Source organism: Citrobacter sp. CK206 (assembly GCF_030333125.1).
Taxonomy (GTDB): domain Bacteria; phylum Pseudomonadota; class Gammaproteobacteria; order Enterobacterales; family Enterobacteriaceae; genus Citrobacter_B; species Citrobacter_B koseri.
On the sequence record NZ_JAOWGM010000021.1, the window covers coordinates 286,856 to 402,198 of the forward strand.

The 115,343-nt window shown below is 54.1% G+C and carries 106 protein-coding genes, 1 tRNA gene, 1 other RNA gene, 1 pseudogene and 1 other annotated feature (2 of these 110 running past the window's edge); of the genes and pseudogenes, 55 read left to right on the forward strand and 54 right to left on the reverse strand.

Annotation, left to right across the window (positions count from 1 at the left end):
* Positions 1–565: the 5' end (the start) of an SgrR family transcriptional regulator gene (locus OGX81_RS04405; protein ID WP_104868990.1), read on the reverse strand. Its footprint begins 1,172 nt before the window's first position; the window shows 565 of its 1,737 coding nt (coding positions 1–565); its start codon is at positions 563–565; its stop codon lies beyond the left edge, outside the window.
* A 100-nt stretch (positions 566–665) separates the two neighbouring features.
* On the opposite strand from OGX81_RS04405, the gene cof reads away from it, so the two are divergent.
* Positions 666–1,484 carry an HMP-PP phosphatase gene (gene cof / locus OGX81_RS04410; protein WP_104868989.1) on the forward strand — a complete coding sequence of 273 codons (819 nt, stop codon included), beginning with the start codon at positions 666–668 and terminating at the stop codon, positions 1,482–1,484.
* Between the two features lie 52 nt (positions 1,485–1,536).
* Here cof and OGX81_RS04415 read toward each other — a convergent pair whose 3' ends face one another.
* Positions 1,537–2,592: a PLP-dependent cysteine synthase family protein gene (locus tag OGX81_RS04415; protein ID WP_104868988.1), complete on the reverse strand. Its 1,056-nt coding sequence runs from the start codon at positions 2,590–2,592 to the stop codon at positions 1,537–1,539.
* Between the two features lie 112 nt (positions 2,593–2,704).
* On the opposite strand from OGX81_RS04415, the gene decR reads away from it, so the two are divergent.
* The 5 genes from decR to amtB all read left to right on the forward strand — a co-directional run bounded on the left by decR (position 2,705) and on the right by amtB (position 8,664).
* Positions 2,705–3,163: a DNA-binding transcriptional regulator DecR gene (gene decR / locus OGX81_RS04420; protein ID WP_012133534.1), complete on the forward strand. Its 459-nt coding sequence runs from the start codon at positions 2,705–2,707 to the stop codon at positions 3,161–3,163.
* A gap of 44 nt (positions 3,164–3,207) precedes the next feature.
* On the forward strand, positions 3,208–4,980 hold the full coding sequence (locus OGX81_RS04425) for a SmdA family multidrug ABC transporter permease/ATP-binding protein (RefSeq protein ID WP_104868987.1): 1,773 nt from the start codon (positions 3,208–3,210) through the stop codon (positions 4,978–4,980).
* Complete coding sequence (locus OGX81_RS04430) at positions 4,973–6,751, forward strand: SmdB family multidrug efflux ABC transporter permease/ATP-binding protein (protein WP_104868986.1); 1,779 nt, start codon at positions 4,973–4,975, stop codon at positions 6,749–6,751. The genes OGX81_RS04425 and OGX81_RS04430 overlap by 8 nt, the downstream gene beginning before the upstream one ends.
* A 256-nt stretch (positions 6,752–7,007) precedes the next feature.
* Positions 7,008–7,346: a P-II family nitrogen regulator gene (gene glnK / locus OGX81_RS04435; RefSeq protein WP_012133530.1), complete on the forward strand. Its 339-nt coding sequence runs from the start codon at positions 7,008–7,010 to the stop codon at positions 7,344–7,346.
* Between the two features lie 31 nt (positions 7,347–7,377).
* On the forward strand, positions 7,378–8,664 hold the full coding sequence (gene amtB, locus OGX81_RS04440) for an ammonium transporter AmtB (RefSeq protein WP_024130590.1): 1,287 nt from the start codon (positions 7,378–7,380) through the stop codon (positions 8,662–8,664).
* A 48-nt stretch (positions 8,665–8,712) separates the two neighbouring features.
* Here the strand turns inward: amtB and tesB are convergent, their stop codons facing one another.
* A complete protein-coding gene (tesB, locus tag OGX81_RS04445; RefSeq protein ID WP_012133528.1) occupies positions 8,713–9,573 on the reverse strand; it encodes an acyl-CoA thioesterase II in 861 nt (286 codons plus the stop codon).
* A 215-nt stretch (positions 9,574–9,788) separates the two neighbouring features.
* On the opposite strand from tesB, the gene OGX81_RS04450 reads away from it, so the two are divergent.
* Positions 9,789–10,358 (forward strand): YbaY family lipoprotein, encoded by a 570-nt coding sequence (locus OGX81_RS04450; RefSeq protein WP_012133527.1) that lies wholly within the window; start codon positions 9,789–9,791, stop codon positions 10,356–10,358.
* Between the two features lie 35 nt (positions 10,359–10,393).
* Here OGX81_RS04450 and OGX81_RS04455 read toward each other — a convergent pair.
* Positions 10,394–10,783, reverse strand: a pseudogene (locus OGX81_RS04455) (MGMT family protein).
* Positions 10,784–10,867: 84 nt separating this feature from the next.
* Here OGX81_RS04455 and ffs point away from each other — a divergent pair.
* From ffs to OGX81_RS04470, 3 genes are all read left to right on the forward strand, one after another.
* Positions 10,868–10,964: signal recognition particle sRNA small type (gene ffs, locus OGX81_RS04460), an RNA gene on the forward strand.
* Positions 10,965–11,157: 193 nt separating this feature from the next.
* Positions 11,158–11,409: a hypothetical protein gene (locus OGX81_RS04465; RefSeq protein WP_012133525.1), complete on the forward strand. Its 252-nt coding sequence runs from the start codon at positions 11,158–11,160 to the stop codon at positions 11,407–11,409.
* Positions 11,406–11,621 carry a hypothetical protein gene (locus OGX81_RS04470; protein ID WP_012133524.1) on the forward strand — a complete coding sequence of 72 codons (216 nt, stop codon included), beginning with the start codon at positions 11,406–11,408 and terminating at the stop codon, positions 11,619–11,621. Before OGX81_RS04465 ends, OGX81_RS04470 begins: the two co-directional genes overlap by 4 nt.
* Positions 11,622–11,641: 20 nt before the next feature.
* Here OGX81_RS04470 and yczR read toward each other — a convergent pair whose 3' ends face one another.
* The gene (gene yczR, locus OGX81_RS04475; protein ID WP_104868984.1) at positions 11,642–13,069 is read right to left on the reverse strand and encodes a MocR-like transcription factor YczR; all 1,428 of its coding nucleotides are present in this window, start codon (positions 13,067–13,069) and stop codon (positions 11,642–11,644) included.
* Positions 13,070–13,155: 86 nt separating this feature from the next.
* On the opposite strand from yczR, the gene yczE reads away from it, so the two are divergent.
* Both yczE and OGX81_RS04485 read left to right on the forward strand, forming a co-directional pair.
* A complete protein-coding gene (yczE, locus tag OGX81_RS04480; RefSeq protein WP_104868983.1) occupies positions 13,156–13,770 on the forward strand; it encodes a membrane protein YczE in 615 nt (204 codons plus the stop codon).
* A 79-nt stretch (positions 13,771–13,849) separates the two neighbouring features.
* Positions 13,850–14,203 (forward strand): DUF1428 domain-containing protein, encoded by a 354-nt coding sequence (locus OGX81_RS04485; protein ID WP_012133521.1) that lies wholly within the window; start codon positions 13,850–13,852, stop codon positions 14,201–14,203.
* Between the two features lie 39 nt (positions 14,204–14,242).
* Here OGX81_RS04485 and pdeB read toward each other — a convergent pair whose 3' ends face one another.
* Positions 14,243–15,793, reverse strand: a complete 1,551-nt coding sequence (gene pdeB / locus OGX81_RS04490) for a cyclic di-3',5'-guanosine monophosphate phosphodiesterase PdeB (RefSeq protein WP_058668708.1) — start codon at positions 15,791–15,793, stop codon at positions 14,243–14,245.
* 225 nt (positions 15,794–16,018) lie between these two features.
* Here pdeB and OGX81_RS04495 point away from each other — a divergent pair, with 225 nt between their 5' ends.
* Together OGX81_RS04495 and ykgO are read left to right on the forward strand one after the other, a co-directional pair.
* On the forward strand, positions 16,019–16,279 hold the full coding sequence (locus tag OGX81_RS04495) for a type B 50S ribosomal protein L31 (protein WP_012133519.1): 261 nt from the start codon (positions 16,019–16,021) through the stop codon (positions 16,277–16,279).
* Position 16,280: 1 nt separating this feature from the next.
* Positions 16,281–16,421 carry a type B 50S ribosomal protein L36 gene (gene ykgO / locus OGX81_RS04500; RefSeq protein ID WP_003859006.1) on the forward strand — a complete coding sequence of 47 codons (141 nt, stop codon included), beginning with the start codon at positions 16,281–16,283 and terminating at the stop codon, positions 16,419–16,421.
* 77 nt (positions 16,422–16,498) lie between these two features.
* On the opposite strand, the gene OGX81_RS04505 is transcribed toward ykgO, so the two are convergent.
* From OGX81_RS04505 to acrA, 6 genes are all read right to left on the reverse strand, one after another.
* Positions 16,499–16,969, reverse strand: a complete 471-nt coding sequence (locus OGX81_RS04505) for a YlaC family protein (RefSeq protein WP_024130587.1) — start codon at positions 16,967–16,969, stop codon at positions 16,499–16,501.
* 113 nt (positions 16,970–17,082) lie between these two features.
* On the reverse strand, positions 17,083–17,634 hold the full coding sequence (gene maa / locus OGX81_RS04510; protein WP_049009805.1) for a maltose O-acetyltransferase: 552 nt from the start codon (positions 17,632–17,634) through the stop codon (positions 17,083–17,085).
* Positions 17,635–17,817: 183 nt separating this feature from the next.
* Entirely contained in the window at positions 17,818–18,036 is a 219-nt protein-coding gene (gene hha, locus OGX81_RS04515; RefSeq protein ID WP_002892050.1) for a hemolysin expression-modulating protein Hha, read from the reverse strand.
* 27 nt (positions 18,037–18,063) lie between these two features.
* On the reverse strand, positions 18,064–18,438 hold the full coding sequence (tomB, locus tag OGX81_RS04520) for an Hha toxicity modulator TomB (RefSeq protein WP_012133514.1): 375 nt from the start codon (positions 18,436–18,438) through the stop codon (positions 18,064–18,066).
* Positions 18,439–18,939: 501 nt separating this feature from the next.
* Entirely contained in the window at positions 18,940–22,086 is a 3,147-nt protein-coding gene (acrB, locus tag OGX81_RS04525) for an efflux RND transporter permease AcrB (RefSeq protein WP_012133513.1), read from the reverse strand.
* Between the two features lie 22 nt (positions 22,087–22,108).
* Positions 22,109–23,302, reverse strand: a complete 1,194-nt coding sequence (acrA, locus tag OGX81_RS04530; RefSeq protein WP_047458420.1) for a multidrug efflux RND transporter periplasmic adaptor subunit AcrA — start codon at positions 23,300–23,302, stop codon at positions 22,109–22,111.
* Positions 23,303–23,443: 141 nt separating this feature from the next.
* Here acrA and acrR point away from each other — a divergent pair, with 141 nt between their 5' ends.
* Both acrR and mscK read left to right on the forward strand, forming a co-directional pair.
* A complete protein-coding gene (gene acrR / locus OGX81_RS04535; protein ID WP_058668709.1) occupies positions 23,444–24,097 on the forward strand; it encodes a multidrug efflux transporter transcriptional repressor AcrR in 654 nt (217 codons plus the stop codon).
* A 119-nt stretch (positions 24,098–24,216) separates the two neighbouring features.
* Positions 24,217–27,579, forward strand: coding sequence for a mechanosensitive channel MscK (gene mscK, locus OGX81_RS04540; RefSeq protein WP_047458417.1), 3,363 nt, complete (start codon positions 24,217–24,219; stop codon positions 27,577–27,579).
* Between the two features lie 36 nt (positions 27,580–27,615).
* Here the strand turns inward: mscK and OGX81_RS04545 are convergent, their stop codons facing one another.
* The 3 genes from OGX81_RS04545 to priC all read right to left on the reverse strand — a co-directional run bounded on the left by OGX81_RS04545 (position 27,616) and on the right by priC (position 29,342).
* A complete protein-coding gene (locus tag OGX81_RS04545) occupies positions 27,616–28,563 on the reverse strand; it encodes an Rpn family recombination-promoting nuclease/putative transposase (RefSeq protein ID WP_104868982.1) in 948 nt (315 codons plus the stop codon).
* A gap of 69 nt (positions 28,564–28,632) precedes the next feature.
* A complete protein-coding gene (rsmS, locus tag OGX81_RS04550; protein ID WP_012133507.1) occupies positions 28,633–28,800 on the reverse strand; it encodes a pleiotropic regulatory protein RsmS in 168 nt (55 codons plus the stop codon).
* Positions 28,801–28,814: 14 nt separating this feature from the next.
* Entirely contained in the window at positions 28,815–29,342 is a 528-nt protein-coding gene (gene priC / locus OGX81_RS04555; protein WP_024130585.1) for a primosomal replication protein N'', read from the reverse strand.
* Positions 29,343–29,411: 69 nt separating this feature from the next.
* Between priC and OGX81_RS04560 the strand changes: the two genes are divergently transcribed.
* From OGX81_RS04560 to hemH, 8 genes are all read left to right on the forward strand, one after another.
* Positions 29,412–29,789, forward strand: coding sequence for a DUF454 family protein (locus OGX81_RS04560; protein WP_012133505.1), 378 nt, complete (start codon positions 29,412–29,414; stop codon positions 29,787–29,789).
* Between the two features lie 150 nt (positions 29,790–29,939).
* Entirely contained in the window at positions 29,940–30,491 is a 552-nt protein-coding gene (apt, locus tag OGX81_RS04565; RefSeq protein WP_012133504.1) for an adenine phosphoribosyltransferase, read from the forward strand.
* A 189-nt stretch (positions 30,492–30,680) separates the two neighbouring features.
* Positions 30,681–32,606 (forward strand): DNA polymerase III subunit gamma/tau, encoded by a 1,926-nt coding sequence (gene dnaX, locus OGX81_RS04570; RefSeq protein ID WP_104868981.1) that lies wholly within the window; start codon positions 30,681–30,683, stop codon positions 32,604–32,606.
* Positions 31,939–32,003, forward strand: a sequence feature (DnaX frameshifting element). (Overlaps the previous gene by 65 nt.)
* A gap of 45 nt (positions 32,607–32,651) precedes the next feature.
* On the forward strand, positions 32,652–32,981 hold the full coding sequence (locus OGX81_RS04575) for a YbaB/EbfC family nucleoid-associated protein (protein ID WP_001515903.1): 330 nt from the start codon (positions 32,652–32,654) through the stop codon (positions 32,979–32,981).
* Positions 32,981–33,586, forward strand: coding sequence for a recombination mediator RecR (recR, locus tag OGX81_RS04580; protein ID WP_012133502.1), 606 nt, complete (start codon positions 32,981–32,983; stop codon positions 33,584–33,586). Before OGX81_RS04575 ends, recR begins: the two co-directional genes overlap by 1 nt.
* Before the next feature lie 109 nt (positions 33,587–33,695).
* Positions 33,696–35,570: a molecular chaperone HtpG gene (gene htpG / locus OGX81_RS04585; protein ID WP_012133501.1), complete on the forward strand. Its 1,875-nt coding sequence runs from the start codon at positions 33,696–33,698 to the stop codon at positions 35,568–35,570.
* 237 nt (positions 35,571–35,807) lie between these two features.
* The gene (gene adk, locus OGX81_RS04590) at positions 35,808–36,452 is read left to right on the forward strand and encodes an adenylate kinase (RefSeq protein ID WP_012133500.1); all 645 of its coding nucleotides are present in this window, start codon (positions 35,808–35,810) and stop codon (positions 36,450–36,452) included.
* Between the two features lie 176 nt (positions 36,453–36,628).
* On the forward strand, positions 36,629–37,591 hold the full coding sequence (gene hemH, locus OGX81_RS04595) for a ferrochelatase (protein WP_047458399.1): 963 nt from the start codon (positions 36,629–36,631) through the stop codon (positions 37,589–37,591).
* Between the two features lie 2 nt (positions 37,592–37,593).
* Here hemH and aes read toward each other — a convergent pair whose 3' ends face one another.
* Entirely contained in the window at positions 37,594–38,553 is a 960-nt protein-coding gene (gene aes / locus OGX81_RS04600) for an acetyl esterase (protein ID WP_104868980.1), read from the reverse strand.
* A gap of 152 nt (positions 38,554–38,705) precedes the next feature.
* On the opposite strand from aes, the gene gsk reads away from it, so the two are divergent.
* Positions 38,706–40,010 (forward strand): inosine/guanosine kinase, encoded by a 1,305-nt coding sequence (gsk, locus tag OGX81_RS04605; protein WP_047458391.1) that lies wholly within the window; start codon positions 38,706–38,708, stop codon positions 40,008–40,010.
* A 90-nt stretch (positions 40,011–40,100) separates the two neighbouring features.
* On the opposite strand, the gene ybaL is transcribed toward gsk, so the two are convergent.
* Together ybaL and fsr are read right to left on the reverse strand one after the other, a co-directional pair.
* Positions 40,101–41,777: a YbaL family putative K(+) efflux transporter gene (gene ybaL, locus OGX81_RS04610; protein ID WP_012133496.1), complete on the reverse strand. Its 1,677-nt coding sequence runs from the start codon at positions 41,775–41,777 to the stop codon at positions 40,101–40,103.
* Between the two features lie 279 nt (positions 41,778–42,056).
* Positions 42,057–43,277 carry a fosmidomycin MFS transporter gene (fsr, locus tag OGX81_RS04615; RefSeq protein WP_012133495.1) on the reverse strand — a complete coding sequence of 407 codons (1,221 nt, stop codon included), beginning with the start codon at positions 43,275–43,277 and terminating at the stop codon, positions 42,057–42,059.
* Between the two features lie 174 nt (positions 43,278–43,451).
* On the opposite strand from fsr, the gene ushA reads away from it, so the two are divergent.
* Positions 43,452–45,104, forward strand: a complete 1,653-nt coding sequence (gene ushA, locus OGX81_RS04620; protein ID WP_104868979.1) for a bifunctional UDP-sugar hydrolase/5'-nucleotidase UshA — start codon at positions 43,452–43,454, stop codon at positions 45,102–45,104.
* Between the two features lie 81 nt (positions 45,105–45,185).
* On the opposite strand, the gene ybaK is transcribed toward ushA, so the two are convergent.
* From ybaK to OGX81_RS04690, 14 genes are all read right to left on the reverse strand, one after another.
* On the reverse strand, positions 45,186–45,665 hold the full coding sequence (gene ybaK / locus OGX81_RS04625) for a Cys-tRNA(Pro)/Cys-tRNA(Cys) deacylase YbaK (RefSeq protein WP_012133493.1): 480 nt from the start codon (positions 45,663–45,665) through the stop codon (positions 45,186–45,188).
* A gap of 200 nt (positions 45,666–45,865) precedes the next feature.
* Positions 45,866–46,660 (reverse strand): TraB/GumN family protein, encoded by a 795-nt coding sequence (locus OGX81_RS04630; protein WP_047458383.1) that lies wholly within the window; start codon positions 46,658–46,660, stop codon positions 45,866–45,868.
* A gap of 143 nt (positions 46,661–46,803) precedes the next feature.
* Positions 46,804–49,305: a copper-exporting P-type ATPase CopA gene (gene copA / locus OGX81_RS04635; RefSeq protein ID WP_104868978.1), complete on the reverse strand. Its 2,502-nt coding sequence runs from the start codon at positions 49,303–49,305 to the stop codon at positions 46,804–46,806.
* Positions 49,306–49,400: 95 nt separating this feature from the next.
* Positions 49,401–50,114, reverse strand: a complete 714-nt coding sequence (locus OGX81_RS04640) for an MgtC/SapB family protein (RefSeq protein WP_012133490.1) — start codon at positions 50,112–50,114, stop codon at positions 49,401–49,403.
* Positions 50,115–50,178: 64 nt separating this feature from the next.
* Positions 50,179–51,162 carry a nucleoside hydrolase gene (locus OGX81_RS04645; RefSeq protein ID WP_370906247.1) on the reverse strand — a complete coding sequence of 328 codons (984 nt, stop codon included), beginning with the start codon at positions 51,160–51,162 and terminating at the stop codon, positions 50,179–50,181.
* Positions 51,163–51,172: 10 nt separating this feature from the next.
* Positions 51,173–52,204, reverse strand: coding sequence for a LacI family DNA-binding transcriptional regulator (locus OGX81_RS04650; protein ID WP_024130582.1), 1,032 nt, complete (start codon positions 52,202–52,204; stop codon positions 51,173–51,175).
* 106 nt (positions 52,205–52,310) lie between these two features.
* Complete coding sequence (locus OGX81_RS04655) at positions 52,311–53,705, reverse strand: MFS transporter (protein WP_024130581.1); 1,395 nt, start codon at positions 53,703–53,705, stop codon at positions 52,311–52,313.
* Between the two features lie 207 nt (positions 53,706–53,912).
* Entirely contained in the window at positions 53,913–54,683 is a 771-nt protein-coding gene (locus OGX81_RS04660; RefSeq protein WP_012133486.1) for a heme ABC transporter ATP-binding protein, read from the reverse strand.
* Positions 54,680–55,672 (reverse strand): FecCD family ABC transporter permease, encoded by a 993-nt coding sequence (locus OGX81_RS04665; protein WP_104868977.1) that lies wholly within the window; start codon positions 55,670–55,672, stop codon positions 54,680–54,682. The genes OGX81_RS04660 and OGX81_RS04665 overlap by 4 nt, the downstream gene beginning before the upstream one ends.
* A gap of 50 nt (positions 55,673–55,722) precedes the next feature.
* Positions 55,723–56,346, reverse strand: coding sequence for an anaerobilin reductase (gene chuY, locus OGX81_RS04670; protein ID WP_012133484.1), 624 nt, complete (start codon positions 56,344–56,346; stop codon positions 55,723–55,725).
* Positions 56,346–56,840, reverse strand: coding sequence for a heme utilization cystosolic carrier protein HutX (gene hutX, locus OGX81_RS04675; RefSeq protein ID WP_012133483.1), 495 nt, complete (start codon positions 56,838–56,840; stop codon positions 56,346–56,348). Before hutX ends, chuY begins: the two co-directional genes overlap by 1 nt.
* A gap of 12 nt (positions 56,841–56,852) precedes the next feature.
* Complete coding sequence (gene hutW / locus OGX81_RS04680) at positions 56,853–58,190, reverse strand: heme anaerobic degradation radical SAM methyltransferase ChuW/HutW (protein ID WP_104868976.1); 1,338 nt, start codon at positions 58,188–58,190, stop codon at positions 56,853–56,855.
* Between the two features lie 20 nt (positions 58,191–58,210).
* Positions 58,211–59,035 carry a heme/hemin ABC transporter substrate-binding protein gene (locus OGX81_RS04685; protein ID WP_104868975.1) on the reverse strand — a complete coding sequence of 275 codons (825 nt, stop codon included), beginning with the start codon at positions 59,033–59,035 and terminating at the stop codon, positions 58,211–58,213.
* 2 nt (positions 59,036–59,037) lie between these two features.
* Positions 59,038–61,164 carry a TonB-dependent receptor gene (locus OGX81_RS04690; RefSeq protein WP_104868974.1) on the reverse strand — a complete coding sequence of 709 codons (2,127 nt, stop codon included), beginning with the start codon at positions 61,162–61,164 and terminating at the stop codon, positions 59,038–59,040.
* A 284-nt stretch (positions 61,165–61,448) separates the two neighbouring features.
* Here OGX81_RS04690 and cueR point away from each other — a divergent pair, with 284 nt between their 5' ends.
* Positions 61,449–61,865, forward strand: a complete 417-nt coding sequence (gene cueR / locus OGX81_RS04695) for a Cu(I)-responsive transcriptional regulator (RefSeq protein WP_104869161.1) — start codon at positions 61,449–61,451, stop codon at positions 61,863–61,865.
* Here cueR and OGX81_RS04700 read toward each other — a convergent pair whose 3' ends face one another.
* Together OGX81_RS04700 and OGX81_RS04705 are read right to left on the reverse strand one after the other, a co-directional pair.
* Entirely contained in the window at positions 61,866–62,318 is a 453-nt protein-coding gene (locus tag OGX81_RS04700; RefSeq protein ID WP_047458358.1) for an NfeD family protein, read from the reverse strand. It lies immediately after the preceding gene.
* Positions 62,315–63,232 carry an SPFH domain-containing protein gene (locus tag OGX81_RS04705; protein ID WP_012133477.1) on the reverse strand — a complete coding sequence of 306 codons (918 nt, stop codon included), beginning with the start codon at positions 63,230–63,232 and terminating at the stop codon, positions 62,315–62,317. The genes OGX81_RS04700 and OGX81_RS04705 overlap by 4 nt, the downstream gene beginning before the upstream one ends.
* A 149-nt stretch (positions 63,233–63,381) precedes the next feature.
* Here OGX81_RS04705 and fetA point away from each other — a divergent pair, with 149 nt between their 5' ends.
* Positions 63,382–64,059 carry an iron efflux ABC transporter ATP-binding subunit FetA gene (gene fetA / locus OGX81_RS04710; RefSeq protein WP_047458355.1) on the forward strand — a complete coding sequence of 226 codons (678 nt, stop codon included), beginning with the start codon at positions 63,382–63,384 and terminating at the stop codon, positions 64,057–64,059.
* The gene (gene fetB / locus OGX81_RS04715; RefSeq protein WP_047458353.1) at positions 64,046–64,825 is read left to right on the forward strand and encodes an iron efflux ABC transporter permease subunit FetB; all 780 of its coding nucleotides are present in this window, start codon (positions 64,046–64,048) and stop codon (positions 64,823–64,825) included. The genes fetA and fetB overlap by 14 nt, the downstream gene beginning before the upstream one ends.
* Before the next feature lie 72 nt (positions 64,826–64,897).
* On the opposite strand, the gene OGX81_RS04720 is transcribed toward fetB, so the two are convergent.
* Genes OGX81_RS04720 through tesA form a run of 3 tightly spaced genes read right to left on the reverse strand, consistent with a single transcriptional unit; the run spans position 64,898 to position 67,235 of the window.
* Positions 64,898–65,752 (reverse strand): co-chaperone YbbN, encoded by an 855-nt coding sequence (locus OGX81_RS04720; RefSeq protein WP_102987557.1) that lies wholly within the window; start codon positions 65,750–65,752, stop codon positions 64,898–64,900.
* A gap of 60 nt (positions 65,753–65,812) precedes the next feature.
* Positions 65,813–66,583 (reverse strand): SDR family oxidoreductase, encoded by a 771-nt coding sequence (locus OGX81_RS04725; protein ID WP_047458350.1) that lies wholly within the window; start codon positions 66,581–66,583, stop codon positions 65,813–65,815.
* A 28-nt stretch (positions 66,584–66,611) separates the two neighbouring features.
* On the reverse strand, positions 66,612–67,235 hold the full coding sequence (gene tesA, locus OGX81_RS04730) for a multifunctional acyl-CoA thioesterase I/protease I/lysophospholipase L1 (RefSeq protein ID WP_047463735.1): 624 nt from the start codon (positions 67,233–67,235) through the stop codon (positions 66,612–66,614).
* Between tesA and ybbA the strand changes: the two genes are divergently transcribed.
* From ybbA to OGX81_RS04760, 6 genes are all read left to right on the forward strand, one after another.
* Entirely contained in the window at positions 67,206–67,892 is a 687-nt protein-coding gene (ybbA, locus tag OGX81_RS04735) for a putative ABC transporter ATP-binding protein YbbA (protein ID WP_012133471.1), read from the forward strand. The two genes, tesA and ybbA, sit on opposite strands and share 30 nt — an antisense overlap.
* Positions 67,889–70,303, forward strand: a complete 2,415-nt coding sequence (gene ybbP / locus OGX81_RS04740; RefSeq protein ID WP_047458347.1) for a putative ABC transporter permease subunit YbbP — start codon at positions 67,889–67,891, stop codon at positions 70,301–70,303. The genes ybbA and ybbP overlap by 4 nt, the downstream gene beginning before the upstream one ends.
* 302 nt (positions 70,304–70,605) lie before the next feature.
* Positions 70,606–71,748, forward strand: coding sequence for a porin (locus OGX81_RS04745; protein ID WP_024130578.1), 1,143 nt, complete (start codon positions 70,606–70,608; stop codon positions 71,746–71,748).
* Between the two features lie 294 nt (positions 71,749–72,042).
* Positions 72,043–72,873, forward strand: coding sequence for a MetQ/NlpA family ABC transporter substrate-binding protein (locus OGX81_RS04750; protein ID WP_047458342.1), 831 nt, complete (start codon positions 72,043–72,045; stop codon positions 72,871–72,873).
* Positions 72,874–72,935: 62 nt separating this feature from the next.
* The gene (sfbB, locus tag OGX81_RS04755) at positions 72,936–73,952 is read left to right on the forward strand and encodes a virulence-associated ABC transporter ATP-binding protein SfbB (RefSeq protein WP_047458338.1); all 1,017 of its coding nucleotides are present in this window, start codon (positions 72,936–72,938) and stop codon (positions 73,950–73,952) included.
* Positions 73,945–74,604: a methionine ABC transporter permease gene (locus tag OGX81_RS04760; RefSeq protein ID WP_012133464.1), complete on the forward strand. Its 660-nt coding sequence runs from the start codon at positions 73,945–73,947 to the stop codon at positions 74,602–74,604. The genes sfbB and OGX81_RS04760 overlap by 8 nt, the downstream gene beginning before the upstream one ends.
* A 61-nt stretch (positions 74,605–74,665) precedes the next feature.
* Here OGX81_RS04760 and mnmH read toward each other — a convergent pair whose 3' ends face one another.
* The 5 genes from mnmH to ppiB all read right to left on the reverse strand — a co-directional run bounded on the left by mnmH (position 74,666) and on the right by ppiB (position 78,759).
* Entirely contained in the window at positions 74,666–75,748 is a 1,083-nt protein-coding gene (mnmH, locus tag OGX81_RS04765; RefSeq protein ID WP_047458336.1) for a tRNA 2-selenouridine(34) synthase MnmH, read from the reverse strand.
* Positions 75,749–75,847: 99 nt separating this feature from the next.
* Entirely contained in the window at positions 75,848–76,915 is a 1,068-nt protein-coding gene (gene purK / locus OGX81_RS04770; protein ID WP_012133462.1) for a 5-(carboxyamino)imidazole ribonucleotide synthase, read from the reverse strand.
* Positions 76,912–77,421, reverse strand: coding sequence for a 5-(carboxyamino)imidazole ribonucleotide mutase (purE, locus tag OGX81_RS04775; protein ID WP_049011469.1), 510 nt, complete (start codon positions 77,419–77,421; stop codon positions 76,912–76,914). Before purE ends, purK begins: the two co-directional genes overlap by 4 nt.
* 118 nt (positions 77,422–77,539) lie before the next feature.
* The gene (gene lpxH, locus OGX81_RS04780) at positions 77,540–78,262 is read right to left on the reverse strand and encodes a UDP-2,3-diacylglucosamine diphosphatase (protein WP_104868973.1); all 723 of its coding nucleotides are present in this window, start codon (positions 78,260–78,262) and stop codon (positions 77,540–77,542) included.
* A 2-nt stretch (positions 78,263–78,264) separates the two neighbouring features.
* Positions 78,265–78,759, reverse strand: a complete 495-nt coding sequence (ppiB, locus tag OGX81_RS04785) for a peptidylprolyl isomerase B (protein ID WP_003021875.1) — start codon at positions 78,757–78,759, stop codon at positions 78,265–78,267.
* Positions 78,760–78,932: 173 nt separating this feature from the next.
* On the opposite strand from ppiB, the gene cysS reads away from it, so the two are divergent.
* Positions 78,933–80,318 (forward strand): cysteine--tRNA ligase, encoded by a 1,386-nt coding sequence (gene cysS / locus OGX81_RS04790; protein WP_049011837.1) that lies wholly within the window; start codon positions 78,933–78,935, stop codon positions 80,316–80,318.
* Positions 80,319–80,416: 98 nt separating this feature from the next.
* Here cysS and ybcJ read toward each other — a convergent pair whose 3' ends face one another.
* Both ybcJ and folD read right to left on the reverse strand, forming a co-directional pair.
* Positions 80,417–80,629 carry a ribosome-associated protein YbcJ gene (gene ybcJ / locus OGX81_RS04795; RefSeq protein WP_047458327.1) on the reverse strand — a complete coding sequence of 71 codons (213 nt, stop codon included), beginning with the start codon at positions 80,627–80,629 and terminating at the stop codon, positions 80,417–80,419.
* A 1-nt stretch (position 80,630) separates the two neighbouring features.
* Positions 80,631–81,497: a bifunctional methylenetetrahydrofolate dehydrogenase/methenyltetrahydrofolate cyclohydrolase FolD gene (folD, locus tag OGX81_RS04800; protein ID WP_012133456.1), complete on the reverse strand. Its 867-nt coding sequence runs from the start codon at positions 81,495–81,497 to the stop codon at positions 80,631–80,633.
* Between the two features lie 576 nt (positions 81,498–82,073).
* On the opposite strand from folD, the gene fimA reads away from it, so the two are divergent.
* From fimA to sfmF, 6 genes are all read left to right on the forward strand, one after another.
* A complete protein-coding gene (fimA, locus tag OGX81_RS04805) occupies positions 82,074–82,625 on the forward strand; it encodes a type 1 fimbrial major subunit FimA (protein WP_024130577.1) in 552 nt (183 codons plus the stop codon).
* A gap of 75 nt (positions 82,626–82,700) precedes the next feature.
* The gene (fimI, locus tag OGX81_RS04810; protein ID WP_012133454.1) at positions 82,701–83,234 is read left to right on the forward strand and encodes a type 1 fimbrial protein subunit FimI; all 534 of its coding nucleotides are present in this window, start codon (positions 82,701–82,703) and stop codon (positions 83,232–83,234) included.
* 44 nt (positions 83,235–83,278) lie between these two features.
* A complete protein-coding gene (gene fimC / locus OGX81_RS04815; protein WP_104869160.1) occupies positions 83,279–83,971 on the forward strand; it encodes a type 1 fimbria chaperone FimC in 693 nt (230 codons plus the stop codon).
* A 31-nt stretch (positions 83,972–84,002) separates the two neighbouring features.
* Positions 84,003–86,615 (forward strand): fimbrial biogenesis usher protein, encoded by a 2,613-nt coding sequence (locus OGX81_RS04820; RefSeq protein ID WP_104868972.1) that lies wholly within the window; start codon positions 84,003–84,005, stop codon positions 86,613–86,615.
* 13 nt (positions 86,616–86,628) lie between these two features.
* Positions 86,629–87,636: a type 1 fimbria D-mannose specific adhesin FimH gene (gene fimH, locus OGX81_RS04825; protein WP_104868971.1), complete on the forward strand. Its 1,008-nt coding sequence runs from the start codon at positions 86,629–86,631 to the stop codon at positions 87,634–87,636.
* Between the two features lie 15 nt (positions 87,637–87,651).
* Positions 87,652–88,164, forward strand: coding sequence for a fimbria assembly protein (sfmF, locus tag OGX81_RS04830; RefSeq protein WP_047458317.1), 513 nt, complete (start codon positions 87,652–87,654; stop codon positions 88,162–88,164).
* Positions 88,165–88,219: 55 nt separating this feature from the next.
* Here sfmF and fimZ read toward each other — a convergent pair whose 3' ends face one another.
* From fimZ to fimW, 4 genes are all read right to left on the reverse strand, one after another.
* The gene (fimZ, locus tag OGX81_RS04835) at positions 88,220–88,852 is read right to left on the reverse strand and encodes a fimbria biosynthesis transcriptional regulator FimZ (RefSeq protein ID WP_012133449.1); all 633 of its coding nucleotides are present in this window, start codon (positions 88,850–88,852) and stop codon (positions 88,220–88,222) included.
* Between the two features lie 601 nt (positions 88,853–89,453).
* Positions 89,454–90,176, reverse strand: coding sequence for a fimbria biosynthesis regulator FimY (gene fimY, locus OGX81_RS04840; RefSeq protein ID WP_104868970.1), 723 nt, complete (start codon positions 90,174–90,176; stop codon positions 89,454–89,456).
* Between the two features lie 19 nt (positions 90,177–90,195).
* Positions 90,196–90,903, reverse strand: a complete 708-nt coding sequence (locus tag OGX81_RS04845) for an EAL domain-containing protein (protein ID WP_232103861.1) — start codon at positions 90,901–90,903, stop codon at positions 90,196–90,198.
* 178 nt (positions 90,904–91,081) lie between these two features.
* On the reverse strand, positions 91,082–91,675 hold the full coding sequence (fimW, locus tag OGX81_RS04850; protein WP_047458307.1) for a fimbria biosynthesis transcriptional regulator FimW: 594 nt from the start codon (positions 91,673–91,675) through the stop codon (positions 91,082–91,084).
* Positions 91,676–91,932: 257 nt separating this feature from the next.
* Here fimW and OGX81_RS04855 point away from each other — a divergent pair.
* Positions 91,933–92,009: transfer RNA gene (locus tag OGX81_RS04855), tRNA-Arg, on the forward strand.
* Positions 92,010–92,066: 57 nt separating this feature from the next.
* Here OGX81_RS04855 and OGX81_RS04860 read toward each other — a convergent pair.
* Together OGX81_RS04860 and cusR are read right to left on the reverse strand one after the other, a co-directional pair.
* Positions 92,067–93,518: a Cu(+)/Ag(+) sensor histidine kinase gene (locus OGX81_RS04860; RefSeq protein WP_110123520.1), complete on the reverse strand. Its 1,452-nt coding sequence runs from the start codon at positions 93,516–93,518 to the stop codon at positions 92,067–92,069.
* The gene (gene cusR, locus OGX81_RS04865; RefSeq protein WP_024130574.1) at positions 93,508–94,191 is read right to left on the reverse strand and encodes a copper response regulator transcription factor CusR; all 684 of its coding nucleotides are present in this window, start codon (positions 94,189–94,191) and stop codon (positions 93,508–93,510) included. Before cusR ends, OGX81_RS04860 begins: the two co-directional genes overlap by 11 nt.
* A 194-nt stretch (positions 94,192–94,385) precedes the next feature.
* On the opposite strand from cusR, the gene OGX81_RS04870 reads away from it, so the two are divergent.
* From OGX81_RS04870 to OGX81_RS04890, 5 genes are all read left to right on the forward strand, one after another.
* On the forward strand, positions 94,386–95,768 hold the full coding sequence (locus tag OGX81_RS04870; protein ID WP_024130572.1) for an efflux transporter outer membrane subunit: 1,383 nt from the start codon (positions 94,386–94,388) through the stop codon (positions 95,766–95,768).
* A gap of 31 nt (positions 95,769–95,799) precedes the next feature.
* Positions 95,800–96,147: a cation efflux system protein CusF gene (gene cusF, locus OGX81_RS04875; RefSeq protein ID WP_104869159.1), complete on the forward strand. Its 348-nt coding sequence runs from the start codon at positions 95,800–95,802 to the stop codon at positions 96,145–96,147.
* Positions 96,148–96,245: 98 nt separating this feature from the next.
* On the forward strand, positions 96,246–97,523 hold the full coding sequence (locus OGX81_RS04880; protein ID WP_104868967.1) for an efflux RND transporter periplasmic adaptor subunit: 1,278 nt from the start codon (positions 96,246–96,248) through the stop codon (positions 97,521–97,523).
* 11 nt (positions 97,524–97,534) lie between these two features.
* Positions 97,535–100,681 carry a CusA/CzcA family heavy metal efflux RND transporter gene (locus OGX81_RS04885; protein ID WP_110123521.1) on the forward strand — a complete coding sequence of 1,049 codons (3,147 nt, stop codon included), beginning with the start codon at positions 97,535–97,537 and terminating at the stop codon, positions 100,679–100,681.
* 627 nt (positions 100,682–101,308) lie between these two features.
* A complete protein-coding gene (locus tag OGX81_RS04890) occupies positions 101,309–102,004 on the forward strand; it encodes a flagellar brake protein (protein WP_012133436.1) in 696 nt (231 codons plus the stop codon).
* Positions 102,005–102,057: 53 nt separating this feature from the next.
* Here the strand turns inward: OGX81_RS04890 and OGX81_RS04895 are convergent, their stop codons facing one another.
* Complete coding sequence (locus OGX81_RS04895) at positions 102,058–103,233, reverse strand: coiled-coil domain-containing protein (RefSeq protein WP_012133435.1); 1,176 nt, start codon at positions 103,231–103,233, stop codon at positions 102,058–102,060.
* Positions 103,234–103,640: 407 nt separating this feature from the next.
* Here OGX81_RS04895 and OGX81_RS04900 point away from each other — a divergent pair, with 407 nt between their 5' ends.
* From OGX81_RS04900 to OGX81_RS04925, 6 genes are all read left to right on the forward strand, one after another.
* Positions 103,641–104,726, forward strand: coding sequence for a YncE family protein (locus OGX81_RS04900; RefSeq protein WP_024130569.1), 1,086 nt, complete (start codon positions 103,641–103,643; stop codon positions 104,724–104,726).
* Between the two features lie 125 nt (positions 104,727–104,851).
* On the forward strand, positions 104,852–106,246 hold the full coding sequence (gene pheP, locus OGX81_RS04905) for a phenylalanine transporter (RefSeq protein WP_104868965.1): 1,395 nt from the start codon (positions 104,852–104,854) through the stop codon (positions 106,244–106,246).
* A gap of 197 nt (positions 106,247–106,443) precedes the next feature.
* A complete protein-coding gene (locus OGX81_RS04910) occupies positions 106,444–107,685 on the forward strand; it encodes an MFS transporter (RefSeq protein ID WP_104868964.1) in 1,242 nt (413 codons plus the stop codon).
* Positions 107,686–107,700: 15 nt separating this feature from the next.
* The gene (locus OGX81_RS04915) at positions 107,701–108,729 is read left to right on the forward strand and encodes a sugar phosphate isomerase/epimerase family protein (protein WP_104868963.1); all 1,029 of its coding nucleotides are present in this window, start codon (positions 107,701–107,703) and stop codon (positions 108,727–108,729) included.
* Positions 108,726–109,877 (forward strand): Gfo/Idh/MocA family protein, encoded by a 1,152-nt coding sequence (locus OGX81_RS04920; protein ID WP_104868962.1) that lies wholly within the window; start codon positions 108,726–108,728, stop codon positions 109,875–109,877. The genes OGX81_RS04915 and OGX81_RS04920 overlap by 4 nt, the downstream gene beginning before the upstream one ends.
* A gap of 77 nt (positions 109,878–109,954) precedes the next feature.
* Positions 109,955–110,935 carry a LacI family DNA-binding transcriptional regulator gene (locus tag OGX81_RS04925; RefSeq protein WP_012133428.1) on the forward strand — a complete coding sequence of 327 codons (981 nt, stop codon included), beginning with the start codon at positions 109,955–109,957 and terminating at the stop codon, positions 110,933–110,935.
* A 2-nt stretch (positions 110,936–110,937) separates the two neighbouring features.
* Here OGX81_RS04925 and OGX81_RS04930 read toward each other — a convergent pair whose 3' ends face one another.
* Positions 110,938–112,182, reverse strand: a complete 1,245-nt coding sequence (locus OGX81_RS04930) for a mechanosensitive ion channel family protein (RefSeq protein WP_012133427.1) — start codon at positions 112,180–112,182, stop codon at positions 110,938–110,940.
* A gap of 74 nt (positions 112,183–112,256) precedes the next feature.
* Positions 112,257–113,693, reverse strand: coding sequence for an MFS transporter (locus tag OGX81_RS04935; RefSeq protein ID WP_104868960.1), 1,437 nt, complete (start codon positions 113,691–113,693; stop codon positions 112,257–112,259).
* A 107-nt stretch (positions 113,694–113,800) separates the two neighbouring features.
* On the opposite strand from OGX81_RS04935, the gene OGX81_RS04940 reads away from it, so the two are divergent.
* Positions 113,801–114,667 (forward strand): helix-turn-helix transcriptional regulator, encoded by an 867-nt coding sequence (locus OGX81_RS04940; protein WP_012133425.1) that lies wholly within the window; start codon positions 113,801–113,803, stop codon positions 114,665–114,667.
* Between the two features lie 239 nt (positions 114,668–114,906).
* Here OGX81_RS04940 and nfsB read toward each other — a convergent pair whose 3' ends face one another.
* On the reverse strand, positions 114,907–115,343 hold the 3' portion of the coding sequence (gene nfsB, locus OGX81_RS04945) for an oxygen-insensitive NAD(P)H nitroreductase (protein ID WP_047458272.1). Its footprint extends 217 nt past the window's final position; the window shows 437 of its 654 coding nt (coding positions 218–654); the start codon falls outside the window, past its right edge; it ends in the stop codon at positions 114,907–114,909.

Consider the following 115,343-nt stretch of genomic DNA (forward strand, 5'->3'; position numbering starts at 1 on the left):
TAGAGCGAATATAAAAATCCCAGCGCATACCGTCGGCGGAGATATCCCAGTGATGTGCTAAATCCCCGCAGGGGCGCTGGCTGGCGTTGTCAAAGCGGGTGAGGCCGGAGAAAATTTGTCCCGCAAGATGCTGTTCTGCGCGACCGGGCAGAAATCCTGGATGCAACGGGTCCAGCGGACGATAGTAGGGAATACGCAGGGTCGGCGTGTCGTTTTGCCACTGACCGCCCATAAACGGTTGCAGCATGGTACGCAGTTCGCCTGGCGCCAGTTGTGCCAGCTCCAGCACATTAAGCTGCTGACCTTTTTCCAGCGCTTGTTCCATCATGGTATTGCGCAGTGACTCCGGTGTGACCAGAAATTGCAGTTTACCGCGCTTACCCCGCCCGGATTGCGCCTCCCATGTTAACCAGCCGGCTTCCTGCGCCTGACGTAGTAGCGTACGGACGTGGCGTTCGCTACAAAAACAGCGCTCCGCCAGTTCCCCAACGGTGACCGACTGAGGTTCTCCGGCCGAGGGCTGCCAGAGACGTTGATATTGTTTTAAACGGTTGAGAAGTCTCATTGAAACCCGGAACAATTCATTTTATCTATTCACTATTACTTCCGTATATCTCAGGTGATACTCAATCACAAGTTAATTGCGTCACAGTGTGGAGAAAGAGATGGCTCGTCTGGCTGCATTTGATATGGATGGCACGCTTTTGATGCCAAACCACCATCTGGGTCATGAGACCCTTGCAACGCTGGCGCGCCTGCGTGAACGCGATATCACTTTGACGTTTGCGACCGGTCGGCATGTGCTGGAAATGCGGCATATTCTGGGGGTCATCTCAATGGATGCGTTTTTGATAACCGGCAACGGGACGCGCATTCACTCGCAGGAAGGCGATATGCTGCATCGCCAGGATCTGGACCCCGCCATTGCGGATCGCGTATTGCACCAGGCGTGGGATACCCGGGCCAGTATGCACGTATTCAACGATAACGGCTGGTTTACGGGGAGCGCGATCCCCGCGCTATTACAGGCGCATGTCTACAGCGGGTTCCACTATCAGATCGTGGATGTCAAACGTGTCCCGGCCCACCAGGTCACTAAGATCTGTTTCTGTGGCGATCACGACGATCTGATCCGGCTGCGTATTCAACTGAATGAGGAGCTGGGCGAGCGGGCGAATCTCTGCTTTTCCGCTGTGGATTGCCTGGAAGTGCTGCCGCTCGGCTGTAATAAAGGTTCCGCGCTGGCGGTATTAAGCGACCATTTGGGGCTGTCGCTGACGGAATGCATGGCGTTTGGCGATGCGATGAACGATCGCGAAATGCTGGAGAGCGTGGGACGTGGTTTGATTATGGGCAACGCGATGCCGCAACTGATCGCTGAACTGCCGCATCTTTCAGTGATTGGCCATTGTCGTAATCAGGCGGTCTCTCACTTTTTAACGCATTGGCTGGATAATCCGCATCTACCTTATTCCCCCGAATGAGTGATCCTTTCCAGCAAGCCAGGCCCGTAAAGCCTGGCTTTTTTTATGCCGCTTAACGGACGTTCAGCAGTTGGGCAATTTCCGCCTGCCACGGCGCTAAATCGCCAATGTGATCGTTAACCCACTGGGGATTGTAATAGGTGTCGAGATAGCGTTCGCCGCTGTCACACAGCAGCGTGACGAGAGAACCGGTCTCTCCGGCGTCGCGCATTCTGGCCGCAATCTGCAACGTTCCCCACATATTAGTGCCGGTGGAGGCGCCCACTTTACGGCCCAGCTGCGTTTCCAGCCAGTGCGCGGTCGCGACGCTGGCGGCGTCAGGTACGCGCAGCATTTCGTCCACCACATCCGGGATGAAGGAAGGTTCCACGCGCGGGCGGCCAATCCCCTCAATTTTGCTGCCCACCGGGCTGCGCAATGTAGCGTCGCGATCCTGCCAGTAGGGCAGGAAGACCGAGTTTTCCGGGTCAACCACCATCAGGCGCGTGTCATACCCATGACAGCGAATATAGCGGCCAATTGTCGCTGACGTGCCGCCTGTCCCCGCGCTCATCACGATATGCTTCGGCACCGGATTCGGCTCACGCTGCATCTGATGGAAAATACTGTCGGCGATATTATTATTGCCGCGCCAGTCGGTGGCGCGTTCAGCATAGGTGAACTGATCCATATAGTGACCGTCCAGCTCGCGCGCCAGCTGCTCGGAGGCGGCGTAAATCTCGCAGGCGCTTTCGACAAAGTGGCAGCGACCGCCATAAAACGCAATTTGTTCGATTTTGCGTTTTGCCGTGCAGGAAGGCATTACCGCGATAAACGGCAGGCCGAGCAGTCGGGCGAACCAGGCTTCGGAAACCGCCGTTGAACCGGAGGAGGATTCAATAATGGTTGTGTTTTCTTTAATCCAGCCGTTACACAACCCATACAGGAACAATGAACGCGCCAGACGGTGCTTCAGGCTGCCGGTCGGATGGGTGCTTTCATCCTTCAGGTAGATCTGGATGCCCGGAAACGCCGGTAGCGACAACCGGATCAGATGCGTGTCGGCTGAACGCTGATAGTCAGCGTTAATTTCATTAATGGCGTTTTTAACCCAGGTGCTATTCATCATTAATTTCCATTTGTCATTTTGTGCCCAGATTAGCGAAAAGCACGGAAAAAATTGTTGCCATTTCACCTTTAAAATAGAATGTAAGGAGAAAAATCTTCTCTGTGGGGTGGGTATGTTAGATAAAATTGACCGTAAGCTGCTGCTTTTGTTGCAGCAGGACTGCACCCTCTCTTTGCAGGCGCTGGCCGATGCCGTTAATCTGACCACCACACCCTGCTGGAAACGGCTGAAACGTCTGGAAGACGACGGCATTCTCCTCGGTAAAGTCGCGCTGCTGGACCCAGAGAAATTGGGTCTGGGGTTAACGGCATTCGTACTGATCAAAACCCAGCATCACAGTAGTGAATGGTACAGCCGCTTCGTGACGGTGGTCACCGAAATGCCGGAAGTGCTGGGGTTCTGGCGTATGGCCGGGGAATACGACTATCTGATGCGGGTTCAGGTAGCAGATATGAAGCGTTATGACGACTTCTACAAACGTCTGGTGAACAGTGTTCCGGGATTGTCAGACGTAACGTCGAGCTTTGCGATGGAACAGATTAAGTACACAACCGCTCTGCCTATTGAATAATTCTCCCGGAAAATATTGCCGGAAATCATGTCAGGATATAACGCGTGCGATTATTTGCTCAATTAAGCTGGTACTTCCGTCGGGAGTGGCGTCGCTATCTCGGCGCCGTGGCCTTGCTTATCATTATCGCTGTCCTTCAGCTGATCCCGCCCAAAGTGGTCGGGATCGTTGTGGATGGCGTCACTGCGCAACATTTCACTACCGGTCAGGTATTGATGTGGGTGGGCACGATGGCCATGATTGCGGTAATCGTCTATTTGTTGCGCTATGTCTGGCGCGTGCTGCTGTTCGGCGCCTCTTATCAACTGGCGGTTGAACTGCGTGAAGATTACTACCGCCAGCTCAGTCGCCAGCACCCGGAATTTTATCTGCGACACCGCACCGGCGACTTAATGGCGCGCGCGACTAACGACGTCGATCGTGTCGTCTTTGCCGCCGGGGAAGGGGTGCTCACGCTGGTGGATTCGCTGGTGATGGGCTGCGCCGTGCTGATCGTGATGTCAACGCAGCTCAGTTGGCAACTGACGCTGTTCGCGCTGCTGCCTATGCCGATTATGGCGCTGATGATCAAGCGCTACGGCGACCGTCTGCATAACCGCTTCAAACTGGCGCAGGCGGCGTTTTCCAGTCTGAACGATCGTACCCAGGAGAGCCTGACCAGCATTCGCATGATCAAAGCTTTTGGCCTTGAAGATCGACAGTCGTCGCTGTTTGCGGCGGACGCGGAAGATACCGGGAAGAAAAATATGCGGGTAGCACGTATCGACGCCCGTTTTGATCCCACGATTTATATTGCCATCGGCATGGCTAATCTGCTTGCCATCGGCGGCGGAAGCTGGATGGTAGTGCACGGTACGCTGACGCTTGGGGAACTGACCAGCTTTATGATGTACCTCGGGCTGATGATCTGGCCTATGTTAGCGCTGGCCTGGATGTTTAACATTGTGGAACGCGGTAGCGCAGCGTACAGCCGTATCCGCGCGATGCTGGCGGAAGCGCCGGTCGTCAACGACGGAACGGAGACGGTGCCGGAAGGTCGGGGAGCGCTGACGGTCTCCATTCGTGAATTCAGCTACCCGCAAACCGCGCATCCGGCGCTGGAAAATGTACAATTCCAGCTTGAGCCAGGGCAGATGCTGGGGATCTGCGGGCCGACGGGCGCGGGGAAAAGCACTCTTCTTTCGCTTATTCAGCGCCATTTCGATATTACGCAGGGGGATATCCGTTTTCATGATATTCCGCTGACGCGCTTGCAGCTTGATAGCTGGCGCAGTCGCCTGGCGGTCGTCAGCCAGACGCCGTTCCTGTTCTCCGACACGGTCGGCAATAACATCGCGCTGGGGCGCCCAAACGCGACGCAGGAAGAGATTGAACAGGTGGCGCGGCTGGCCAGCGTGCATGAGGATATTTTGCGTCTGCCTCAAGGATATGACACCGAAGTGGGTGAACGCGGCGTCATGCTGTCCGGCGGGCAAAAACAGCGCATTTCTATTGCGCGCGCGTTACTGCTCAATGCGGAAATCCTGATTCTGGATGATGCGCTGTCGGCGGTGGATGGCCGTACCGAACACCAGATTCTGCATAATTTACGCCAGTGGGGAGAGGGGCGCACCGTGATTATTAGCGCGCACCGCTTATCCGCTCTGACGGAAGCCAACGAGATTATCGTGATGCAGCATGGCCATGTCGCCCAGCGTGGCGATCACGATGAATTAGTGCTGCAAACGGGCTGGTATCGCGATATGTATCGCTATCAGCAACTGGAGGCGGCGCTGACTGACGCTCCTGAAATCAACGAGGAGACGGCAGATGCGTAGTTTTGGACAGTTATGGCCGACCCTGAAAAGGCTGCTGGCGTATGGTTCGCCGTGGCGTAAACCGCTTGCCATCGCCGTGGTGATGCTGTGGATCGCGGCAGCGGCGGAAGTCAGCGGCCCGTTACTTATCAGCTACTTTATCGACAATATGGTCGCGAAGAGCCACCTGCCTCTGGGCATGGTCGCGGGGCTGGTGGCGGCGTACATTGGCTTACAGTTTCTGGCGGCGGGGCTGCATTATGCGCAGTCGCTGTTGTTTAATCAGGCGGCCGTCGGCGTAGTGCAACAGCTGCGTACCGATGTGATGGATGCCGCTTTGCGCCAGCCACTGAGCGCCTTTGACACGCAGCCGGTGGGGCAACTGATCTCTCGCGTGACCAATGATACGGAAGTCATCCGCGACCTTTACGTTACGGTCGTGGCGACGGTGCTGCGTAGCGCGGCGTTAATTGGCGCGATGCTGGTCGCCATGTTCAGCCTCGACTGGCGGATGGCGCTGGTCGCGATGGCGATTTTCCCGGCGGTGCTGGTGGTGATGGTGATTTACCAGCGCTATAGCACGCCGATTGTGCGCCGCGTGCGGGCATATCTGGCGGACATCAATGATGGCTTCAATGAGGTCATTAACGGCATGAGCGTCATTCAGCAGTTCCGCCAGCAGGCGCGGTTCGGCGAGAGAATGGGGGAGGCCAGCCGCTCGCACTATATGGCGCGGATGCAGACCCTGCGACTGGACGGCTTTTTATTGCGCCCGCTGCTCAGCCTTTTTTCCGCGCTGATCCTCTGCGGATTACTGATGCTGTTTAGCTTTACCTCGCGCGGCACCATTGAAGTCGGGGTGTTGTACGCCTTTATCAGCTATCTGGGGCGTCTGAACGAGCCATTGATTGAACTGACGACCCAACAGTCGATGTTGCAACAGGCTGCGGTGGCGGGGGAGCGCGTATTCGAACTGATGGACGGCCCACGCCAGGATTATGGTCGGGATGAGCGCCCGTTGCAGTCGGGCAGGATTGACGTTGATGATGTCTCCTTCGCCTACCGTGACGACAATCTGGTGCTGCAAAACATTACGCTCTCCGTTCCGTCGCGCAGCTTTGTGGCGCTGGTCGGGCATACCGGCAGCGGCAAGAGTACCCTCGCCAGCCTGCTGATGGGGTATTACCCGCTTACACAGGGAGACATTCGCCTTGACGGTCGTTCTCTGTCAACGTTGAGCCACGGGGTTTTACGTCAGGGAGTCGCGATGGTGCAGCAGGACCCGGTGGTGATGGCGGATACGTTCCTGGCAAACGTCACGCTGGGGCGCGATATTTCTGAGGAACAGGTCTGGCAGGCGCTGGAAACCGTGCAACTGGCGGAGCTGGCGCGTAGTCTGAGCGAGGGTATCCACACCCGGCTGGGCGAGCAGGGCAATAATCTGTCCGTCGGGCAGAAACAGCTGCTGGCGCTGGCGCGGGTGCTGGTTGATACGCCGCAGGTTCTGATTCTGGATGAAGCCACCGCCAGCATTGACTCCGGTACTGAGCAGGCGATTCAGCAAGCGCTGGCGGCAGTGCGTGAACACACCACGCTGGTGGTGATTGCACACCGCCTGTCAACCATTGTCGATGCGGACACCATTCTGGTGCTGCATCGCGGGCAGGCGGTTGAGCGCGGTACGCATCAACAACTGCTCGAAGCGCAAGGGCGTTACTGGCAGATGTACCAACTACAGCTCGCCGGTGAAGAGCTGGCGGCCAGTGCGCGTGAGGAATCGCTCAGCGCCTGATGGCGCTGCGCTTATCAGGCCTACGGACAATGCGGTCTTGTAGGCCGGATAAGGTGCTTACGCCGCCATCCGGCAATCAACAATCTGGTGCAAAAATGTAACGTACCATGCACCGTTATAGTGCGTTTTTTCTTTTCCTTCCCCGGCCGCACCCTACAAGCCTGAATTATCCCGCGTTTTTCATTTCTGGCACACCCCTTGCAATATCCCTGTCGTGAAGCGGCAGACATTATCGAATTCTGACAGGAGGGGATCTATGAAGCTGGTTACCGTGGTAATCAAACCGTTCAAACTGGAAGACGTCCGTGAAGCACTGTCTTCGATTGGTATTCAAGGGCTGACAGTCACCGAAGTGAAAGGCTTCGGGCGTCAGAAAGGTCATGCCGAGCTGTACCGCGGTGCGGAATACAGCGTCAACTTCCTGCCCAAAGTGAAGATTGATGTGGCGATTGCCGACGACCAGCTTGATGAAGTCATTGAGGTCATCAGCAAGGCGGCCTACACCGGAAAAATTGGCGACGGCAAAATTTTTGTCGCTGAGCTGCAACGTGTCATTCGTATTCGTACCGGCGAAGCCGACGAAGCGGCACTGTAACTCCTGGCACACAGTGATAGGGAACGAAAAGATGAAGATAGCAACGATGAAAACTGGCCTTGCTTCACTGGCTTTGCTTCCAGGTCTGGCAATGGCGGCTCCGGCGGTTGTGGATAAAGCCGACAATGCCTTTATGATGATTTGCACCGCGCTGGTGCTGTTCATGACCATTCCGGGCATTGCTCTGTTCTATGGCGGATTGATCCGTGGAAAGAACGTGCTGTCGATGTTGACGCAGGTTGCCGTCACCTTCGCGCTGGTCTGTATTTTATGGGTTGTTTACGGCTATTCGCTGGCCTTTGGCGAGGGGAACAACTTCTTTGGCGACTTCAACTGGGTGATGCTGAAAAATATTGAACTCACGGCAGTGATGGGCAGTTTCTACCAGTATATTCACGTTGCTTTCCAGGGCTCTTTCGCCTGCATTACCGTCGGGCTGATCGTGGGGGCGCTGGCTGAACGTATCCGCTTCTCTGCGGTACTGATTTTCGTGGTGGTGTGGCTGACGCTCTCCTATATCCCGATTGCGCATATGGTCTGGGGCGGCGGTTTGCTGGCTTCTCACGGCGCGCTGGATTTTGCGGGCGGTACGGTCGTGCATATCAATGCGGCGATTGCTGGTCTGGTGGGGGCTTATCTGATTGGCAAGCGTGTCGGCTTTGGTAAAGAGGCGTTCAAACCCCATAACCTGCCGATGGTTTTCACCGGCACCGCGATCCTCTATATCGGCTGGTTTGGCTTTAACGCCGGGTCGGCGGGCATGGCGAACGAGATTGCTGCACTGGCCTTTGTTAACACCGTGGTGGCAACGGCTGCCGCTATTCTGGGGTGGATTTTCGGCGAGTGGGCGCTGCGCGGTAAACCTTCTCTGCTGGGCGCCTGCTCCGGCGCTATCGCGGGACTGGTCGGCATAACGCCAGCCTGTGGTTACATTGGCGTCGGCGGCGCGTTGATTCTCGGTGTCGTTGCGGGGCTGGCGGGTCTGTGGGGCGTGACGATGCTTAAACGTCTGCTGCGTGTGGACGATCCTTGCGATGTGTTTGGCATCCACGGCGTTTGTGGCATCGTTGGGTGTATCCTGACCGGGATCTTTGCGTCCACCACCCTCGGCGGTGTAGGGTTTGCCGAAGGCGTGACGATGGGGCATCAGCTGCTGGTGCAGCTGGAGAGTATCGCTATCACCATCGTCTGGTCTGGCGTAGTGGCGTTTATCGGCTACAAACTGGCGGATATCACCGTTGGGCTGCGCGTACCGGAAGAGCAGGAGCGCGAAGGTCTGGACGTCAACAGCCACGGCGAGAATGCGTATAACGCCTGATCATCAACAGGCCGGAGGCGACGCTTGTGCGTCGCCATTCGGCCATTTTCAATTGCGATTGCGCATCACGCCTTCCTGAACGGTCGACGCGACCATCACGCCATCCCGCGTGTAAAACTCCCCACGAACAAAACCACGAGCGCTGGAAGCCGAGGTGCTTTCTACGCTGTACAGCAACCATTCGTTCATGTTGAAAGGGCGATGGAACCACATTGAATGGTCGATCGTGGCAATTTGCAGACCTTTTTCCAGGAAGCCGATGCCGTAGGGTTGCAGCGCGACGGGCAAGAAATTCAGATCGGAAGCATAACCCAGCAGATACTGATGAATGCGGATATCATCCGGTATCGTACCGTTGGCGCGGATCCAGACCTGGCGCGTCGGGTTCGCAACGTGGCCTTTTAACGGGTTGTGGAACTCCACCGGGCGGATCTCCAGCGGGCGGTCGCTGATAAATTTCTCTTTCAGCACGGGCGGCAGCAGATGCGCCAATGAACGGGCGATCTCCGTCTCCGATTGCAGCGTTTCCGGCGCAGGGGCGTCCGGCATGGTTTTCTGATGCTCAAATCCCTCTTCCGGCGCCTGGAAGGAGGCTGTCATATAGAAAATAGGCTTCCCGTTCTGGATGGCGGCGACGCGACGCGCGCTGAAACTGTTGCCGTCGCGCAGAACTTCCACATCGTAAATAATGGGCTTCAGGCTGTCGCCGGGGCGCAGAAAGTAGCTGTGAAAAGAGTGAACCAGACGTTGTTCAGGTACGGTCTCTTTGGCGGCATACAACGCCTGACCGACCACCTGACCACCAAAAACCTGACGTAATCCTAAGTCTTCACTTTGGCCCCGAAAGAGTCCTTCTTCAATTTTTTCCAGATCTAACAATGACAGCAAATTATTCAGTGCCTGACTCATACGTGCTCTCCAGGTAACAACGGCGCCGAAGCGAGGTAGGCAGAGTATAACGCAATTTTGAAAGTGGTCCGATGGGTGCAATAGTCTGAATTACGGACTAATTCCAGGCAAAAATAAGTGAGATATGCCACACTTAGTCACGTTATGTCTTTGTTAACCACTCTTCCGGCGGGTAAAGCACCTCCCGCTGATGCATTGATGATAAGGAGAATTTAATGAAACTCGTGCACATGGTAAGTGGTTTAGCGGTTGCGGTTGCTCTGGCAGCCTGCGCAGACAGAAGCGCAGATATCCAGACGCCTGCGCCTGACCCGAATACTTCTGGCGTGGCTACACAGTCAACTATTCAGCAACCTAATGTCTCCGGTACCGTCTGGATCCGTCAGAAAGTGGCCCTGCCACCGGATGCCGTACTGACCGTGACGCTGTCTGATGCCTCACTGGCGGATGCGCCGTCGAAAGTGCTGTCGCAGAAAGCGGTGCGCACCGAGGGGAAACAGTCGCCATTTAGCTTTGTACTGCCGTTTAACCCGGCTGACATCCAGCCAAATGCGCGGATTCTGTTGAGCGCCGCCGTGACGATTAATGACAAACTGGTCTTTATCACCGATACCGTACAGCCGGTCATTAATCAGGGCGGCACGAAAGCGGATCTGACGCTGGTGCCGGTTCAGCAAACGGCAGTGCCTGTTCAGGCCAGCGGCGGCGCAGCGACAACCGTACCGTCAACGTCACCGACGCAGGTGAACCCGTCTTCCGCCGTACCGGCGCCGACACAGTACTAAGCTCTCACAGGACAACCCTCTCCGGCCGGAGAGGGTTAATAAATCCAGCGATATCGTTGCATATCGATTTGCCCACTCCCCGAGACCACCACGCCTTCTGACAGTAACGCCTGACGTTGGCGTTGCAGGTCTGGCCCGGTCAGGGAGATGGCGCCATGACGATTCACGACCCGATGCCAGGGGAGGGTGCTGCCTTCCGGCAATCGTTTTAATACGCCGCCGACCTGACGCGCGGCACGAGGTGAACCGGCGAGGCGGGCGACGTCGCCATAAGTCGTGACAAACCCTTCGGGGATTGAGGCCACGATTTGCCAGACGCGTTGGGGGAAAGTGTCTTGTCTGTCCATCATTCATTCCTGCGATAATCTCCCAGCATAATCGTGAACCGCCGGGGAGTGAAGTCTCATTGCGCAAGAAAACAGCATCCGATGTTGGATGGGTTGCATTTACAGGGGCCAGCAGTGATAATGCGCCTGCGCGTTGGTTAACAACGCTCTCAATGGGGGCTCTGTTGGTTCTCCCGCAACGCTACTCTGTTTACCAGGTCAGGTCCGGAAGGAAGCAGCCAGAGCAGATGACGTGTGTGCCGGGATGTAGCTGGCAGGGCCCCCACCCAATTCTGCCGTCCGGCAACCTCTTCATTTTCCTCCTCTTGTCATATTAACGTCATTATTTTGTCATCAAATGCTGGCAGAGTGTTATCGGGACGTTATTAATCAGTTTGTGCCCTGATATTCACGCGGTGACGATAGCTGTGTCGCACACGACGTGTTTTGCCTGTTTACAAGGACTCTTTACGATGGCTACTGCTGTACTAAATGTCAAAATCGATGAGACGTTAAAAGAGAAGCTTCGCCATTATGCCGAAGCAAATAATGAGAACTTAAGTATCACCACAGAAAAACTGCTGCTGATTGCATTTGAGGCCGCAGAAGAGGCGGGAGTCTCGGCGAGTGATATCGACAGTCAGCATACGGAAGAATCCGTAGATGAGCCGCTTACTCCTAAAGAAATCAAAGCATTACGCAGATTACTCAAGAAGAAAAAATGAAACAACAACTCTCAATCGCCAGTAATTATGGCGAAGCCTGCGAATTACTGCGTTCCGGCTATGTGAAGCATGTTCGTCTTAACTGGAATGTTGGTAGTGATGAATTCTTTCGTATTGCCTCCGACTGGTGCGATGCCGGGGCAAAAATAAAGAAAGACGGCGAGAACTTCATTATTTCCCTGAAAGGTTTCCCCGTCCCACGCCAGCAATAAAACGACGATGACAGGCCATATTAGATAATTTTGCGTATTTTCCCTGCGCTGTTTTGTGAGCGCAGGTTGTCCCATATCGGCTGTAATGTCTGAAAAGCCGATCGCAGTGTTTCATCCGGCAGGGTGAACGGCATACGTAAGAAACGATCAAACGCACCCGCGAGGCCAAAACGCGTACCGGTGCCCAGTTGAATCCCTTCGCTTTCGGCGCGCGTTGCAAAGAGCGTGGCCAGCGTGTCGGGTAACTCCACCCAAAAAGAGAGCCCGCCCTGCGGCTGCCTGAAGCGCCATTCAGGAAAATGCGCGTGCATCAGTTCACAACACAGGTCGCGTCGTTGGGACAGCAACTGCCGTCTGTCAGGAAGAAAGCTGGCGGCATTATCAAGCAGCCAGCCGGTCGCTAACTGCTCCAGTACCGGCGATCCTAAATCAAACGTATCCCGGGTTTGTACCAGCGCGGCGATTGTCCGTGATGAGGCGCGAACCCACCCCAGACGCAACCCGCCCCAGAAACTTTTTCCTGCCGATCCCAGCATAATAATCGGCGCGTCGGCATTGTAATGCGCGAGTGGGGGCGGCGGCGGGGCGTTGTACCACAAATTAACCATCGTCTCGTCCACAACCAGCGTGGTATGCGTTCTGGCGGCAATATCCGCGACCGCTTGCCGCGTGGCGGCATCCATACAGCGCCCGGTGGGATTATGGAAATCCGGCATCAGATAAGCCATTCTCGGCGCGGTTTGCGCAATGGTCGCCATCAGACCGGCGGTGTCCCAACCCTGTTCGGGCAATGAGACGCCAACGGGGCGACAGGAGGCTCCCTGAATCGCGGCGATTGCGAGCGGGTAGGTCGGGTGATCCACCACCACGCGATCGCCCGGGCCCGTCAGGAGTCGCAGGAGCAGCGCCAGCCCGCTCACGGCGCCATTGACCACCATGATTTCATCAGGGCGGGTTGGCAAGCCGCGCTCGCAATAGTGCCGGGCGATAGATTCACGTAAAGAGAGCAGACCTTGCGGCAGATACCCGGAACTCAGCAGATGCTGCGGCATTGCGCAAAGCGCCTGCTGGTAAGCCTGGTGAATTTCAGGGCCTGCGCTGAGCGCGGCGGTAGAGAGATCCAATGCCATATTGGCTCCGCCGCGCGTGGGTACTGGGTGGATGGCATCCGGTAAGATCACCCGCGAACCGCTACCCTGACGGCTTTCCAGATAGCCTTCTTCCCGAAGTTGCGCCATTGCGCTGGCGACGGTTGTTCGACTGATCTTCAATACGGCGGCCAGTTCGCGTTCGCCGGGCAGTCGGCTATCGAGCGCCAGTCGGCCATCAAGAATCAGCAGACGCAGGGCCTCCGCCAGCTGACGCCAGACAGGAGTACGTGAGGGGGTCTCCTGCCAGTGCCCAAGCAGGCGCTGAAGAGACTGGCTTCCATAGCGGCGTGATGACATAGCAGTCCACTTTTTTAAAACTGGACATTAATCATAGTGCCAATTGCGGTAAAGATGAAAGGTATCTGAACGGGGAGAATGGAAGAATGCTGCGTCGTCTGATTCAACTGTATACCGGTCTGGCTCTTTATGGCGTATCGACCGCAATGTTTGTGCGTGCGGACTTAGGGGCCGATCCGTGGAACGTTTTCCACCTTGGCGTGGCGAATTTGCTGTCAATGAACATTGGCATGGTGATTATCGCCGTTGGCGTGCTGGTGTTATTACTGTGGATTCCGCTGCGTCAACGCCCGGGTCTTGGCACCATCAGCAACGTGATCGTTATTGGACTGGCGGCGGATGTTGCGCTGGCTGTACTGCCCGCTTTTGAGTCGTTGCTTGTCCGCAGTGTTCTGTTGATCTCCGCTGTAGTGGTCAACGCGCTGGCGACCAGCATGTATATTGGGGCCGGTTTCGGCGCAGGCCCGCGAGATGGCCTGATGACCGGGATTCACGCGCGCACCGGTTGGTCGATACGCGCCATCCGTACGGCGATTGAAGTTTCGGTATTGCTGAGCGGCTGGTTGCTGGGGGGGACGCTGGGCGTCGGTACGGTATTGTATGCGCTGGCTATCGGGCCGCTGATTCAGATCTGCTTGCCGTGGTTTCGCTATCAGCCCCGAGTACGCATTCGGGTTCGTCATTCGCCCACAGCAGAGTAACGCGATGGCGACTAGACTTAACAACGACTGACGCGGCCAGAATTGGCTTGCCGCGCAGTACGCTTCGGAGGTTTTTCTCATGAAGTATGTTGATGGTTTTGTGGTTGCCGTACCTGCTGAAAACAAGGAGGCGTATCGGGAAATGGCGGCAAAAGCGGCTCCTCTCTTTAAAGAGTTTGGGGCGTTACGCGTCGTTGAGTGTTGGGCTGATGATGTGCCGGACGGCAAATTGACCGACTTTCGCATGGCGGTGAAAGCGGAAGATCACGAAGAGGTGGTGTTTAGCTGGATTGAATACCCTTCGAAAGAGGTTCGCGACGCGGCGAATCAGAAAATGATGTCAGACCCACGAATGAAAGAGTTTGGCGATGCCATGCCTTTTGATGGCAAGCGCATGATTTACGGCGGATTCTCTCCCATTCTGGATGACTGAAGCGACAGGCTGTGCGGCGTGCCGCCAGCCGTCCCCATTCTAAATCCGTTTTTCCGCCCACAAAATAAATTCTGCGGCGGGCAGCGCTTTGCTGTAAAGCCATCCCTGACCATACTGCACGCCGTGCTGGCGTAACCAGTCCTCCTGATGCGTCGTTTCAATACCTTCCGCCACCATTTTCAGCTTCAGCGTTTTCGCCATTTCAATAATATGCGGCGTCACATTTTTGTAGGCCAGCGCATCAACAAAGGACTTGTCGATCTTCAGAATATCCACGTCCAGATTCTGTAAGTAGCAAAGACTGGAATAGCCAGTGCCAAAGTCATCAAGATAAATCGCGTGACCAGCTTTGCGGTATCTGGCAATGACTGGCGCGCTGGTTTTGGGATCGGCAAACTCACGCTCGGTCAGCTCCAGCGCGATTTGCGACGGTGAAATCTGACTCCGGTTAAGCAACTGGCTGAGATGTACCGGAAGTTTCTCTGACGCAAGGGTCGTTGCCTCAATATTGATAGAAATGTGCTGCTCAGGGTGTTGTCGCAGCCATGTTCCCATCTCCTCAAAAACGGTCTCTAAAATCAGGTGGGTGAGCGGTTCGGAAAGCCCCGTTTGTTCTGCGAGGGGAATAAACATTTCCGGCGAAAGGTAGCTGCCGTCGGTTTGCGGCCAGCGAGCCAGCGCTTCCGCGCCTGCTATCTTCCCGCTACTCAGCGAAATAATCGGCTGATAATGCACCTTAATATCACGGTTATGGATGGCGTCCAGTAAACGGTGGCGTGGTGATTGTAAGCGGCGAAGAATGCGCAGAATAAACGCCGCCGCCAGCAGGCTCGCCATCATCCCCAGCGGCAGCCAGGTAAAAGCCTGGCGATACCAGTTCTTTTGTAGCGGCAGCGTGGAGGCCCAGGTCACGATGGCGATGTTCATTTCAGGAGAGCGCTGAATCGTGTAGACACTGTTGCGATCTTCCCGGTATTGACCGGGCGACTGCTGCAATTGTCGAATAATGTCGGGATCGAGCCGATTGCTACTGGCGGCCACGATGTTATTTGCTTCGCCAATAATAGCGGCATCAATATGCCATGAACTAAATGGGATCACATCAATGAAGGAGGCGGGGTCCATCATGACCACATAGTGTCCTTTACCCACAGCGACCATAAAGCGCTTGAGCCCTAAATCATTTTGCGAGGTAAGCCATATGCGGTAGCCGTCCTGGGTGATCTTTTCCGGTTTGGGGAAAACGAAGGGGGCGCTTTTTTGCTCCAGCGATGAGCAAACAGGCATATTTTGGTCGAGATATAGCACTTCCTGAATGTAGCGCAGACTGTAAGATATTCGGCGCATTGTCAGTAAATGCGCATTACTACAAGGCGTACCGCGAAAGGCGTTTAGCTGGCCTAACGCCAGTTTGCTCTGGGAGGCAACTTTGTCAGCGCGTAAGGCTACGCGTGATGAATAGACGTTAAGTTCCTCAATAAATTTCTTTTCAACCTGGCGATGAGCGAGCCAGAGGCTTAATCCCACAGGGGCAAGGACAGACAGAATGAGCACCCCTGTGACCAGGCTGACCAAATGTCGTGTTGTCACGGTGATATCCTTATTGATGCAGCATATGGCGAGTATATCTGAACGTAAAAAAGCCCTTCGTTTAATCACGTTATTCTAACTGCTTTTGCTCTTTCTGGCTCAATAAGGGCTTGTTTCGACTTAAAACGTACAATATTGAAGGATAACCACATCATTATGAGGGTTGAAAAGCGGCAATTTGCGGCGTATTTTATTGTTACGTTATAACATAATATTGAGGCTGTCATGAAACCGAATATCCATCCTGCCTATCGCACCGTGGTGTTCCACGATACCAGTGCGAATGAATACTTTAAGGTGGGGTCAACGATCAAAACCGAGCGTGAGATTGAGCTTGAGGGCGTGACCTATCCGTATGTCACCATTGAGGTGTCTTCTAAATCACACCCTTATTACACCGGAAAACAAAAAACCTTTGATAACGAAGGCAGCGCAGCACGTTTCCAGAAACGTTTCGGAAATTTTATTGGCGCTAAGCGAGGATAAGATGCAGGTACTGAATTCATTGCGTAGCGCAAAGCAGCGGCACCCGGACTGCCAGATAGTTAAACGCAAAGGGCGTTTATATGTGATCTGCAAATCCAATCCACGTTTTAAAGCGGTGCAGGGTCGTAAAAAAAGACGTTAATGATTTGCCAACATTGCAGGGACTACAGTGCGTGCCAGGGACGGTACGCACTTTTTACATCTGCAACAGTGAGAAAACTAGTGGCTTGTTTCTGTGCGAGTGAGCGTGAAAACATCGTAGAAAGAGAGTTCGCCTTTACGCGTTATCATCTTCTGTAATTGTGCTTTCTGGTCGCTGCCAACATGCGGTGACTGAAGAATAGCGTGGATCAGCGCAGGGGGAACGAAGCGCGTGTTATACCATTCTCCGTTATAGCAAACCCTGAAATCCAGCACGTCGATATCCTCGTAGCGATAACGCGGGGCGACATCAAAAAAGAAAAAACCATTCAACAGGACGAATAATACGACCAGCAGCCACACTGAATCCACCAGCGTGTCTGATTGCAGCATGACAGCCAGCGTGGCAAACCAGGCGATATACATGCCAATAAACAGCCCCGGATGTTTGCGAATAAAACTAATACTGAAACGCGGTCTGTTGTCGCGTTTCTCGCGAGCATTGAGATCGTCAATCGTTTCCGTCAGCAGGCGCTGTATTTCTGTCATCATTTGCCTTTGTGATTTCTGTAACATTCAGGGAACAGCCCATTTTAGAAGGGCGAACTTCATGAAAAAAGTAACAGATTAACCACAATTTATCATAACAGTTACAATTCGCTTTACAGCGTTTTAATGATTCGCGCGGGATTTCCACCGACCACAACGTTGGCCGGAACGCTTTTGGTCACGACGGCGCCTGATGCGATAACGGCGTTGTCGCCAATGGTGACGCCAGGGTTAATCACGGCGCGACCGCCGATCCAGACATTATTCCCGATGGTTACAGGTTTACCCAGTTCCCTACCGCTGTTGCGTTCTGTGGCATCCAGCGGGTGCGTCGCCGTATAGATATGCACGCCAGGTGCGAGCATACAATTGTCGCCGATATGAATCGGGCAGACATCCAGCATCACACAGTCGAAGTTAGCGTAAAATGCTTTGCCGAGGTAAATATTGTAACCGTAATCACAGCGGAAGGAGGGTTCAATATACGCACCGTCGCTCTGGCCTAGCAGGTCGCTCAGAATAGCCTGTCGCGCATTCTTCTCGTCCGGTGCGGAGTGGTTGTATCGATGAAGCAACTGGCGCGCCCGCAGGCGGTCGTTGCGCAATGTCTCATCGGCCGGGCAATATAACTCACCGGCAATCATCTTCTGCTTTTCTTCGCTCATTATGCACTCTTCTGTTTGTGGATTAACTGCCGCAGTACAGTAAAGCGCAACGCCTTTTAAGGGAACGTTCCCGTTGCCTTGATGTGATCTAAATCACGAGACGTAAAATAGGAATTAACGGTAAATACAGGGAAACCCTCGGTCAGGCAGAACGAACGTATTCTCCATAGCGTTATGCAAAAATTAGCGAATGAATTTCCACACGGAGGTGGGAATCTTGTCGTAGAGCTTATTCATCGTCAATTCTGCAAGACGGTGATCTGCTGCTGAGTAAAATACAGCCAATTCATTGTCAGACAATTCATATTTATTTTTCTCTATTACACGTTCCAGCGTGTCTATTGTCTGGCAGCGTCGTAAACGCATCAAATAATCTGTTTTCGTTAATGGTTTATCGGACATAAATCTTACCTATGATTGTAATAATTTTTAACATGACAAGCTAACAGGATTCGCCCTTGTGGCATTGACGAAGCAGCGAAACAGGCGGTTTCCTGATTTTCGCCATTTTTGCAGATCCTGCGCATTAATGCCGTAACTGCTGAACAACATAAAGGTGTCATCCAGATATTCATCTATCTGTGCAATCAGCTTATTGTCCTCATTATACTTAATTTTATAATTAAGTGCGAAGGTTGCAATATGCTCTATCAGTTCATTGAGCTGAAGATTGATTGCCGAAGTAGGGTCATTAACCCAACCGTGGTTGCTTTCTTCAAGGTTTGCAAGACAGTCATGATACAGGGTTTCACAGAGAAATTTAAGCTGTGCGATATCATGTCTTTTGGGTGAGTACTCATCCATAACGCATCCCCTTCTTAGTGGCTTGAACTAACCGAACACCTTTCGGGATGGATACAACTAACTGACCTGGAACTTGCGCTCTTCTCCTGATGTTTTAACTATAATCCACTCTAAAAAAGATTTCATCGTCCTATTACGAAAAATTACAATTAGGTAAAAGTATGTTGCCCCAACGCAATTTTACATTTTAACCGTAAAAGACGATGCCTGAAATGAGGCGATCTTTTTATTGTTTTTGCAATCATTGAGTTATCGTCATTTGTGCTAACAACGATTGTTAAGAAGGCTGTTACACTCACGATATACCAGGAATAATCTTAATGATTTCTTAATTAACGGAAAAAATAAGAAATGACCAGACTCTCTAAGAATAGCCTTTAGCACGCTGGGGATTATATGTCTTATTTATTCTACGGTGAATAAACAAACTAACAATAAGCGCTTTTTATGATTTTTATCCAGAAAAAAGGCCGCTTGCGCGGCCTTTTCACAGGAGATGAATCAATGATGCTCTACCGAATGGCTGTGCTCAATGTCTTCGCTCTTGCGGCTAAAGCGGCGGCGTACCACCACAAAGAAGACCGGAACGAAGAAGATAGCCAGAACCGTTGCGGTGACCATCCCGCCCATTACGCCGGTGCCCACAGCATTCTGCGCGCCGGAACCTGCGCCAGAGCTGATAACCAGCGGCATAACACCGAGGATAAACGCCAGAGACGTCATCAGGATCGGGCGTAAACGCATACGTACCGCTTCCAGCGTTGCTTCTATCAGACCTTTGCCTTCTTTATCCATTAAGTCTTTGGCGAATTCGACGATAAGTATCGCGTTCTTCGCCGACAACCCAATGGTTGTGAGCAGGCCCACCTGGAAGTAAACGTCGTTGGTCAGGCCACGGAAGGTTGCCGCCAACAGCGCGCCGATAACCCCGAGCGGCACCACCAGCATAACGGAGAACGGAATAGACCAGCTCTCATACAGCGCCGCCAGACACAGGAAGACCACGATCAGTGAAATGGCGTACAGGGCAGGCGCCTGGTTGCCGGACAGTCGTTCCTGATAAGACATCCCGGTCCAGTCGTAGCCGATGCCGGATGGCAGTTTGCTTGCCAGCTCTTCCATCATCGCCATTGCTTCACCGGTACTCTTACCTGGTGCCGCCTGGCCGAGGATTTCCATTGAAGGCAGACCGTTATAGCGTTCCAGACGAGGTGAACCGTATTCCCAGCGCGAGGAGGAGAAGGCCGAGAACGGCACCATCTGACCATCGCTACCGCGCACATACCAGTTTCCGATATCTTCCGGCAACATACGGTATTTCGCTTCAGACATGACGTAAACTTTCTTCACACGACCACGGTCGATGAAGTCGTTCACATAGCTGCCGCCCCATGCTGCGCCCAGCGTCGTGTTAATATCGCTAATGGAAACACCCAGCGCCTGCGCTTTTTCCTGATCGATATCGACCTTGAACTGCGGCGTATCTTCCAGACCGTTCGGACGAACGCCGACCAGCAGATCCGGGTGTTTTGCCACTTCGCCAAATAGCTGGTTACGCGCCTGCGTCAGTTTTTCATGACCGAGGCCACCCTGGTCAATCAACTGGAAGTCGAAGCCCGTTGCCGTACCCAGTTCGACAATCGCTGGCAGGTTAAAGGCGAACACCATCGCATCTTTAATCTGGGAGAATGCGCCCATCGCGCGACCGGTGATCGCATCGACTTTATTCTCATCCCCCGGACGGTCGGCCCAGTCTTTCAACGAGACGAACGCGATACCGGTGTTCTGACCACGACCAGCAAAACCAAAGCCGTTAACCGCAAAGACGGATTCAACGTTATCTTTCTCTTTGGTGAGATAATAGTCGGTCATCTCATCGAGAACTTTCTGCGTACGCTCCTGGGTTGCGCCCGCTGGCAGCTGCGCCATGCTCAGGAAGACCCCCTGGTCCTCGTCCGGCAAGAAGGAGCTTGGCAGACGAACGAACAGGTAAGCCATGCCGACAACGATGATCAGATAGAGCAGCAGATAACGACCGGTGCTGCGCAGGATGTTGCCTACGCTGTCGGTGTAGTGGTGCGTGCTCTTCTCGAACATGTTGTTGAACCAGCCAAAGAAACCTTTGGTTGACCCGTGGCTGCCTTTGGCAACCGGCTTAAGCATGGTGGCGCACAGGGCTGGCGTCAGGATCAATGCCACCAGCACTGACAGCGCCATTGCGGACACAATGGTGATGGAGAACTGACGATAAATAGCCCCTGTAGACCCGCCGAAGAAGGCCATCGGGATAAATACCGCTGACAGCACCATCGCGATACCCACCAGCGCGCCCTGAATCTGGCCCATTGATTTTCGCGTGGCTTCTTTCGGCGGCAATCCTTCTTCGGACATTACACGCTCAACGTTCTCTACCACCACGATGGCGTCATCCACCAACAGACCGATGGCGAGCACCATCCCGAACATTGTTAGCGTGTTTATCGAGAAACCGAACGCCGAAAGCACGGCGAATGTCCCCAACAGCACCACCGGCACCGCGATTGTCGGAATCAACGTCGCGCGGAAGTTTTGCAGGAACAGGTACATGACCAGGAACACGAGGATGATGGCTTCTACCAGCGTTTTCACCACTTCGTGAATGGAGATCGTCACGAACGGGGTGGTGTCATACGGGTAAACGATCTTCATCCCTGACGGGAAGAACGGTTCCATCTTCTTCAGTTCTGCACGGATGGCGTTTGCGGTATCCAGCGCGTTCGCACCGGTCGCCAGTTTGATCCCCAGACCAGACGCAGGCTGTCCGTTGAACTTCGCAATGATGTCGTAGTTCTCACCGCCCAGTTCAATTCTTGCTACATCGCGCAGGCGAACCTGGGAGCCGTCCTGGTTCACTTTCAGCAGAATTTTACCGAACTCTTCCGTAGAGGTCAGACGCGTTTGTGCGATGATGGAGGCGTTCAGTTGCTGGCCTTTCACTGGCGGCGTACCGCCAAGCTGACCGGCCGCAACCTGGGCGTTCTGCGCTTTGATCGCGTTAATCACATCCACTGGCGTGAGCTGGAAGTTGTTCAGCTTCGTTGGGTCCATCCAGATACGCATCGCGTACTGCGAACCAAACAGCTGCACGTCACCCACACCTGACGTACGGCTGATGGCGTCTTTCATGTTCGCCGCAACGTAGTCAGATATATCCTCCTGGGTCATGGTGCCGTCGGTGTTAATGACGCCCACAACCATCAGGAAGCTGCTGGATGATTTCTCAACGCTCACACCCTGCTGTTGAACCTCCTGAGGAAGCAGCGGCATGGCCAGTTGCAGTTTGTTCTGCACCTGAACCTGCGCGATATCTGCATCCGTACCGGATTCGAAGGTCAGAGTGATCTGCACGGTACCCGTGGAGTCACTGTTTGAGGACATGTACATCAGGTTATCGATACCGTTCATGTTCTGTTCGATAACCTGCGTCACCGTGTCCTGCACGGTTTTCGCATCAGCGCCAGGGTAAGTCGCGGAGATCGTCACTGCGGGCGGCGCAATCGTTGGATATTGCGCTACCGGCAGTTTGAGGATCGCGAGGCCCCCTGCCAACATGATGATAATGGCGATCACCCACGCAAATATAGGGCGATCGATAAAGAAATTAGGCATGTCTTAACGGCTCCTGTTTAAGTTAAGACTTAGACTGTTCAGACGGGTTAGCGCTTGCGGCTTGCTGTTCATTATCCGCGGTGACTTCCTGCGCTTTAACCTGCGCGCCAGGACGCACTTTTTGCAGCCCGGTAACAATCACGCGATCGCCCGATTTGAGTCCATCAGTGACTAACCACTTATCGCCAATCGCCTGGTTTGCGACGATCTGACGGGTTTCCACTTTGTCATCGGCGCCGACAACCAACGCACTGGCATCACCGCGTGGCGTACGGGTAACGCCCTGCTGGGGAACCAGCAATGCATCAGGATTGGTGCCTTCTTCCAGACGTGCGCGAACAAACATACCAGGCAGTAAGGTATGGTCCGGGTTAGGGAAGATTGCGCGTAACGTAATAGATCCGGTGGTTTGGTCGACGGTGACGTCAGAAAACTCAAGCGTACCGGATTGCGGATAGGTAATGCCGTCGCTGGTGACCAGCTCGACTTTCGCTTTGCCGTTCTCTTGCTTCAGTTTGCCGCTCGCCAGCTCCTGTTTCAGGCGCAGGAAGTCGTTGCTTGACTGCGTTACATCCACATAGATCGGGTCGAGTTGCTGTACTGTCGCGAGGGCGGTAGCCTGGCCGTTTTGTACCAGCGCGCCTTCCGTTACGGATGATTTACCGATACGGCCGTTAATCGGGGAGGTCACTTTGGTATACGCCAGATTAATGCGTGCGGTTTCAACGGCCGCTTTTGCCGCCACAACAGACGCATTCGCCTGTTGCGCATCTGCCAGCGCGCTATCGTAGTCTTGTTGGCTGATGTATTTCGTACCCAACAGTTTCTGATAACGTTTAACCGTTAACTGAGCGATATTTGCAGCCGCCTGCGCTTTAGCGAGATCGCCTTTGGCGCTTTCGTAAGCCGCCTGGTAAGTCGCAGGATCAATCTGATAGAGAGACACACCCGCTTCAATGTCGCCGCCTTCCGTAAAGTTACGTTTCAGGATAATTCCGCTTACCTGAGGACGAACTTCCGCAATACGGTATGCATTGGTGCGACCCGGGAGTTCAGTAGTGATCTGTAGAGGTTCAGTTTTGAGCGTCACAACCCCAACTTCTGGCATCTGCTGACCACCTTGTTGGGCCTGTTTGTCGTCACATCCTGTTAGCGCTAAGCTGCCTGAGAGCATCAGAACGACCGCCAGAGGCGTAAACCCTCTGTTTTTGTTCATATGTAAACCTCGAGTGTCCGATTTCAAATTGATCAATGGTCAAAAGTCCACAAACCCATTGCTGCGTTTATATTATCGTCGTGCTATGGTACATACATCCACAAATGTATGTAAATCTAACGCCTGTAAATTCACCGACATATGGCACGAAAAACCAAACAACAAGCACAGGAAACTCGGCAACACATCCTGGATGTAGCTCTGCGTTTGTTCTCGCGACAAGGGGTATCATCCACTTCGCTCGCGGAGATTGCAAAAGCCGCTGGCGTCACACGCGGTGCAATCTATTGGCACTTCAAAAACAAGTCGGATTTATTCAGTGAAATCTGGGAGCTATCAGAATCCAATATTGGTGAGCTTGAGATTGAGTATCAGGCAAAATTCCCCGACGATCCACTATCAGTATTAAGAGAAATTTTAGTCCATCTTCTTGAAGCAACCGTGACGGAAGAGCGCCGACGTTTATTGATGGAAATTATATTCCACAAATGCGAATTCGTGGGTGAAATGGCGGTAGTGCAACAGGCGCAGCGAAGCATCTGCGTGGAAAGCTATGATCGCATTGAACAAACTCTAACACATTGTATTAAAGCAAAAATGCTCCCGGGAAACCTGATGACGCGTCGTGCGGCAATATTAATGCGCGGCTATATTTCCGGCATCATGGAAAACTGGCTCTTTGCGCCGCAATCCTTTGATCTGAAAAAAGAAGCGCGAGATTACGTCGCCATCTTGTTGGAAATGTATCTGCTTTGCCCGACGCTGAGAGCGGCGCCTGTCCTAGAAAGCCCCTGATATCATTCCAGGAATTATCCTGGACATTTTCCGTTCCGCTATTCTGTCCGTCACCGCCGTGATATTCTTGCGGCTTGACTATTTCCGGTCATTCTTCCGGTTCAGAAACCTTCACTCCCATGACTATGTTGCAGCTCTATAAACGTTCATCGCATCTTGTTTTTATCTCAATCATTTTCTTTGTGTTATTGCTGTGCGGTCAGTCGTCGGCGTTTGCCCGTGCGCAAACGAATGGCGATCTGCCGTCGAAAGCAGACGTGCAAAGCCAGCTGGATGCGCTGGGTAAACAGAAAGACCTCTCGGCGCTGGATAAACTGGTCCAGCAGGATCTCATCGATACGCTCGCCACGCTTGATAAAATCGATCGGGTAAAAGAGGAGACCACGCAATTACGTCAGAAAGTCGCGCAGGCGCCGGAAAAAATGCGTCAGGCGACGGACGCGCTGAATGCCCTCAGCGATGTGGATAATGACGACGAAACGCGAAAAACGTTGAGCACGCTTTCGCTGCGCCAGTTGGAACTTCGGGTTGCGCAGGTGCTGGATGATTTGCAGAACTCGCAAAACGATCTGGCGACTTACAATAGTCAGCTGGTTTCGCTCCAGACGCAGCCTGAGCGTGTGCAAAATGCGATGTATACCGCGTCGCAGCAAATGCAGCAAATCCGTAATCGACTGGACGGCACCAGTGTCGGGGATGGCGCATTGCGCCCGAGTCAACAGGCTCTGCTACAGGCGCAACAGGCGTTGCTTAACGCGCAAATCGATCAGCAGCGCAAAAGTCTGGAAGGCAATACAGTTTTGCAGGATACTCTGCAAAAGCAGCGCGATTACGTCACGGCGAACACCAATCGACTGGAACACCAGCTCCAGCTTTTGCAGGAAGCGGTCAACAGCAAACGTCTGACGCTAACCGAGAAGACGGCGCAGGAGGCGATCTCGCCGGATGAAACGGCGCGTATTCAGGCTAACCCTCTTGTGAAGCAGGAGCTGGATGTCAATCATCAACTGAGCCAGCGCCTGATCACGGCAACCGAAAACGGCAACGCGCTCATGCAGCAGAACATCAAAGTCAAAAACTGGCTTGATCGCGCGCTGCAATCAGAGCGCAATATCAAAGAGCAGATTGCGGTGCTGAGAGGCAGTTTGCTGTTGTCGCGTATCTTGTATCAGCAGCAGCAAACGCTGCCGTCGGCAGATGAACTTGTCGATATGACCAACCGGATTGCGGATTTGCGTCTGGAGCAGTTTGAAGTTAACCAGCAGCGTGACGCTTTGTTCCAGAACGACGCCTTTGTGGCCAAACTGGAAGAAGGGCACACTGACGAGGTTAATGACGAAGTGCATGATGCGCTGCTGCAAGTGGTTGATATGCGCAGGGAATTACTGGATCAGTTGAATAAGCAACTGGGCAATCAGCTGATGATGGCCATTAACCTGCAAATCAATCAACAGCAGCTGATGAGCGTCTCGAAAAACCTTAAAGAGATCCTGACTCAGCAAATCTTTTGGGTTAACAGTAACCGCCCGATGGACTGGGACTGGATTAAAGCCTTCCCGCAAACGCTGAAAGATCAGTTCAGGTCGATGAAAATTACGGTGAACTGGGAAAAGGCCTGGCCTGCGGTATTCATCGCATTCCTCGCGGGGCTGCCTTTGCTGCTGATCGCCGGGGTGATTCGCTGGCGACTGAAATGGCTTAAAGCGTACCAGGAGAAGCTGGCGGCTGCGGTGGGATCATTGCGTAACGACAGCCAGCTCAATACGCCGAAAGCGATTTTCATCGATCTGATTCGCGCCTTGCCGGTTTGTCTGATAATCCTTGCGGTGGGGCTGATCCTCCTCACCATGCAGTTGAATATTAGCGACCTGTTATGGGCGTTCAGTAAAAAGCTGGCGTTGTTCTGGCTGGTATTCGGTCTGTGCTGGAAGGTGCTGGAGAAAGAGGGCGTTGCCATTCGGCACTTCGGCATGCCGGCGAAATTGACCAGCCACTGGCGCCGTCAGATTGTGCGCATCAGTCTGGCGCTACTGCCGCTGCATTTCTGGTCGGTGGTCGCTGAACTTTCTCCGCTGCATCTGATGGACGATGTGCTGGGGCAGGTGGTGATTTTCCTCAACCTTCTGCTTATTACTCTGCTGGTGTGGCCAATGTGCCGCGATAGCTGGCGTGATAAGGAGTCGCATGGTTTACGTTTGATCACGATTACCGTGCTCTCTATCATTCCCGTCGCGTTGATGGTGTTGACCGCGACGGGCTATTTCTATACCACGCTACGCCTGTCCGGGCGCTGGATTGAAACCGTCTATCTGGTGATTATCTGGAACCTGCTGTATCAGACCGTGTTACGCGGCCTGAGCGTCGCGGCGCGTCGTATTGCCTGGCGCCGTGCGCTGGCGCGTCGTCAGAATCTGGTGAAAGAGGGGGCGGAAGGCGCGGAGCCGCAGGAAGAACCGACCATTGCGCTGGAACAGGTTAACCAGCAAACGCTGCGCATCACCATGCTGCTGATGATTGCCCTGTTCGGGGTGATGTTTTGGGCGATTTGGTCCGATCTGATCACCGTGTTCAGCTATCTCGACAGCATCACGCTCTGGCACTACAACGGCACGGAAGCGGGCGCCGCGGTGGTTAAAAACGTTACGATGGGCAGCCTGCTGTTTGCCATTATTGTGTCAATGGTGGCCTGGGCGCTGATCCGTAACTTACCTGGCCTGCTGGAAGTTCTGGTACTTTCCAGACTGAAAATGCGCCAGGGGGCTTCGTATGCGATCACCACGATCCTCAACTACATCATCATTGCCGTTGGCGCGATGACGGTATTCGGATCGCTTGGCGTATCGTGGGACAAACTACAGTGGCTGGCGGCGGCGTTATCGGTCGGTCTTGGTTTCGGCTTGCAGGAGATTTTCGGTAACTTCGTCTCTGGCATTATTATCCTGTTTGAACGCCCGGTACGCATTGGCGATACGGTGACTATCGGCACCTTCTCCGGGACGGTCAGCAAGATCCGTATTCGTGCGACCACCATTACCGACTTCGATCGTAAAGAGGTGATCATTCCGAACAAAGCCTTCGTGACCGAACGATTGATCAACTGGTCGCTGTCCGACACCACCACCCGGCTGGTGATCCGCCTTGGTGTCGCCTATGGCTCGGATCTGGACAAAGTGAAAAAAGTGCTGTTGCAGGCGGCGACGGAGCACCCGAAAGTGATGCGTGAGCCAGAACCTGCGGTGTTCTTTACCACGTTTGGCGCCAGTACGCTCGATCATGAACTGCGTCTGTACGTGCGTGAACTGCGCGATCGCAGCCATACGGTGGATGAGCTGAACCGGACCATCGATCGTTTGTGTCGTGAAAATAACATCGACATCGCTTTTAACCAGCTTGAAGTGCATCTGCGCAATGAGAAAGGTGACGAAGTGACGGAAGTTAAACGCGAAATCAAAGGCGACGATCCGACGCCGTCGGTGGGCTAAGTTCTGTTCAGGGCGGCCAGGCCGCCCTGAGTGTCTCTAATGGGAGAGCGCAGACAGCTCTTCTGGCGAGAGTCCGGTTAGGTGGGTGATCAGATCGGGGGCCAGACCGCTGTCGAGCATTTTGAGAGCGATGCTGCGCGCTTCGGCCTGACGACCTTCTTCTAAGCCCTTTTGCCGTCCTTGCTGCATTCCCTGTTGCATTCCTTTTTGCAGGCCGTCTGCTCTGCCTTTCTCTTCCAGCCATTCGGCAATGCTCATCAGTTGCTCCTTATACTGGGGGGCGCAGCTGGCCAGTTTGCGGATCAACGCGCCGGGGTCCGTGGTATTCCCAACCTGCAACATATAGTGTATCAGCACGCTGATTTGGCTACGGGTCAGGTGTTCCTGCGTTAATAGCGTGATTAATTGATCCTGTAATTCGGCCAGATCGCGTCGGCGTATATGCTTTTGCAGCAACTCCAGCATCGCCATTCGCCGATGCCGCATGATCTGATTATCCGGCATTACGGTCAGGTCCACCAGCGCAAATTCATTGCTGTAAAGGCTATTGGCAAGCGCGGGCTCACAAAACATATTCTGCCAGTTCAGGCTGTAGGGCCACGGACTAATTGATCCGTGGTAGAACAGTAAGGGAACCACTAACGGCAGCGTGTCGTGCCCGGCATCAAGATGCCGCTGCATGGCGGCGATGGCATAACGCATCAGGCGAAACGCCATGAATTTATCGGGTTTGCTTTGATGCTCAATCAGCGCATAAACGTAGCCTGGTCCATGCGTAGTTTGCAGGGAATAGAGGATGTCTGAATAGCTGGCCCGTAAGTTCTCTTCGACAAAACTTCCTGACTCCAGCGTCAGGGAATCCAGATTGCAGATGCGAAGAAAGGTGTCAGGTAAATGGATCTGTAAAAAATCCCGCGCGATCGCTTTTTGCGTCAGCAGTTGCCGAAATACCGCATTATGCGGCGTGGTTGAAAGTCGTTCCATGAACTGTCCGTCGTCATTGTGTCCCGACGCAGACTCTGACATTGACGGTGAGGACGCACCAGCTCCCTTTTAATCGCTTTGCGAGGCGTCTTCCGCGTTTTTTAGTTTGTTTTCATAATCACGCTTCACAATTTCCAGCGCGCGTAGCACGGTTTGCGCGGGCAGCTGATTCTCTTCAAGCAGGACGATCAGATCGACGGCCAGTTTGACGTCGTCCGGGGCATTCTCAAGCGACATATTTTCTCCAGTGGTTAACGGGTCAGGCGCGCCAGTACGCGCTCTATTTTTTCCAGCGCATGACGACAGCGCGCCAGACGGCCTTCAAACGCCTCGATTTCCCGGTGCAGCGCCTGCTGCTCGGTGAAGCCGGTGACCTGTGCCAGACGGGCTTTACGCTCCTCGGTCATTTCCAGCAGACGACGCTCAAACTCCTGATGTTTTACGCGTTTACGTTGCCAGCGCGCCAGCCCCGGGGAGGCGCTGTCCCACTCCCTGAGCGACCAGGTCGCGGTTTCTCGTGTTATCGCCTCAATCTGTGAAACCAGGCGTTCCGCCAGCCAGGCAATCTGCGGCAGCGTCTGTTGTTCAACCGCATGGCGCAACGCGTCAAGGTTGGTTCCGGCTTCATCCAGATACGCCTTCAATAGCGTGCTGCGGGTGCGAAAAAGATGCCTGTCAAAGCGTGCGCTGAGCGTCGCATGCTGTGCCAGCGGCGCGCTCTGCTGGCGCAGACTGGCGAGCTGGCTTTCCAGCCTGTGTAACAGCATGGCGGTTTTCAATGTAACACTCCGATGAAAATGATAACTGTTATGCTACAGTAGCAGCCTTGTGTGCTACGTACTGTCATTATGAAACGTACTATTTTAATCATCATTGGCTGGCTGGCGGTAGTGTTAGGGACGCTGGGCGTCGTGTTGCCGCTATTGCCTACTACGCCGTTTATTTTACTGGCGGCCTGGTGTTTTGCCCGTTCGTCGCCGCGCTTTCATGACTGGCTGCTTTACCGCTCCTGGTTTGGCGGCTATTTGCGTCACTGGCAAAAGCATCGCGCGATGCCGCCGGGGGCGAAACCACGCGCTATTGCATTGATATTGATTACATTCGGTATCTCGCTTTGGCTGGTGCATATGATGTGGGTACGAATACTGCTGCTGGCGATCCTGGCCTGCCTGTTGATTTTTATGTGGCGGATACCGGTGATTGATGAAAAGCAACAAAAGCACTGAAGCGCAATAATCGCTGTTGCAATTGTCTTACGCAGCCAGTAAATTCGACCGTTTTCGAGCACAGGCGCAGACGGTTAAAGGTTAAACAATCGTTACTTTGACCCCCTTAATTCGCGCCGTGAGTAACACCGTAATAGCAGGCATATATCCATGACCGCGACTGCACAGCAGCTTGAGTTTCTCAAAAATAGCATTAAAAGCATTCACGATTACCCGAAACCGGGCATTCTTTTCCGTGATGTCACCAGCTTGCTGGAAGACCCGAAAGCCTATGCGCTCAGCATTGAGTTGCTGGTTGAACGATACAAAAATGCAGGCATCACCAAAGTTGTCGGCACCGAAGCGCGTGGCTTCCTGTTTGGTGCGCCGGTCGCGCTGGGCCTGGGCGTCGGGTTTGTTCCGGTGCGTAAACCGCGCAAACTGCCGCGTGAAACGATCGCTGAAAGCTATGAGCTGGAGTACGGCACCGATCAGCTGGAAATCCACGTTGATGCCATCAAACCGGGCGATAAAGTGCTGGTGGTGGACGATCTCCTGGCGACCGGTGGCACAATCGAAGCGACTGTGAAGCTGATCCGTCGTCTGGGTGGGGAAGTGACCGATGCCGCTTTCATCATCAATCTGTTCGATCTGGGTGGTGAGCAGCGTCTGGCAAAACAGGGGATTACCTGTTATAGCCTGGTTCCCTTCCCGGGGCACTGATTCAGGCTAGCTTATTCGCCACTTTGGTTCCGGCCAGTGCCCGACAAAACACATTTGCGTTTTGAACGCCGCTTGCGGCGGCTCAAAAGGGTGAGCGTCGCGAATAAAGCCTCACAACCTCGCTGTATTTGCGAGGTTGTGTTAGCATTCCCCCCATGAATCCACCTTCCAGCGTTTCAGAGCCAGCCAATGAGTTATCAGGTCTTAGCCCGAAAATGGCGCCCACAAACCTTTGCTGACGTCGTCGGCCAGGAACATGTGCTGACCGCACTGGCGAACGGCTTGTCGTTAGGGCGTATTCATCACGCATATCTTTTTTCCGGCACCCGTGGCGTCGGTAAAACCTCCATCGCCCGTCTGCTGGCGAAGGGACTGAACTGTGAAACCGGCATCACCGCCACGCCGTGCGGCGTATGTGACAACTGCCGGGAAATCGAGCAGGGGCGTTTTGTCGATCTGATTGAGATCGACGCCGCGTCGCGCACCAAAGTGGAAGATACCCGCGACCTGCTGGACAACGTCCAGTACGCGCCCGCGCGCGGCCGGTTTAAGGTCTATCTGATCGACGAAGTGCATATGCTCTCGCGGCACAGCTTCAACGCGTTGCTTAAAACGCTCGAAGAACCGCCCGCGCACGTCAAGTTTCTGCTGGCGACCACCGATCCGCAGAAGCTGCCGGTGACGATCTTGTCGCGCTGCCTGCAATTCCATCTCAAGGCGCTGGATGTCGAACAAATTCGCCATCAGCTTGAGCATATCCTTAACGAAGAACATATCGCGCATGAGCCGCGCGCGCTGCAACTGCTCTCCCGCGCAGCGGACGGCAGCCTGCGCGATGCGTTAAGCCTGACCGACCAGGCGATCGCCAGCGGTGACGGGCAGGTCTCCACCCAGGCGGTGAGTGCGATGCTCGGCACGCTGGATGATGACCAGGCGCTTTCGCTGGTCGAGGCGGTGGTTGCCGCCAATGGCGAGCGCGTGATGTCGCTGGTGAATGATGCCGCCGCGCGCGGTATTGAGTGGGAAGCGCTGCTGATCGAAATGCTGGGGCTGTTGCACCGCATTGCGATGGTGCAGCTGTCGCCTGCCGCGCTGGGTAACGATATGGCTGCGATTGAGCAGCGCATGCGTGAACTGGCGCGAACCGTGCCGCCAGCGGACATACAGCTTTATTACCAGACGCTGTTGATTGGCCGCAAAGAGTTGCCCTATGCCCCGGACAGACGGATGGGCGTTGAAATGACGCTATTACGCGCGCTGGCATTCCACCCACGTATGCCGCTGCCGGAACCGGAAAGACCGCAGCAATCTTTTGCGCCGGCCGCGCCAACGGCGGTGATGACGCCGACGCAGGTGCCTTCACAACAATCCGCTCCGGTACGCCAGGAGGTGCCGTTGCCCGATGCCACCAGCCAGGTGCTGGCGGCGCGCAACCAGCTTCAGCGTGCTCAGGGAGCAACCAAAACAAAAAAGAGTGAACCGGCAGCCGCTTCCCGCGCGCGGCCGGTAAATAACGCTGCGCTGGAAAGATTAGCCTCTGTCTCTGAACGCGTTCAGGCGCGTCCGGCGCCGTCTGCGCTGGAACAGACGCCGACGAAGAAAGAAGCCTACCGCTGGAAGGCGACCAATCCGGTGGTGGAAGTAAAAGAGGTTGTGGCCACGCCGAAAGCGCTGAAAAAGGCGCTGGAGCATGAAAAAACACCGGAACTGGCGACCAAACTGGCCGCGGAAGCGACTGAACGCGATCCGTGGGCGGCACAAATTAGCCAGCTCTCCCTGCCGAAGTTGGTGGAACAGGTGGCGTTAAACGCCTGGAAAGAGGAGAACGGCAATACCATTTGCCTGCATCTGCGCTCCACGCAGCGACACCTTAACTCCACTGGCGCGCAGCAAAAGCTGGCGGAAGCATTGAGCGCCCTGACGGGAACGACGGTTGAACTGACCATCGTTGAAGATGATAATCCGGCGGTGCGAACGCCGCTGGAGTGGCGTCAGGCGATTTATGAAGAAAAACTTGCGCAGGCGCGTGAGTCGATTATCGCGGATAACAACATTCAGACGCTGCGTCGATTCTTTGACGCGGATCTGGATGAAGAGAGTATTCGCCCCATTTGATCGTAAGCCCGGCTTGCGATTGTAAACCATCAAGAGAGAGAGCTTATGTTTGGAAAAGGCGGTCTGGGCAACCTGATGAAGCAAGCCCAGCAGATGCAAGAAAAAATGCAGCAGATGCAGGAAGAAATCGCCAAACTGGAAGTCACCGGCGAGTCTGGCGCAGGTCTGGTGAAAGTGACCATTAACGGTGCGCACAACTGCCGTCGCGTGGAAATCGACCCAAGCCTGCTGGAAGACGACAAAGAGATGCTGGAAGATCTGGTCGCTGCGGCGTTCAACGATGCGGCGCGTCGCATTGAAGAGACCCAGAAAGAGAAGATGGCGTCTGTCTCCTCCGGTATGCAACTGCCGCCTGGCTTTAAGATGCCGTTCTGATGCAAACCAGCCCGCTGTTAACTCAGCTTATGGAAGCACTGCGCTGTCTGCCGGGCGTTGGCCCGAAGTCAGCGCAGCGCATGGCGTTTACGCTGCTTCAGCGTGACCGCAGCGGCGGGATGCGTCTGGCGCAAGCGCTCACCCGGGCGATGTCGGAAATCGGCCACTGTGCCGATTGCCGCACCTTCACTGAGCAGGACGTGTGTAATATCTGTTCGAATCCGCGTCGTCAGGAAAACGGTCAAATCTGCGTGGTGGAGAGTCCGGCGGACATCTACGCCATTGAGCAGACCGGGCAATTCTCTGGCCGCTACTTCGTGCTGATGGGGCATCTGTCGCCGCTCGACGGCATCGGGCCGGACGATATCGGTCTCGATCGTCTGGAGCAGCGTCTGGCGTCAGAACAGCTCAGCGAAGTGATCCTCGCGACCAACCCGACGGTCGAAGGGGAGGCTACCGCGAACTATATTGCCGAACTTTGTGCGCAGTATGGCGTTGAAGCCAGCCGTATCGCCCACGGCGTACCGGTGGGCGGCGAACTGGAAATGGTCGATGGCACCACGCTGTCCCACTCGCTTGCCGGGCGTCATAAGATTCGTTTTTAATCAAACGGGAGAACATTCGCGTTCTCCCGCTTGAAAACTCATTTCCCGTCCCCATCTCTCCCTCAACGCATTTTGACCTTGTAAATGGCATTGTTGAGGTATTTATCCAATGAAAGGACAAGAAACTCGTGGTTTTCAGTCAGAAGTAAAACAGCTTCTGCACCTGATGATCCATTCTCTGTACTCCAATAAAGAAATTTTCCTGCGTGAGCTTATCTCTAACGCCTCAGATGCGGCGGACAAGCTGCGTTTTCGCGCGCTGTCGAACCCGGATCTGTATGAAGGCGACGGCGAGCTGCGCGTGCGTGTCTCCTTCGATAAAGATAAGCGTACGCTGACCATCGCCGATAATGGCGTGGGGATGAACCGTGATGACGTTATCGATCATCTGGGAACCATTGCGAAATCCGGCACTAAATCTTTCCTCGAATCAATGGGTTCCGATCAGGCGAAAGACAGCCAGTTGATCGGCCAGTTCGGGGTCGGCTTCTACTCTGCGTTTATCGTCGCGGATAAAGTGACCGTGCGTACCCGCGCGGCGGGCGATAAGCCGGAAAACGGCGTGTTCTGGGAATCGGCGGGCGAAGGTGAGTACACCGTCGCGGATATCACTAAAGACGATCGCGGTACGGAAATCACCCTGCACCTGCGTGAAGGCGAAGACGAGTTCCTTGATGACTGGCGCGTACGCTCCATCATCAGCAAATATTCCGACCATATCGCGCTGCCGGTAGAGATTGAAAAACAGGAAGAAAAAGACGGTGAAACGATCGTCTCCTGGGAGAAAATCAACAAGGCGCAGGCGTTGTGGACGCGTAACAAGTCAGAAATCAAAGACGACGAGTATAACGAGTTCTACAAGCACATTGCTCACGACTTCACCGACCCGCTGACCTGGAGCCACAACCGCGTGGAAGGTAAGCAGGAGTACACCAGCCTGCTGTACATCCCGTCTCAGGCGCCGTGGGATATGTGGAACCGCGATCACAAACATGGGCTGAAACTGTACGTACAGCGCGTCTTTATCATGGACGACGCCGAGCAGTTTATGCCGAACTATCTGCGCTTCGTGCGTGGTCTGATTGATTCCAACGATCTGCCGCTGAACGTTTCCCGCGAAATCCTTCAGGACAGCACCGTTACCCGCAACCTGCGCAGCGCGTTGACCAAACGTGTTCTGCAAATGCTGGAAAAACTGGCGAAAGACGATGCGGAAAAATACCAGACCTTCTGGAAACAGTTTGGTCTGGTGCTGAAAGAAGGCCCGGCGGAAGATCATGCCAACCAGGAAGCCATCGCGAAACTGATGCGCTTTGCCTCAACGCATACGGACTCTTCCGCACAAACCGTCTCTCTGGAAGACTATATCTCCCGCATGAAAGAAGGGCAGGAGAAGATCTACTACATCACGGCAGACAGCTACGCGGCGGCGAAGAGCAGCCCGCACCTGGAGCTGCTGCGTAAGAAAGGCATCGAAGTGCTGCTGCTTTCCGATCGCATTGATGAGTGGATGATGAATTACTTGACCGAGTTCGATGGTAAGGCGTTCCAGTCCGTGTCTAAAGTTGACGAATCGCTGGAAAAACTGGCGGATGAAGTCGATGAAAGCGCAAAAGAAGCGGAAAAAGCGCTGACGCCGTTCGTTGAGCGCGTGAAAACCCTGCTGGGCGATCGTGTGAAAGAGGTGCGTCTGACGCATCGTCTGACCGATACTCCGGCCATTGTCACCACCGACGCTGACGAGATGAGTACCCAGATGGCGAAGCTGTTTGCCGCTGCCGGTCAGGCCGTGCCGGAAGTGAAATACATCTTTGAACTTAACCCGGATCACGTACTGGTGAAACGCACGGCGGATACCCAGGACGAAGCGCAGTTTAACGAATGGGTAGAGCTGTTGTTGGATCAGGCGCTGTTTGCCGAACGCGGTACGCTGGAAGATCCGAACCAGTTTATCCGTCGTATGAACCAGTTGCTGGTGTCTTAATCGGCACCGCGTCATGCCGGATGGCGCTAATGCTTATCCGGCCTACGAGCAGGTTGCTTATGTAGGCCCGATAAGCGCAGTGCCATCGGGCATTTTTTATTTTATCCTCTCTTTTTCTTCATTTTCCCGCCGTTAACCGTTTCAGCGCAGGGCGCCTTCCTTGAGCGAATTGCGTGATGGTGGTATCGTTTAGCGCTTTTTTAAAAAATATCGACAACCTTTAAGGGGATTTTCGTAATGCGTATCATTCTGCTTGGCGCTCCGGGCGCGGGTAAAGGAACTCAGGCTCAGTTCATCATGGAGAAATATGGTATTGTGCAAATCTCCACTGGCGACATGCTGCGTGCCGCCGTGAAATCTGGCTCCGAGCTGGGTAAACAAGCGAAAGACATCATGGACGCCGGCAAGCTGGTGACCGATGAGCTGGTGATTGCGCTGGTAAAAGAGCGTATCGCGCAGGACGATTGCCGCAACGGTTTCCTGCTGGACGGCTTCCCGCGTACAATTCCGCAGGCCGACGCCATGAAAGAAGCGGGCATTGCGGTTGACTATGTTCTCGAATTCGACGTACCGGACGAGCTGATCGTTGACCGCATCGTGGGCCGTCGCGTGCACGCGGCGTCTGGCCGTGTTTATCACATCAAATTCAATCCGCCGAAAGTGGAAGGCAAGGATGATGTGACCGGCGAAGAGCTGACCACCCGTAAAGACGATCAGGAAGAGACCGTTCGTAAGCGTCTGGTGGAATACCATCAGATGACTGCGCCGCTGATTGGTTACTACCAGAAAGAAGCGGAAGCGGGTAACACTAAATACGCGAAAGTGGACGGTACTCAGGCCGTTGCCGATGTGCGTGCCGACCTTGAAAAAATCCTCGGTTAATCCGTAAATTGCCCGATGGCGCTACGCTTATCGGGCCTACGGCCTACGATTTTCTTGTAGGCCTGATAAGCGTAGCGCCATCAGGCAAATTCTCATCTTACCTCTCGCAGCAATTAGTTCTTCTTCCTCGCTTTTCCGCTACAATTATCAACAATTTGAATCAATAAGAGGCGGTAATGCGTCAGACGAAAACCGGTATCCTGCTGGCTAACCTCGGCACTCCCGATGCCCCAACTCCTGAAGCGGTTAAACGCTATCTGAAGCAATTTTTAAGCGATGAGCGCGTGGTGGATACTTCCCGCCTGCTGTGGTGGCCGCTTTTGCGTGGTGTAATTTTGCCGCTGCGCGCGCCGCGTGTCGCAAAACTGTACCAGTCTATCTGGCAGGAAGGCGGATCGCCGTTGCTGGTTTACAGCAGGGAGCAACAGCAGGCGCTGGCAGAGCGTCTCCCGGATACGCCCGTTGCGCTGGGGATGAGCTACGGTTCGCCGTCGCTGGAAAGCGCGGTCGATGAACTGCTGGCGAACCACGTCGATCACATCGTGGTGCTGCCGCTCTACCCACAATACTCCTGTTCGACGGTGGCGGCCGTCTGGGACGAACTGGCGCGTATTCTGGCGCGTAAACGCAGTATTCCAGGCGTCTCGTTTATTCGTGACTACGCTGATGACAATAGCTATATCACCGCCCTGGCAAATAGCGCCCGTGCCTCGTTTGCCCAACATGGCGAGCCGGACTTGCTGCTGCTCTCGTATCACGGCATCCCGCAGCGTTACGCTGACGAAGGCGACGACTACCCGCAACGCTGTCGCGATACTACCCGTGAGCTGGTCTCCGCGCTTGGCCTGGCGCCAGAAAAAGTGATGATGACCTTCCAGTCGCGCTTTGGCCGCGAGCCGTGGCTGACGCCGTATACTGACGAAACGCTGAAAATGCTGGGCGAAAAAGGCACCGGGCATATTCAGGTGATGTGTCCGGGTTTTGCGGCGGATTGTCTGGAAACGCTGGAGGAGATCGCGTTGCAAAACCGGGAAATCTTCCTTGAGGCGGGCGGTAAAAAATACGAATACATTCCGGCGCTCAATGCCGCGCCGGAACACATCGATATGATGCTGAAGCTGACCGCACCGTACCTCTGAGGCTATTTTAACTGCGCCATAAAGAAACGCGCGCCATCCTGTAGCGCATCGTCAGCGGTTTTCATCATGCGTGAATAGTGCAGGAAGGCGTGCAGCGTGCCGGGGTACATCCGGTACTCACTGGGCTGATTATGCGCCTGGAGCGTCTGGTGCAGCAGACGGCTGTCATCAAGTAACGGATCGAACTCCGCGCCGGCAATAAAGCAGGGCGGCACATTGCGGGTCAGATCGTTATTGAACAGGCAATACCAGGGGGATTCGCGATCCTGCTCGTCACGCAGATAGGCGTTTTCATACCTCTCCAGATCCTGACGGGTTAAGCCGTCCCATTCTCCGCCAAACAAACGGCGACTGGGCGAATCCTGTAACCCGTAGAGACCATACCACAGCAGCGTGGCGACCACGCTCCCGCATACAATCTGCTTATCGCGCAGCCACAGCGCGCTGGCGAGCGCCAGCATAGCGCCTGCGGAATCCCCGGCAAAACCGATTTGCGCCATGTTCAATGCGTATTCATCGGCGCGTTGATGAAAGAACCGACATGCCGCGACGGTCTCCTCAATCGCCTGTGGGAAACGCGCCTCGGGAGAGAGCGTATAGTCGATGCCGACGACCGTACACCGCGTATAGCTCGCCAGCAGCCGCATAATGCGGTCGTGGGTATCCAGATTGCCGAGAATAAATCCGCCGCCGTGCAGATAAAACAGCGTTGCCCTGCTGTTGTGCTGTGGATAATACAGACGCGTGGCGACCTCGCCGTAGGATGTGGGAACCGCCGCCGCCCGCGTTGCCATCTGCGGCGCTCCGGCGTTCCAGAACCGGCGCTCGCGGGTGTAGTGCTGGCGCTGCGCCGCAATGTCATCCGCAGGCCACGGCGGCAGCTCCGCCTGATGAACGTTGATGACGGCCCTCATCTGCGCAGAAATAAGATCGAGAACGGGAATTTTGTTTTCTGGCTTCATAACGCGCTCCTTGTGAAATGCCTCCATTGTAGAAAGCGATCGCCAATAAACTGCGATCTCACCGTCCGATATTGAAACTCCGCGCCTCGTCGCGCGGGCAGGGGGGAATGTGCTACCATGCACCGCTCAGTTATCCACCTGTAAACACAATCATGAAATTTCCCGGTAAACGTAAATCCAAACACTATTTCCCCGTTAATGCCCGTGACCCGCTGTTGCAACAAATTCAGGCTGAAAATGAAACCAGCGCGTCATGGGTGGTTGGTATCGATCAGACGCTGGTGGATATTGAAGCGAAAGTCGATGATGACTTTGTGAAACGTTATGGATTGAGCGCCGGGCATTCTCTGGTGATTGAGGATGATGTCGCAGAAGCGTTGTATCAGGAGCTGGTGCGTGAAAACCTGATCACCCACCAGTTTGCCGGTGGCACCATTGGTAACACCATGCACAACTACTCGGTGCTGGCGGACGATCGCTCCGTTCTGCTGGGCGTGATGTGCAGCAACATTGAGATTGGCAGCTACGCCTATCGCTATTTATGTAACACATCGAGCCGTACCGACCTCAACCACCTGCAAGGGGTTGATGGCCCCATTGGCCGCTGCTTTACGCTGATTGGCGAATCCGGCGAGCGTACCTTCGCCATCAGTCCCGGCCACATGAACCAGCTTCGGGCGGAGAGCATCCCGGAATCGGTGATTGCGGGCGCATCTGCGCTGGTGCTGACCTCCTATCTGGTGCGCTGTAAACCGGGCGAGCCGATGCCGGAAGCGACCATGAAAGCCATTGAGTACGCGAAAAAGCATAATGTGCCGGTGGTGCTGACCCTGGGGACGAAGTTTGTTATCGCCGATAATCCGCAGTGGTGGCAGGCGTTCCTCAAAGAGCATGTCTCCATTCTGGCGATGAATGAAGAAGAGGCGGAAGCGTTAACCGGCGAGAACGATCCGCTGCTGGCGTCTGATAAGGCGCTGGACTGGGTGGATCTGGTGCTGTGTACCGCCGGGCCGATTGGGTTGTATATGGCGGGCTTTACCGAAGATGAAGCGAAACGCAAAACCCAGCACCCGCTGCTGCCGGGGGCGATTGCCGAGTTTAATCAGTATGAGTTCAGCCGTGCGATGCGGCATAAAGATTGTCTCCATCCGCTGCGGGTCTACTCGCACATCGCCCCGTACATGGGCGGGCCGGAAAAAATCATGAACACCAATGGCGCGGGAGACGGCGCGCTGGCGGCGCTGTTACATGATATTACCGCCAATAATTATCACCGCACCAATGTGCCTAACTCCAGCAAGCATAAATTCACCTGGCTGACCTATTCGTCTTTGGCGCAGGTGTGTAAGTATGCGAACCGTGTGAGTTATCAGGTATTGAACCAGCATTCCCCGCGGTTGACGCGCGGTCTGCCGGAACGGGAAGACAGCCTCGAAGAGTCTTACTGGGATCGATGAGTTATTGCCCGATGGCGCTGCGCTTATCGGGCCTACAAGAAAATCGTAGGCCGGATAAGGTGATTACACCGCCATCCGGCATCACACCGTTTAACCCGTCACCACTTCGCCTGCGGGCGGGGTTTCCAGCAGCTCCAGCATGGTGCGGGCAATTTCACGCTCGCCCATCACCACCTGATTCGCTCCGCGCTCGGTGATGTATTCCACCTCATCGTCATAATGCGCGCGCGCGATAATCTCAATGTGCGGGCATTTCTCGCGGGCGGAGGCCACGATTTCACCGGCTTCGTAGCCGTTCGGAATGGTCAGCAGCAGCCAGCGAGCGCAGTCCAGATGCGCCAGATTCATGATCTCTTCGTTAGCGGCATTCCCCAGTACGGCGCGAATACCGCGTTCACGCAGCTCATCCACGCGGGTACGTGAGGTTTCAATGACCACCAGCGGAATGCCTGCCGCCATCAGTTTTTCGCCCAGCAGACTACCGACGCGGCCAAAACCGACCAGCAGCGCGTGGTTGCAGATATCCACCGGAATCTGCTTCTCTTCTTCGATCGCTTCTTCCAGCGTCTGCTCTTCCAGCGTTTCCGTTTTGGCGAGGTATTTCTCTAACAGCGCAAACAGCACCGGGTTGAGCATAATCGACAGAATCGCGCCCGCCAGCACCAGGTTCTGCCCTGCCTGCGGCAGCAGATCCAACGCCATGCCCAGACCTGCCAGAATAAAGGCAAATTCACCAATCTGCGCCAGGCTGGCGGCGATGGTCAGCGCGGTGCGCGGCGAGTGCCCGAACAGGCGAACCAGGAAGAAAGCGGCAACCGATTTACCAAAGATAATAATGGCCAGCGTAGCCAATACCGCCATCGGCTGTTGAATCAGGATTAACGGGTCAAACAGCATCCCGACGGAGACAAAGAACAGGACCGCAAAGGCGTCGCGAAGCGGCAGCGTATCGTGTGCGGCGCGGTGGCTCAATTCTGATTCGTTTAACACCATCCCGGCAAAGAAAGCGCCCAGCGCAAAGGAGACATCGAACAGCTCGACGGCGCCAAAGGCGATACCCAGCGCCAGCGCCAGTACGGAAAGGGTAAACAGTTCACGGGAGCCGGTGGCGGCGCTGCGCGCCATAATCCACGGCACCAGACGGCGCCCAACCAGCATCATAATGGCGATAAACGCCACCACTTTACCGATGGTGATGCCCATATCGACTGCCAGCGACGCGAAGCCGACATCGCCTTTTTCCAGCATTCCCGCCACGGCGGGCAGAAGAACCAGCGTCAGAACCATCACCAGATCTTCCACAATCAGCCAGCCGATGGCGATTTGCCCGCGCTGACTGTCAATGAGCTGTCTCTCTTCAAGCGCGCGCAGCAGCACCACGGTACTGGCGGTTGAAAGACATAACCCGAAGACGATACCGGTCATGAGCGACCAACCCAACACCGCTGAAAGCGCCATACCCAGCAACGTCGCCACGGCTATCTGGGCGATCGCGCCGGGAATGGCGATGGCCTTTACCGCCATCAGATCCTTCAATGAAAAGTGCAACCCGACGCCGAACATCAGCAGGATTACGCCAAGCTCCGCCAGTTCAGGCGCAAGTTTGGTATCCGCGACAAAACCCGGAGTAAATGGCCCCGCAAGAACGCCCGCTAACAGATATCCCACCAGAGGAGAAATACGCAGTTTATTGGCAAGCATGCCGAGTATAAAAGCGAGCACGAGGCCGCCAACAATGGTGGTAATAAGCGGGGTGGCGTGATGCATTCCGTCTCCTTTGGTCGTTATGTTGATCCATTTTTGGTCGCCCTGGCGTCATCGCTCGCACAGCCTCACAAACGATGGCGCCAGAGAAACCAAAATTCCAGGTAATAGTTTATGACAATTTCGATGTTTATGTTTATGAATAATTGTTGAAATTTGATGAAAAGTGGAATTTAGAATAAAAAAGGCACGGATTGGAAAACTGGCGGGGTGTCTGTGAGCTAAAGGCTTACGGTGACTGGAAGAGAGTGCGACCAAAGTTTACCTTTGGCCGCAGGAAAATCAGGCTTTATGTCGGTTGTCAGGCAAGAATATGGTCAGTATCCCCAGAAGTGGCAGGAAAGCACATATTTTGTAGACCAAATCAATACTGGTGTGGTCGGCGAGCAGGCCTAATACCGCAGCGCCAAGGCCTCCCATACCGAACGCGAAACCGAAAAAGAGCCCAGAAACCATACCGATACGCCCCGGAAGCAGTTCCTGCGCATACACCAGGATGGCAGAAAAGGCCGATGCGAGGATAAAACCAATTATCACGGTTAAAATCCCCGTCCAGTGCAGGGTTGCATAGGGTAAAACGAGAGTAAACGGCGCTACACCCAGAATTGAGCCCCAAATAACATATTTTCGGCCTATTTTATCACCCAGAGGCCCGCCGATTACCGTTCCAGCCGCAACGGCAAACAGGAAGGCAAACAGATGAAACTGTGCGTTTTGTACCGATAATCCGAATTTTTGCATCAGATAAAAGGTGTAATAGCTGCTGATGCTCGCCATATAGAAGTATTTGGAGAAAATCAGGACTAACAGCACGCTGACGGCGAGTATCACTTTATTGCGCGGCAGCGGATTGACGATGGTCGCCTTCGGTTTTCCTTTACTTATCCGGTGTTGCGCGGCATACCAGCGGCTGATCTGCGCCAGCACAATAATGGCCAGCAACGCGGCCAGTACAAACCAGGCCACATTACCTTTGCCATATGGCGCGATGATGACAGCAGCCAGTAGCGGCCCCAGCGAACTGCCGAAGTTGCCGCCAACCTGGAAGATGGATTGCGCCAGCCCGTGGCGCCCGCCGGAGGCCATACGCGCCACGCGGGAAGATTCTGGATGAAATACCGAAGAACCGGTGCCGACCAGCGCCGCCGCCAGCAGCACGGCGCCAAAACTGCCCGCCAGCGCCAGCAGTACCAGACCGCTCAGCGTAAAGCACATCCCAATGGGGAGCGACCACGGCATGGGATATTTATCCGTCCAGTATCCGACGACCGGCTGGAGCAGGGAGGAGGCGAGCTGGAAGGTCAGGGTAATCATCCCTATCTGCATAAAGGTCAGGGAAAACTCTGATTGCAGCAGCGGGTAAATCGCTAAAATTAGCGACTGGATCATATCGTTCAACAAATGAGACAGGCTGATCGCGCCTAAGATGCCAAACGAGGTGCGTGCTTTAGTCGCCGCAGCAGAGGCGCCCGCTAACGGCTGGGTTGGTTCACTCATTGCCATAGAATGTCACTTCTGTTTTGTTTGCGATGTTGGGGATAATCGAATTTGTAATTATTACTCGACTAACATACCTGTGGACGGTGTTTGAAGGAAGTCTCAATTCTGAAAACATTTTCGACTATTATTTCAGATCATTGTAATTTCAGCGGTTGATATTGAGTCAGGGAGAGAAGCATGAAATTTTTGAAACGGGGTGTGGCGCTGGTATTGTTTGCCGCGTTTACGCTGGCAAGCCAGCCTGTTCAGGCTTATGAAAAAGATAAAACCTATAAAATCACCATTCTGCATACTAACGATCACCACGGCCATTTCTGGCGCAGCGAATACAGCGAGTACGGTTTATCGGCGCAAAAAACGCTGGTGGACGGCATTCGCAAAGAGGTTGCGGCTGAAGGCGGCAGCGTGCTTCTGCTTTCCGGTGGCGACATTAACACTGGCGTACCGGAATCCGACCTGCAGGACGCGGAACCTGACTTTCGTGGTATGAACCTGATTGGCTACGATGCGATGGCCGTCGGTAATCATGAGTTTGATAATCCGCTCAGCGTGCTGCGTCAGCAGGAAAAGTGGGCCAAATTCCCCTTCCTCTCCGCCAATATCTACCAAAAGAGTACCGGAGAACGCCTGTTCAAGCCCTGGGCTATTTTTAAACGCCAGGATCTGAAAATCGCCGTCCTCGGATTGACGACGGACGACACCGCGAAGATCGGTAACCCGGAATTCTTCACCGATATCGAGTTCCGTAAACCGGCCGAAGAGGCGAAGGTGGTGATTCAGGAACTGCAAGTGAATGAAAAGCCGGACATCATTATCGCCACTACCCACATGGGGCACTATGACAACGGCGATCACGGTTCGAACGCGCCGGGCGATGTTGAAATGGCGCGTAGTCTGCCAAAAGGCTCGCTGGCGATGATTGTGGGTGGTCACTCACAGGACCCGGTGTGCATGGCGTCTGAAAACAAAAAGCAGGTTGATTATGTGCCGGGTACGCCTTGCGCGCCGGATAAGCAGAACGGCATCTGGATTGTGCAGGCGCATGAGTGGGGGAAATACGTTGGCCGCGCGGACTTTGAGTTCCGTAACGGCGAGATGAAAATGGTCAACTATCAGCTCATTCCGGTAAACCTGAAGAAGAAAGTCACCTGGGATAACGGGAAAAGTGAGCGCGTACTTTACACCCCGGAAATTTCAGAAAATCAGCAAATGCTCTCGCTTCTGACGCCATTCCAGAACAAAGGTAAAGCGCAGCTGGACGTGAAGATTGGCAGCGTCAATGGTCGTCTTGAAGGGGATCGCAACAAAGTTCGCTTTGTGCAGACTAATATGGGCCATCTGATTCTGGCCGCGCAAATCGCGCGCACCAGCGCCGATTTCGGCGTGATGAGCGGCGGGGGGATTCGCGACTCCATTGAAGGCGGCAACATTACCTATAAAAGCGTGCTCAAGGTGCAGCCGTTTGGCAACGTAGTGGTCTATGTCGACATGAGCGGTAAAGAGGTGGTTGATTACCTGACCGCCGTCGCACAGATGAAGCCGGATTCCGGGGCGTATCCGCAGTTTGCGAACGTCAGTTTTGTGGCGAAAGACGGCAAACTTCATGACCTGAAAATTAAAGACGAGCCTGTTGACCCGGCGAAAACCTACCGGATGGCAACGCTGAGCTTCAATGCGACGGGCGGCGACGGGTATCCGCAAATTGATAATAAACCGGGATACGTGAATACCGGGTTTATTGATGCGGAAGTGCTGAAAGAGTACGTGCAGAAGAACTCACCGCTGGATGCCAGCGCGTATGAGCCGAAGGGCGAAGTCAGCTGGCAGTAACAGGGCGTAGTGCCGGTATGGGTCAATGCGGTTTGTAGGCCTGATAAGCGTAGCGCCATCAGGCAATCATTCTAAAATCGCTTAATCCCGGCGTGCGATATCGGCGAATTTCGCATCCAGAATTTTGGCTAAATCGCCCGCCGCCAGCTCGATGTCCAGCCCGCGTTTGCCGCCGGAAACATAAATGGTGGCGAACGTTTGAGCCGGCGCGTCAATCAGCGTCGGCAGTCGTTTTTTCTGCCCCAGCGGGCTGATGCCGCCGACCAGATAACCTGTCGTCCGTTGGGCGACCATCGGATCGGCCATATCGACCTTTTTAGCCCCCAGCGCTTTCGCTACTTTTTTCAGATCCAGCTGTCCGGCAACGGGCGTTACCGCGACCGCCAGGTGCTTCATATCGCCGTTTACGGCAACCAGCAGCGTCTTGTAAACCTGATCAGGATTCAGGCCTAATTTGCGCACCACTTCATCGCCAAAATTGGTTTCTGACGGATCGTGATCGTAGGCGTGGATCTGAAAAGTAATGTTGTTTTTTTCGAGTAATTTTACGGCGGGTGTCATAGCAATTATTCCTGGCCCAGACAAAATACCCTTAAAGCATACTCCTGATGGTGGTCTAAAAAATAGTACCATCTTGCGCAATAGTATTGGCAGGATGGTGACTTTGAGCGACAATCGACATAACCAGGGCGCTACGTCCTGGCATAATAATAACGATGAAATTCCTCTTTGACGGGCCAATAGAAATATTGGCCATTTTTTTAACGCATTAGTGCAGGCAAATTGCCTTCCCCGTAAAGATGAAGCGCGCCGACCGCCACGACATACCGACCCGGCGGCATGGCATGCAGACGTTCCCGCCAGGCGACATTTCGCTGATGCATCAGCACATCATACAGCGACTGACTGAAAGTATTCGGCAACGAAATAGCATTATTCTGCGGGGGCGATTTCAGCCACCAGCTCATCATCTGTTGCAGCAGTCTGGCGTTGGTATGCCAGTGCGTCAGGGTATCATCCAGTAGCGCCAGTCCGTTATCAGGGAGCTGGCACAGCAGATCGATCTGGCTGGAAGCGCCTTCCAGTTCGATGATCGGTTTTTGCGCCTGTTTTGCCGTTTTCAGCAACTGGTAATCAATACCGTATTCCGGTCGCAGCCCCAGTTGTTGCGCCTGAGTCGCCTGCAATATCATGGCGATTTGCCATAACGGCTGGGTCGAAAAGAGAGAAGGGGAAATGCCCAGTTCATGGGTGATTTTATGCAGGCGCTGACGTAACTCGTCGCTAATTCGCTCATCCAGGTCGGCAAAGGCAGGCAGGTCGGTAAAAGGCGAATCGTTGCCTGAAACATCGGCTTCAACAATCAGCGCGTCCGCCTGCCTGAGCTTTTTAAGCAGTTTTGCCGGAAGGGGGGCCATATCGCGCGTTCCCATGTGAATACTGCCCACAAGATGAAAACAGCGATCGCCGGGTAACATGATGTCGATGGCAGGCCAGGTATAATGGTTGCCGCGCAGTGCAGCCCATAACGCTTTTACCCGGTATAACAGATCCATACGCCCTCCCTTAGTGGAAAACCATGCTAGCGTGTGGCTCTGGAAGGTGCAATGCGTGAAATGCCGGATGGCGACGCAAAAGCATCTTATCCAGCCTACGATGAGAGTGCTGCGTAGGCCGGATAAGCGTTAGCGCAGGCGCCTTATTCTTTTGGTTTAAAGCGCAACAACCGGTTGGCGTTGCTCATCACGGTAATTGAGGAAAGCGCCATTGCCGCGCCTGCCACAACCGGGTTAAGCAGCGTGCCGGTGAACGGCCACAGAATCCCGGCGGCAACGGGGATGCCGATGCTGTTATAGATAAACGCGCCGAGCAGGTTCTGCTTCATGTTTCGCAGGGTCGCCCGTGAGATGGCCAGCGCGTCAGCTACGCCCATCAGGCTATGGCGCATCAGGGTTATCGCCGCAGTTTCAATCGCCACGTCGCTGCCGCCACCCATCGCGATGCCGACATCCGCCTGCGCCAGCGCCGGTGCGTCGTTGATGCCATCGCCGACCATTGCGACCTGACGTCCCTGACTTTGCAGACGCTTAATCGCATCGGCTTTACCGTCCGGCAGCACGCCCGCGATCACCTCATCAATCCCGGCTTCTTTGGCAATGGCGTTGGCGGTGGTCGGGTTATCCCCGGTTAACATCACCAGACGATACCCGGCGCGGTGCAGGCGCTGAAGCGCTGCGACGCTGTCGCTGCGCAGCGGATCGCGGATCGCCAGCAGCGCCGCGGCTTTTCCGTCAATCGCCAGCAATACGGGCGTTGCCCCCTGAGAAGCCTGCGCTGAAATTTCATCGTCCATTGCGGTCGTGACAACCTGTTGTTCATTCAGCAGCGCCTGATTGCCTAACAGCAACGTATGCCCGTCCGCTTCGCCGCTAACGCCTAAGCCACGTAACGTCCGAAAGTTATTCACCTGAGGCAGGGCGGCGTCGGCGGCTTTTTCCAGGATAGCGTGCGCCAGCGGGTGGCTGGAGCCTTGTTCCAGCGCGGCCGCCAGACGTAAGGCGCCCGCCTCATCGGTATCGCCAAATGTCCTGATGGCGACGACCTGCGGTTTACCTTCCGTCAACGTACCTGTTTTATCAAATATCACGGTGTCCAGCGTGCTGGCGCGTTGCAGCGCGTCGGCATCGCGTACCAGGACGCCAAATTCAGCGGCGCGTCCGACGCCCGAGATAATCGACATCGGTGTCGCCAGACCCAGCGCACACGGACAGGCGATAATCAGGACGGTGGTGGCGATCACCAGCGTGTAAACAATTTGCGGCGCCGGCCCAAAGATATACCAGATACCTGCGCTCACCAGGGCAATCACCACCACGACTGGCACGAACACCGAGGAGATTTTATCGGCAAGCTGACCGATTTCCGGTTTGCTGCTCTGTGCCTGGCGCACCATGCGAATAATGCGCGACAAGGTGGTATGGCTGCCGACTGCGCTTGCGCGAAACAGCACGCTGCCGTCCTGCACCACGGTTCCGGCGTGAACGCTGTCGCCTTCGCCTTTCTGCTGCGGGATCGGTTCGCCGGTGAGCATCGCTTCATCCAGCCAGGCTTCGCCCTGAGTGATTTCACCGTCTACCGGCACACGGTCGCCGGTGGTCAGACGCAGCAACATGCCCGGCTGTACATCCGCCAGAGGTACGCTTTTTTCACCGTCATCAGTGACCACGCGCGCCGTCGGCGGAGTTAAGTCGAGCAATTTTTCCAGCGCCTTAGAAGAGCGCTGACGCGCGCGGGCTTCCAGCATGTGTCCGAGGTTGATCAGACCGATGATCATCGCACTGGCTTCATAATAGAGATGGCGCGCTTCCATCGGGAACCACTGCGGCCACAGGTTGACGCTCATCGAGTACAGCCAGGCCACCCCGGTGCCGAGCGCCACCAGCGTATCCATCGTGGCGGTGCCGTTCATCAGGCTTTTCCATGCGCTGCGGTAGAAGTGTCCGCCCGCAAAAACCATCACGGCAAGGGTCGCCAGGCCGATTGCCAGCCACAGGCTGCGGTTATCGGCGGTGACCATCATGTTGTCGCCGAGCATCCCCCAGACCATCACCGGCACGCCGACCAGCAGCGCGACAATCGCCTGCCAGCGGAAGCGTTTCATGGTAGCGAGTGCGGTTTCCTGCTGGCGTTCGCGGCGTTTAACGTCATCTTCGATCGCTTCTGCGCCGTAGCCTGCTTTCTCTACCGCCTGCACTAAATCTGCGGCGGACGCGCTGCCCATTACCAGCGCAGTGCGTTCCGCCAGGTTTACCCGTGCCTGTGTGACGCCCGGTACGCTTTGCAATGCGTTTTGCACCCGGGAAACACAGCTGGCGCAGCTCATGCCGCTTAACAGCAGCTGTTGGCTTTCATCATCGGCCGTCGCTGCCGGAAGCTCAGGGGGAACCGCTGTCAGTGCTTCCGACGGGATTGATGACTCCGCCAGCGGTTTAGCCTTTGGGTGGCTTAACTCCGCGCCGTAACCGGCTTGTTTAATGGTTTCAATAAGCGCTTCGGCGCTGGCGCTGCCGGTAACGTGCGCTTCGGTTACCGTGACGTCCGCCTGTTCAACGTCAGGACGTTGTTCAAGACTTTCTTTCACGCGTTTGACGCAGTGACCACAGGACAGACCGTCCAGGGTCAGGTCGATAGTTTGAGACATAACACACTCCTTTATGACAGGATTAACTGACTGTGATAAAGGGTAAACCTTCCATCAAGGGGAAGGTCAAGAAGTTTGTTTTATACTCGTGTTTTTCAGTGTTCCAGCGCGATAGCGCAGACGTGTTCGAGCGTAGAAAGGTTGCTGTACAGTTCGGGCAGAGTTATTTTTTTTCTGATCACAACCTTAAGGTTGACCTCTATTTTTCCCTTTTTTACATCGCGGATAGTAATGGTCTCAATAATGCTTTTTTGCTGATTAATACTTTCTACCAGCGTGTGTAGCCCTGATTTTTCGTCAAGAATAATGCGGATTTTTACTTTGCCGGGGAGCTGGTTTTTTGTTTGTAAAAAGATCACAAAATAACTGAGCTTTATAGCCAGCAGAAATAACCCTGTGGCAAGCAGGGCATGAAGATAAAAACCGGCTCCGCTGGTAATTCCTATGCCAGCAGAAGCCCAGACGATGGCTGCTGTTGTTAGCCCGGATATCGCATCATCATGGCGATGGAGGATAACCCCGGCACCGAGAAAACCCACGCCACTGATGATTTGTGCGGCCAGGCGCATAGGATCGCTACGGATATTCATTGAAATCTCAGCGTAATACTCCGCAGATTGAATCGAAACAATGGTCAGGGCACAACTGGCTACTGAAATAATCACACATGTTTTAAACCCGACAGGCTTTCCCTTTGATTCTCTTTCAAGCCCGATGATTCCTCCCAGGAAAAAAGCGACGCAAATTTTGCATAATGTAATTAAAATTGGTTCTCCTTCACCAGAGAGGATGAGTGCTAACGTATTCATTTTTCCTCCAGAAAAACATAACCTTACACACTGCGCGAATATCTTCTTTTTCTGTGCAGCATCGCTATGCGCCGTAGCGATGGATGTAGTGTTCAATCAGCGAAAGAAGTTGATGGTTATCGATAGTCTGTAGAATTTTTATCATCGCGCCTTTGGGCTCGGGTATTCCCACATCCAGGCGTAATGTGTCACGTCCATAACGACAGGTCATACCACGAGTAAGGCCTTCAAGCGAGACGTCCAGAAAGTCTTCTGTCGTTGCGGCGAGCGAGGGATCAAGCAACCAGGCGATCGTCAGAACATCGTGGATCCAGCAGCCAGGCAGATTGCGGGTCTGCATAGAGTAGGTGATCCACGGGCGAATGGTTTTCTCCAGATAGCGACCAAGAACGTTTTCTGCCGCAGCCAGACGATCCAAATCGGTATGAAGCATTTGGGTTTTTGTCGTGACATCCATCGGAACCAATGTGACCGGCGCACCGCTGGTGAGTACGGCATGAGCTGCTTCTGGATCAAGGCCAAAATTAGTGTCTTTCAGATAGCCAGGAACATTGAATACTCCGCCCATGATCACGATATTCTTCACCGCATGAACGAGCTGCGGATAGAGCTGTAGAGCAATGGCGACGTTGGTGAGTGGGCCTGTTGCAACCAGCGTTATCTCACCGGGGTTGTTGCATATCAGCTCACCTATCGCCTCAGGCGCAAGAGGCTTCGTGGCCTGGTATGCCTGCGGAACGGGGACATCAGCCCAGAGTTGGCGTAAGCCATATTGGTCTACACCATGATCAAGCTTTTCCCGCCAGGGCTGCGGATCTTCTCTGAGCGCGCGTGCGGCGCCACGGTAGACAGAAACGGGTACACCTAATTGTTGAACGAAATCTTTGGCTACTGCATATCCGATTTCTACCGGTGTATTACCAGCCACCGTTGTGATCATCTCCAGAGAGATTTGCGGCGCGGCAATGGCGAGTGCCAGCGCGAGGCCGTCATCGATATTGGCGCCGGGAATGCCATTACCCGGATCGCAGTCGATAATCACGCGCATAGATTTATTTTTATCTGGTTTCAGGTTGTACTTCATGTCCCTGGCAGCCACACGACTCTCCCACTCGTAAAAAAAACTCAAATTCAACGCGGCGAACTTCTCCATCCCAGTTTTTCAACATATCAATTGCCGCACGAGCCATTTTGTCGACAGGCTGTCGGACGGCGGTCAGGGAAGGTACGTTGTAAGCCGATTCTTGTGTTGCGTTAAAGCAGACCAGCGCCACATCCTGTGGAACGCGTAATCCTTGTTCTGCCAGAGCGCGTAAACAGCCAAGCGCCTGCTGTTCGTTGGTTGCGAACAGCGCGCGCGGTGGTTTACCTTGCAACATGCGTTTTGTCGCCTCGTAACCTCCGGCGCGGGTATAGTTAGTCGAAAAGATCCAGGAGGGGTTGATAATTAGCGATGACTCTTCCAGCGCTAGCTGCCATCCCCGGATACGATCCTGGGTGTTCAACATTTCACGCGGACCACAAATAATGCCAATATCGCGGTAACCGTGATCAATCAGATGCTTCGTCACCTGCCAGGCCGCCAGTTGTTCATCTACCTGAATAACACTGACATTCAACCCAGGGTCCACGCGATCCAGCATGACGCAGGGGGTTCCGCTCTCCTGAATCAGCTCAATATAGGGATGCCGGTCAACACTGGTATAGATAAGCCCGTCGACCTGACGGTGTAGCATATTGTTAATCAGTTCACGCTCACGTCCGCTGTTGTCGCCCGCATCGCCCAGCAGGAGCACTTTCCCATCAGAAAATGCTTCACGTTGCAGGGCATGCGCCATTGAGGCGATAAACGGGTTAGAGATGTCTGGCGCAATGAGTCCATAGGTTTGCGTGCTGCCTGAAGCCAGGGCGCGCGCTATACCATTAGGTCGATAACCGGTTTTTTTTATGGCCTGCAATACGCGCTGTCGGGTCGCTTCGGCGACGGGGCGCGGACCGTTATTAATAACGTAACTGACAACAGCGACAGATGTTCCCGCTTCTTTTGCAACATCAGAACGTGTTACGCGTTGTGAATGTGATTGGGTCACAAGGCACCTACCTGATTGAGTTCAGAGTGATCTTTTTTCCAGACAGCATAAGGCGTTATGACCCAAAAATCTTTGGTAAAGAACGCGCAACTCACGTTCTCTGGCCTCAAATTGCATCCTCGGGCAAGTTGAGATCCCGCCCACGAGTCTCTGGCGCGAAGAAAGTCGTCACCAGCCCAATTGCGGCCATCAGGGTGAAATAGACGGCGATAGGCCACCAGTGTCCGTAAAATGAGAGCAGCGCCGAGGCGACAAGTGGCGCCGTACCGCCGGACATAATGGACCCTAGCTCTTTTGCGAAAGCCATTTTAGTATAACGGTTGGTCACACCGAAAAGCTCAACGCCCCATGCAGCCTGAACACCGAAAATGCCCAGTGAAGCGAGCCCCATTCCGGTAATGATCGTCGGGATAACAATCCACGGTTCACGAGAATCCAGCAGCATGAATGCCGGAAATGCGTACAGAATCAGTAGCAGACAGAACCAACGGTAAGTGATACGTCTACCAAACCGGTCAGAAAGCCAACCCGCCAGCGGAATAATGGCAAATCCCAGAATAGAGGCGATAAATACCGCAACAGTGGGGACAGATTTATCAACCATCAGCACTTTGGCAACATAGCCAATGATGAATCCCTGGGCCAGATAGGAGGGGCCATTTTCGCCGATGCGTAATCCGACCATGGTCCAGAATGCTCTGGTGCGTTGCCAGAAGCTACGGGTGTCATACTGTTGCATCTCCTGACCCTGGCGAAGCGCATTCTCTCGCTCGGCTTGCAGGAGTGCTTTTTGACGCTCAAAGACGGGCGTTTCACGCATATGGCGGCGAATAAACAGTGCGGCGGCGGCGATGAGGAAGCTGCAAAGAAAAGGGATGCGCCATCCCCAGCTTAGCAAGGCGTCTTTATCCATTTGCAGTACGATGAGCCAGACTAAAGAAGCCAGCAATGTTCCGCTATTTGAGCCCAGAGCGATAATCGAGGAGACCAGTCCGCGATGCTTAACTGGGGCATATTCACCGAGCATGACGGTGCCGCCTGAAAGCTCTGCCCCGGCGCCCAGCCCCTGGGAAAATCGTAAGATGACCAGGCATACCGGCGCCCAAACGCCAATCTGGGCGTAGCTGGGAATTAAACCGATCAACATGGTCGACATGCCCATTAACCCGATAGTGATAACCATGACAGTCTTCCGGCCATGACGGTCGCCTATCCAGCCGAACAACAGCGCGCCGATGGGGCGTGCTATAAACCCGACGGAATAGGCGGCGAAGCTGGAAAGTAGCGCCATAACTGGTGTGGCTTCAGGAAAAAAGACGTCGCCAAAGATAATGCCTGCGGCGAGGCCATACAGCGCAAAATCGGCATATTCCATTGTCGTGCCTAACCAGCAGGAAAATGTCGCTCGCCAGAATTCGCGGCGCCCCTCGGGGGTTTCCAGTCGTTCCTGAGCTGCCTGTTGGCCGTCCGTCAGGGGAACAGAGGATGAATGCGTGTTCATAAGAACTCCTTGAAGTTAGCTGTCGACATAAGTCGCAGGTTTATACTCTTCACGTTCTACTCGCGTAGATATTATATTTTTACCGCAGATTAATAAATCTACCCGCGTAGAATGACCAGTTGAAAGAGTCAGAATTGAGAAAGCGATCACTTATAACAGGCAATTGTTACAGAAAATGGAGCATCAGCATTCGATGCTCCGCAAGTTTTACCGATCGAGGACGATCAGCGGTGAGAGATTTGATGGATCGTTTAAAACCGTGATATCCGCGCCGTAAAGCGTTTTCAGCGCCTGTTGTTTCAGCACCTCCTGCGGTCTGCCGTTATCAATAAGGCGGCCGTTTGCCATCAGCACCACCCGGTCGGCATAGCGTGCGGCAAGATTGAGATCGTGCAGCACGCAGCAGACGTTGAACTGTCGTTCACGCACCAGTTGGCGCAGCAGACGGAAAAGATGCTGCTGGTGGTGAATATCCAGCGCGGAGGTGGGTTCATCCAGAAACAGCCATTTGGGCGAGGGCTCGGGTTCCCAGAGCTGAACCAGCAGGCGCGCCAGCTGTACCCGCTGCTGTTCGCCGCCCGACAACTGCCGGTAATCACGCGAGGCCAGCTGGCTGCAATCGCACAACGCCATGATGTGCTCGGTTTCATCGCGTGGATTATGCGTCCGATGAGGATGCCTGCCCATGCGAATGACTTCCCGAACGCTGAACGGGAACGCCATGTGGCTGTTCTGGCGCATCACCGCGCGGGTCTTCGCCAGTTCCGTCAGCGGCCATTCGGTCAGCGGCTTGCCCAGAAGCGTACAGCGACCAGAGTCGGGCTTCAGATACCCGGTAAGCTGGCGCAGCAGCGTGGATTTCCCGGCGCCATTCGGCCCTAAAATAGCGACGATTTCACCACCAGGCAGAGTCAGCGAAACATTGTCCGTTAAACGACGTCCATGAATGCTGTAAACCAGATTTTGGGCATCAATCATACCACCCTCCGGCTGTTCAGAATGAGCCACAGGAACCAGGGGCCGCCAATCAGGCTGGTCAGAAGGCCGACCGGCATCTCCGCAGGCTGTACCAGCGTGCGTGCCAGCGTGTCGGCAATCAAAAGCAAACATGCCCCTGCAAGTGTAGAGCAGGGAATGAGCCAGCGATGGTCTGCGCCGATAATCATGCGAATTAGATGGGGAACCACCAGACCGATAAAGCCAATCACGCCGCTTACCGAAACGGCAGCGCCCACCAGCAGGGAGCTGAGCAACAACAGCTGCTGACGTTTACGCTTTACGTTTACCCCCAGATAGTGCGCCTCTTCATCCCCTAATTGCAGCAGGTTCAGCGTCCCGGAAAGACAGGCGGTGGCGGCGATGGCGGGCAGTGCGAACGAACTGGCCACCAGTAGCGTCGGCCACTGCGCCTGACCGAGGCTGCCCATCATCCATAGCGTCAACTGACGTAATTGCTGTTCGTCGCCAACATAGCTCAGTATGCCGATAGCCGCCCCGCACAGCGCGTTAATCGCAATCCCGGCCAGCAGCAGTTGCATCATGCCGCCGTGAGCGTGGCGCAGGCTGATCAGAAAAATAACCGCGCAGACCACCACGCTGCCGGCGACGGCAAAGATCATCTGTTCATAGAGCGCCAGAACGACGGGCAACGAAAGAGGGAAAACGATCGCGACGCCGACCATTAACGCAGAGCCGCTGCTGACGCCGAGCAACCCCGGATCGGCCATCGGGTTGCGAAAAAGTCCCTGCATGATCACGCCCGCCGTCGCCAGCGCGCCGCCAACCAGCACGGCCAACAGAACGCGGGGCAAACGGATGTTCAGCCAGATATCCCGGTACTCTTGGTTAAACAGCGCGCTGAAGCTGATGTTCAGCGCCCCCTGGCTGGCGCCGAACAGCACCAGTGCGATCAGCAAGAGTGAAAGCCCCGTCAATACACTGAGGGAAGAGAGTGAATCCTTGAACACTCGAATCTCCATAACGTCATTGCGGCGCGGATGTCCGCGCCGCGAGGGGATCACACCGGCTTTAGTTCAGGCTCAACCAGACTGTAGATCTGATTGTTAAGCGCAGGCGCGCAGGCCAGTTCATGAATATGGGCGGCGACATCCGCACGCATCACAAACCCGTGGCACTCCTGTCCCTGGTAGCGCTGCGCTTTACCTGTCGCATCGCCATTCAGTAAACCGCCAGGCCGCAGGATGGCATAATCCAGCTGACTGGTTTGCAGCCAACTTTCCGCCAGCGTTTTTTCCCGCACGGCCTGGCCGAATGCGGCTTTCGCGCGAGGGGATAAAAATGCCCAACTGTCGCCGCATCCCAGCGACGTCACCAGAATCATGCGTTTGATGCCCACTTTTTCCGCTTCATCAATAACGGTTCTGTGCGCCAGATAATCCTGGTTTCCCCCCATTGATGAAATGACAAGCGCCTCCGGCCCTGCGGCATGGCAGGCGCAGGACACGACGCTTGCGTCGCAGGCATCGCCAATAAATACCTGAACGCCTTTGCTTTGCAAAAGGGCCGCGGTCTCCGGGTGACGAATCACGGCAACGACCGGGCGCTGTTGCGCCAGCGCGAGTTCAAGCGTTCTGGCACCCACGCCTGTACCGCCGGCACCGAAAAGTAACCACGGCGTCATCAGGCGTTTTCCTTCAGAGAGGAGGCCAGGGTGCGGAAGGCGTCAACCTGTTCGCCCAGTAGCTGGCGATGCTCGTCGCGACCGAGGAAGACTTTAAACATGGCGCTGCCCGCCTGGTTGAGGAACAGAATAGACGCAGTGTCCATGCCCATAAACTTGCGTTCCACTAAGGCGATGTGCGTGCAGTTTTCCGCTTTGATATGGCCGGTCATGCCTTTTTTACCGCGCAGATTGAAATAACCGTGACGATGGAAGCCGGAGGGCAGTTCACCGGTAAATTCGAGAATGACATCGGCGGTGTGCACCAGGGTTGTGACTTTGCCCCATTCGCTGACGGTGTCCCAGACGGTATCGAATTTATCGCCGCTGACCAGGGTATGAGAGGGCAGGTTTTTGACTACGTCTAAAAGCGTGGTGTTGTACTGTGCGGCGATCGCTTCCAGCGTTCCGTCCGGCTCAGTGCGCAAAAAATCCTGTAAAGAGACATGGCTCATAAGTTACTCCTTTTATGGTTTATCTACCGCGATGCGCGGTGCGTTAAGTTCCTGAATCAGCTCGTCAAGAGACTGCAAAATATTGCTTGCCCAGAAGCGTCCTTCGTTGGTCAGACGCAGGCAGGTTGACGCATCGCGGGTCAGCCCCGCGTTGTGCCATTGGGTCAGTAATGGAATCAGTTGCTCCGCGTGAGGCGTCAGCTCATCAAGCGGTACGCGCGCCGTTTCAATCCCCGCCTGTAACGTATGGCGCCACTGAAAGCCGCGTTCGGCGGTACGCATCATCATCATTAACGGCTTTTTCCCGGCGGCGATAGTTTCATGCCAGGTGGAAAGGTTTCTCTCCACCATCCAGGAGTAGCCGTTGACTGAACCGCCTGCGCCGGAGCCGAAGGCGAGGCAGTCAGCGCCTTGCTTGATCAGCAGGTTGTACAGGTTGCGTTCTCGGGTGGTACGCGCCCAGTGGCTGTTGCTGATGCAGCGCCAGCCCGCGCTCTCCATAAAATCGCAGCCCTGAAGGTAGAGGTCGCGACGCGCTGAGGGGGAAGGAACGCTCGTCCGGCCACTTTCAACCGCTTTACCGAGCGGCGTATTGGGAAGCAAATTCAGCGCATACAGATCGATCCCATCCAGCCCGATATCGCGGGCTATCGCCAGATCTTCGCCCCACAGGGTGGCATCCTGACCGGGCAGGCCGAACAGCAGATCGCACACCACGGCGGCGCGATCCCGCCGCACCAGGCCGTTCATAAAGGCGATGGCGGTTGGGCCGTCCGAGGTGCGCGCCATTTTCTTGCGGATCTTGCTGTTGAAAGACTGAATGCCGATAGAAAACCGATTGGCGCCCGCATCAAGACAGGCATCAACGCGGGCATCATCAAAGTTGAGCACCCGACCTTCGATAGTGATTTCGCAATCCGGCGCCAGCGGCAGTTTTTCACGCAGCGTGGTGATGATCCTGGCCAGATCCCTGGCCGACAGCGCAGACGGCGTTCCACCGCCGAAATACACCGCATGAATGGGCGCTGACTGGTGCAGCGTGCTGTCGGCTTCCATCTCTATTTCACGTAGCAGGGCGTCGGTATAGCGTGCGCAGTGATCCTCTTCAAAGCGGTTCTGATAAAAACCGCAGAAAGTACAGTGGGTTGCGCAAAAAGGGATATGTAAATACACCAGTCTTTTGCGCGGTGGAACGGTCTGGCTGATGACGTTCTGCCAGGTTTGCGACAATTGCTCTTTTGCAACAGGAATCGCACCACGCCACGGCATCGTGGCCCGACGATCCTTAAAGGGCTGGTTCCCCTCCAGCGCGAAATGTGGAGTGAGATCCAGCGTGTGTTGAGTATTCATAATTGTAATGCCAAATCCATTTAATGAGGCCAGAGTTGCTGGTGCAGAGTTTCAACGGCGTCAGCGACGCGGGGACCCATCCCCAGAATCAACGCCTGATCAATGGCGACGATCCGCTGATTTTTCCAGGCGGAGGTATGGGTGATACCGGCAATGGCGCGCAGGCGATTGATGTCGCCCTCGACCATCTGTGATGTCACAACAATCACCTGCGGGTTTGCCGCAATCAGCGATTCCGCGCTGTAACTTTTATATTGCGCATGCTGGGCGACATTCTGCGCGCCTGCGAGGGTCAGAATCGCGTCAGCGACGCTGCCCTTACCGGCGATCTGCGGGGTGCTGCCCCCCGCAGAAAGAATAAACATCGCCTTAACCGGCGCGCCTTTCGCCTTCACGCTGTCCTGCACACGATCCAGCCGCTGGCGAATGTGGTTAACCAGCGCGTCGCCCTGCTCAGGAACCTGGAGTGTGTTCGCCAGGGCATGAATATTGGCATACATCTGGTCAACGGTGGCCGGAACGCGCGGCAGGGTGACAACGTTGACTTTTTGGGTGCGCAACTGCTCCAGCACAATATGCGGGCCCGCGTCCTGCCAGGTAATAAAGCTGTCCGGGCGCAGCGATAAAATGCCTTCACTGTTCAGTTGCTTCCAGTAGCCAATATGCGGCAGTGCAGCGGTTTCGGGGGGATAAGAGGTGGTTTCATCCACCCCGACAACGCGATCGCCGATGCCCATCGCAAAAATAAGCTCGCTGAGAGAACCGCCCGCCACCACCAGTCGTTCGGCCGCCTGCACGCTGAAGGCGCTAACCAGCGCCAGCAAGCCAATGACAAGTCTCTTCATCGTCAGAAATTCCACGCAAAACCAATCGCCGCGTTAAAGCCTGCCGCTGGAATGGATTCATGAGCGGTCTGGTAACGTTTATCGGTCAGGTTGTTCAGCGCCAGATTGACCTGATACTGATCCTGCGAACCAAACTCAGTATTAAAGGCGAGGTTAAGCGTCGCCCAGCCCGGATAGCGAATTTCAGTCTCTCCCGTGTTGTCTTTGGCGCTGGATGCCGCACGGATGAAGAGATCGGAAGTGATATTCGCGGCATTGAGCAGCAGCGTGTGTTTCAGACCTGCGCGGCCTGTCAGCATCGGTTCGCCGGTATCCCAGGTTTTCTGCACGTCGCCTTCATACTGACGACGAATCAGGTTGCCGCTCAGATAAGGCGATACGGCCCAGGCGTTGTATTCCGCCGTCAGCTCCATCCCCCAGGTTTTGGCGCGGTCGATGTTGTCGTAGTAGTAGGATGAGGTGCTGCTGCCATTACAAATCGCTTGCCCTGAACAGGCGAGACTGGCGATATAGTCTTTGGCTTCGGAGTAGTAAATCGCCCCGTCAATCAGCCACATATTGCCTTTGTAACGCGCACCCAGTTCATAGTTATTGGAGTGCTCAGCCTTCAGGTCAGGATTGCCATAGGTGATTCTGCCGCCCGCAGACGTTTGCATAAACAACTGAACCAGCGTCGGGAAGACATATCCCTGAGCATAGGCTGCGCGTAGCTCAAGATTATCAAAACCGGAGTAACGCAGGCTGGTTGAGGTGACTAACTCATCGTCATGCGCTGACTTTCCACCGGATGACTGCCAGGTTGTGCCGCTCAGACTGTCGCTACGGTTCAGTTTAGAAGAGAGCCAGTACTGACGTGCGCCGACGGTCCAGGTCCAGTCATCGGCAAAACGCCAGTCATTTTGCGCAAATATTGAGGCGTTACCTTGTTCAGCCTCAATATGTGACAGGGTATTGGTCTGGATATCGAAGATGCCGGTTGCCGCTGTCTGACGCGTGCTGCTATTGGTGTCCTGCTTCACTTTGTCGTGCTGATACTGCGTCCCGATAACCAGCTCGTTGTTCGCTGGCAGTGAGAAGTTGCTCTGTAACGTCACACCCTGCGTGTACTGTTTATCATTGGTGTTGGTCTGATTGCTGACTGTCAGCGCCTGAATCATCGGGCTTGGGATGACCTGGGTGGTTTTTACCCGATTCTCAAATTTACGCTCAATGGTCTGGCTGTAAGCGTCGAGGTGGATTTTTTTCAGGTAATCGCCATCGGCATCATAGTCATAGAAAACGCCGACCTTTTCGCGTTCCAGTTTCGGAATACGGACGCTGAATTCGTCATACTGGTTATCCGCATCGCTAATCCAGGTTTGGGTAGACGTTTTGTAGCGATCGAGTGATAGTCCAAATTTATGGCGATCGAGATTGTAGCCAAGCCAGACGCCCTGGCTGTTGTTGCGGAAATTGGTGTTGGGCAATCTGCCGTCAGGCGTGTCGCGGTTGCCCTGATCGGAATAACTGCCGTTAATGCGGTAGTCAAAGTTGCCGATGCTGCCCCAGGCGGCGGCCGACTCCTCCCAGCCTGCGGTCGCGGAGTTGTAAACGGCTTTGACGCTTCCGCCGAGCGGCTTATCGCCGCCTTTTTTCGTAATAAAGTTCACCACGCCGCCAATGGCCTGCGAGCCATAGAGCACCGAGTAGGGGCCTTTAACGATTTCAATACGCTCAAGCGACGATTCATCAATGAGCAAGCCGGCGCCGTAGTTTTGCCCGGCGCGCTGATAGCTGACGACCTGGCCGTCAATCAAAATTAATACGCGTGAAGAGGCTTCGCCGCGAATGCGGATCTGTTTGCGTCCTGCCAGAGAGTTATCAGTAACCTCAACGCCGGGGATGTCCTGTAGATCGTCCGCAATCGACACGCTGGTGGAATTCTGTATGGCCTGGCGGTCGATAACCTGAATCGTGGCCGGGCTTTCCCAAAGGCTACTTTCTGAGCGGTTAGCGGTGACGATTAACGTGTCGTCATCCGATACTTTATGATGTTGTGCTGTAGTTGTCGTGGCTGCTGAAACAGCACCTGAAACGCATAATGTCAGGGCCGAAAGAATAAATGGCCGTTGGCTAATCCGTGGCAACATGTGAGAACCTTTATGAGTATGTAAATGATCATCATTATCATTCGCGTTTATATAGAAGATGTATCCACAAGTTCAAGGTTGAAAGGTGTATAATTAATGCACCTTTGATCTGTATCAATATGTTGCAAGCAAGACAACCATAAGTGTGAGCGAGATCGCACATAACAGTAGGATTGCTAAGGATTTATTGCACAGGCGCCAGGGGCATTCCACCCCGTGATAGCATGGGGGCGATGTGGGTTATAATGAGCTTCGGCATCAACATGCTCTGCGGGGGGGGAGATGTGAATATTAGCGATGTTGCGAAAAAAACAGGCTTAACCAGCAAGGCTATTCGATTTTATGAAGAGAAAGGGCTGGTGACGCCGCCGCTGCGCAGTGAAAACGGATACCGCACTTACAGCCAGCAGCATTTAAACGAGTTAACGCTGTTGCGTCAGGCGCGTCAGGTCGGTTTTAACCTGGAAGAGTGCGGTGAACTGGTGAATTTGTTTAACGATCCGGGGCGCCATAGCGCAGATGTGAAAAAACGTACGCTGGAAAAGGTCGCTGAGATTGAACGCCACATCAGCGAATTGCAGGCTATGCGCACGCAATTACTGACCCTGGCGGAGTCATGCCCGGGTAATGACAGCGCCGATTGCCCGATCATTGATAATCTTTCCGGCTGCTGTCATCACAAAGGTAAAGCCCGCCGTTGATCACACGGCCTTAATGCGCAACGTTATCCCTTCGATGGCAATCACCTCCACCTGCGTTCCGGCGCTCAGATCCGCGTCGGCGCTGACGGGCCAGGAGCTGTCGCCGACGCGCATGTGGCCGCGTCCGTTGACCAGCGCGGTTTCCAGAATAAAGCGGTGGCCTACCAGCTGTTTCCCGCGTTGATTGAGGTGACTGTCAGCCGGTTTTTGCTCACGCACGCGCCGTGCCAGCCACTTCCACCACAGCCAGGCCGCCAGCAGCGTCAATACGGCGAACATAACGCCTTGCCACTCCCAGCCGAGTGGCACCAGCCAGACCACCAGGCCAGTAATCACGGCGGCGACACCGCTCCACAGCAGGTAGCCGTTCCCTCCCAGCATCTCGGCGGCCAGCAGTAGCCCACCAAGACTCAGCCAGAAAATATGCGGGTGAACCAGAATCATCGCTATCATGATTTGTTCCGTTCGCTGGTGCTGTCCTTGATAAGTTCGGTGATCCCGGCAATGGAGCCCATCAGACTGCTGGCGTCCAGCGGCATCATGACAACCTTACTGTTGCCCGACGAACCAATCTGCTGCAACGCTTCGGTGTATTTCTGCGCCACGAAGTAGTTCACCGCCTGAATATCCCCGGCGGCGATCGCTTCAGAGACCATCTGGGTGGCGCGGGCTTCCGCTTCGGCGGAACGTTCACGCGCTTCAGCCTGTAAGAAGGCAGACTGGCGTTCGCCTTCCGCTTTCAGGATCTGCGACTGTTTTTCACCCTCAGCTTTCAGAATTTCAGCCTGGCGCACCCCTTCCGCCTCCAGAATGTAGGCGCGTTTGGTACGTTCTGCTTTCATCTGGGCGTTCATGGATGAAATCAATTCCGCCGGTGGACGAACATCGCGGATCTCAATACGCGTAACCTTGACGCCCCAGGGATTGGTGGCCTCATCGACAATGTGCAGCAGGCGCGTGTTGATGCTGTCGCGCTGGGAAAGCATTTCATCCAGCTCCATTGACCCCAGTACGGTACGGATGTTGGTCATGGTGAGGTTGATAATGGCCAGCTCAAGATTGCTGACTTCATAGGCCGCGCGCGGAGCGTCGATAACCTGAATAAAGCACACTGCGTCAATGGTGACGTTGGCGTTATCTTTTGAGATAACCTCCTGCGACGGGATATCGAGTACCTGTTCCATCATGTTGATCTTGCGACCAATTCTGTCCATAAACGGCACCACCAGGCTCAGGCCTGGTTGCAGGGTTTTGGTGTAACGGCCAAAACGCTCCACGGTCCACTGGTATCCCTGTGGGACAATTTTGACGCCTGCGCCGACTATCACCAACGCCACGAAAATGAGAATAGGGATAAAAATAAGCATTGATAAACCTCCTGTCGTGCTGTCCATGTAAAAAAACGGTCTTTGCGGTCTGTTTAATCAAATTATACCCGATTAATCAAAGTGAGTTCCCCTCTTATAAATTACAGGGATACACTGTTTACTTTAAAGATGTGAAAAATGGATGTGAGATGAAAGAGAGCAGCCCTTTGCTCCAGCTAAGAAAGGTGGGATACCAGGCTGGCGCCACGAAAATTCTCAATAACATCAGTTTCATGCTGAATGCCGGGGAATTTAAACTGATTACCGGCCCATCCGGGTGCGGTAAAAGCACATTGCTAAAGATTGTGGCGTCATTAATCAGCCCGGATACGGGGGATATCCTGTTTGAAGGCGAAGAGATTGCCACGCTTAAGCCCGAAACTTACCGCCAGCAGGTCTCTTATTGCGCCCAGACGCCAGTGCTGTTTGGCGATACGGTGTATGACAACCTGATTTTTCCCTGGCAGATCCGCAACAAAACGCCGGAACCGAAGGCTTTTCTTGCCGATCTGGCGCAGTTTGAGCTACCGGAAACCATTTTACAGAAAAACATTACGGCGCTTTCCGGCGGGGAAAAACAACGTATCTCATTGATCCGTAATTTACAGTTTCTGCCGCAGGTTCTGCTGCTGGATGAGATCACCAGTGCGCTGGATGAGCGTAATAAAGAGAATGTGAATGACATTATTCATCGCTATGTTCGCGATAAAAATATTGCCGTGCTGTGGGTAACACACGATAAAGATGAAATTAATCATGCGGATAATGTGATTACGCTTCAGCCTCATGCCGGAGAAATGCAGGAAGCTACCTATGAACGAGCATAATATAACGAATGAGTCGCTGGCGTTATCGATGATGCTGGTGGTTGTGGCTATTCTGATTAGCCACAAAGAGAAACTGGCGCTGGAAAAAGATATTCTCTGGAGCGTTGCCCGTGCGGTAATCCAGCTTGTTATCGTCGGCTATGTTCTGAAATACATTTTTGGCGTCAATCACGCCATCCTGACATTATTGATGGTGCTGTTTATCTGTTTTAACGCGGCGTATAACGCGCAAAAACGCAGTAAATATATTGATAAAGCGTTTACCTCGTCGTTTATTGCGATTACGACCGGAGCGGGGCTGACGCTGGCGGTACTGGTATTGTCAGGATCTATCGAGTTTACGCCGATGCAGGTGATCCCGATTTCCGGCATGATTGCGGGTAACGCGATGGTGGCGGTAGGGCTGTGCTACAACAATCTGGGCCAGCGATTCAGCAGCGAGCAGCAGCAAATTCAGGAGAAGCTCAGTCTGGGCGCAACGCCGAAAACGGCGTCTGCGGGGCTTATTCGCGACAGTATTCGCGCGTCGCTGATCCCGACCATTGATTCGGCAAAAACGGTTGGGCTGGTGAGCTTACCGGGGATGATGTCCGGGTTGATTTTTGCCGGTATCGATCCGGTAAAAGCGATTAAGTATCAGATAATGGTGACTTTTATGCTGCTATCCACAGCAAGCCTGTCGACCATTATCGCCTGCTATTTAACCTACCGGAAATTCTATAATTCGCGCCACCAACTGGTGGTGACGCATTTAAAGAAGATGTGATGCCAGGGGGATCGGTATTTTTAGCGTTTGTAGGCCCGATAAGCGTAGCGCCATCGGGCAAAATGCAGCGGATTAGTACAACAGCGCGTACAGCTGACGGCGGAATTTCGACGCCAGCGCATCGCCGGTGCCTAACGCGGCGAGGATCTCCTGGAACGTTTTCCGTGCCTGACCGTCTGCGGCGGCGAGATCTTTCTTCAAATGGCTGAACAATAACTCCAGCGCCTCTTCGTTACGCCCGACCTGATGCAGTTGCAGCGCCAGTTGCGCCGCCAGCGCTGCATCTTCTGGATTGTCCGCAACCTGCTGTTGCAGTTGCTGGATTTCCGGGGTGTCGGCCGCCTGTTTCAGTAAATCAATCTGCGCGACCAGACCCTGATAGCGGGTGTCCTGATCCTGTAACGGAATGGTTTTCAGCACGGCTTCGGCGTCTTCCGTACGGTTGAGGGCAATCTGGGTTTCCACCAGCAGCAGGCCGATCTCGCCGTTCTGATGAGAGAGCTGCCAGGCGTCTTTCAGCAGCGGCAGCGCTTCAATGTAGTTGCCTTCCTGCATCAGTTGCATCGCCTGCTGCGCTTTCAACTCTTCTTCACGCGGCAGCACTTTGTCGAGCAGCGCGCGAATCGCTTCTTCCGGCTGCGGCCCCTGGAAGCCGTCGACCGGCTGACCGTTCTGGAACAGATACACGGTAGGAATAGCGCGCAAGCCAAACTGGGAGGCGATCATCTGCTCGGCGTCGCAGTCGAGCTTCGCGAGGATAAACTGGCCGTTGTACTGTGCGGCAAGGCTTTCCAGCACTGGCGTCAGTTGCAGACAATGCTGGCTGCGTTCAGACCAAAAATAGAACAGAACCGGGGTGGTCATCGACTGTTCGAGGGTCTGTTGCAGGTTAGATTCGTTAATATTGACAATATTTTGTACGGACATGGAGTCACTCTCTTTATGTCTGGTTCTCTTTTACATGGGGGCTGACGCGCGCGCTTCAACTCAACCCTGCAAAATTTTGTCCATCGCGCGTCCCGGCAGCACGCGCTTCAGCAGCGTGATCGCCCACGTCACCATCGTAACCGGGTAGCGTAATTTCGGTTTGTCGCTCTCAAAAGCATGGCGGACTTTAGCGACAACGGCTTCTGGCCCGAGCGTAAAACGCGCGGCAATCCCCGGATTTTCTACCGGTTTGTCGCTCTGGGTCTGGCTGACGTTATCGGTAAACCGGGTACGAATCGGGCCGGGTTCGATCAGGCTGACCTTAATACCCGTGTGGCGCAGCTCCATGCGCAGCGCATCAGACCAGGCTTCCAGCGCATATTTGCTGGCGGCATAGGCGCCGCGCCCTGGCGTGGAGATCAGCCCCATCACGGATGAGGTCATCACAATGCGCCCTTCGCCGTACGGCAGCATAGCGGGGAGCAGGCGCATAGTGAGCTGGTGCGCGCCAAAGAAATTGGCGGAAAACTGCTGCTCCATCTGCGTGCGGCTGATAGTGGTAAGCGGGCCATACACGCCGTATCCGGCATTGTTAAAGATCCCATATAAACGATTATCGGTCAGGGCGATCACGTCGTCTGCGGCGCGATCCACGCTTTCCGGCGAGTCGAGGTCGATCAGCACGCCGGTGAATCCCATGCTGTTCATCCGCGTGACGTCATCGGGTTTACGGCAACCTGCCAGAATTTGAAAACCCTGACGTTTCAGTTCAAGAGCGCTTTCCAGACCGATTCCGCTGGAACATCCTGTAATTAAGACCGATTTTTGCATAACTTTACCTGTCAGGATCTCCGTTGATTTACGAGTCGTGGTTAACTAATGGGGTTAGTTGTTGCGCCATCCAGTCAGCAATAAACGGCTGGGCGTCGCGATTAGGATGAATACCGTCGTCCTGCATCCATTGTGGTTTCAGATAAACCTCTTCCATAAAAAAGGGCAGAAGCGGAATATCAAACTCTTTAGCAAGCCGTGGGTAGATGGCGCTAAAGGTTTCATTATAACGGCGACCATAGTTTGCGGGCAGACGAATTTGCATGAGCAACGGCTCGGCGTTTGCGGCCTTCACATCCAGCAGGATTTTACGCAGGGTTTGCTCGGTTTGCTGAGGTTGAAAACCGCGCAGGCCGTCATTGCCGCCAAGCTCGACCAGAACCCAGCGGGGCTGATGCTGCTTCAGCAGCGCAGGCAGACGCGCCAGGCCTTGCTGCGAGGTGTCGCCGCTAATGCTGGCATTGATGACCGGCGTTTTATCCTGCCATTTGTCGTTAAGCAGCGCAGGCCAGGCCGCGTTGGCGGACATGCGGTATCCGGCGCTCAGGCTGTCACCCAGAATTAATAACGTGTCCGCTGCGGCGGCGCGGAACGTTAACAGGACCAGAAACAGGAAGGGCAAATGCCAGCGGAAAACATTGTTGAAGTTCATCGTCTTAAGAAGTCCGTCGGTCAGGGTGAGCATGAGCTTTCCATCCTTACCGGAGTTGAACTGGTTGTCAAACGCGCCGAGACTATTGCGCTGATCGGCGAGTCAGGATCGGGAAAATCGACGCTGCTGGCGATTCTGGCCGGGCTGGATGATGGCAGCAGCGGCGAGGTGAATCTGGTCGGGCAGTCTCTGCACACGATGGATGAAGAGGCGCGGGCGCAGCTGCGCGCGCAGCATGTCGGCTTTGTTTTCCAGTCTTTTATGTTGATTCCTACGCTGAATGCCCTGGAAAACGTTGAACTGCCCGCCTTGCTGCGGGGGGAGAACAGCGGGAAAAGCCGCGATGGCGCGAAAGCGTTGCTGGAACAGTTAGGCCTGGGGAAACGTCTTGATCATCTTCCGGCTCAGCTTTCCGGCGGCGAGCAGCAGCGTGTGGCGCTGGCGAGAGCGTTCAACGGGCGGCCAGACGTGCTGTTTGCCGATGAACCGACGGGAAACCTTGACCGGCAGACCGGGGATAAAATCGCCGATCTGCTGTTTTCGCTTAATCGCGAACATGGCACCACCCTGATTCTGGTGACGCACGACCCGCAGCTGGCGGCGCGTTGCGACCGGCGATTACGCCTGGTGGATGGGCAGTTGCAGGAGGAGGCATGATTGCACGCTGGTTCTGGCGCGAATGGCGCTCACCTTCCTTACTGATTGTCTGGCTGGCGCTGAGTCTGGCGGTGGCCTGCGTGCTGGCGCTGGGCAATATCAGCGACCGCATGGAAAAGGGTTTAAGTCAGCAAAGCCGTGATTTTATGGCCGGAGACCGGGCGCTGCGCAGTTCGCGCGAAGTGCCGCTGGCGTGGATCGATGAGGCGCGCAAACGCGGTCTGAAAGTGGGCGAACAGATGACCTTCGCCACCATGACCTTCGCGGACGATACGCCGCAGTTGGCCAGCGTCAAAGCGGTGGATGACGTTTATCCGATGTACGGTGAGCTGCAAACGAATCCGCCGGGGTTAAAACCGCAGCCGGGTTCCGTGTTGCTGGCGCCAAGACTGATGGCGCTCCTCAACCTGAAAACGGGTGACAGCATCGACGTCGGCGACGCCACGCTGCGTATTGCTGGCGAGGTGGTACAGGAGCCGGATTCCGGGTTTAACCCTTTCCAGATGGCTCCACGCCTGATGATGCACATTGCGGATGTTGAAAAAACGGGCGCAGTACAGCCGGGAAGTCGCGTGACGTGGCGTTATAAGTTTGGCGGTACGCCGCAGCAGCTGGACGGCTATGAAAAGTGGCTATTGCCGCAGCTTAAGCCTGAACATCGCTGGTACGGGCTGGAACAAGATGAAGGCGCGCTGGGCAAATCGCTTGAACGCTCGCAGCAGTTCCTGCTGCTGTCGGCGCTGTTAACGTTGCTGTTAGCAGTTGCGGCGGTGGCGGTGGCGATGAGCCACTACTGCCGCAGCCGCTACGATCTGATTGCGATCCTCAAAACGCTGGGGGCGGGCAGGGCGCAACTGCGCAAGCTGATCGTCGGGCAGTGGGGGATGCTGCTGGCTCTTTCCGCCGTGACGGGAGGCGCCATTGGGTTACTGTTCGAGAACGTGCTAATGGTGCTGCTTAAACCGGTGTTACCCGCCATTCTGCCGCCAGCCAGCCTCTGGCCGTGGCTGTGGGCGCTGGGAACGATGATCATCATTTCTTTGCTGGTTGGACTGCGTCCGTATCGTTTGCTGCTGGCGACGCAGCCGTTGCGTGTGCTGCGGCGTGATGTGGTTGCGCGTGTCTGGCCGCTGAAGGTGTATCTTCCGGTGGTCACGGTTGTTGTCGTCGCACTGCTCGCGGGGTTGATGGGCGGCAGCATGTTGCTGTGGGCGGTGCTGGCCGGCGCGGTGGTGCTGGCGCTACTTTGCGGTGTGCTGGGCTGGATGCTGTTGAACGTGCTGCGTGGTATGACGTTGACATCGCTGCCTCTGCGCCTGGCCGTAAGCCGACTGCTGCGCCAGCCGTGGTCCACGTTAAGCCAGCTCTCGGCTTTTTCGCTCTCCTTTATGCTGCTGGCGCTTCTGCTGGTGCTGCGCGGCGATCTGCTGGATCGCTGGCAACAACAACTGCCGCCGGAAAGTCCGAACTATTTCCTCATCAATATCGCTTCTGAACAGGTGGTGCCGCTGAAAGCCTTCCTGTCTGAGCATCAGGTGATCCCGGAGGCATTCTTCCCGATCGTGCGGGCGCGACTGACGGAGATTAATGGTCTGCCGACCGAAGGAAATCAGGACGAAGCGCTTAACCGTGAGCTGAACCTGACGTGGCAGGATACGCGCCCGGATCATAATCCGATTACCGCCGGAAGCTGGCCGCCAAAAGCGGGAGAGGTCTCGATAGAGGAAGGGCTGGCGAAGCGGCTGAATATACAACTCGGCGATCGCGTGACCTTTATGGGCGATACCCAGGACTTTAGCGCGACGGTCAGCAGCCTGCGCAAAGTAGACTGGGAAAGTCTGCGCCCTAACTTCTTCTTTATCTTCCCCTCCGGCGCGCTGGACGGGCAGCCGCAGAGCTGGCTTACCAGCTTCCGTTGGGAAAATGGCAACGGCATGCTGACGCAGCTTAATCGCGAGTTCCCGACCATCAGCCTGCTGGATATCGGCGCGATCCTGAAACAGGTCGGTCAGGTGCTGGAGCAGGTCAGTCGGGCGCTGGAGGTGATGGTGGTGCTGGTCACGGCCTGCGGCATGCTGTTGTTACTGGCGCAGGTTCAGGTCGGAATGCGTCAACGTCATCAGGAACTGGTGGTCTGGCGCACCTTAGGCGCGGGCAAAAAACTGCTGCGCACCACGCTCTGGTGTGAATTTGCCATGCTGGGTATGGTCTCCGGGCTGGTGGCGGCGATCGGCGCGGAAACTGCGCTGGCGGTGCTGCAAAGTCAGGTGTTCGATTTTCCGTGGGAACCGGACTGGCGCGTGTGGATTATTTTGCCCATCTGCGGCGCATTATTACTTTCATTATGCGGCGGATGGCTCGGCGCGCGTCTGTTAAAAGGCAAAGCGTTATTTCGCCAATTTAATAATTAATTTATAGATGTGATGATCACACACCGGTTTTTATACCGGTGTGTAGTTTTAATAATATAATTTATATACGTGATGATTACGCACCGGTGTTTATACTGGTGTGTACTCCCTATGTGGCACGAATTGTTAACCCCTCGATTTTTAGTAGCACAAAACATTAAAAACCCGCCAACACGACAGGATTAATACCAGTTAATATTTAATTGCTAAATAGTTAGCGGGCTATGCCCGTTGTTTTTTACGTTGCCGGTATTTTGCCGGCAGTGCGAATAATGACGGGTAAATCTATCAAGGAAAATATAATGACAATAAAAAAAACAGCGCTGGCGGCATCGATCGGCGCGGCAGTGGCATTAACGTCTTTCGCATCTCAGGCGGAAATCACTGTTCTGAAACAAGATCCACAGGCGGGTAATCCGCTGAGCCGTCTTAACTTCACCGTTGGCGGCAGTATTCGTCCTCAGTTCCAGAATATGGCTGGCGACGACGGTAAAAATGGTTACAAACGTAATGGCTTCGATGGCGGCACCCGTTTCCGTTTCGCGGCTGATTACTATCTGTTTGATGACATTAGCTGGGTCAGCTACTACGAGCTGGGCGTTAACTTCCCGGCGATGTTCAACTGGGATAACCACTACGCAGACGGCGCGAACGACACCACTCGCCGTATGCTGTACACCGGTCTGAAAAGCGATACCTGGGGTACGCTGACTTTCGGTCAACAGAACAGCGTTTATTATGATGTGGTTGGCGTGAAAACCGATATCTGGGACTATGACATGATTGGTCAGGCGCCAGGCAACGGTATCAACGGCGACTACGACGGTTCTTACCGTACCCGTAAATCCCTGAAGTATAAGAAAACAGTCGGCGACGTCGATCTCTACGCGTCTTATCTGTTCAGCGATGATTACAACCCGAACAACGGCCTGCGCTACAAGCGTAAAGGCGGCGGTTCTCTGGGTGCGGATTACCACATCACGGACGATCTGACCTGGGGTACGGCGTGGAACTATACGCGTGCGGAAATGCGCCCAGGTAACGGTGGCGACGGTAAAGACTACGATCAAAATATCGTTGGTACTGCGCTTAGCTGGACGCCGGATAACTGGACCTTCGCGCTGGGCGGCGGCTGGTATCAGAACTTCATGACCACCAAACGCGTAGACGCGCATGACTACTTTGCGGGCGACGCATGGGGTATTGAATACTTTGCCGGTTATAAATTCCCGATCAACCAGTATGCGGTGAAATCTATTCAGCCGTACTTTATGGGTGACCGTATTGAATATGTGAACGGCCGTAACTACCAGCGTATTGATAATGGCGTCGGTATTAGCTTCCAGTTGGATTATGGTTTCCGCGTGGATTACGAACACGTATTCACCTCCAGCACCGACGATCTGGGCGATATGAACCTGGTTCGTCTGCGTTACGACTTCTAATCATTGACGCCTGCCAAACCGAATGCCCGATGGCGCTTGCGCTAATCGGGCCTACGAGTGCAGCGCAATAATAGAGCGTCCAGGCCGGATAAGGCATTTATGCCGCTATCCGGCTTTTTCATTTCTGCCCATCCCCTTTCAACGACATACTCTGCAACATCATGAAATAATTTCAAGGACAACAGGTTGTGAACTGTGTCATGTTAACAAATAGCCTTGTATTCAGGCTCAAATGAACAACGTCGCATCGCACGGCGTACTGCACTGCATCACAACATTTAAAAGGGAGAAGTTATGGGACTGCGTCAGAGTTTACGCGTTGCCGCCGGGGCGCTTTTGCTGGCCTGCGGCCTGCAATTTGCTCATGCTAATAGCGATCCACAGACTATTGTATTCGGCGTCGCGCCGGGGCCGTATGGCGATATGGTCAAACAGGCCATCGCGCCAACGCTGAAAGAGAAAGGCTACAAGGTCGTGGTGCGCGAATTTAGCGACTATGTTCAGCCAAACATGGCGTTATCCAACGGCAGCATTGACGCTAACCTGTTCCAGCACACGCTCTATTTTGAAAAATTCACCGCCGATAAAGGGCTGAAACTGACGAAGCTGATCGTCGTGCCGACGGCCGGAATGGGGTTCTATTCCCGTAAAATCAACAGTCTGGACGAGCTGAAGAAAGGGGACATTATTACCCTGTCGAATGACCCGACCAATCTGGCGCGCGGTCTGCGTTTCCTGCAATCAATCGGTCTTATCACCATTAAAGACAATATCGACCCGACGAAAGCCTCCGAGCGTGATATCGCCAGCAACCCGAAAGGGCTGGTGTTTAAACCGCTGGAAGCGGCGCAACTGCCGCGCACGCTGGATGGCGTGACCGGCGCGCTGGTTAACGGTAATTTCGCCGTTGCGGCGGGGCTGGATCTTTCCAGCGCGCTAAAACAAGAGCAACTGGATGAAAACCTGAAAAATATCATTGCTGTACGCAGTGAAGATGCCGACAAGCCGTTCGCGAAAGATATTGTCGATGCGGTGAAATCTCCGGTCTACCGTGCAGTTATTGACGATCCGAAGAATATTTACAGCGCCTTCCAGAAGCCGGAATGGATGACCGCAGACAAATAATCGCTGCGCAAGGGAATTAACGGGGCAGCGGCGACTGCCCTTTTCGCATTTCTGAGGTGAGCATGATTGAGATTGAAAAGGTCTGCGTGGATTTTACGGCAGGCCGTGGCGCATCGACCCGCGCGGTGGATGACGTCAGCCTGCGGATAGCGGCGGGCGAAATTTTTGGCATTGTCGGCACCAGCGGCGCGGGGAAAAGTACGCTGCTGCGTACCCTTAATGCCTTAACGCGCCCGAGTCAGGGAAGCGTGAAAGTGAACGGTGTGGCGATCTCTGCGCTGGAAGGTGCGAGTCTGCGTAAAGCCCGCCAGCGTATTGGGATGATTTTCCAGCACTTTAATCTGATGCATACCCGCACGGTGGCGCAAAACGTCGCTTTCAGCCTGAAATCCGCCGGATGGGAGCGCAGCAAGATCGCCCCGCGCGTCGCCGAAATTCTGGCGCTGGTCGGGCTGGCGGATAAGGCGAACCGCTTTCCGGTACAGCTTAGCGGCGGTCAAAAGCAGCGAGTGGGGATTGCCCGCGCGATCGCCAATCATCCAGATGTACTGCTCTGCGACGAACCGACTTCCGCGCTGGATCTGGAAACGTCAGCGACCATTCTGGCGCTACTCAAACAGATTAACGAACAGCTGGGGATCACGATCGTGCTGATCACCCATGAGATGAATGTGATCAAGTCCATTTGCGATCGCGTGGCGGTGATGTCCGGCGGCAAAGTGGTGGAGTCGGGCGACGTGTTTGATGTTTTCGCTCATCCGCAGCACGCCTTCACACAGCAGCTGGTGTCGCACACTCTCAATCTGACGTTACCGGAACGTCTGCGCCAGCATCTGCCCGGTCAGTTACTGAAAATTCTGTTTATCGGTGATTCGGCGGAGCAGCCGGTGTTGTCTGATGTGGCGGTGAAGTTCGGCGTAGCGGTGAACATTCTGCACGGCAAAATTGAATATATCGGCGAACGCGCGCTGGGGATTTTAGTGGTGCAACTGACTGCGCCGCACAACCCGTCAGCGGTGGATACCGCGGTAGCGCATATTCGGCAACGTACTGCGCAGGTGGAGGTGATTCGTGGATGATTTACTGCCGGATTTAACGCTGGCGTTCAATGAAACCTTTCAAATGCTGAGCATTTCAACGGTGCTGGCGGTTGTCGGCGGGCTGCCGCTCGGCTTCCTTATCTTTGTCACCGACCGGAATCTGTTCTGGCAGAATCGCTTCGTGTATCTGGTGAGTTCGGTTCTGGTGAACATTATCCGCTCGGTGCCGTTCGTGATTTTGCTGGTGCTGCTGTTGCCGCTCACGCAATTTTTGCTCGGCAATACCATCGGGCCGATTGCCGCCTCCGTCCCTCTCTCTGTTGCGGCGATAGCGTTCTATGCGCGTCTGGTCGATAGCGCGCTGCGTGAGGTGGATAAAGGGATTATCGAAGCGGCAGAAGCGTTCGGCGCCAGCCCGATGCGCATTATCTGCACCGTACTGCTGCCAGAGGCCAGCGCCGGTCTGCTACGCGGGCTGACCATCACGCTGGTGAGCCTGATTGGCTATTCCGCGATGGCCGGGATTGTCGGCGGCGGCGGGGTCGGCGACCTGGCGATTCGCTACGGCTATTACCGCTACGAAACCCAGGTGATGATTGTCACCGTGGTCGCGTTGATTATTCTGGTGCAGGTTGTACAGATGCTCGGCGACTGGCTGGCGAAACGCGCCGATAAACGCGACAGACATTAGGGCATAATATTTGTAGGCCGGATAAGGCGTTAGCCGCCATCCGGCAGAATGCCCGCAATCGCTAGTTTTGAAGCCACTGTGCAACGTCCTGCCATATGCCGCGAAAGACGATTTTCGCGGCTTTCTTTTCCAGTTGATAGCGATACATCGGATCGTAGTATTCGTTGAGGAGCGGCGCCAGCCAGGCCAGATGCCCGTCGGTACTGCCGCTGGCCTGCTGCATGGTCAGCGCAGCGTCTAGTTTTACCGTCAGCTCTTTAAAACGCTGCAAACCAAGGCGGCGCTGAATGGCGGAAAGCCCATGATGCAGATAGTCGCTGTACGCCTGCCAGCCGTCTTCTTCCCCGCAGGCATGGGTGAAGTCGCGATGCATGCGGATAAAATACTCATCGCGCAGCCGCTCCAGACGCAGCTCGAACGGATCGTCCACAACCGCAATGGGTGCCTGCGCCATGCGTTCGCGCAGACATTCGGGCAGATGATTTGCGCCAATCATCCGGCCTTCGTCTTCCAGCACCCACATCTGTAACTCCTGACGGGCGTCGGTTTTCAACATCTCCACGGCGAGGTGGTTTTCAAAACTGGCCTGACTCAGCTGCGGCTTCAGCGTGCGGCCGAATGACGAACCGCGATGATGCGCCAGTCCTTCCAGATCCACGCCGTTCGGCTGCTGTCGAACCAGCTGTGTTTTTCCACTGCCGGTACAGCCGCCAATTAAGATCATGGGTTTTTGTACCAGCGTGTCGGTGATGTGCATGGCCGCCTGGCGGAGCGCTTTGTAGCCGCCCTGGATCAGCGGATAATCCACGCCGGACTCATGTAGCCACTGTTGTACGATATGCGAACGCTGACCGCCGCGCGCGCAGCAGAGATAACCCCGTGGATGTTGAATACAGGCTTTTCGCCAGGCCTCCAGCCGCCGTTGACGCTCGTCGCCGGCAACGAGTTTATGGCCCAACGCCAGTGCCGCTTCCGGCCCCTGGCGTTTGTAACAGGTGCCGACTGCCGCGCGTTCTTCATTATTCATTAAGGGCAGGTTAATCGCAGTGGGCATGGCGCCCTGCGTAAATTCTATCGGCGCGCGAACGTCGATTAAAGGCGTATCGGCCGCCAGAATGGCGCGATAGTCCGTCCCATCGTTCATTGTGGAATCCTGAAAAAAAACAAACGGCAATGACGGGGATTTTACGCGCTGAAGGAGGAGCCGGAAAAGGATAAGATTCCTTTCCCGGCATTTTATGTATTACTTAAGCTTACTTTGCGCCCAGATGATGCCGCTGGCGTATTCCGGCGGCAGCAAGGGAACTAAGGCTTCCAGCGTTGCGCTTAAGCGATCGGTATCGCTGTCGGTCAGGTTCAGGTGGCCCACTTTACGCCCCTCGCGAACCTCTTTGTCGTACCAGTGCAGATGCACCAGCGGCAGTTTCAGCCAGTCGTAATTCAGAGCGCTGCCAATCAGGTTCACCATCACGGACGGGCTGTCCACGACCGGTGACGGTAACGGCAGGCCGGTAATCGCGCGCAGATGCAGCTCAAACTGGCTGATGCTGGCGCCGTTTTGCGTCCAGTGCCCGCTGTTGTGTACCCGCGGCGCCAGTTCGTTGATGAGCAACCCTTCCGGCGTGATAAAACACTCCATCGCCATGACGCCGACATAACCCAGTTCATGCATGATGGCGGAGAGCATGGCTTCCGCCTGTTCCTGCTGTTTCGCGTTGGCCTGCGGGAACGCTACGCTGGTGCGCAGAATCCCGTCCTGGTGCAGGTTGTGCGTCAGCGGGTAGAACACGGTGCTGCCGTCATGGGCGCGTGCGCCGACTAACGACACTTCGCCAGAGAAGTTAATGCCCTGTTCAACAATGCACTCGCCGTAACCGTCGTCCGGGAACTGAGCGGTTTCATCCGCGCGTAAACGCCACTGCCCACGGCCGTCGTAACCGCCAACGCGCCGTTTGACGATAGCCAGTTCGCCCAGACGCGCAAATACGGCGGGCCACTCGTCCCGGCTTGCCAGCAACTGCCAGGGCGCCGTCGCCAGCGAGAGTTTGTCAAAAAGCTGCTTTTGCGTCAGGCGGTCGGCAATAATCGGGAAAACGTCGCGGTTGACGAAAGCCGGGTGGCGCGCCAGTTCGCGGGTCAGCGCGGTTTCCGGCCAGCGTTCGATTTCCGCTGTGATCACGCTTTGCTGAACCGGGACGGCGGTAGGTTCCGCGTCCAGCCCGACAGGCCAGACGGTGATACCCAACGGTTCGCCCGCCTGACGCAGCATCCGTCCTAACTGGCCGTTACCCAGTACGCAGACCTGCTTCATGCCGCACCTCGTGGGTCGGGATTCTCAAGCACCTCATCGGTCTGGGCTTTACGCCAGTCCGCCAGACGTTGGCGCAGGTCTTTATCGTGCGTCGCCAGAATTTGCGCTGCCAGTAACGCCGCGTTCGCCGCGCCCGCTTTGCCGATCGCCAGCGTGCCGACCGGAATGCCGCGTGGCATCTGGACGATAGAGTAGAGGCTGTCCACGCCGCTCAGCGCAGCGCTTTGCACCGGCACGCCCAGTACCGGCACCAGCGTTTTTGCCGCAATCATTCCCGGCAGATGCGCCGCGCCGCCAGCACCAGCAATAATCACCTGATAACCTTTCTCTTCGGCGCTTTCGGCAAAGCTGAACAGCTTATCGGGGGTGCGGTGTGCGGAAACCACTTCAACGTGGTGTGGAACGTTCAGGATATCGAAGATTTCGGCGGCAAACTGCATGGTAGCCCAGTCGCTTTTGGACCCCATCACGATGGCGACACGCGCCGGATTATTGCGGGAAGACATGCGTCTTAAAACTCCTGTGGTGCACAACTCTCGGCTTTTGAGGGCACAGAGAATAGCACGGAAATACGCCAAGGAAAACGGTTGCGTACCTTATGACGTCGTCAATTCACGGGCGAGGTTAAAACGGGAAATGGAGAAGCTCAACGTCATCCGGCATGACTTTTACCATCGACCCTTCGCTGTGCCAGGCGCCTAAAACAACGCGGAACGCGGGTTTGCCGTTAGCGCTCAGTTCGTGAACGTCCGGGCGATGAGTATGACCATGAATCAGCCATTGCACATGGTGTTTTTCCATTTCGGCCACCACGGCCTGTGGATTAACGTCCATGATCTCCAGTGACTTGCTGCTGTTGGCGGCTTTGCTGCCTGCGCGCATTCTGGCGGCAATACGATTGCGGATAAACAGCGGCAGGGCGAGGAACAGCGTCTGTAGCCAGGGTTTGTGAACTTTGGCGCGAAACGCCTGGTAACCGGCATCGTCGGTGCAGAGCGTGTCGCCGTGCATAATCAATACGCGACGGCCATAGAGGTCGAGCACCTTTTCCTGCGGCAATAGCGTCATTCCGCTTTCACGGGCAAAGCGTTTGCCGATCAAAAAATCACGGTTGCCGTGAATAAAGAAGCAGGGAACGCCGGAATCTACAACGGCTTTAATGGCTGCGGCCATTTCGCGGTGCAACGGGTTGGGATCGTCGTCGCCTATCCAGGCTTCGAAAAGGTCGCCAAGAATGTACAGCGCATCGGCCTGGCGCGCGTCACCGGCTAAAAAACGCAGAAAACCGGCGGTGATCGCCGGTTCTTCCGTGCTGAGGTGAAGATCTGCAATAAACAGTGTCGCCACGATTACTCGCTGACGGTCACGTTTTCGATGATAACGTCTTCTTTTGGTACGTCCTGATGCATACCGCTGCGGCCTGTTGATACGCCTTTGATTTTATCAACCACGTCCATGCCTTCCACGACTTCAGCGAATACGCAGTAGCCCCAACCCTGCATGCTTTCGCCAGAGAAGTTCAGGAAGTCGTTGTCGGCCACGTTGATGAAGAACTGCGCCGTTGCGGAGTGTGGAGCCTGAGTACGCGCCATTGCCAGCGTGCCACGGGTGTTTTTCAGACCGTTGTTGGCTTCGTTTTTGATCGCTTCTTTGGTCGCTTTCTGCTTCATGCCAGGTTCAAAACCGCCGCCCTGAATCATGAAACCGTTAATAACACGGTGGAAAATGGTGTTGTTGTAAAAACCTTCGCGGCAGTAGTCCAGGAAGTTTTTAACTGTTTCAGGCGCTTTGTCATCAAACGTTTTGATTACGATATCGCCGTGATTAGTGTGGAAAGTAACCATTTTTGCATCCTGTTCCGATATAGTGGTGCTTCGACCCCGGTAAGGGTCACATATAGGGGGGTGTTATAGCATAACCGCACGCTGCGATCACCTCGCAAAGTGTGCTGCTTCGATTACGAATAATATGTATCATACGGATATTATTACCCACACACGTCTATACGGAATCTTCGATGTTAAAAATCTTTAATACACTGACGCGCCAAAAAGAGGAATTCAAACCTATTCATGCCGGGGAAGTCGGCATGTACGTGTGTGGTATTACCGTTTACGACCTCTGTCATATCGGTCATGGGCGTACGTTTGTCGCCTTCGATGTCGTTGCGCGCTATTTGCGTTTCCTCGGTTATACGCTGAAGTACGTGCGTAACATTACCGATATCGACGACAAGATCATTAAACGGGCGAACGAAAACGGTGAAAGCTTTGTCGCGCTGGTCGATCGTATGATTGCGGAGATGCACAAAGATTTTGATGCGCTGAATATTCTGCGCCCGGATCTGGAGCCGCGTGCAACGCACCATATCGCCGAAATTATTGAGATCACCGAACAGCTGATCGCCAAAGGTCACGCTTATGTGGCGGACAATGGCGACGTGATGTTCGACGTGCCGACCGACCCGAACTACGGTCAGCTGTCGCGCCAGGATCTGGAACAGCTACAGGCGGGCGCCCGCGTTGACGTCGTTGACGTAAAACACAACCCGATGGACTTCGTGCTGTGGAAGATGTCCAAAGAGGGCGAACCGAGCTGGCCGTCGCCGTGGGGCGCGGGTCGTCCGGGTTGGCACATTGAATGTTCCGCCATGAACTGCAAACAGCTGGGCAACCATTTTGATATTCATGGCGGCGGTTCCGACCTGATGTTCCCGCACCATGAGAACGAAATCGCCCAGTCTACCTGCGCGCACGACGGCGAATATGTGAACTACTGGATGCACTCCGGCATGGTGATGGTGGATCGTGAGAAGATGTCGAAATCACTGGGCAACTTCTTTACCGTGCGCGATGTGCTGAAATACTACGACGCGGAAACCGTTCGCTACTTTCTGATGTCCGGCCACTATCGTAGCCAGCTCAACTACAGCGAAGAGAACCTCAAGCAGGCGCGTTCCGCCCTGGAGCGTCTGTACACCGCGCTGCGCGGAACGGACAAAACCGTTGCGCCTGCGGGCGGCGAAGCGTTTGAAGCGCGTTTTGTGGAGGCGATGAACGACGATTTCAACACCCCGGAAGCCTACTCTGTGCTGTTTGATATGGCGCGTGAGGTGAACCGTCTGAAGAGTGAGGATATGGCTGCCGCGAATGCGATGGCGTCACATCTGCGTAAAATTTCCGGCGTGCTGGGGCTGCTGGAGCAGGAGCCGGAAGCGTTCCTGCAAAGCGGAGCGCAGGCGGATGACGGCGAAGTGGCTGAAATCGAAGCGTTAATTCAACAGCGTCTGGATGCGCGTAAAGCCAAAGACTGGGCGGCGGCGGATGCGGCGCGTGACCGTCTGAATGAGATGGGCATCGTGCTGGAAGATGGTCCGCAAGGGACAACCTGGCGCCGTAAATAACGTCATTGCCGAATGGCGGCTAACGCCTTATCCGGCCTACACAGGCATAACCAGTAGGCCGGATAAGACGCGATAGCGTCGCCATCCGGCACTCTGAATCAGGCGACGACGTTAACGCTTTGTCCTGCGAAGCTGACGGTTTGTCCGGCAACAATTTTGCAGCGTTTGCGGGTTTCAACCGCGCCATCAACCTTCACTAAACCTTCTGCAATGGCAATTTTCGCCTGGGCACCGCTTTCGCTCCAGCCTTCCAGTTTGAGCAGGTCGCACAACTCAACGTGCGGGTGCTTGCCTAAAGAGAATGTTGCCATGTTATTTACCTTGTGGATCGTGATATTCAACGCACGCCTGTAGCGTGTTTTCGATAAGTGTTGCGACCGTCATCGGACCGACGCCGCCCGGTACCGGGGTGATATAGGATGCGCGCGCGGCAGCGTCTTCAAAGACCACATCGCCGACCACTTTACCATTTTCCAGTCGGTTGATTCCGACATCAATCACGATAGCGCCTTCTTTAATCCACTCGCCGGGAATGAATCCGGGTTTGCCGACGGCGACAATCAGCAGATCGGCGTGTTCAACATGGCGACGCAGATCTTTGGTGAAGCGGTGAGTCACGGTCGTTGTGCAGCCTGCCAGCAGCAGTTCCATGCTCATCGGGCGACCGACGATATTCGAGGCGCCGATGACGACGGCATTCAGTCCGAAGGTATCGATGTTGTAACGCTCCAGCAGCGTGACGATGCCGCGCGGCGTACAGGGGCGCAGACGCGGCGCGCGCTGGCACAGACGGCCTACGTTATAGGGATGGAAACCATCTACGTCTTTGTCCGGCGCAATGCGTTCCAGCACTTTGACGTTATCGATGCCCGCCGGTAACGGCAACTGCACCAGAATACCGTCGATAGTGTTGTCGGCGTTAAGCGTATCAATCAGCTCCAGCAGTTCTGCTTCGCTGGTGGTTTCGGGCAGGTCATAGGAGCGGGAGACGAATCCCACCTCTTCACAGGCTTTGCGCTTACTCGCCACATAAATCTGCGAAGCCGGGTTGCTGCCTACCAATACAACGGCCAACCCTGGGGCGCGAAGTCCGGCCGCGACACGCGCCTGAACTTTTTGAGCAACCTCAGAGCGCACCTGCTGCGCAATCGTTTTACCGTCAATAATCTTTGCTGCCATCAGAGAGAGGATTCCGTCTGTTACATTAAGTCGAAGGGGATGTGGCTATTTTGTCAGAAGCGGGGCGCGCTGTCAGTTATCGTTTGCGTCTTTACGTGTGATCGGTGCAGTGACCACTGCGATACGGGCTACGGAGAGGGGTAAAATCCTGTGGGTGATTAATGAGCAACCTAATCAAAATTAACCTAAAAGAAACAATTCATCACCCTGCTAAAATTAGGGGGAATGCCGCGAAAAACGTGGCGTTAAGTGTGATATTGAACACTTTTATATAAAAAAGGCTTAGACCTGTCCTATATCCCAATAAGAATTTACCTGGGCTAATTAAAGAGATTGAAGGTATTTTTCACTTATTGAAATGTTTAATTTATCCCTGTGACGAATTGTCATATTCGTAAAGATTAATTAGTGAATCTAATGCTCAGGAGAGTTGGGGTAAAAAGGTTAGCTAATTCTCTTTCGATATATATCTTTACAGGATGCAGAGATAATTAGCCTGACATTATTATGTCGATAGTGATTCAAACGGTTCCCGCAGGAAACTGGAGCCGAATGTGCGTAATTCAAGGGAAATCCATGAAACTTAAATTAATGACCTCTTCCGTTATTGCTGGCCTGATGTTTGCTGCTGGTGCGGCTCATGCCGATCCGGTAAGCGTTAGCGGCGGTACGGTTCACTTTGAAGGTGAGCTGGTCAATGCAGCGTGTGCCGTTAGCACGAAATCTGCCGATCAGACCGTGACCCTGGGCCAGTATCGTACCGCCAGCTTTACCGCTGTTGGCGATACCAGCGCACAGATTCCGTTCACCATTGTACTGAATGACTGCGATCCGAGCGTAGCAGCGACCGCTGCCGTTGCGTTCTCTGGTCAGGCTGACGGTACAAACGACAGCCTGCTGGCAGTCGTGTCTGGTGACAATGGCACCACGGCAGGCGGCGTAGGGATCGAAATTCTTGATAACACCTCTTCTCCGCTGAAGCCAGACGGCGCGACCTTCTCTACGGCTCAGGCGCTGGTAGAAGGTAGCAACACGCTGCGTTTCACCGCGCGTTATAAAGCGACTGCTGCGGACACCACGCCGGGTCAGGCTAACGCCGACGCAACCTTCATCATGAAGTACGAATAAACCCACCAGGGATTCAGGGATGTGGCAAGCCTCAATGGATGAGGCGCTATCCGGGGACGATAAGTGATACAGCAGATGATTAGCAAAGGCGTGGCGCTGGTGGGGCTGATTTGCGCGATGCCCGCATTCGCGCATACGGTGATACTGGAGAGCGGTAATCTTCACCTGCGGGGCCAACTGGTAAACGGCGCCTGCGCGGTGAATTCCGAAAGCCAGGATCTCCGTGTACAGATGGGGCAATACCGCACCAATGTCTTTTCTGGCACCGGGAGTTTCGCCCCGACCAGTATTCCTTTCGCGCTGCGATTAACCGATTGTAGTTCAGAGGTTTATAGCCATGTTGGGATCGCTTTTTCCGGTGTGACTCCCGCAGAAGATCCGCAGGTATTCCTGGCGCGCAGCGACACGGCGGCGACCTCCGGTATTGGTCTGGCATTATTTGATGAGGAACAACGGCAAATCATACCCAATTCCTTGCCGCTTCATTATGCCCCTATTTTAACGCAAGAAATGACATTTCATTTCACGGCTCGCTATCGGGCAATCTCGGAAAATATGACGCCGGGAAGTATTCATTCAGATGTGTGGTTTACGCTGGTTTACCCCTGATTTGTTTTCCGGGCGTTGATAAAACGCAAAAGGTATTTTTTGCCATGCTTAATTATATAAAATCAGGCCTTATTATTTTTATTGCCTTATTTACTTCAATGAGTGCGCAGGCGGCCGGGGGAATTGCATTAGGCGCCACCCGCGTTATTTATCCGGCGGACGCCAAACAGACCTCGCTGGCAATTAGCAACAGCGCATCGAAAGAGCGTTATCTGGTTAATTCATGGATTGAGAACAGCGCCGGCGTCAAAGAAAAATCGTTCGTTGTTACACCGCCGCTGTTTGTCAGCGAACCCAAAAGTGAAAACACGCTGCGTATTATTTATGCCGGACAACCCCTGCCTGCCGATCGGGAGTCTTTGTTCTGGATGAACGTGAAAGCGATACCGTCGGTGGATAAAAACAGCCTTGAAGGCAAAAACGTCCTGCAACTGGCGATCCTGTCGCGCATTAAGCTGTTTGTTCGCCCTGCCAATCTGCCGCAGGTGCAGGAAGACGCGCCAGGAATGCTGCAATTCTCCCGTTCCGGGAACCACCTGAAAATCACCAATCCGTCTGCTTACTATCTCACGCTGGTCAATCTCAAAGTGGGAAGTCAGAAGGTTGATAACGTCATGGTCGCGCCGAAGAACAATACCCAGATTCTGCTTCCGGCAGGCGCGCAGGGAAGTGTGACATTCCAGACGGTAAATGATTACGGTGCGCTGACACCGGCGAAAACGGTTAGCTTGCGCTGATCGGAACGTGTGAAGCCACACTGAGAAAACGATGAAGAAGATAACGTATCTTCCCGGTTCACTGCCGGGGTATACGCCACATCTGACGGGGGTGGCGTTGTCCATACTGGCGGCGCTCTATCCGGCGATAAGTCATGGCGAAAGTTACTTTAACCCGGCTTTTTTGTCGGCAGATGCTGCGTCCGTGGCAGATTTGTCACGTTTTGAGAAAGGCAATCACCAGCCCCCGGGCATCTATCGGGTGGATATCTGGCGCAACGATGAGTTCGTCGCGACCCAGGATATTCGCTTTGAAACCTCGTCGACGAAAACCGGTGAAAAATCAGGCGGATTAATGCCCTGTTTTGATCTGGCGTGGATCAAAAGGCTGGGGGTAAATACCACCGCCTTTCCTGTGCTTGGGCAAAGCCAGGAGGAGACCTGCATCAATTTGCCAGAGGCGATTCCCGGCGCTGAAATCGCTTTTGATTTTTCCTCAATGCGTTTAAATATCAGTCTTCCGCAGGCGTCAATGCTGAATAGCGCGCGCGGGTATATCCCGCCGGAAGAGTGGGATGAGGGGATTCCCGCCGCGCTTATCAACTACAGTTTTACCGGCAGTCGCGGGACGAACAGCGACAGCTATTTTTTAAGCCTGATGAGCGGCCTGAACTATGGCCCGTGGCGGTTGCGTAACAACGGCGCGTGGAGCTATTCCAAAGGCGACGGATACCACTCGCAAAGCTGGAAAAACATCGGCACCTGGGTACAACGCGCCATCATCCCGTTGAAAAGCGAACTGGTGATGGGGGACAGCAACACCGGCAACGACGTGTTTGACAGCGTGGGCTTTCGCGGGGCGCGGCTCTACTCTTCCGACAATATGTACCCTGATAGCCTGCAAGGCTATGCGCCGACCGTGCGTGGGATCGCCCGTACCGCCGCAAAACTGACTATCCGCCAGAACGGCTATGTGATCTATCAGAGCTATGTCTCACCGGGCGCTTTCGCGATCACCGACCTCAACCCAACGTCTTCAAGCGGCGACCTGGAAGTGACGGTTGATGAGAAAGACGGCAGTCAGCAGCGCTATACGGTGCCGTACTCCACCGTTCCGCTGTTGCAGCGCGAAGGACGTATGAAGTTCGACCTGGTGGCAGGGGATTTCCGCAGCGGCAATAGCCAGCAATCCTCGCCATTCTTCTTCCAGGGAACGCTGATCGCCGGTCTGCCTGAAGGGTATACCGCTTATGGCGGCACGCAACTGGCTTCGCGCTACAGCTCGGTGGTGCTGGGGGCCGGACGGAACCTGGGCGACTGGGGCGCGGTTTCGGTAGACGTCACCCACGCCCGCAGCCAACTGGCGGATGACAGCACCCACCAGGGGCAGTCGCTGCGTTTCCTGTACGCCAAGTCGTTGAACAACTACGGCACTAACTTCCAGTTACTGGGCTATCGCTATTCCACGCGCGGATTCTACACGCTTGACGATGTGGCGTACCGCAGTATGGAAGGGTACGAGTATGAATATGACAGCGAAGGTAAGCGTCATAAAGTGCCGGTAGTGCAGAGCTATCACAACCTGAACTACAGCAAAAAAGGCCGATTCCAGGTCAACATTTCACAGAATCTGGGGGATTACGGCTCGCTGTATATCTCCGGCAGTCAGCAAACATACTGGAACACGTCGGATGCCAATACCTGGTATCAACTGGGATATGCCAGCGGCTGGCAAGGGATCAGCTACTCCCTTTCCTGGTCGTGGAATGAATCCGTAGGGATTTCCGGCACCGATCGCATTCTGGCATTCAACATGTCGGTTCCGTTCAGCGTGCTCACCGGTCGGCGCTACTCGCGCGACAATGCCCTGGATCGCACCTATGCCACTTTTAACGCGAACCGGAACAGCAATGGGCAGAACAGCTGGCAGACCGGCATCGGCGGGACATTGTTAGACGGGCGTAACCTGAGCTACAGCGTGAACCAGGGACACAGCAGCACCAATGGCTACAGCGGCAGCGCCAGCGCGAACTGGCAGGCGGCTTACGGGACGCTCGGCGTGGGGTACAACTACGATCGAGACCAGCATGACTACAACTGGCAGCTGTCTGGCGGCGTGGTCGGTCATGCGGACGGCATCACGCTCAGTCAGCCTTTAGGCGATACCAACGTCCTGATTAAAGCGCCAGGCGCCGAAGGGGTGCATATAGAAAACCAGACCGGGGTGCAAACCGACTGGCGCGGATATGCGGTCATGCCTTATGCCACCGTATATCGCTATAACCGTGTCGCGCTGGATACCAACTCAATGGATAACCACACCGATGTGGAAAATAACGTCAGCAGCGTGGTGCCGACGCAAGGGGCGCTGGTACGCGCTGCCTTTGACACGCGAATTGGCGTGCGCGCAATTGTCACCGCAAAACAAGGCGATCGCCCGGTGCCGTTTGGCTCAATTGTGCGCGAAACCGCCAGCGGCGTCACCAGTATGGCGGGCGACGACGGGCAAATTTATCTGAGCGGACTGCCGCTGAAAGGGGAACTGCTGATTCAGTGGGGAGAGGGAGTGAACGCCCGCTGCGTGGCGCATTATTCCCTGCCTGAAGAGAGCCTGAAGCAGGCGGTGACGCTGCTTAATGCAACCTGTAAACGTCCGTCGTCATGAAAGGTAAGAAAAGATGAAAATGAAATCAGGGTTGTTGCCGGGCGCCATCGCATTATTGCTGGCGAATCCGGCATGGGCGACGGTCTGCCATAACTCGAACGGTACGCCGACCGATGTGTTTTACGATCTGTCGAATGTTTTTACCAGCAGCAATAATCAGGTAGGACAGGTGGTGACGCTGCCGGAGAAATCGGGCTGGGTTGGCGTACAGGCGACGTGTCCTGCTGGTACGAATGTGGATTATACCTTTCGAAGCTATGTGACCGAACTTCCCGTGCAAAGTACGGAAGGAGGATTCCAGTATCTCAAGCTCAATGACTACCTGCTGGGGGCGATGAGTATCACCGACAGCGCTGCCGGATTATTTTATCCGCCCCGTAATTATATTCGCATGGGGACGCACCCCAATGTACCGAAACAAAAGCCCTTCGGCGTGATGGACTCTAAGCTGATCTTTAAACTCAAAGTGATACGGCCTTTTATCAACATGGTGCCGATTCCCCGCCAGACCATGTTCTCGGTGTATGTCACCACCAGCACCGGCGATGCCCTGAGCACGCCGGTTTATACCATCAGCTACAGCGGTAAAGTCGAGGTTCCGCAAAGCTGTGAAGTGAATGCCGGGCAGGTTGTGGAATTTGATTTTGGCGATATCGGCGCCGCGCTGTTCAGCAAAGCCGGGGCGGGAAATCGCCCGGAAGGGGTGACGCCGCAGACAAAAACGGTCGCCATAAAATGTACGAACGTCGCGGCGCAGGCCTATTTGTCGATGCGTCTGGAGGCGGAGAAAATCTCCGGGCAGGCGATGGTCTCTGATAATCCCGACTTAGGCTTTATCGTTTCCGACAGCGGCGGCGTGCCGCTGACACCTAACAATCTGGCCAGCAAAATTCCATTCCGTCTGGATGACAGCGCCGCCGCCAGCGTGGGGATCCGCGCATGGCCGGTAAGCATCACGGGGAGTAAACCGACGGAAGGGCCTTTTACCGCTCGTGGGTATCTGCGTGTGGATTACGACTAAGGGGAGCGCACAGCCATGAGACTTTTGCTGGCTATTTTTTGCAGCGTGTTGCTAAGCCCGCTTTGCCGGGCTGACACCGCTCTGGGCGAGATTAATATTGAACTGCGCGGTAATGTTGTGGACTTCACCTGCACCGCAGTGACCGGTGACAGTAACAAAACGGTCGAGCTGGGCACCTGGCCCACGAAGCAGTTGAAAACCAGCGGCGATACCACCCAGCCCGTGCCTTTCAGCATCAAACTTGAGGGCTGCCCGCCGGGCGCGGCGTCAATGACCTTTTCAGGAACGCCAGCGGCGGGGACGTCGCTGCTGGCGCTGGATGATGCGGTCATGGCGCAAAAAGTGGCCATTGAGATCCGCGACAGCGATCGCAGCAGATTACCGCTTGAGCAAGCCAGCCAGGCGGTAAGCGTTGATGAAAACGGTAATGCTACGCTGACGTTTTATGCGAATTACATTGCATTGGCCGATGGCGTTCAGCCGGGAGTCGCAAAGGCGGATGCGACTTTTATGATCAATTACAACTGAAGCCCGATCCCGATAACGTACTCCCGAACGATCTCTCGTCGGGAGTCAGCCACGATCACAGCAAGTCGTGTACCTTCGCGTAATCAATAAGCTCAACAATGGTATGCAGGCCGAGTTTCGAAAATATGTTCGCTTTATGCGCGCTGATGGTTTTGTTACTCAGCAAGAGCTGCTCTGCGATTTCTTTATTCGATAAACCGTTGGCGAGATAGCGCAGTACCGTAACCTCCCTGTTTGAGAGCGGCATATCATTGTGCTCACCTTTTCGTGAACTGGTATTACTGATAAAATTTAGCGTCTCTGAAGGAAAAAAAGAATATCCTGATAAGATCATTTTCACTGCGTTATAAATATCATTGAGATCCTTTCTTTTACTGACAAATCCGTTTGCGCCTGCCCGGATAGCTCTCCCGGCATAAAAAGATTCAGATTTAGACGACAAGAAAAGAATTTTGGTATTTTCTTGTATTGATTTGATTCGTTTAAGCAGTGTAAATCCATCTGTACCCGGCAGCTCTATATCCAGGATGACCAGATCCACAGGATATGTGCGCAGATAATCTACCGCGGTACGATTGTCATCGGTTTTCAGGACAACCTGGATATTACTATTCTTTTCGAGAAGCACTTCTATCGACATTCTGACAATAGGGTGTTCGTCCATAATGATAACGGATGCAGGTTTCATTGTTGTATGCCTCAGACTGTTTGCGCGTCTTCCGTTTGCGGATAAGCGTCAGACACTATTAATTATCAAATAGCCAGAATATACCTCACGAACCTGGGAAGTGGTGAAGGTAATACCATCCTTGTTAACTGACTATTTTGCGTAAGAGCAATAAGCGTGGGGAATATCCATTTCGCACCAACAAAAAAGAAAATTCTGATTAACTAAGAATAGGGAGATTATACCTGGTCTATTTTTTCGGAAAAGGCTTACGGTACACAAATCGGTGCTGGCTGTTAGGATGTTCTGCATGTTTTAGACTGTTTAATAGCGTTTGGTTTTATTCTCTATTGAATCAATGTTCTGTGGCTAAAAGTATTTTTTTTAAATATAAAAACAACACAAAAAACCAATTGTTTAGTTTCTGTTATGTGATTTTTGGGCGAATTTTCAACGATGAGGCCGTGAGAGCCCGTCAATTGAAGGATTATAGAGAAAGAGGGATTTTCCTATGATACCAGGAATAGTTGTAAATATTAATTTTATGTAAAAAATTTACATTTAGTCAGGCGTTAAAATAAGTAATTTCTTAAAAAATCTTATAGCTTAAGAGGTTAGCGTGTTAAATTAAGTGAAGAGAAGTGACGCTAAGGCGGTGTATCAGATACAGCAAACTGTGTCGATGCGGCAGATCCAACTGAGTAATAAGTTGATTGAGTCGGTAGATCACCCGGTGATAAGGCGTATTGAGTAAAAGCGCGATTTCCTTTAAAGACATACCCTGAGATAACGCGGAAATGATCTTCCAGTCAGTATGGCTAAAGGTGCCATCAGTATTTTTAACTGTGGGGGGAGATAATAAGGCGTTACGTAATGATGAGAGATTCTGGCGACGTTGCAGAATATAAAACTTACCGGCTTTTTGCATAAAACGCGTCAGACTAACATCCTTATCCGGCACCAGTAAGTAAACCTGGATATCGCTTCGCTCTCGGATAAGCAGGCGTAATCGCTCAAGCGTTTCGTAGCAGGAGACTGCCAGTCCAGCCATATCAACAATCAATTGTCTGATGCCCGTCTCTTCCAGCCTGCGTGAGGGTGATTCCAGAGAGTTGAACACCGCCGTGCGTTTTCCAGAAAATAAATAGCGATTCAGTGTATATCCGAGATAGTTATCCGTCGTGATAATAACCTGAGAGATTGTATTGTCCGGTAGGGCATAATTGAGACGTTGGGTCAGATATTCCAGACGATCAAATACCTGTGGTTCAAGGTGATGGTAGTGGTGAGTGCAATCAGTATTTCTTAAACGGCGATGTCTTTCTTTGCGAAGTGCGCTGCGCATCCTTTCCCTTTCCGTTTTTCTACTCTTTGTTTTGCAAAAGCGCGGGCCATAAGTATCCCTGGCCTAATTGGGCGCCAGAATGAAAAGCAATTTCTTTTTGCGCATGATTTTCAATACCTTCAATGAGTATGACATCTGCAATGTTATACCCCATAAAAATCACCTGGCGCAGTTTCTGAGGATGCAGAATTAGATCCCAGAACGCATTTTTATCCAGTTTCAGACCACTAAAACGCCAGCGGGCGGCAGCCACTTCTTTGATCAAATTTTCATCGACATCATCCAGCCAGACGGGAATTCCGATAGACTCAACCTGTTTTATTTTTTCATAGAGTTGGGAACGCTGGCGGCTATTAAGTGAAAAAAGCGTTTCTGGGTCCTGGATTTCAAGGATCAGATTGGATGGGCAGGGGGTTACTCCTGAATTAAAAAAATCCAGGTGTAAAAATACCTTTAGCGGTAAATTAAGAAAATAATGTACGCCTTTGGGATTATGCGTAATAGTGGCGACTTGCTGATAAAAATTCGCCACTATTTTTTCTGACGAGAGGTGGTGAAAAAAATGCTCAGTATTGACATGAAAAGGAACCTGAGTCAGAACTTCATAGCCAAAGGTGCGGGCAGAAGATAAATGGACTATCGGCTCGAGCTTTAAAGGATATTCCTTTTGAGTGCGCAATGTTGCAGGGTCAAGAATATTTCCCTGTAATACCGGGCGAGTTGCCACAAAAACACTCCTGTAGGCATAAAGAATGCCGCCGAATATTTTCGGTTCCTGACGGTTGTGCAATCAGGAAATATGATAAGTGTCATTGTGGCAGTATGTGAAAAATCGCTGTAGATGACGTTACTTAATCATCTGTGAGATATTTCTCAACATGATGGATGGAAAATTGAGAATATGTCTATTCTTGCAGAAAACCCAGGTTAACTCTGATGTAATTTAAGAACTGCTGTTCATTTTTTACGTGCAGTTTCTTCATGATGCTGCGGCGAATTGATTTGGTTTGTTCTTCGCTCAACGAAAGGAGTACGGCAATTTCGCTTAACCGGTGCCCGCGGGCGACCATCTTTAAAAACTGGCGTTCCAGAATGGAGAAATGGCGAGTCGTACAGTAATGGCAAACAGAAGGGGGAACGCTGCGGCGAAGTGCCCGTTTATGCAGGATAAGCACCATCTTTTTGGTTATCTCATCAACATCGTCCTCCCGGTAAATATGCGGCAGCATATAGAGACACGGTCTGAACATAAGTTTGTCTTTATCGTATTCATTACAAATAATGACTCTCTGCTGGTGCCGGGTATGTACCGGTATCTGATAACATCCGGCACTAAACCAGTCTTCATCCAGCGATAAAAATGCGATGTCCGCTTTGTCTATATCATCAGCAGGTAAAAATTGGATTTTCTGATGCCACTGATGAGTCAGACGAGTCATGATGATTTTAAGACCGTGTTCGAAATGGCTATTTTGTTCTTTTATGGCGACACTCAGCATAAAAAATATCCTGAACAGCTGGGAAGTGGGGAGGAAATAGTAAGTAAACGCATTAATTTTCTAAATACATTTATCCTTAAAATGCCACTTTATGCAGGCCGAGTTCTTACCAGGTGATTTCCTGGATAGTTGCGTAGCGCCAGAAAAAAAGATATTCGTACACTTCCTCAGCAACCAGAACAAAAGCCATTGACTCAGCAGGCGCTCACCGTATAATTCACGCGTTTCATCCGCATGAAGCCATCGCTTCACACAGTGCGCCCTTAGCTCAGTTGGATAGAGCAACGGCCTTCTAAGCCGTGGGTCGCAGGTTCGAATCCTGCAGGGCGCGCCAGTCTTTATTCTCGCCTTTCTGTCAGACTCCATTTCGCTGCGTCGTTATCACTGCATTTCAATCGCCATGTTTCGGCAATGTCAGAATAAAGCGCGTTGCGCGCAGATCGGACGTTACGGACACGGTTCCCTGATGGGCGATGACGATTGATTTGACAATCGCCAGCCCAATTCCGCTGCCTTCGCCCTTACGCTGTCGGGAAGGGTCAACCCGGTAGAAGCGGTCAAACAGGCGCGGTAAATGTTCTGGCGCAATGGGAACGCCGGGGTTTTCAACGGTAATCTGCGCCTGCCTGTCCATTTCTTTGAGCCGCACGGTGACGGCTTCGCCTTTTGGGGTGTAGCGCATGGCGTTAGACAGCAAGTTGCTGAGCGCTCTGCGTAACATGATGGGATCGCCGGATACCCAACACGCGCGTCCTTCAAAATGCAAACGCACTTCGCGTTCTTCTGCCCAGGCTTCAAAAAAGTCGAACACCTTGTGGACTTCATCCGCCAGGTCGAGCGCCTTTTTCTCCGGGATGAGCTGGTTATTGTCGGCCTGAGCCAGAAACAGCATGTCGCTTACCATCTTCGACATACGGCCAAACTCTTCGAGGTTGGAGTAGAGTACGTCTTCCAGCTCTTTTTGGCTGCGGGTCTGGCTTAGCGCAATCTCTGTTTGCGTCACCAGATTCGTAATCGGGGTGCGAATTTCATGGGCGATATCCGCAGAGAAATTCGACTGGCGGGTAAAAACATCCTCAATGCGTTCAAGCATATGGTTAAACGAGAGCACCAGCCGCTCCAGCTCAATCGGAACGGCCTGCGGGTCAAGACGCACATCAAGGTCTTTCGACGTAATATTTTGAATCCGGCGGCTGACGCTGCGAATCGGTTCATGGCCTTTGTAGACGGCGAACAGCACAATAAAAATGATCATCATGCTAATCAGCGAAGCCGTCATAATCAGCTTATTTTTCAGATCGTTAATATAGTGCAGATGGAAGTCGATCGATAACGCCATATAGAGCGTGTAGGCCGGTTGCCCGTCCGCGAATTGCCCGACCGGCAGGCGAATCATGCGCCATGCGGAATGAGTACCGTGCCCGTTAGCGTGCCTCTTGCTTTGTAAGTCCGGGCTGGACAACAAAAAGACATCGCCGTTACGCGCGCTGTTATCCGGTGTGGCTTTGGCGATAAACTGGCGAAGATCAGGTGAACCGGGAGAGTGAAAAATCGCCCGCTGGTTGGCATCTTCCAGCGAAATAATGACGTTCGAGTAACCGGCGGCAACGTTTTTTAGGATTTCCAGCCGACGTGCTTCCGGTTCGTCGGGATGCGTGAGGATTCGCTCCAGCGTCGCGCTGATCTCTTTCAGGTCATTGATATCCTGCTCGGCAAAATGCACTTTTACGGAGTGAATCATGATCCAGGCAAACGCGAAAAAAGAGGCAATGGTGGCGAGGCTGATAAAAAATGTCAGGCGCGTCGCCAGCGAGAAAGGGCGCTGAAAGCGTTTAGTCACCATCCGGTACCTCAAGCACATAGCCCACGCCGCGCACGGTCTGGATGAGTTTCGGTTCGAACTCGTTATCGATTTTCGCGCGCAGCCGTTTAACGGCAACGTCAATCGCGTTGGTATCGCTGTCAAAGTTCATATCCCAGACCTGGGAAGCGATCAGCGAGCGGGGCAAGACTTCTCCCTGGTGGCGGACGAAAAACTCCAGTAGCGTAAACTCTTTACTGGTGAGCGTGATGCGCATGCCGTTGCGGGTCACTTTTCTGCTGACCAGATCGAGCGTCAAATCCGCGACCTGAAACTGACTTTCGACCATCACCGCCGCGCCGCGACGCAGCAGCGTTCTGACGCGAGCCAGTAATTCAGCGAAAGCGAACGGTTTAACCAGATAGTCGTCAGCCCCCAACTCCAGACCTTTTACCCGGTGTTCAATGGTGCCCAGCGCGGTAAGAAGAAGGATTGGCATACCTTTGTTGGCGGTGCGCAGCATACGGACAATATCCCAGCCATTCACATCCGGCAGCATGATGTCGAGGATCAGCAGATCGTAATCTCCCGTCATCGCCAGGTGATACCCGTTAAGCCCGTTATCCGCCAGGTCCACCACGAAGCCCGCTTCCGTCAGACCTTTGGTCAGGTATTCACCGGTTTTTTTCTCGTCTTCGACTATCAGAATCTTCATCACGTCTTCCTTCACGTAAAGGTTGGGCGGGTTTTCAATTCTAGAGGAGCAGGATCGGATAGCAATCGGTTATTGGGAAAATGACAAAGTTGTCATTTTCCTGTCACGGGCCGAACAGAGTCACTTCGTTAAGGTACAGGGCATAAATTCACATTCACTATATGGTTATCAGTCCCGTTGGGACGAGAAACGCTATGCGCAAATTTAAGCTTCTTACCCTCAGCGTGATGCTTGTTCTTACTGGCTGTTCGCTGGCGCCGGACTATCAGCGGCCCGCGTTGCCGGTGCCGCAACAATTCTCCCTGAGCCAGAATGCGCTGGTTTCTGCGCCTGCGGGGTATCAGGAGACCGGCTGGCGAACCTTTTTTGTTGATGAGCAAGTAAAGTCGCTGATCGGCGAGGCGCTACGCAATAACCGTGACTTGCGCATGGCGACGCTGAAAGTGCAGGAAGCCAGAGCGCAATACCGGGTGACGGATGCCGATCGTTATCCGCAGCTTAATTCCGATGCCAGCGGAAGCTGGGAAGGAAAATTAAAGGGTGACAGCAGCAGTACCCGCGAATATGAAGCCGGGCTGAATCTGAGTTTTGATCTGGACTTTTTTGGCCGGCTGAAAAACATGAGTGAGGCTGACCGACAGAACTATTTTGCCAGCGAAGAAGCGCGCCGGGCAGTGCATATCTTATTAATCTCAAACGTGGCGCAAAGTTATTTTAATCAACGGCTGGCGTACGCGCAGTTGCAAATCGCACAAGAAACGCTGGAAAACTATACACGCTCTTACGCATTTGTAGAAAAGCAGTTGCTGACCGGCAGCACGACCGTTCTGGCGCTGGAACAGGCGCGGGGCGTGATTGAAAGCACCCGCAGCGATATTGCGAAACGACAGGGCGAGCTGGCGCAGGCCAATAATGCGCTGCAATTGCTGTTGGGCACTTATTCTGTGCTGCCGGATGACAGGGCGCGCGATAGCGGAGATATTAAAAACGTGACGCTCCCGCCGTCGCTTTCCTCGCAAATCTTGTTGCAGCGCCCGGATATTATGGAAGCTGAACATACGTTGATGGCGGCGAATGCCAATATTGGCGCGGCGCGCGCGGCCTTTTTTCCCTCCATTACCCTGACCAGCGGGGTGTCCGGCAGCAGCAGCGATCTCTCCCGTTTATTTAATGCCGCGAGCGGGATGTGGAATTTTATCCCGAAAGTGGAACTGCCGATTTTTAACGCCGGACGTAATCAGGCCAACCTCGATCTGGCGGAAATTCGCCAGCAGCAATCGGTTGTGAATTATGAACAGAAGATCCAGACCGCGTTTAAAGAGGTGGCGGATGCGCTGGCTTTGCGCCAGAGCCTGACCGACCAGATAACCGCGCAACAGCGTTATCTGAGCTCGCTGCGTATTACGCTGCAACGCGCCAGAGCGCTCTATCAGCATGGCGCGGTCAGCTATATCGAAGTGCTGGATGCGGAGCGCTCTCTGTTTTCAACCCAGCAAACGTTACTCGATCTGAATTACGCCCGACAGGCTAATGAAATTACGCTGTTCACCGCGCTGGGCGGCGGTTGGGTGGAATAAAAATTTATCGTTATTTTCAGGAGAAAGCATGATGAACAATACAGTAAAAGCGGCGATTTTGGGTCTGTTCTCCGCCGTGGTATTTAACGTTCAGGCGAATGAACATCACCACGGCGAGATGATGAATAACGCATCAGCGGTGCAGCAGGAGCAGGTGATTCATTCAACCGGCGTGGTTAAAGCCATCGACAAAGACACGAAAAAAGTGACTATCGATCATGAACCTATTCCGGCGGTCAACTGGCCTGCGATGACGATGCGCTTTACCCTGACCCCGGAAACCCGTTCCGGTGACATTAAACCCGGCGACAAAGTGGCGTTTACTTTCGTTCAGCAGGGCAATCTCTCTTTATTACGCGATATTCAGGTCAGCCAGTAAAGCGTATTCGCTGTCTCTTTGTTCTTGCCCGGGTTTACAGAAGCGCGGGCATTTCTCCCGCGTAACTGATCCAGAAAATGGATCGAATGGAAGTCACTATGGCGTCTTTAAAAATAAAAACTACCGCGCTTATTCTCGGCAGTATGATCGTCGGAGGGATTATCTCGGTCGGCGTTTACGCTTATTTTTCGTCTGCGCATCAGCCTGTCGATACTGCGCCTGCCTCCGAAAAAGAGGCCCGTAAGGTTCTGTTCTGGTATGACCCCATGTATCCGAATACGCGCTTTGATAAGCCCGGTAAATCGCCGTTTATGGATATGGATCTGGTGGCGAAATACGCTGACGAAGAGTCAGACACGACCTCTGCGCCAGGCGTGCGTATCGATCCGGTACAGACGCAGAATTTAGGGTTAAAGACGGAGGCTGTCCGCCGTGGGCCGCTGCGCTACGCGCAAACTTTTCCGGCTAACGTCAGTTTCAATGAATACCAGTTTGTGATTGTGCAGGCGCGTTCCGCTGGCTTTATCGATAAAGTCTGGCCGCTGACGGTGGGGGATAAAATTAAGAAAGGAACGCCGCTGATCGACCTGACCATTCCTGACTGGGTTGAAGCCCAGAGTGAATATTTACTGCTGCGGGAAACGGGCGGTACGGCAACGCAGGTGGAAGGCATTCTTGAACGACTGCGTCTGGCCGGGATGCCGGAAGAGGATATCCGCCGCTTAGTCTCGACCCGTAAAATTCAGACCCGCTTTACCCTGAAAGCGCCTATTGATGGGGTGATCACCGCGTTCGATCTGCGCGCCGGGATGAATATCGCCAAAGATAACGTGGTGGCGAAAATCCAGGGGATGGACCCGGTGTGGATCAGCGCGGCCGTTCCTGAATCCATCGCATGGCTGATTAAAGATGCCTCGCAGTTCGATATTGCCGTGCCCGCGTGGCCGGATAAACGCTTCACCATCAGTAAATGGACGATTCTGCCAAGCGTGGACGCCACCACTCGAACCCTCCAGTTGCGCTTACAGGTTGATAACCCTGATGAAGCGCTCAAGCCCGGAATGAATGCGTACCTGAAGCTGAAAACGCAAAGCGAACCGATGCTGCTAATCCCGTCTAAGGCATTGATTGATAATGGAACGGAACAGCGAGTGATCGCCGTCGACAACGACGGTCGCTTTGTGCCGAAACAGGTCTCGGTGTTCCATGAATCACAAGGCGTGACGGCGATTCGCGCCGGGCTTGCCGAAGGTGAAAAAGTGGTCTCCAGCGGACTGTTCCTGATTGACTCCGAAGCCAATATCTCCGGCGCGCTGGATCGTATGCGGGCGCAATCTTCCTCTGCTGCGCCCGATCATGCGGCCCATTCACATTGAGGGAATAACAAATGATTGAATGGATTATCCGCCGCTCCGTAGCGAACCGTTTTCTGGTTGTGATGGGGGCGCTGTTCCTCAGCATCTGGGGAACCTGGACCATCATTAACACGCCGGTTGATGCGCTGCCTGACCTGTCTGACGTGCAGGTAATTGTGAAAACCAGCTATCCGGGACAGGCGCCGCAGATTGTTGAAAATCAGGTGACCTATCCACTGACGACCACCATGCTGTCGGTGCCAGGCGCGAAGACGGTGCGCGGTTTCTCGCAGTTTGGCGATTCTTACGTGTACGTCATTTTTGAAGATGGCACCGATCCCTACTGGGCGCGTTCCCGCGTGCTGGAGTACCTCAATCAGGTGCAGGGGAAACTGCCTGCGGGCGTCAGCGCGGAAATGGGGCCAGACGCCACCGGCGTCGGCTGGATATTTGAATATGCGCTGGTGGATCGCAGCGGTAAACACGATCTGGCGGAACTGCGCTCTTTACAGGACTGGTTTTTAAAGTATGAGCTGAAAACCATTCCGAATGTGGCGGAAGTGGCCTCGGTCGGCGGCGTGGTGAAAGAGTACCAGGTCGTTATCGACCCGATGAAACTCACGCAGTATGGCATTAGCCTTGCGCAGGTGAAGTCGGCTCTGGACATGTCCAACCAGGAGGCGGGGGGCTCCTCCGTCGAACTGTCAGAAGCGGAATACATGGTGCGCGCCAGCGGCTATTTGCAGACCCTCGATGACTTCAACAACATTGTGCTGAAATCCGGTGAGAACGGCGTTCCGGTGTACCTTCGCGATGTCGCCCGCGTACAGATTGGCCCGGAAATGCGCCGGGGCATTGCTGAACTGAACGGCGAAGGCGAAGTGGCGGGCGGGGTGGTGATCCTGCGTTCCGGTAAAAACGCCCGGGACGTTATTTCCGCCGTGAAGATGAAGCTGGAAACGCTGAAAAGCAGTCTGCCGGAAGGCGTTGACGTCGTGACAACCTACGATCGCAGCCAGCTGATTGACCGCGCTATTGATAACCTCAGCTACAAATTGCTCGAAGAGTTTATTGTGGTTGCGCTGGTCTGCGCGCTGTTCCTGTGGCATGTCCGCTCTGCGCTGGTGGCGATCATTTCGTTGCCGCTGGGCCTCTGTATTGCCTTTATCGTGATGCATTTTCAGGGGCTGAACGCCAATATTATGTCGCTTGGCGGGATCGCCATTGCGGTAGGGGCAATGGTGGATGCCGCGATTGTGATGATCGAAAACGCGCATAAACGGCTGGAGGAGTGGGGGCACCAGCATCCCGGCGACCCGCTGGATAACGAAACGCGCTGGAGAGTTATCACGAACGCCTCGGTGGAAGTGGGCCCGGCGCTGTTTATCAGTCTGCTGATTATTACCCTGTCGTTCATCCCGATTTTTACCCTCGAAGGGCAGGAAGGACGCCTGTTCGGCCCGCTGGCATTCACCAAAACCTATGCGATGGCAGGGGCGGCCTTCCTGGCGATCGTGGTGATCCCGATCCTGATGGGCTACTGGATTCGCGGCAAGATCCCGGCAGAGAGCAGTAATCCGCTTAACCGCTTTTTGATCCGCATTTATCACCCGCTGCTGTTGAAAGTGCTGCACTGGCCGAAGACCACGCTGCTGGTGGCGGTACTTTCGATCCTGACGGTCATCTGGCCGCTTAATAAAGTGGGCGGGGAGTTCTTACCACAAATTAACGAGGGCGATCTGCTGTATATGCCTTCCACGCTACCGGGGATTTCGGCGGCGCAGGCGGCGGATATGCTGCAAAAAACCGATAAACTGATCATGACGGTGCCGGAAGTGGCACGCGTGTTCGGCAAAACCGGCAAGGCGGAAACGGCCACCGACTCTGCGCCGCTGGAGATGGTGGAAACGACGATCCAACTGAAACCGCAGGATCAGTGGCGACCGGGAATGACGATGAACAAAATCATCGAAGAACTGGATAAAACGGTGCGCTTACCGGGGCTGGCGAATCTGTGGGTGCCGCCAATCCGTAACCGAATCGACATGTTGTCTACCGGGATAAAAAGTCCGATTGGCATTAAAGTGTCCGGCACCGTGCTGGCTGATATTGATGCCACGGCGGAGCAGATCGAAGAGGTTGCCAGAACCGTACCGGGCGTTGCGTCGGCGCTGGCGGAACGGCTGGAAGGAGGCCGTTACCTCAATATCGACATTCATCGTGAAAAAGCCGCCCGTTACGGGATGACCGTCGGTGATGTACAACTGTTTATTACCTCCGCAGTCGGTGGGGCGATGGTAAGCGAAACCGTGGAAGGGATTGCGCGTTATCCCATTAACCTGCGCTACCCGCAACGCTATCGCGACAGCCCGGAAACCTTACGTCAACTGCCGATTCTGACGCCAATGCAGCAGCAAATTACCCTGGCGGATGTGGCGGACGTGAAGATCGCGCCAGGACCGTCGATGTTGAAAACCGAAAATGCCCGACCTGCAAGCTGGATCTATATTGATGCGCGCGATCGTGACATGGTGTCGGTAGTTAACGATCTGAAAAAAGCGATCGCGGAAAAGGTGCAGTTGAAACCGGGAACCAGCGTGGCGTTTTCCGGGCAGTTTGAGCTTCTTGAACGCGCCAGCCATAAGCTGAAGCTGATGGTGCCGATGACGCTGATGATTATTTTCATTCTGCTGTATCTGGCGTTTCGTCGGGTGGGGGAAGCGCTGCTGATCATTACCAGCGTTCCTTTCGCCCTGGTCGGCGGGATCTGGTTCCTGTACTGGATGGGCTTTCATTTGTCCGTTGCCACCGGAACAGGATTCATCGCGCTGGCAGGCGTCGCCGCAGAGTTTGGCGTGGTCATGCTGATGTACTTGCGTCATGCGATTGAAGCGGAGCCGTCTCTGGATAATCCACAAACCTTTACGGCAGAGAAACTTGATGAGGCGCTGTACCACGGTGCGGTTCTCCGCGTGCGGCCAAAGGCCATGACCGTGGCGGTGATTATCGCCGGTCTGTTACCTATTTTATGGGGAACCGGGGCGGGTTCAGAAGTGATGAGCCGTATTGCCGCGCCGATGATTGGCGGTATGATCACCGCGCCGCTGCTGTCGCTATTTATCATTCCGGCGGCGTATAAACTGATGTGGTTGCGCACGCATCAACATAAGCGCTCATAACGTTATACCTGCTGCGCCAGTCGTCCGGCCCGTGGAGTACGCTTCATGGGCCGGATGAGATGCCATAGCGTATTGAACGGTGAATTATGTTTATCTTTTAAAATCAAGTTATTACTGTTGCGTGGTGAATATTTTGTCTTTATCGCCGCAAAGAAAGTAAGCCTTAACAGGTTAATTTATTTTAAGTGTTTCTGCTCAGGTTCATTATTATTTTTTCCCTCCTGACGTTACATTTTTGTTCTCCAGATCTTCTTCAATATTAAAGACGATGCCGCAGTGTAAATTCCACGCATAATGAAAAAATCCGACAGTCTACTCCTTTAGTTTATATTGCAATCCCTCTTTTTTTATTTCAGAATCGCGGCGCGAGCAGCGATGTTATTCCAAATTGTTATAATTTTGAGTTAAATTTGTATTGTGTAGCACATAAGTTACGCTAACTTTAATCATTTATGAATGTTTTTATGTATCAATAAAACGGCAAAAATAGTTAAAAACTTAATTTCTCACGAATTATTTGATCTGGAATCCATTATGGTAATCAAAAGCCAGGGATGGGGGACGATTTTGCGTTTTTCACATAAACGAGAATGAGATGTATCTCGAATAAAAAATAAGGACTTGCTGATGAGTTTTGGATTGATGAAGGATAACAAGTTTGAAATTATCGCTGTTTTCCGTGAAGAGCTACTAAAGAAGACTAAACTAGAGCTTAAATATGCCAACACTAGTGTGGTCACGCAGCTGGAAAAAGTTGATTTTGAACATTTTGTTATCCCTCACCATAAGGATATTGTCACCAAAAAGATCCAAACGTTTATTCTTCACAGTGAAAATGGAATTATAAAATTTAACGCCAGAATTGATCAGGAAATGTCAGACGGCATGGAGAATGCGCTGGCGTATTTCATTCCCGAGATGGTCTTTCTTATACAACGACGCCAGCATCAGCGCTTCTCCTTCCTGAAGGGACACAGTTTCAACTGCTTTGGACGATATAAAAATGGAGAGAATTATTCTTTCAAAATTAAAAATATGTCCAGGGGGGGATGCGCATTAATTGCGCAGGATGCGAATACGCGTTTTCTCTATAAAGATGCCGTCATAAAAGGCGCGTCTCTGGATTTTGAACAATTCGGCTATTTGCAACTCGACTTAAAAGTGGTGGATGTGGTGATGGTCAATGAATTTGATGCAGAGAATCAGCTGTATTCCTGTTATCAGGTCTCCTGTCGTTTTGATTTTAAAAATTCGCGTGAAGAAGCAGAGATCGAAAGAATCATCATTAGTTTTTTAATGGGCAATAAAGTTCGACGGCTATAAAGGGTAAAGGGTGGTCATGATGATGTTGTGAGCTGCCTCCCTGACGCTCCGCCTTACCCGGCGAGGATCTCTTGTTCCGCATGTTTTACCTGAACTTCCAGCGTATCGCGAATTTCCGCTAATGCGCGCTCCTGCTCAGCAAAGTACGCTTCTTTGTCGGTTACGGATGTGGCAAGACGCCAGGCGTTCTCCGTTTCCAGCTCGCTTATCTCTTTGAGCAGGGCGTTAATTTGCGTTCTGAGTTGCTCTATCTTACTGCGCAGATGGGCAAGATTGTTCAGCCTGTCGCTCGCCAGCATCGGCTCCAGACCGCTTTGCAACTGGGTAAGTAGCGAACGGATCGTGGCCAGGTCGGCATTCTGCCGGGCCTGGTTAAGTTGAACCATCATCTGGTGCGCTTTTTCTTTCAGCTCATCGGCAACCACGTCCGGGTGGCAGAGTCGGCTGGCCTGGCGCCACAGGCGTTTAAGCTCATTACGTTCATCAGCAGAGAGGCGCTGATCGCGCGCATAGCGGTGCTGCGCATCCTGATGCTGCTCCTGATATTCCTCATATTCGTGATCGGCCTCTTCACGCGCCTGTCGGGTTGCGCTGTCATCCTGACGCGAGAAATCATTCTCCAGCTCGCGAATTTCCGCCAGCAGGGAGGTGATAAGTTCCGTCTGCTGCTGAATACGCTCTCTGGTTTCCACTGCTTCCCGGGAGGTTGAGCTAAGGCTTACCCAGTGCTGTTTAAGCTTCACTAACTGATCGATAGCCTGAGAAATATACTGCTGGCAGGACTGATAGTCCTTTTCACGTCGTCTGAGTTCGGCCTCTTGCCTACGCTGCGCGCTGGCGGCCAGCTGTTTGCGCAGCTCCAGAATACGGCCCATGAGCGGGCCGAGGCGCAAGTGATACAAATCGTTGAAGTCGTCGAGGATCTGGATGCGGGCATTGCGTTTGTCGATCAGCTCGCGTAGCTGCGTTTCGAGCGCCTTCAGTTCCAGCTTGCTGGCGGCGATGCCGGGGTCCTGCCACGTCGAGACGGCGCGCTGGGACTGTAACCAGGCGGCAATTTCACGCATCGCGTCGCCGAAACGTCGCTCCTCGATCGCCAGGGCAATGGTGCCGATGGCCGCATCCAGAGAGGCGTCTTTCAGGTGCGCAAGTTGCTGATGGATGATCTCCTCATCCTCAAGTTCGATGGCGCTTTTGACGATCTCTAACCGTTTAATGATTTTATTCATGACAGCCGATGCCCGACGTGACTCAAAAACGAGTGACAGATAGTAGATCCGACTCACGCGTTTGAAAATATAGAAAAAAAATTAAAACATATTCTGTGGTGTGTGAAGCCTTTTCGTCCAGAACAATTCACGAAAATTATACGACGTGCCCAGGTATGTCTATCTGACTTGTACTTCAAACCACCGTTTTGAAATTTCGTCTTTCGGGTGAATTATTCTTGCTTCGCTAAAGAGAATAAGTATAGTTCTCATTCTCTTTATTATTTAATGGCCTGGCGGCGAATGCGCTTACGGTTCGTAAGACTTTCCCTCTCTACACGGATGGTTCATCACGTCACTGCCGCGTGCAAAGGACGTTATCAGGCTTTTTTCACATGGTTCACATTACCCAGGTAAGGATTTCCAAAATGAAAAAGACAACATCCGCGTTGGCCCTGCTGATTGCCGTTGCATTAAGTGGTTGTGCGGCCACTTCCGGTTCTTCAACCCCCGTTGCGCCGCAGGCAACGCCGACTGCGCCAGCCGTTGCGACCGATGTTCAGAAACGTGATTTAGCCGATGGACTGTATGAAATGGCGTTAAGCCCGTCAGGCGATGCGCTTTACGTTGCCAGCGCCGAAGGTTTTAAAGATGTGCAGGGCGGGGTGGTCTACAAACTGGACCCGAAGACGCTGAAAACCATTGGCGCCAGCCACACTGACCTGAAAAACTTCGGTATGGCGATTTCGCCGGACGGTAAAACCGTCTATGTCACCAATTCGCTGGATGGCGGCGTGAGCGCGCTGAATACCGCCGACGGCAAAGTGAAAAACCGTGTACTCTTCCCGGAACGTAACCCGGAAGGATTCCCGTACGGCGCGCGTCAGGTTCTGCTGCATAACGGCCTGCTGTATATCGGTGCCGTTGCCGATCCGGCGGTGATCTGGGTCGTCGATGCCGACACCCTGAAGTTGAAAACCCGCATCAAAAATACCGGTAAATGGATGACCGGTCTGCACTATTCTGACAGCACGCAGCGTATCTATGCCGCGAATGGCGGCGGTGAAATTCTGGTTATCAATCCTCGCACGCAGCGCGTAGAAAAACGCTGGAAACCGCTGGGTGATAAACCGGCGCTGCTGCTGAATATGGCGGAAGATACGCAAACCGGTCGCCTGTTTGTTACCGACAACTCCAAAGCGAAAACCACGCTGGTGCTGGATATCCATACGGGCAAACTTATCAAACAGCTGGATGTGGGTGACTCCTTATCGGTGAAATTCAACCCGAAACGCAATGAGCTTTATATTTCTCAGCGTGAGTCCGGGAAGTTGCTCAGCCTCAACGCGACGGATTACAGCGTGAAGAAATCCTGGGATCTGCCGCCGAATCCAAACAGCCTGCTGCTGTCCGCCGATGGTCAGACGCTGTATGTCACGGTGAAACAGAAATTCAATAAAGATCACTCGACTGATGCGCCAGACAGCGTGGTGCGTATTGATCTGAACAAATAATAAATAGCGTTGCCTCGGGGCGTCAGGCAGGGATGCCTGGCGCATCCCTGAGGATTGTGCCTTGCGGCAACTATAGCGAAATGTTAAAAGGTGCCCCTTCAATAAAAACGATACAGGGGTAGGGCGTGAAAAACGCGTCAACTGCATCTGGCAACAGTTTGTCTGATGCTGCGTCGAACGGAGAGCCGACGCTTCAACGGGGGTTGCAAAACCGCCATATTCAATTGATTGCGCTGGGCGGCGCAATTGGTACAGGTCTGTTTCTGGGGATTGGCCCCGCCATTCAAATGGCTGGCCCGGCGGTTCTGCTGGGTTACGGCGTCGCCGGAATTATCGCTTTCCTCATCATGCGCCAGCTGGGTGAAATGGTGGTTGAAGAACCCGTTTCCGGCTCTTTCGCGCACTTTGCATACAAATACTGGGGCCCCTTCGCCGGTTTTCTTTCCGGCTGGAACTACTGGGTCATGTTCGTACTGGTTGGGATGGCGGAGCTGACCGCCGCCGGTATCTATATGCAATACTGGCTTCCCGATGTTCCAACCTGGATCTGGGCCGCCGCGTTCTTCATTATCATCAACGCCGTTAACCTCGTGAACGTGCGCCTGTACGGTGAAACGGAGTTCTGGTTTGCGCTAATCAAAGTGCTGGCGATTATCGGCATGATCGGCTTTGGCCTGTGGATGCTCTTTTCTGGTAACGGGGGAGAACATGCCAGTATCGAGAATCTCTGGCGCTACAACGGCTTTTTCGCTACCGGCTGGAACGGGCTGATCCTCTCTCTGGCGGTGATCATGTTCTCTTTCGGCGGGCTTGAGCTTATTGGGATCACCGCCGCTGAAGCGCGCGATCCGCATAAAAGCATTCCAAAAGCGGTGAATCAGGTGGTTTACCGTATTCTGCTGTTTTATATCGGTTCGCTGGTGGTGCTGTTAGCGCTTTATCCGTGGGTGGAAGTGCAATCCAACAGCAGCCCGTTCGTGATGATTTTCCATAATCTCGACAGTAACGTGGTGGCTTCTGCGCTGAACTTTGTCATTCTGGTGGCCTCGCTGTCGGTTTATAACAGCGGCGTCTATTCCAACAGCCGTATGCTGTTCGGTCTTTCCGTTCAGGGAAATGCGCCGAAGTTTTTAACCCGCGTCAGTCGCCGTGGCGTACCGGTGAACTCGTTGGTGCTCTCTGGCGCTATCACCTCGTTGGTGGTACTCATCAACTATCTGCTGCCGCAGAAAGCCTTTGGCTTACTGATGGCGCTGGTGGTTGCCACGCTGCTACTGAACTGGATTATGATCTGCCTGGCGCACCTGCGTTTTCGCGCGGCGATGCGGCGTAAAGGTCGCGACACGCAGTTCAGGGCGTTGCTGTACCCTGCCGGGAACTACCTGTGCATTGCTTTTCTGGCGATGATTCTGGTTCTGATGTGTACCATTGACGATATGCGCCTGTCGGCGATATTGCTGCCGGTATGGATACTGTTCCTGTTCGTTGCCTTTAAATTACTGCGCCGTAAAACCCGTTAATCCTGCTGCCCGGTGGCGTTGCGCTTACCGGGCCTGCACAGCCGCCACCCGCAACATCGCGCGCCGCGCCACGCTTCACCTTTATCGTGACTCTCCTCGCAATTCTTATTTGATCCGCAGGATCTTTGTTTTGTAATCGATTACTTTTCATTTTGAGTTTATTTGTAATCGATTACTTTTTAAAGGTGAGGCAAAAAATGGTGTCGACAACCGAAAGTAGTGGAAAACAGACCGTACAGTACCGGCTACTGGTGCCGAGACTGTCGTTAATGATGTTCTTACAGTTCTTCATCTGGGGGAGCTGGTCGGTGACGCTGGGGCTGGTGATGACCCAGTACAATATGTCGCTGCTGATTGGCGATGCGTTTTCCGCCGGGCCGATCGCCTCCATCCTGTCGCCGTTTGTGCTGGGGATGCTGGTGGATCGCTTCTTTGCGTCGCAAAAAGTGATGGCGGTGATGCATGTGGCGGGGGCGGCGATTCTGTGGTTTGTGCCGCAGGCGCTGGTGGTGCAAAACGGGGCATTGCTCATCGGGCTGCTGTTTGGCTATACGCTGTGCTACATGCCAACGCTGGCGCTGACCAACAACATCGCCTTTCATAGCCTGTCAGATAAAGATAAAACCTTCCCGGTTGTACGCGTGTTCGGCACGATTGGCTGGATTGTGGCCGGTATTTTTATCGGCGTGACGGGGATTTCCGACACCACCGGGATCTTCACGCTTGCCGCGCTCTGCTCTGTGATTCTGGCGCTCTACAGCCTGACGCTGCCGCACACCCCTGCGCCAGCGAAGGGGTTGCCGGTGAAGATACGCGATCTTTTTTGCGCTGATGCGTTTGCATTACTCAAGACCCGCCACTTCTTTGTGTTCTCGCTTTGCGCGACGTTAATCTCCGTGCCGCTGGGGACTTACTACGCCTATACCGCCTCGTTCCTGGCGGATGCTGGCGTGGGCGATGTCAGCACCGCGATGTCATTCGGCCAGATGTCCGAAATCGTCTTTATGCTGGTGATCCCCTTCCTGTTCCGCCGTCTGGGGGTGAAATACATGCTGCTGATCGGGATGTGCGCCTGGTTTGTCCGTTATGCCTTCTTTGCGCTCGGCATCAGCGAAGAGGGGCGCTTCCTGCTCTATCTCGGTATTTTGCTTCATGGCGTGTGTTATGACTTTTTCTTTGTCGTGGGTTTTATCTATACCGACCGCATTGCCGGAGAAAAGGTGAAGGGGCAGGCGCAAAGTATGATCGTCATGTTTACCTATGGCATCGGTATGCTGCTCGGCTCGCAGATCTCCGGCGCGCTGTACAACCGCCTGGTGGCGGGGCAGGCGGTTCCCCAGGCCTGGGTGACGTTCTGGTGGCTCCCGGCAGTGGCCGCTGCGGTGATTGCCGCGATTTTCCTTTTCGCTTTCAAGTATGACGAGAAAGAGCAGGCGTAATTTTCAGGAGGGGTTATGAGAACCATTAAGGGACCGGGTATTTTTCTGGCGCAGTTTATCGGGGGGCAACCCCCGTTTAATACGCTGGAAGGGCTGGCCGGTTGGGCGGCAGGGCTGGGTTATAAGGCCTTGCAGATCCCCTGCAATCATAAAGCGTTGTTTGATGTTGAACAGGCCGCCGTGAGCCAGACCTACTGTGATGATATTCGCGGGATGCTGGCGGATCACGGCCTGGTCATCAGTGAATTATCGACCCATCTTGAAGGTCAACTGATTGCGGTACACCCGGCCTATGATGAGGCGTTTGCCGGTTTTGCGCCGCCGTCGGTGCGCGGAAACCCGCAGGCGCGACAGGCATGGGCGACGCAGACGTTGCAACAGGCTGCCGCCGCTTCGCAGAAACTGGGGCTGACCGCACATGCCACCTTCTCCGGTTCGCTCGCCTGGCCCTATTTTTACCCCTGGCCGCCGCATAATCGTCAGCGTTTTGACGAGGCGTTCAGCGAACTGGCGCGCCGCTGGCGACCGATTCTCGACTGCTTTGATGGGCATGGCGTGGACGTGTGTTATGAGATTCACCCCAGCGAGGATTTGCACGATGGCGTCACGTTCGAGCGTTTTTTAGCGCTGGTCGACGATCATCCGCGTTGCCATATTCTGTACGATCCCAGCCACCTGCTGCTGCAACAGATGGATTATCTGGGTTTTGTGGATGTGTACCACTCGCGCATTAAAGCGTTTCATGTGAAAGATGCCGAGTATCGCGCCAGCAGCCGTAGCGGCGTATACGGCGGGTATCAACCCTGGATTGAGCGGGCCGGGCGGTTTCGTTCGCCGGGTGACGGACAGGTGGATTTCAAAACGCTGTTCAGCAAGTTCGCCCAATATGATTACCCCGGCTGGGCGGTACTGGAGTGGGAGTGCTGCCTGAAAGAAGCCGCCACCGGCGCGCGTGAGGGCAGTGAATTTATTCGCCGTCATATTATTCCGGTTTCTGAGCATGCGTTTGATGATTTCGCTGCGGGTGATGAGGTACGTAAATGATTCAGGTTGGCATTATCGGAACCGGGTTTATTGGCCCTGCGCATATTGAAGCCTTGCGCCGACCGGGAAACGTATCGGTGGTTGCGCTTTGCGACAGTTCGCTGGAGAAGGCGCAGGAGAAAGCCCGGGCGCTAAACGTTCCGCACGCTTACGGCAGCGTGGAGGCATTACTGGCGCATCCGGGATTGCAGGTGGTACACAACTGCACGCCGAACCACCTTCATGCTGATATCAATCGCCAGGCGTTGCGGGCGGGGTTGTCTGTGTTCTCCGAAAAACCGCTCTGCATGACGCCGGATGAAGCGCGTGAACTGGCCGCGCTGGCGGAGCAGGCGGGGGTGGTGCATGGCGTGAGTTTTGTCTACCGGCAGTTTGCGATGGTGCAGCAGGCCGCCAGCATGGTACGCGCCGGGAGCGTCGGGCGGCAGTTTTCCGTGCAGGGCAGTTATTTGCAGGACTGGATGCTGCTGGAAACCGACTATAACTGGCGCGTAGACCCCGCGCTTGGCGGGAGCTCACGCGCGGTGGCGGATATCGGTTCACACTGGTGCGACACGGTGCAGTTTGTTACTGGAAAGCGGATTGTGGAGGTGATGGCGGATCTTGCCACGGTCTGGCCAACGCGTAAGGCCAGCGTGGAAGGGGGCTCGACGTTTACTCAGCCGCTCACGGAACGCCAGTGGGTAGATAAACCGGTCAGCACGGAAGACAGAGGCGCGGTGCTGGTACGTTTTGATGACGGCAGCAAAGGCTGTTTCAGCGTTTCACAGGTGAGCGCCGGGCGGAAAAACCAGCTGACATTTGAGATTAACGGCAGTCACTGTTCGCTGGCCTGGGATCAGGAGGTGCCGCAGCAGCTGTGGATCGGCCACCGGCAGCAGGCGAATCAGATCCTGACGGACGACCCCGGATTAATGAACGCGGATGTGGCTGGCAGCGCGCACTTTCCCGGTGGGCATATTGAGGGCTGGCCGGATGCCTTTAAAAACATGATGCAGCAGTTTTATCTTGCGGTGCAGTCAGGAAAAATGCCCGCGCCGGAGGTGCGTCGTTTTGCCTCGTTCGCGGACGGTGCTGACGTGATGTATATCATTGACGCCATTGTGAAAAGCCATCAACACCAGCGGTGGGTGAGCGTGATGCGGTAAACCTTCGCCCGGTTCGCCGGAGGGCGATTTTATGGTAGCCTCAACACAAAGCGCAAACCGCAGGATGTGTCGCCGTTATGTCTATTCAAAAAATCGCCCAGCTCGCCGGTGTGTCGGTGGCGACGGTATCACGCGTGCTCAATAACAGTGATACCGTCAAAGCCAAAAACCGCGAGCGCGTGCTGCAAGCCATCAAGGAAAGTAACTATCAGCCCAACCTGCTGGCGCGCCAGCTTCGCACCGCGCGCAGCTCAATGATTCTGGTGATGGTTTCAAATATTGCGAACCCTTTTTGCGCAGAAGTGGTGAAGGGCATTGAAGAAGAGGCGGAGAAAAACGGGTATCGCATTCTGCTGTGTAATTCAGGCTCGGATATGGCGCGTTCAAAATCGGCGCTGAAACTGCTCTCGGGGAAAATTGTCGATGGCATTATCACTATGGACGCGTTTTCAAAATTACCGGAGCTGACCACCATAATCGGCGATGCGCCGTGGGTGCAGTGCGCGGAATACGCCGATAAAGGCGCGGTCTCCTGTGTGGGGATCAATGACGTTGATGCCGCACAGTCGGTCATCTCCCATCTGGTCGAAAAGGGGTATCAGCGGATTGCGCTGATCAACCATGATTTAAGCTATAAATATGCGCGTCTGAGGGAGCGGGGGTATAAGGCGGCGCTTCATGCCTGGTCTCTGGATTATCAGGCGGTAGAGTATGCCAGCGAACTGAGTTCCAGCGCCGGAATGGCGGCGATGGACGTTTTGCTGGCGGCAGAAACGCGCCCGGATGCGGTTTTTGCGGTATCGGATACCCTGGCGGCAGGGGCCATGCGCGCCATTGCCAACGCCGGATTGCGCATCCCGCAGGATATCGCCGTCGTGGGTTTTGACGGTACGGAGCTGGCGGAGATGGTTTCCCCGCAGCTGACCACTATCGAGCAGCCTTCCCGCGATATTGGCCGTAAAGCGGTCGGGCTGCTGCTGAACCGGATTGAACACCCGGATGCGCCAACCGAAAGGGTGATGATGGACTGGCGCTATATTTCCCGCGCCAGTACCTGATATTAGCGCTGAAACGCCCCGGACAGCGCGCGAATATCGTTTCCTGTAGGGGACTGGTGAATCCGTAAGCCAAACTCTTCGACCACGGCAAAAATGTGGTCGAAAATATCGGCCTGAATACTTTCATATTCCAGCCACACCACGGTATTGGTAAACGCGTAAATCTCAATGGGTAAACCCTGATCGTCCGGCGCAAGCTGGCGTACCATCATGGTCATATCTTTGCGGATACGCGGATGGTGGCGTAAATATTCATTCAGGTAGGCGCGGAAAGTGCCAATATTGGTCATTCGACGATGATTGAGTACGGATTCCGGCGCAGTCTGCTGTTGGTTCCATTCCTGGATTTCCTGATGACGGGTGGTTAAATAGGGCTTTAACAAATGCGCTTTATATAAACGCTGTTGCTCATCCTCATCAAGAAAATGAATGCTGGTGGCGTCGATACTGATGCTGCGTTTAATTCGGCGACCGCCAGAGGCGGACATGCCGCTCCAGTTTTTGAAAGAGTCCGAAACCAGGGACCAGGTGGGGATGGTGGTAATGGTATTATCCCAGTTGCGCACTTTCACGGTGGTTAAGCCGATATCGATCACCGCGCCGTCCGCGCCGTATTTCGGCATTTCCAGCCAGTCGCCCAGCTTCAGCATATCGTTCGCTGAAAGCTGTATACCCGCGACCAGACCGAGAATGGGGTCTTTAAACACCAGCATTAAGACGGCGGCCATCGCGCCGAGACCGCTAATGAGAATAGCCGGAGACTGACCTATCAGCAGGGAGATCATCAGAATACCGATGATAATGGCGCCGATGAGTTTGATGCCCTGGAATATTCCTTTCAGCGGAAGCTGAGACGCCGCCGGGAATTTTTGCGACAGGTTGAGAATAACATCCAGTAACGAAAAGACGGACAACAGGGCATACATCATGATCCACAGTTGTGCGCAGGTGGTTAATATTTCAGCCGCCTCAGTCCCCTTTTGTAGCCAGAGCACAGCCTGAATATTGACGATAATCCCCTGGAGCGTAAACGCCAGGCGGTGAAATAATTTATTCTGGGTAATGATTTGCAGCCACAGGCGTGAACTGGCGCTGGCGCGCTTTTCAAAGGCTCGCAGCACCACCCAATGCAAAATAATATGCACAATGATGGCAGTGAGAAAAATAATGCCAAAAATCATCACCAGCGAAGTGGTGTGATTCATTTCGATCCCGAGTTCTTCTACCTGAGATATTAATTCCTGCATAACGTCTCCTTTATAAACAGCGGTCTATGATGACCGCTGTGCGGATATTATGCAAATTGCGCGGCGCAGGTTTGCTATTTTGACGCCATACAGGGGCGGGTTGCATTGATATTCAATGCGCGGCGAAACCATAATGTCGCCAGAACCAGACTGAGCATCATGGCGGCTTCGACGGCCAGAAAACCGATCACCGACTGCGTATAATCGCCGTGACTATTGTGTTGCAGATGCAAAAATAACGCCCCCAGCACCGCCGGGCCAAGCCCCAATGTGGCTTGCTGCAACGTGCTTAAAATGGCGCTTCCGGCTCCGGCATCCTGCGTGCTGATATCGCGCATGCCGATACGATAAAAGCTGTTCACGATCAGCGCCTGTCCATAACCTATCAGGGCCGTTGCCGGCGCCAGCGCGAAGGTGGATGTTTGCATGCCCGAATGCCAGAAGGTCATCATTAACCCGGCTAAGCCGACTATCTGGATCGCCAGACCCATCAACAGAATACGCCCCATGCTGTAGCGCGCAATCAATCGCGGTGCGTAGCAGGCCGAGATGAAATAGGCCGCGCCGAGGGCGATAAAGCTGTTACCGGATTCCCACGGCGCCATCCCCAGACCCATTTGCAGAGTCAGCGCCATACAGAACATAAAACCTGACCATGCGCTAAAAAACAGCAATGCGATCAGAATGCCGAAACGGATGCTGGTCAGCCGTAACAGGCGCGGCGGCAGAAGCGGGTGCTGGTGGCGCAGTTCCTGCCGGAGCGCATTTTTACGCATCCACCATCCCAGCGGGAGAATGGCAAATAGCGCCGCCTGAGCCTGCCAGGGCCAGCCGGTTTCTGGCCCCAGCGCCATAGGAAAAAGCAGGCAGCAGAGGATGGCGGCCAGACAGACGGTGCCCAACCAGTCGATGTCGGCGCGGGTTTCGCTGGCCGTTTCGGGAACGTGGCGGCGGCTGAATGCCAGTACCAGAAGGCAGACCGGGACATTAATAAAAAATGCGTTGCGCCAGCCAAGCCCGGCGATATCCGCCGAGACCAGCCAGCCACCGCCCATTTGGCCGACGATAAAGGCAATGCCGCCAATACCACCATACAAACTGATGGCCTTTGCGTGCGCGCTTCCTTTTAGCGTGACGTGAAGCGTGGCGAGAATTTGCGGCACGATCAACGCCGCGCCAGCCCCCTGCAAAATACGGGCGCCCAGCAGCATGTGAATAGAGTTCGCCAGACCGCAAAACAGGGAGGCGACGCCAAAGAATGCGACTCCCCACATAAACAGGCGGCGGCGACCGTAGTTATCGCCGAGCTTGCTCCCCAGCGCCAGACAGACCGCGAACGTAATCCCATAGAGGGCGACAATTAACTCCAGTTGCGTCGTTGTCGCCTGTAAAGAGCGGGTAATGGACTCCAGGGCGACGTTGGTAATCGATGTATCAATAAGCGGCAGCATTTGGCCTGTCAGCAAGAGCGATAGCCCGGTGCGACTGAGTGAAACGACTGACGTATTCATGGTAACTCCATTGCGTCATTCAACAGATGGACGTAGCATTACTGAAGAATTAAACGGGTACCAGTTCCTGGTTATACTGGTATTGGTACTACCATGCTGGAGGTAATATGACGGTGATGACGCGACGTGAGCCCACGGTGATGCAACCCGCAGACAACCGGAAGCAGCTCGGCGCATTTTTACGCGCCCGGCGGGAAAGCCTCGATCCGCAACGTATGGGGCTGCCGCGCGTCGGTCGGCGGCGAACGCCCGGTCTGCGCCGCGAAGAGGTGGCGATGCTGGCGGAAGTTGGCGTGACCTGGTACACCTGGCTGGAACAGGGGCGGGAGGTGAATCCCTCTGAGTCGGTACTGGTTGGCGTTGCGAATGCGCTGCAATGCAGCCCGCTGGAAACCCGACACCTGTTTGTTCTGGCCGGGCTGACGCCGCCGGAATCGACGCAGATCACCGTGTGCGAGGGGATCAGTGCGGGAACCCGCCGTATGCTTGACAGCCTGATGCCGCAGCCAGCCAGCATTCAGAAGCCTAATTTTGATATTGTGGCGTGGAATGAGAGTTTTTGTCGGCTGATGGGCGTGGATTTTGCCACGATCCCGGATGACGATCGCAACTGTATTTACCTCTACCTCACCAACGAAACCTGGCGCAGTCGCATAGAAAACCGCGACGTGCTGCCGACGTTTGTCTCTTATTTCCGTGCGGCAATGGCGGAACACCGTGGCGATCCGAGGTGGGAAAATAAACTGGCGCGCTTTTTCGCCGCATCTTCCGAGTTTGAAGCGTTATGGCATCAGCGTTATGAGGTGCGTGGCGTGGAAAACCAGGTGAAGAATTTTCTCCATCCTCGGTTAGGGCGTTTTAGTTTGCAGCAGATGTACTGGTATTCCGCACCGCGTAACGGCTCCCGGTTGTTGGTGTATTTACCGATGGATGAGGCCGGAGAACAGGCGCTGGCGTGGCTGGATAAGCAGTAAAATGCCCGGTGGCGCTACGCTTACCGGGCCTACGATAACGTATGCTCCGTAGGCCGGATAAGGCGATATGCCCGGTGGCGCTGCGCTTACCGGGCCTACAATAACGTGTGCTCCGTAGGCCGGATAAGGCGCAGCCGCCATCCGGCATAATGCCCGGTGGCGCTACGCTTACCGGGCCTACAATAACGTGTGCACCGTAGGCCGGATAAGGCGCAGCCGCCATCCGGCATAACAAGAAATCAGACTTCCGTCAGGGTGGTTTCCTGCGGCAGGCGGGATTTCGGCAGCGCAGCGTTAAAATCTTCTACGCTGTGATGGCCGACAGGCACCACGACCAGGCTGGTATAACCTTTTTCTTTCAGGCCAAATTCAGCGTCAAGAACCGCGGCGTCGAAGCCTTCAATCGGTACGGCGTCCAGACCCATCGCGGCGACGCCCAGCAGGAAGTTGCCAACGTTCAGGTATACCTGTTTCGCCATCCACTGATCGTCATCTTTCAGGTCGCGGCGGTGCAGATCCGCGAAAAAGCGACGGCCTTTGTTATTTGCCGCTTTGGCTTCCGGCGTGGCAAAACGGCCATCGGCATCTTCCTGATCGACAACGCGATCCAGCCAGGCGTCATCCATTGCGGTTTTTGCGCAAAACACGACGACATGGGAAGCATCCAGCATTTTGC

What these genes read in the sequence shown, in the direction of transcription:
- cof (WP_104868989.1), top strand. Translation starts at nt 666, where the DNA reads ATGGCTCGTCTGGCTGCATTTGATATGGATGGCACGCTTTTGATGCCA.
- OGX81_RS04415 (WP_104868988.1), bottom strand. Translation starts at nt 2,592, where the DNA reads ATGATGAATAGCACCTGGGTTAAAAACGCCATTAATGAAATTAACGCT.
- decR (WP_012133534.1), top strand. Translation starts at nt 2,705, where the DNA reads ATGTTAGATAAAATTGACCGTAAGCTGCTGCTTTTGTTGCAGCAGGAC.
- OGX81_RS04430 (WP_104868986.1), top strand. Translation starts at nt 4,973, where the DNA reads ATGCGTAGTTTTGGACAGTTATGGCCGACCCTGAAAAGGCTGCTGGCG.
- glnK (WP_012133530.1), top strand. Translation starts at nt 7,008, where the DNA reads ATGAAGCTGGTTACCGTGGTAATCAAACCGTTCAAACTGGAAGACGTC.
- amtB (WP_024130590.1), top strand. Translation starts at nt 7,378, where the DNA reads ATGAAGATAGCAACGATGAAAACTGGCCTTGCTTCACTGGCTTTGCTT.
- tesB (WP_012133528.1), bottom strand. Translation starts at nt 9,573, where the DNA reads ATGAGTCAGGCACTGAATAATTTGCTGTCATTGTTAGATCTGGAAAAA.
- OGX81_RS04450 (WP_012133527.1), top strand. Translation starts at nt 9,789, where the DNA reads ATGAAACTCGTGCACATGGTAAGTGGTTTAGCGGTTGCGGTTGCTCTG.
- OGX81_RS04465 (WP_012133525.1), top strand. Translation starts at nt 11,158, where the DNA reads ATGGCTACTGCTGTACTAAATGTCAAAATCGATGAGACGTTAAAAGAG.
- OGX81_RS04470 (WP_012133524.1), top strand. Translation starts at nt 11,406, where the DNA reads ATGAAACAACAACTCTCAATCGCCAGTAATTATGGCGAAGCCTGCGAA.
- yczR (WP_104868984.1), bottom strand. Translation starts at nt 13,069, where the DNA reads ATGTCATCACGCCGCTATGGAAGCCAGTCTCTTCAGCGCCTGCTTGGG.
- yczE (WP_104868983.1), top strand. Translation starts at nt 13,156, where the DNA reads ATGCTGCGTCGTCTGATTCAACTGTATACCGGTCTGGCTCTTTATGGC.
- OGX81_RS04485 (WP_012133521.1), top strand. Translation starts at nt 13,850, where the DNA reads ATGAAGTATGTTGATGGTTTTGTGGTTGCCGTACCTGCTGAAAACAAG.
- OGX81_RS04495 (WP_012133519.1), top strand. Translation starts at nt 16,019, where the DNA reads ATGAAACCGAATATCCATCCTGCCTATCGCACCGTGGTGTTCCACGAT.
- ykgO (WP_003859006.1), top strand. Translation starts at nt 16,281, where the DNA reads ATGCAGGTACTGAATTCATTGCGTAGCGCAAAGCAGCGGCACCCGGAC.
- OGX81_RS04505 (WP_024130587.1), bottom strand. Translation starts at nt 16,969, where the DNA reads ATGACAGAAATACAGCGCCTGCTGACGGAAACGATTGACGATCTCAAT.
- maa (WP_049009805.1), bottom strand. Translation starts at nt 17,634, where the DNA reads ATGAGCGAAGAAAAGCAGAAGATGATTGCCGGTGAGTTATATTGCCCG.
- hha (WP_002892050.1), bottom strand. Translation starts at nt 18,036, where the DNA reads ATGTCCGATAAACCATTAACGAAAACAGATTATTTGATGCGTTTACGA.
- tomB (WP_012133514.1), bottom strand. Translation starts at nt 18,438, where the DNA reads ATGGATGAGTACTCACCCAAAAGACATGATATCGCACAGCTTAAATTT.
- acrB (WP_012133513.1), bottom strand. Translation starts at nt 22,086, where the DNA reads ATGCCTAATTTCTTTATCGATCGCCCTATATTTGCGTGGGTGATCGCC.
- acrA (WP_047458420.1), bottom strand. Translation starts at nt 23,302, where the DNA reads ATGAACAAAAACAGAGGGTTTACGCCTCTGGCGGTCGTTCTGATGCTC.
- acrR (WP_058668709.1), top strand. Translation starts at nt 23,444, where the DNA reads ATGGCACGAAAAACCAAACAACAAGCACAGGAAACTCGGCAACACATC.
- mscK (WP_047458417.1), top strand. Translation starts at nt 24,217, where the DNA reads ATGACTATGTTGCAGCTCTATAAACGTTCATCGCATCTTGTTTTTATC.
- OGX81_RS04545 (WP_104868982.1), bottom strand. Translation starts at nt 28,563, where the DNA reads ATGGAACGACTTTCAACCACGCCGCATAATGCGGTATTTCGGCAACTG.
- rsmS (WP_012133507.1), bottom strand. Translation starts at nt 28,800, where the DNA reads ATGTCGCTTGAGAATGCCCCGGACGACGTCAAACTGGCCGTCGATCTG.
- OGX81_RS04560 (WP_012133505.1), top strand. Translation starts at nt 29,412, where the DNA reads ATGAAACGTACTATTTTAATCATCATTGGCTGGCTGGCGGTAGTGTTA.
- apt (WP_012133504.1), top strand. Translation starts at nt 29,940, where the DNA reads ATGACCGCGACTGCACAGCAGCTTGAGTTTCTCAAAAATAGCATTAAA.
- dnaX (WP_104868981.1), top strand. Translation starts at nt 30,681, where the DNA reads ATGAGTTATCAGGTCTTAGCCCGAAAATGGCGCCCACAAACCTTTGCT.
- OGX81_RS04575 (WP_001515903.1), top strand. Translation starts at nt 32,652, where the DNA reads ATGTTTGGAAAAGGCGGTCTGGGCAACCTGATGAAGCAAGCCCAGCAG.
- recR (WP_012133502.1), top strand. Translation starts at nt 32,981, where the DNA reads ATGCAAACCAGCCCGCTGTTAACTCAGCTTATGGAAGCACTGCGCTGT.
- htpG (WP_012133501.1), top strand. Translation starts at nt 33,696, where the DNA reads ATGAAAGGACAAGAAACTCGTGGTTTTCAGTCAGAAGTAAAACAGCTT.
- adk (WP_012133500.1), top strand. Translation starts at nt 35,808, where the DNA reads ATGCGTATCATTCTGCTTGGCGCTCCGGGCGCGGGTAAAGGAACTCAG.
- hemH (WP_047458399.1), top strand. Translation starts at nt 36,629, where the DNA reads ATGCGTCAGACGAAAACCGGTATCCTGCTGGCTAACCTCGGCACTCCC.
- aes (WP_104868980.1), bottom strand. Translation starts at nt 38,553, where the DNA reads ATGAAGCCAGAAAACAAAATTCCCGTTCTCGATCTTATTTCTGCGCAG.
- gsk (WP_047458391.1), top strand. Translation starts at nt 38,706, where the DNA reads ATGAAATTTCCCGGTAAACGTAAATCCAAACACTATTTCCCCGTTAAT.
- ybaL (WP_012133496.1), bottom strand. Translation starts at nt 41,777, where the DNA reads ATGCATCACGCCACCCCGCTTATTACCACCATTGTTGGCGGCCTCGTG.
- fsr (WP_012133495.1), bottom strand. Translation starts at nt 43,277, where the DNA reads ATGGCAATGAGTGAACCAACCCAGCCGTTAGCGGGCGCCTCTGCTGCG.
- ushA (WP_104868979.1), top strand. Translation starts at nt 43,452, where the DNA reads ATGAAATTTTTGAAACGGGGTGTGGCGCTGGTATTGTTTGCCGCGTTT.
- ybaK (WP_012133493.1), bottom strand. Translation starts at nt 45,665, where the DNA reads ATGACACCCGCCGTAAAATTACTCGAAAAAAACAACATTACTTTTCAG.
- OGX81_RS04630 (WP_047458383.1), bottom strand. Translation starts at nt 46,660, where the DNA reads ATGGATCTGTTATACCGGGTAAAAGCGTTATGGGCTGCACTGCGCGGC.
- copA (WP_104868978.1), bottom strand. Translation starts at nt 49,305, where the DNA reads ATGTCTCAAACTATCGACCTGACCCTGGACGGTCTGTCCTGTGGTCAC.
- OGX81_RS04640 (WP_012133490.1), bottom strand. Translation starts at nt 50,114, where the DNA reads ATGAATACGTTAGCACTCATCCTCTCTGGTGAAGGAGAACCAATTTTA.
- OGX81_RS04645 (WP_370906247.1), bottom strand. Translation starts at nt 51,162, where the DNA reads ATGCGCGTGATTATCGACTGCGATCCGGGTAATGGCATTCCCGGCGCC.
- OGX81_RS04655 (WP_024130581.1), bottom strand. Translation starts at nt 53,705, where the DNA reads ATGAACACGCATTCATCCTCTGTTCCCCTGACGGACGGCCAACAGGCA.
- OGX81_RS04660 (WP_012133486.1), bottom strand. Translation starts at nt 54,683, where the DNA reads ATGATTGATGCCCAAAATCTGGTTTACAGCATTCATGGACGTCGTTTA.
- chuY (WP_012133484.1), bottom strand. Translation starts at nt 56,346, where the DNA reads ATGACGCCGTGGTTACTTTTCGGTGCCGGCGGTACAGGCGTGGGTGCC.
- hutX (WP_012133483.1), bottom strand. Translation starts at nt 56,840, where the DNA reads ATGAGCCATGTCTCTTTACAGGATTTTTTGCGCACTGAGCCGGACGGA.
- hutW (WP_104868976.1), bottom strand. Translation starts at nt 58,190, where the DNA reads ATGAATACTCAACACACGCTGGATCTCACTCCACATTTCGCGCTGGAG.
- OGX81_RS04685 (WP_104868975.1), bottom strand. Translation starts at nt 59,035, where the DNA reads ATGAAGAGACTTGTCATTGGCTTGCTGGCGCTGGTTAGCGCCTTCAGC.
- OGX81_RS04690 (WP_104868974.1), bottom strand. Translation starts at nt 61,164, where the DNA reads ATGTTGCCACGGATTAGCCAACGGCCATTTATTCTTTCGGCCCTGACA.
- OGX81_RS04700 (WP_047458358.1), bottom strand. Translation starts at nt 62,318, where the DNA reads ATGATAGCGATGATTCTGGTTCACCCGCATATTTTCTGGCTGAGTCTT.
- OGX81_RS04705 (WP_012133477.1), bottom strand. Translation starts at nt 63,232, where the DNA reads ATGCTTATTTTTATCCCTATTCTCATTTTCGTGGCGTTGGTGATAGTC.
- fetA (WP_047458355.1), top strand. Translation starts at nt 63,382, where the DNA reads ATGAAAGAGAGCAGCCCTTTGCTCCAGCTAAGAAAGGTGGGATACCAG.
- fetB (WP_047458353.1), top strand. Translation starts at nt 64,046, where the DNA reads ATGAACGAGCATAATATAACGAATGAGTCGCTGGCGTTATCGATGATG.
- OGX81_RS04720 (WP_102987557.1), bottom strand. Translation starts at nt 65,752, where the DNA reads ATGTCCGTACAAAATATTGTCAATATTAACGAATCTAACCTGCAACAG.
- OGX81_RS04725 (WP_047458350.1), bottom strand. Translation starts at nt 66,583, where the DNA reads ATGCAAAAATCGGTCTTAATTACAGGATGTTCCAGCGGAATCGGTCTG.
- ybbA (WP_012133471.1), top strand. Translation starts at nt 67,206, where the DNA reads ATGCCAGCGGAAAACATTGTTGAAGTTCATCGTCTTAAGAAGTCCGTC.
- tesA (WP_047463735.1), bottom strand. Translation starts at nt 67,235, where the DNA reads ATGAACTTCAACAATGTTTTCCGCTGGCATTTGCCCTTCCTGTTTCTG.
- ybbP (WP_047458347.1), top strand. Translation starts at nt 67,889, where the DNA reads ATGATTGCACGCTGGTTCTGGCGCGAATGGCGCTCACCTTCCTTACTG.
- OGX81_RS04745 (WP_024130578.1), top strand. Translation starts at nt 70,606, where the DNA reads ATGACAATAAAAAAAACAGCGCTGGCGGCATCGATCGGCGCGGCAGTG.
- OGX81_RS04750 (WP_047458342.1), top strand. Translation starts at nt 72,043, where the DNA reads ATGGGACTGCGTCAGAGTTTACGCGTTGCCGCCGGGGCGCTTTTGCTG.
- sfbB (WP_047458338.1), top strand. Translation starts at nt 72,936, where the DNA reads ATGATTGAGATTGAAAAGGTCTGCGTGGATTTTACGGCAGGCCGTGGC.
- mnmH (WP_047458336.1), bottom strand. Translation starts at nt 75,748, where the DNA reads ATGAACGATGGGACGGACTATCGCGCCATTCTGGCGGCCGATACGCCT.
- purK (WP_012133462.1), bottom strand. Translation starts at nt 76,915, where the DNA reads ATGAAGCAGGTCTGCGTACTGGGTAACGGCCAGTTAGGACGGATGCTG.
- purE (WP_049011469.1), bottom strand. Translation starts at nt 77,421, where the DNA reads ATGTCTTCCCGCAATAATCCGGCGCGTGTCGCCATCGTGATGGGGTCC.
- ppiB (WP_003021875.1), bottom strand. Translation starts at nt 78,759, where the DNA reads ATGGTTACTTTCCACACTAATCACGGCGATATCGTAATCAAAACGTTT.
- cysS (WP_049011837.1), top strand. Translation starts at nt 78,933, where the DNA reads ATGTTAAAAATCTTTAATACACTGACGCGCCAAAAAGAGGAATTCAAA.
- ybcJ (WP_047458327.1), bottom strand. Translation starts at nt 80,629, where the DNA reads ATGGCAACATTCTCTTTAGGCAAGCACCCGCACGTTGAGTTGTGCGAC.
- folD (WP_012133456.1), bottom strand. Translation starts at nt 81,497, where the DNA reads ATGGCAGCAAAGATTATTGACGGTAAAACGATTGCGCAGCAGGTGCGC.
- fimA (WP_024130577.1), top strand. Translation starts at nt 82,074, where the DNA reads ATGAAACTTAAATTAATGACCTCTTCCGTTATTGCTGGCCTGATGTTT.
- fimI (WP_012133454.1), top strand. Translation starts at nt 82,701, where the DNA reads ATGATTAGCAAAGGCGTGGCGCTGGTGGGGCTGATTTGCGCGATGCCC.
- fimC (WP_104869160.1), top strand. Translation starts at nt 83,279, where the DNA reads ATGCTTAATTATATAAAATCAGGCCTTATTATTTTTATTGCCTTATTT.
- OGX81_RS04820 (WP_104868972.1), top strand. Translation starts at nt 84,003, where the DNA reads ATGAAGAAGATAACGTATCTTCCCGGTTCACTGCCGGGGTATACGCCA.
- fimH (WP_104868971.1), top strand. Translation starts at nt 86,629, where the DNA reads ATGAAAATGAAATCAGGGTTGTTGCCGGGCGCCATCGCATTATTGCTG.
- sfmF (WP_047458317.1), top strand. Translation starts at nt 87,652, where the DNA reads ATGAGACTTTTGCTGGCTATTTTTTGCAGCGTGTTGCTAAGCCCGCTT.
- fimZ (WP_012133449.1), bottom strand. Translation starts at nt 88,852, where the DNA reads ATGAAACCTGCATCCGTTATCATTATGGACGAACACCCTATTGTCAGA.
- fimY (WP_104868970.1), bottom strand. Translation starts at nt 90,176, where the DNA reads ATGCGCAGCGCACTTCGCAAAGAAAGACATCGCCGTTTAAGAAATACT.
- fimW (WP_047458307.1), bottom strand. Translation starts at nt 91,675, where the DNA reads ATGCTGAGTGTCGCCATAAAAGAACAAAATAGCCATTTCGAACACGGT.
- OGX81_RS04860 (WP_110123520.1), bottom strand. Translation starts at nt 93,518, where the DNA reads ATGGTGACTAAACGCTTTCAGCGCCCTTTCTCGCTGGCGACGCGCCTG.
- cusR (WP_024130574.1), bottom strand. Translation starts at nt 94,191, where the DNA reads ATGAAGATTCTGATAGTCGAAGACGAGAAAAAAACCGGTGAATACCTG.
- OGX81_RS04870 (WP_024130572.1), top strand. Translation starts at nt 94,386, where the DNA reads ATGCGCAAATTTAAGCTTCTTACCCTCAGCGTGATGCTTGTTCTTACT.
- cusF (WP_104869159.1), top strand. Translation starts at nt 95,800, where the DNA reads ATGAACAATACAGTAAAAGCGGCGATTTTGGGTCTGTTCTCCGCCGTG.
- OGX81_RS04880 (WP_104868967.1), top strand. Translation starts at nt 96,246, where the DNA reads ATGGCGTCTTTAAAAATAAAAACTACCGCGCTTATTCTCGGCAGTATG.
- OGX81_RS04885 (WP_110123521.1), top strand. Translation starts at nt 97,535, where the DNA reads ATGATTGAATGGATTATCCGCCGCTCCGTAGCGAACCGTTTTCTGGTT.
- OGX81_RS04890 (WP_012133436.1), top strand. Translation starts at nt 101,309, where the DNA reads ATGAGTTTTGGATTGATGAAGGATAACAAGTTTGAAATTATCGCTGTT.
- OGX81_RS04895 (WP_012133435.1), bottom strand. Translation starts at nt 103,233, where the DNA reads ATGAATAAAATCATTAAACGGTTAGAGATCGTCAAAAGCGCCATCGAA.
- OGX81_RS04900 (WP_024130569.1), top strand. Translation starts at nt 103,641, where the DNA reads ATGAAAAAGACAACATCCGCGTTGGCCCTGCTGATTGCCGTTGCATTA.
- OGX81_RS04910 (WP_104868964.1), top strand. Translation starts at nt 106,444, where the DNA reads ATGGTGTCGACAACCGAAAGTAGTGGAAAACAGACCGTACAGTACCGG.
- OGX81_RS04915 (WP_104868963.1), top strand. Translation starts at nt 107,701, where the DNA reads ATGAGAACCATTAAGGGACCGGGTATTTTTCTGGCGCAGTTTATCGGG.
- OGX81_RS04920 (WP_104868962.1), top strand. Translation starts at nt 108,726, where the DNA reads ATGATTCAGGTTGGCATTATCGGAACCGGGTTTATTGGCCCTGCGCAT.
- OGX81_RS04925 (WP_012133428.1), top strand. Translation starts at nt 109,955, where the DNA reads ATGTCTATTCAAAAAATCGCCCAGCTCGCCGGTGTGTCGGTGGCGACG.
- OGX81_RS04930 (WP_012133427.1), bottom strand. Translation starts at nt 112,182, where the DNA reads ATGCAGGAATTAATATCTCAGGTAGAAGAACTCGGGATCGAAATGAAT.
- OGX81_RS04935 (WP_104868960.1), bottom strand. Translation starts at nt 113,693, where the DNA reads ATGAATACGTCAGTCGTTTCACTCAGTCGCACCGGGCTATCGCTCTTG.
- OGX81_RS04940 (WP_012133425.1), top strand. Translation starts at nt 113,801, where the DNA reads ATGACGGTGATGACGCGACGTGAGCCCACGGTGATGCAACCCGCAGAC.